The sequence below is a fragment of the Butyrivibrio sp. ob235 genome (assembly GCF_900109475.1).
GTDB lineage: Bacteria > Bacillota > Clostridia > Lachnospirales > Lachnospiraceae > Butyrivibrio.
This window is the reverse complement of sequence record NZ_FOBE01000001.1, coordinates 230,686-346,028: the sequence shown is the minus strand read 5'-3', so window position 1 is coordinate 346,028 and position 115,343 is coordinate 230,686. Positions and strand designations below refer to the sequence as shown.

Below are 115,343 nucleotides of genomic sequence, written 5' to 3'. Positions count from 1 at the left end.
TCTCAGTATGGGATAGAAAAACCGGAGTCATTACCTCCCGCTCCTTATAAAGTCACAGCCAGAAGCTCGGATGGAAGAGGTGTGTACTCATTTTGCATGTGTCCCGGGGGGTATGTGGTCAACGCCTCATCGGAAGAAAACAGACTTTGCGTTAATGGTATGAGTTATTCCGGGCGCGACGGAGATAATGCTAACAGCGCAATAGTAGTAACTGTGGAACCGAAGGACTTTGGAGGCAGTGATGTCCTATCCGGTATGGAATTTCAAAGAAGACTTGAAGAGAAGGCATTTTGTATCGGAGAGGGAAAGGTTCCGGCAGAGTATTTTGATGATTTCAAGAATGCGGTTTTAGATAATGATGTAAACAATAGACATGAATCCGAAAGAAACCAGCCAAGAATAAAAGGATTGTGGAAATTTGCACCGGTACATGAAATATTGCCGCATAATATAAATCTTTCCATTACTGAAGGTATGGAACAGTTTGGAAGAATGATAAAAGGATTTGACTCCGATGATGCTATTTTGTCAGGTGTTGAATCAAGGACTTCTTCTCCTGTCAGAATTAATAGGGATGATAATCTTGAAGCACTGGGAATCAAAGGGCTTTATCCTTGCGGAGAAGGTGCAGGCTATGCCGGCGGAATAACGTCTGCTGCTATGGATGGAATAAGAGTTGCAGAGCAGATTGCAATTCATTACAGATGCCCAAAGGCAGAACTTAGAAAGCAGATGTCCGATAAGCGTAATTTGCTTTCTGAAAAAGAAAAAGCTGTGCTAGATAGCAACATATTCGAGAAACTAATAGATTCAAAAGAGTATACAGATGCGAATAACATTCTGGTTTATTGCAGTATGGGTAATGAAGCTGATACTCATAATATAATATGCAATGCTTTAAGTGATAATAAAAATGTTTTCTGCCCCGTGATAACAGATACTAAAGGCAGAGCTATGGAATTTGTGAGAATAGAAGCTCTTAGTGATTTAATACCCGGGAAATTTGGAATAAACGAGCCTCAGATAAACAATGATTCCGTTTTGTATAAAGGACATGAAGGCAAGACACTCATTATTCTGCCGGGATTATTATTTGACAGAAAAGGAAACAGAATAGGCTACGGAGGCGGATTCTACGACAGATATATAATGCGCTTTAAAAATGAGATCAGTGATGATACTATGAAACCTATAGCAATTGGATATAATTTTCAGCTTGTATCTGATGATCTTACAGAATATATGGGTAGTTTCGATTTCAAGACATCAATGATAATCACCGATAAGGAGAAGATAAGTATATGAGTATCCAAAAAGATAACATTAGCGAGACTATAAAGACAATGGGACAAAAGGCTCATAGTGCGAAATTTGAGCTTCAAAATCTCACGGAGAGCGAAAAAAACGAGGTGCTCTTAAGCGTAGCAAAAGCTTTGACAGACAGCACCGAAGATATTCTTAAGGCGAACGGTATTGATATAAAAAACGGTGAGGAGAAAGGAATGCATCAGGGGCTCCTTGACAGACTTCGCCTTACCGAAAGCAGAATAGAGGATATGGCTGAGGGAATCAGGCAGGTAGCCGAGCTTCCCGATCCTATCGGTAATGTTATAGACAGCTGGGAACTTGAGAATGGACTGAAGATTAAAAAAGTAAGTGTTCCGCTCGGTGTTATCGGCATAATATACGAGTCAAGACCAAATGTAACCGCTGATGCATTCAGTCTTACCTTTAAAGCAGGAAATGCTGTTATTTTAAAGGGGGGATCTGATGCGATAAACTCCAATATGGTAATTACCGACATCATCAGGAAGGCTATTGAAGCAAAAGGATATAATCCCGATTTTATACAGCTTATTCCTTTTACTGATAGGACCGCGGTGGGTGAAATGCTTTCTCTTAGAGAGTATATTGATGTTGTTATTCCGAGAGGAAGCGCAGGCCTGATAAAGATGGTGTGTGAGAACAGCAAGATTCCTGTGATAGAAACCGGCAGCGGTAACTGTCATATATACATTGATAAAACAGCAGATATTGATAAAGCTATTCCGATAATAATAAATGCTAAAACCCAGAGAATAGGTGTTTGTAATGCGGCCGAATCACTTGTGGTTCACGAGGATATTAAGAATGACCTGCTGCCGAGGCTGAATGCCGCTATGCAGGAGCATAATGTTGAACTCAGAGCTGATGATGCTTCGATTCAGCTTTTGCCCGGAGCTAAAAAAGCTACTGAGGAAGATTTTGCCACTGAGTATCTTGATTATATTTTATCTGTAAAAACTGTTAAGAGTACCAAGGAAGCCATAGAGCATATCAATAAATATAATACAGGTCATTCCGAGAGCATAATTACTGAAGATAAGGAAAGCGCCGAGTTGTTTTTGAACGGTGTTGATGCAGCTTGTGTGTATGTAAATGCTTCAACAAGGTTTACCGACGGATTTCAGTTTGGCTTTGGCGCCGAAATCGGAATAAGCACGCAAAAGCTCCATGCCAGAGGGCCTATGGGACTTAAGGAACTTACCTCCTACAAATATGCCATTACAGGTGATGGCCAGATCAGAGAATAAAAGCAGAAAGAAAAAGCAGGATGAAGACGAAAGAAGAAATTCAGAGATTGAGAGAAGAAATAATCGATGTGTCGCTTTCTCTACTTGAACAGGGACTTATTGTAAGAACCTGGGGAAATATAAGCGCAAGGATTGATGATAAACATTATCTTATAACGCCAAGCGGCATAAGATATGAAGATTTGGAACCTCAGATGCTTCCTGTTGTTTCAATTGAGGATGGTTCTTATGAAGGAGAATACAAACCCTCAAGTGAGTATCTGGTACATACTGCAATATACAGTTCAAGGAATGATGCGGAATTTATTGTTCATACGCATCAGGTATATGCAACCTGTGTCGGGGCTCTTGGGAAAAAGAGGCTTAAGGCAGAACATAAGGAACGTAAAATTGTTTTTCCTGTTGCCGAATATGCACTTCCCGGAACTAAAACTCTGGCGGATAACGTTAAGGATGCAGCAATCAAAAATAATGAAACCAGAAGCATTATAATGGCTAATCATGGCGCCGTATGTTTCGGACATAACGCCAGAGACGCTGTCAATGAAGCAATAAAGCTTGAAATGGCATCAAAAAAATATATATACAGTATATGTAAAACTGAGATTCCCAATGAAATAATTGAAGGATTCAGCAGTAAACTGGAAGATGGTAAAATAGTTTACCTAAGGAATGATACTCCTGAGAGAGTTAAACTGATTCATCAGACAATATATTCCAAAAGGCCTGATGTACACTACGTTTTCCATAACAAGTCCGAAGCTGTTATGACAATATCAAGAAGAGTAAATCACATGAGACCGCTTCTTGATGACTTCGCTCAGATAATTGGAATAAGTGTCCGAATTCCGACTGCAGAGGGAGCCCCCCTTGTGGTTAAGAAAAATATTAATGCCGTTTTTGCATATAATGACGGAGCTTATTGTCTCGGAGATACCGAAGAAAACGCGAAATCTGCGGCTCTTGTGCTTGATAAAGGATGCCTTGCTCATATCAGTGCAACAAGATTCGGAGAGGGAAGATTTATATCTTTATTCGACTGTAAAAAGATGAACAGAAACTATATCAAGAATTATAGTATCCTTGCAAATTCAGTAAAATAGCATGTATTATATTTATATACAAAAAATTTTATGAGGTGACAGGTTATGGCGAAGGAAACAAAAAAAGATTCGTACGTAGCTTACGTTGCGAGTTATACTTCAGGTTCTAAGGAAAACTACGGTATTCGTATCTATGATGTAGATATGAAGAACGGAAGATTGACAGAGAAGGAGAAGGTAAAAATCACCAATTCTTCTTACATTGTTCTGTCACACAGCAGAGAGACACTATATTCGATTACAGATGCCGGTGTTGAGGCTTATCACATTGAGGATGACGGTAGCCTTACAATTCTCAACAAGGCATCAATTAATGGTATGCGTGGCTGTTATATCAATATGGATCAGCATGATAAGTTTCTTGTATGCGCAGGCTACCATGATGGTAAGGTTACTATTCTGGAGCTTAAGGAAGATGGAAGTATCGGGAAGATTACCGATGAGAAATTCCATAAGGGGCTTGGCACAATAGCAGGTAGAAACCATACACCACATGTGCAATGCATAAAAGTGACCAAGGATAATAAATATCTTCTTGCTGCTGATCTTGGTATGGATCGTGTTAATGTTTACAGATTCGATACTGAAAACGGTAAGATTTCTGATATCGATGTAATTCACTGTGATCAGGAATCATCTCCCAGACATATGCAGTTTTCACAGGATGGTAAATTCCTTTATGTCGTATTTGAGCAGCAGTGCAGCATCAATGTTTATCAATATACAGAGGAGAAGGGGCTTCCTTCATTTGAAGAGATCCAGTCAGTACAGAATTCTGATGAACAGGATACAATCGGTGTTGCCAGCAGTGCTCTGAAATTCTCCGATGATTACAATTATCTTGTAAGCTCTGTTGCGGGTGAAAACAATGTAATTGTTTATAAGGTTGATAAGGAAACCGGTCTATTAACAAAGAAGATCGAACTTCCTATTTCCGGAGAGTATCCAAAGGATGCATGTCTGTTCCCTGATAACAAGCATTTGGTATCACTTAATCAGGAATCAAGTACAATGACTTTCTTCAATGTAAATTTTGATAAGAATACACTTGTTATGAACGGTCCTGAAATGAAAGTTGACCGTCCCAACTGTATTGTATTCCATAAACTTGGGGAGAGAATCAAAGTTAGGGCTAATTAAAAAATTATTTATACTAAAAAATCAGCCGGCATACTATGTGTACCGGCTGATTTTTTAGTGACTATAAAAGTCGGTCAGGTAGGAAATCCTTGAGTGCATGTTGGACATAAGGAGATCAAGTATAGTGAAAGCGCACATGCATTCAACAACTACGACCGCACGGGGTACAATAACAGGGTCATGGCGTCCCTTTATATTAATTTCAATCTCTTCATTTTTTTTATTTATTGTTTGCTGCGTTGAAGAAATGCTTGGTGTAGGTTTTATATGGGCACGGAGGAGAATATCGGTTCCATCACTCATTCCGCCAAGTATTCCGCCGGAGTGGTTTGTTTTTTTGGAGACTTTGTCGCCATTCATACAAAATGCGTCATTATTGTCGGAACCAAAAGCTGAGGATACAAGTACACCATCCCCGATCTCTACGGCTTTTACAGAACCTATGCTCATAACAGCCTTAGAAAGCAGGGCATCAAGCTTATCAAAGACGGGCTCACCGATACCTGCCGGCATGCCTGTTATTTTGCATTCGATTACTCCGCCAACGGAATCACCTTTTTCCCGGCAATTAACAATAAGGTCGGTTGCTTTTTTATCAGCTTCGGCATCAGGCATGGCTGTAATGGAACTTAAAATTTGAGCCCTGTCGAATTTGGAATCATCGATAGCAACATCACCGATGGATCTGGTATAAGCATATACATCTATTCCCAACTGCGAAAGGAGCTTATGACATATTGCCCCTGCAGCAACACGGCCGATAGTTTCACGGCCTGAACTTCTGCCGCCACCTCTATAGTCTCTGAAACCGTATTTTTTATCAAAACCATAATCTGCATGACCGGGTCTGTAGTATCCGGCTATCTCAGAATAATCGGCAGATATCTGTGAAGTATTTTCGACCATCAAAGAAATAGGTGTTCCGGTGGTTTTTCCTTCAAATATTCCTGAAAGGATTTTTACTGAATCATTTTCTTTTCTTGGGGTAGTGACTTTCGAAGATCCGGGTTTCCTTCTGTCAAGAAATGACTGTATATCGCTTTCGGAAAGTTCAAGACCGGCAGGAAACCCGTCTAAAACGACACCCAGTGCGGCTCCGTGAGATTCCCCCCAGGTTGTCATTGAAATGTTTTTACCGAATGTAGATCCGCTCATAAATTATGTCCTTCTTCTCTTTTTTGAAATTATTTTTCTTTATTTTACACATATTTTGAAACAAAACAAACAAAAAACCTTGATTTTATGATGAAAATGTGGTATTCCTTAAAATATTCTTAACTTTTTGTTTAAATATTATGCAAAAGTGCTAAAATGAAAATGAATATTTTTTTTATGAGGTTGGTATGTAATGCGTGCAAATAGTTTACAGATGGGACCGACGTTCCGGGATAAGTTAATGGAACAGGTCCGCTCGTTTAACCGAAAGCACAAGAAATTAAAATTTTTTGGGATGTTTTACGCGATGGTAGTATTACTTTTTTATAACATTGGGCTTCATTTTTGCCACAATGTTAAAAGGTATACATGCCTTGCAAGCATTTTGTTTTTCTTTATCGCCAGCAGTAGTTTTACTTATCCGGATGCAATCAGTCTGAACGTCAGCTTTATTTCGGATTTTGATAAAGAGGCGGAGCAGAAAGAGTATTATACTTTGGATTCACTCGAGGTTGTTTCTTCAGAATCAGAAGCAGAGCTCGCTTCGAATACGCCTGTTGATAAGGATAAGATCATTGAGGAAGAGGATAACGGACTTTCCGAGGATCAGGAGCTTGCACAGGGATTTGTACTTGCTAATCAGATAGATGATTTAGATGATTCTGAGGATGATTTTAAAGAGACAGAGGATTCTTCGGAAGTATCGTTTGACAAAACAGACTGGAAATTGATTCTTGTAAATAAACAGCATCCAATACCGGAGGGTTACGAATTCCCCTTTGGTGATATAAATGAATCAATGCATTGTGATAAGAGGGTTATTTCACCCCTTATGGCGATGATTAAAGATGCTGCAAATGCAGGAATAAACCTGGCAATTTGTTCTCCTTTCAGAGACAATGATCGTCAGGAGGGGCTGTTTTCCAGTAAAATAAATAATTACCTTGAGGCAGGGCTTTCATACAAGGATGCTTATAATGTAACATCGCAGGCAGTTACCGTGCCCGGAGCCTCTGAGCACCAGATAGGGCTTGCATTTGACATTGTCTGTGGGACTTACTACAGTCTGGATGAGGGATTTGGCGATACTGCTGCAGGTAAATGGCTTGCGGATAACAGTTATAAGTATGGCTTTATCGTAAGATATCTTAAAGGCAAGGAAAACATTACAGGTATCGAATACGAGCCATGGCATTTCAGATATGTTGGTGTCGATGCTGCTACGATAATGCATGAGCAGGACCTTTGTCTGGAAGAATTTTGGGATATGTATTTGTATGATTGATTTTTTGGGGCTGTTGCAATATAATGCAACAGCTTCCATTTTTATATAAAAAAGATGTTATTTCATGAAGCGGAAGGATAATGAATGTATAAGATTTTAAAACAGGAAGGAATGGCTAAGAGAGCCAGCTTCGAAACAGTTCACGGCAAAATCGAAACGCCGGTTTTTATGAACGTTGCGACCGTTGCTGCCATTAAAGGAGCAGTATCCACAGAAGATCTTGAGCAGATTGATACACAGGTAGTTTTGTCCAACACCTATCATCTTCATCTGCGCCCGGGTGATGATGTTATCTATAAGATGGGTGGACTGCATAAATTTATGAGCTGCAATAAGCCTATCTTGACCGATTCAGGTGGATTTCAGGTTTTTTCTCTTTCTGAGAACAGAAGAATTAAGGAAGAGGGAGTATACTTCAGATCGCATATTGACGGACATAAACTTTTTATGGGACCGGAAGAGAGTATGAGGATACAGTCCCATATAGCTTCTACTATTGCGATGGCGTTTGATGAGTGTCCCTCAGCACGTGCTGATCATGACTATGTAAAGTTTTCCGTGGACAGAACCACCAGATGGCTTAAGCGTTGTCAGGATGAGATGAAAAGACTTAATTCTCTTCCGGATACAATAAATAAGGATCAGCTTTTGTTCGGAATAAATCAGGGTGCCATATTTGATGACCTCAGAATTGAACATGCTAAGAGAATCTCAGAGATGGAGCTTGATGGTTATGCTGTAGGTGGACTTGCGGTAGGTGAGACGCATGAGGAGATGTATCATGTTCTTGATATTGTAACAGATCATTTGCCTAAGAATAAGCCTACATATCTTATGGGAGTCGGTACCCCGGCCAATATCCTGGAGGCAGTTGACAGAGGAATTGATTTCTTTGACTGCGTTTATCCCAGTCGAAACGGAAGGCATGGACATCTTTACACAAAGAGAGGCCATATTAATCTTCTTAATGCACAATATGAATTGGATGACAGACCGATCGAAGAGGGATGTAATTGTCCTGCTTGCAGAAGATATTCAAGAAGCTATATAAGACATCTTCTTAAATCCGGCGAGATGCTGGGAATGAGATTGTGTGTCCTTCATAATCTGTATTTCTATAATCATCTTATGGAGGATATCAGAAGTGCCCTTGATGAGGGAAGATATAAAAAGTTTAAAGAAGAAACCCTTGATGCCATGAAGGAATTTGATAAGGATGAACCGGGTGAAAGATATGATATAGCAAAAGGTTGGAAAAAGGGTTAAAAAGTATACTTGTTTTAAAGTGCTATTAATTGTAAGATTATTCATATGCTTACAAAGCTAGTAAAAAGGATATTTGGAGGTTGATATGAGTTTTGTTAACACTATGGCTCTCGAAAGTACCGGTGCAGCAGGCGGAGCCGGCGGTATGTTGATCATACTTGTTTATGTTGCTATTTTTGCGGTTCTGTATTTTATTATGATCCGTCCTCAGAGAAAGGAACAGAAGCAGAAAGCACAGCTCCTTTCTCAGCTCGCTGTAGGAGACAGTGTTCGTACTACAGGAGGATTTATCGGAACTGTTATCGATATTGATGATGAGTCATCAACAGTTATCGTTGAGTTTGGTAACAACAAGAATTGCCGCATTCCCATGGTTAAAGATGCTATCGTAGAGGTTGAAAAGCCTGAGGATGCTGTAAAGGATAATTCAAAAGAAGAAAAATCCAAGTAAAAAGAAGACTTGTTTTTAAGTCTGCATTATAAAGTGGCAGCCGGCGGAACAATAATTTTTGCCGGCTATCATTATAATATGGGGAGAAATGATTATGAAAATGGGGATAACATGTATTCCTGGTGACGGAATCGGTCCGGAAATCGTAGCAGAAGCCAAGAAAGTGCTTAATAAAGTCGCTGAAGCTTATGGACATGAGTTTGTTTTCACGGATGTTCTGATGGGCGGAGCATCGATTGATGCATACGGATCACCACTTACAGATGAAACTATCGAAACTTGTAAACAGGCTGATGCTGTTCTCATGGGTTCAATCGGTGGAAATACTTCCACTTCACCCTGGTATAAGCTTGAGCCATCTCTCAGACCTGAAGCCGGACTTCTTAGGCTTCGTAAATCCTTGAATCTTTTTGCAAATTTAAGACCTGCTTTTTTGTATCCTGAGTTAAAGGATGCATGCCCTCTTAAATCAGAGACCTCTGAAAAAGGCTTTGATCTTTTAATAATGCGCGAACTTACGGGTGGTCTATATTTTGGTGACAGATACACAAAGGAAGTTGGCGGGGAGATGGTCGCAACCGATACTCTTGTTTACACTGAGAGCGAGATTAGAAGAATAGCTATTAAAGCCTTTGATGTTGCGATGCTGCGCTCTAAAAAGGTAATCAGTGTTGATAAGGCTAATGTTCTTGATTCCTCGAGGCTTTGGAGAAAGGTTGTCGAGGAGGTTGCGAAGGATTATCCGGAAGTGGAACTCTCACATATGCTTGTAGACAACTGTGCTATGCAGCTGGTTAAGGATCCTTCTCAATTTGATGTTGTACTTACAGAGAATATGTTTGGAGATATTCTTTCTGATGAAGCCAGCATGGTTACCGGATCCATAGGAATGCTACCCAGTGCTTCACTTAATGAGACTAGCTTTGGATTATATGAGCCAAGTCATGGAAGTGCACCTGATATTTCCGGAATGGATATTGCAAATCCTATTGCAACCATTCTTTCAGCTGCCATGATGCTTAGATATACATTTAAACTTGAGAAAGAAGCGGACAGCATCGAAAATGCTGTAAAAAAAGCTCTTGAAGAGGGCTATCGTACTTCTGATCTTATTCGCGCCGGCGAAAATATAAGTGAAGATAAAAAGTGCGGATGCAGGAAGATGGGAGATATAATTGCTTCGAGAATCAACTGAACCTGAAGATAAAACTTTATACGATTATCTGCCCCAGGAACCGATAGATATGGTTGTGGTTCTCTCTATAATAGCAATGGCTTTTTACTATATTTGGAGGGCCACTTATCTAACCCCCTGGTATGATGAGCTCTATACATATTACTATTTTATAAGCAGAGGGCCGGTATATTCCGCTATCCACTGGCCACTTCCCAACAATCATGTTGGATATTCTGTTCTGTCATCACTGCTCAATACATTTGGCAACTCATATATAGGGCTGAGGGGAATATCATTTCTTTGCGCTGTTTTTAATCCGTATCTTGTATACAGACTGAGCAGAAGGTTTTTGGAAGATTGCTATGCGTATGGCGCAATGCTTCTTTTCTTTTCCTGCATGCTGGTTAATGACCTGTCAATACAGGGGAGAGGGTATACTCTGGCCTGTACATGCTTTTTGATTACTCTGCGACAACTTACGATTATATGCAGATCGGAGGAATTTAAGCTTCCCGATTACATTGTCTTTGGTTTTGCATTAATACTTGGTTTATATACATTACCGAGTAGTATTTACTGGGTGATACCATCCTGCCTTGCTGCCGGAATATTTCTTCTGGTAAATGGATACAGGACTTATGATTATCGTGATTCTATATGGAAAACAAGATATTTTAAAAGGCTGAAAAACTGTATTATCACAGGTTTTATTTCAGCTGTAATAGTCTTTTGCCTGTACCTGATAATATGGCTTGCTGTCGGTTCAAATCTTCTGGTAAAGGATGAAGCGGGGCAATTCTTTGGGATGTCTCATACTAAGCTTATATTGTCACATCCTTTTGCCGCGGTGCGGGAAGGCCTTAATTATATGCTTTCTCAGCCTTATATTCAGAGTGTGAGCAGAACCGGATACTTCACCAGTTTTGCCAGCTGGACTAAATCCTTAAGCGGACTTATGTTTCCGGGATTCGGCATAGTGACTCTTTTGATTTCAATATGTGCATTGATAATACTGATTGCCGAGTGTGTCAGACATTTTGAAAACAGTAGAACCATATTTAATCTTTTGATGATTTTTAATATAATGGGCTATCCCATTATGCTGATCATTCAAGCTAAACTCCCTTATTACAGGGTGTTTTCCTATGTGGGTGTTCTTACTGCAATTGCATATGCATTTGTACTTGAACATCAGAGTACGATGATTAGATATTTTTTAAGAAAAAACGAGAATGCCGGGTCTCTTAGAGCTATGATTAAATGGGTGCCCGTTAAAGCTATGATAGTTTTCTGCGCGGTTCTTATGCTGAAACCGGAATATCACAGCCAGTATGGTATTCGTGAGACGAATTGTTATAATGCTTTGTATATAGCGCATCCGTCTCAAAAAAAGAATATATGTGTACTTGATTGTGACCAACAATACTTGCTTAAGTTTGGTTGGAATATTGAATGTGAAAATTCAGATGTTACAGACTGTGATTATATTCTTGTTGACAGAGATATGATGACAGAAGGGTATACTGGGGAGGATAGCTGGAAGTTTTATGCGAATTATGAATCCTTACCCTGGGACTATATAAATGCCAATTATTTTATTTTTTATGAAAATGAAGACTTTGTTCTTTACAAAAGATAGGAGGTTATTATGAACAGTGATCGCGTAATGGAAGGACTTCAACAGGCACCTCACAGAAGTCTGTTTAATGCACTTGGTTTTACTGCTGAGGAGAGGAAAAAGCCTCTTATCGGTATTGTCAGTTCTCAGAGTGATATTATTCCCGGACATATGGAACTTGATCGAATTGCTCAGGCTGTAAAGCTTGGCGTTGCGGAAGCCGGCGGAATGCCTGTTATTGTACCTGCAATAGCAGTATGTGACGGTATTGCAATGGGACATATCGGAATGAAATACTCACTTGTTACAAGAGATCTTGTTGCGGACAGCACCGAGTGCCTTGCAATGGCACACGCTTTTGATGGTATGGTAATGATACCCAACTGTGACAAGAACGTTCCCGGACTTCTTATGGCTGCTGCAAGAGTAAATATACCTACTATTTTCTGTTCCGGCGGACCGATGATGGCAGGAAGGGTCGGAGGAAAAAAGAGATCCTTAAGTTCCATGTTCGAGGCAGTCGGAACCTATTCTGCCGGTAATATGACAGAAGACGAGCTTTCTGAATTTGAAGAAAAGGTTTGCCCTACCTGCGGATCTTGTTCAGGTATGTACACCGCAAACTCCATGAACTGTCTTACCGAAGCAATCGGAATGGGTCTTCGCGGTAATGGAACAATTCCTGCTGTATACTCGGCACGTATCAGACTTGCTAAGAAGGCAGGCTACCAGATAATGGAACTTGTTAAAAACAATATCCGTCCAAGAGATATTATGACCAAGGAAGCCTTTGAAAATGCGCTTGCTATGGATATGGCTCTTGGATGCTCTACAAACACCATGCTTCATATTCCCGCAATTGCGCATGAAGCAGGAATTGATATTGATATGGAGATGGCAAACGAGATTTCGGATCGCACTCCCAATCTTTGTCATCTTGCACCTGCAGGTCCTACATATATGGAGGATCTTAATGAGGCAGGCGGTATTTATGCTGTTATGGCTGAGCTTAACAAGAAGAACCTTCTTCATACCGATCTTATTACCTGCACAGGAAAGACTGTAGGAGAAAATATTGCCAATGTCAGAAATCTCGATCCGGAGGTTATCAGACCTATCGAGAATCCCTATATGCCCAATGGTGGAATAGCAGTTCTTAAAGGAAATCTTGCGCCTGATACCGGTATCGTAAAGAGATCAGCAGTTGTTCCGGAGATGATGGCTCATGAAGGCCCTGCAAGAGTATTTGACTGCGAAGAAGATGCAATTGCTGCTATTCTTGGTGGCAAGATTGTAGCAGGAGATGTAGTTGTTATCAGATATGAAGGACCTAAGGGTGGCCCCGGTATGAGAGAGATGCTTAATCCTACATCCGCAATTGCAGGTATGGGACTTGGCTCTTCAGTTGCTCTTATAACAGACGGAAGATTCTCAGGAGCTAGCAGAGGCGCTTCCATTGGACATGTTTCACCGGAGGCAGCTGTCGGAGGACCTATAGCGCTTGTTCAGGAAGGCGATATTATTTCCATAGATATTAATAATAATAAGCTCGATGTTAAAGTATCCGATGAGGAACTTGCAAAGAGAAAGGCACAGTGGAAGCCGAGACAGCCCAAGGTAACAACAGGATATCTTTCACGCTATGAAAAGATGGTTACCAGTGGTAACAGAGGCGCTATCTTAGAAATAAAGTAAAAGGAGCATAAGTAGAATGCAGCTTACAGGAGCACAAATTGTCCTGGAATGCCTTAAGGAACAGGGAGTAGATACTGTTTTCGGCTATCCGGGCGGAACAATTCTTAATGTATATGATGAGCTTTACAAACAGCAGGATAAGATAAAACATATTCTGACTTCTCATGAGCAGGGAGCATCACATGCTGCCGACGGTTATGCAAGGGCAACGGGAAAAGTCGGTGTTTGTCTTGCAACCAGTGGCCCCGGTTCAACAAATCTTGTTACCGGTATTGCTACCGCTTACATGGATTCTGTTCCAATGGTTGCTATTACCTGTAATGTAAATCTTCCGCTGCTTGGAAAGGATACTTTCCAGGAGGTTGATATTGCCGGGATTACAATGCCCATAACAAAGCACGGATATATTGTAAAAGATGTTAAAAAGCTTGCAGAAACCATAAGAAAGGCTTTTGATATCGCAAGAAGCGGCAGACCCGGCCCTGTTATTGTGGACATTACAAAGGATGTAACTGCAAATAAATGCGATTATAAGCCTCAAAAACCTGTTCATAAAGAGAAACCTCTTAAATATACCGAAGATGATATTAAAACGGCTGTAAAGATGATTGAGCATGCCAAGAAGCCTTTTATATATGTGGGCGGCGGTGCGGTTATCTCCGGAGCTGATAAAGAGCTTCTTACTCTGGCTGAAAGGATTCAGGCACCGGTATGTGATACCCTTATGGGCAAAGGTGCTTTTAGCGGACATAACAGCCTTTATACGGGTATGATAGGTATGCATGGTACCAAAACCTCAAATTTTGGTGTGAGTGAATGTGATCTTCTTATTACACTGGGAGCAAGATTCTCTGACAGAGTAATCGGTAATGCAAAGACCTTCGCCAAAAAGGCTAAGATACTTCAGATTGATATTGATGCTGCAGAAATAAACAAGAACATCAGGACAGACTTCTCCATCGTTGGTGATTTAAAAGAGGTACTCAGTAAAATTAATGATAAGCTTACTCAGCAAAATCATGCTGAATGGATATCGCATATAAAAGAGTACGAAAAGCAGTTTCCTCTTCGCTATGATAAGAAGGGGCTTACATGTCCTTATGTTATAGAAACTATTGATAAACTTACTGATGGTGAAGCAATCGTTTCAACCGATGTAGGTCAGCACCAGATGTGGACTGCCCAATTTTACAAGTTTAAGCATCCGAGAACCTTCCTTACCTCAGGCGGCCTTGGAACTATGGGCTACGGACTGGGAGCGGCTATAGGTGCTAAGGTTGGAATGCCTGACAAGACTGTTGTTAATATAGCCGGTGACGGATGTTTTCGAATGAATATGAACGAACTTGCGACAGCAAGCAGATATGATATTCATGTAATAGAAATTGTTATAAACAATCAGGTTCTCGGTATGGTAAGACAATGGCAGAATCTGTATTACAATCAGCATTATTCAAATACTGTTCTTACAGATAAGGTTGATTACTGTAAGGTTGCAGAAGGTCTTGGGTGCATGGCTATAAGAGTAAAGAAGAAGGATGAAGTTGAAGCTGCTCTTAAAAAAGCTCTTGCAGCAAAGGGGCCTGTTCTCATCGATATAGCGGTTGACCCTGATGAGAAGGTATTTCCTATGGTTTCACCTGGCGGTTCTATCAGTGAAGCTTTTGATGAGAAAGACTTAGAGGATAAGGACAGAGCATAATTCTGTTCAGGGTAAGGTATGAAGAAGCGGGGAATCTTATATACATTATTGGCTTTTTCCGTGCTATCGCTGATAGCGGTCTATCTGATGCTTGGGTTCTACTATAATGACACCTATGCATATGGAACTTGGGTAAATAATATTTATTGTACCGGAAAAACAGCGGAAGAAGCCAATAACGATCTTATAAATAACTCATACTACAGCGGAATGATTTTATCTTCCGCTGAGGGTGAGAAATTCTTTATTGATGCAAATGCAATTGATTTCAAGGTTGATTATTACGATGAACTCAAAAAAATGCTGGATGACCAGAATCCTTTTGCGTGGGGAATCAATCTGTTAACTTCCAGAAGCAAAAAAATACCGGGAAATCCGACGTTTGATGAGAATAAACTTAGGGACTTATTGTCTACCTGGGCTATTTTTGATGTGGAAAGATCTGATTCTTACGAATTAAAAAGAAATGATGAAGGTTTCTATCTTGAAGTGTGTGATCAGAAGACACCTAATTTCGATAAGTTCTACGAAAGTGTAAAAGAGGGATTTTACAATAAAGTCTATGAATTGGATCTTAGTAGTAATAAAGAGTTGTACGATGTAAGAACAATAACCGAAAATGATAAAGAATTAAAGGCACTTTATGATAAGATCGAGAGCGTTCAGAATATTAAAGCTTCAATCAAAATCGGTGAAAATTTGATGAAGGCAGATTCATCCGATTTAGCGGACTGGATTGTTAAAATTGATGAACTTGAGGAGGCCCGGGAAGAAGATTTTGATGAGGAAAATCCCGGAAAAGGATTCTTCCTTGCCGGCGATAAGATGATTGAATTCCCGGATGAGGACTACAAGGTAGAAGAGGAATTCATAACCGATAAGGAAGGGAATCTTCTTCTTAGCTGCTCTAAAATCTATGATTTTGTTTGCGAGGGGCTAAGGAAATATGATACCAACAATTGTATAGAAAGATACCAAAAAGGCCAGAAAAGTACGATTTATGTAAGTGGTAACAAGAACGGAAAACTTTATGATGAAAAGCAGGAATTCGAGGATTTTGTAAACTCTGTTGAGGGCACGGGGCCTGCTGAAACCGAAATAACATTTCCGAACAAATCCTTTACAATAGATGCAAAAGAGCTCGGGGATGAATATATTCTTGTTGATATGGGCAATCAGATATTAAGATATTATAAGAACGGAAAACTAACCATTCAATATGATATAGTTACCGGTAATACTGCGCTGGGGCGTGGTACCCCGGTAGGGCTTTTTCATATATATAATAAAAGATATCATACAATTCTTCGTGGAGTGGATTATGCGTCCTACGTGAATTATTGGCTTGGAGTTAATAAAGGAATTGGAATTCATGATGCTACCTGGAGAAGCGAATTCGGCGGTGAGATATATAAACATTCAGGCTCACACGGATGTATCAATTCTCCTCTGGATCTCATGGAAAGGCTTTATGAGCTCGTAGATGTTGGTGTGCCGGTCCTTTTATATTATTGATAAAGAATTAAAGCTTATAATAATTCGCAAAGAAGCAGCGAAGATATTCCGCTTTCAAATAAGATCATTAACAAGCTTTTTACTTATTCATACCGATTTTTGTTTGGTATTACTGTCAACGATCCGCAATCTATTTTGAAAGTTTGTTTTTAAGAGATAAAAATGATGTCCGTGTGACATCATTTTTTATTTTAGAATCATTAAATAACATTAATTATTGAATATATAGTTGACAAAAAAATTTTTCTATATAGAATGATATTAACACTTTGAAAAAGTAAAGTGTAAAAGTGTGAAAAAAATTTTTGTATTTTTGGAAAAAACAGGAGGAAAGAAACAGTGTCACGAGTTTACAATTTTAGTGCAGGTCCGGCAGTACTTCCGGAAGAGGTTTTGAAGCAGGCAGCGGCAGAAATGCTTGATTATAACGGCTGCGGTATGTCTATCAATGAGATGAGCCACAGATCAAAAACGTTTGATCAGGTTATTCAGACAGCTGAACAGGATATCAGAGATCTTATGAATATTCCGGACAACTATAAGGTTTTATTCCTCCAGGGAGGTGCTAGCCAGCAGTTTGCAGCTGTTCCGATGAACCTTATGCAGAACAAAAAGGCGGCATATATTGTTACCGGTCAGTGGGCTAAGAAGGCCCTTGCTGAGGCTAAAAAGTACGGCGATGCTGTAGATGTTGCATCAAGTGCAGACAAGACTTTCTCATATATTCCGGATTGCTCTGATCTGGATATTCCAGAAGATGCAGATTATGTATATATCTGTGAAAATAACACAATTTACGGCACAAAGTTTAAGAAGCTTCCCAATACTAAGGGACATATCCTTGTTTCGGATGTATCTTCATGCTTCCTTTCTGAGCCTGTAAATGTAAATGATTACGGTGTTATCTATGGCGGTGTTCAGAAGAATGTAGGTCCTGCAGGTCTTGTAATTAGTATTATCAGAGAAGACCTCATCAGAGATGATGTTCCTGATTTCGTTCCTACGATGCTTAAGTGGAAGACACAGGCAGACAACGGCTCTCTTTACAATACTCCCAACTGCTGGGCAATTTATATGTGCGGACTGGTATTCAAGTGGCTTAAGTCTCAGGGCGGCCTTGTAGAGATGAAGAAGAGAAATGAGGAGAAGGCTGCAATTCTCTATGATTTCCTTGATAACAGCAAGATGTTCAAGGGTACTGTAAGACCTGAAGACAGATCACTTATGAATGTTCCTTTCGTTACAGATTCTGATGAGCTCAATGCAAAATTCATCGCAGAGGCTACAGCTAACGGCCTTGTAAGTCTTAAGGGACACAGAAGCGTAGGCGGAATGCGCGCAAGTATCTACAATGCTATGCCAAAGGAAGGCGTACAGAAGCTAGTAGACTTCATGGAAGCATTTGAGAAAAATAATGGTTGATCGGATCATAGATAAAGGAGAATAAAATGTTTAAATATAAGTGCCTTAATCCTATTGCAAAGGTTGGATTAAACAATTTCACAGATCAGTATGAAGTAGTAGATAATATCGATGATGCAGATGGCGTGCTTGTAAGAAGTGCCAATATGAACGAGATGGAGTTTTCCGAGAATCTCCTTGCTATCGCAAGAGCAGGTGCCGGAGTCAACAATATTCCCGTAGATCGCTGCGCTGAGGAAGGCATTGTTGTATTCAATACACCCGGAGCAAATGCTAACGGTGTAAAGGAAATGGTAATTGCAGCTATGCTCATCGCTTCCCGTGATATCATCGGTGGAGTTCAGTGGGTAAGTGCAAATGCGGGTGACCCTGAAATTGCAAAACTTACAGAGAAGACAAAGAAAAAGTTTGCAGGTACTGAGATTGCCGGTAAGAAGCTCGGAATTATAGGCCTCGGAGCTATTGGTGTAAGAGTGGCAAATGCTGCCAGAAATTTAGGTATGGATGTCTACGGTTATGATCCGTATCTTTCTGTTGATGCTGCATGGAGCCTTTCCTCTGATGTTAAGCATGTTACTAACGTCGATGATATTTATTCAAAGTGCGATATTATAACAATTCATGTTCCTGCACTTGAAAATACAAAAGGCATGGTTAACGCCGAAGCTATAGCTAAGATGAAGAAGGGTGTTATCCTTATCAACCTCGCAAGAGATATTCTTTGCAACGAGACAGATGTTCTTTCCGGAATCAATTCAGGAAAAATCAGAAAGTATGTTACTGACTTCCCGAATACTGTTACCGCAGGTCATGATGGCTGTATTGTTATTCCTCACCTTGGCGCTTCAACAGAGGAATCAGAGGATAACTGCGCAGTGAAAGCTGTTCTTCAGATGAAAGATTATCTTGAGAACGGTAACATTGTAAATTCAGTAAATATGCCTCGTTGTGAGCAGGGTATCTGCACAAGTCCCAGATTTGCAATCATTCATAAGAATGTTGCAGGTATGATCGGTAAATTTACACAGGTTCTTGGTAATGATGGATTCAATATTTCAAATATGACCAATAAATCCCGTGGTGATTACGCTTATACCATCATCGATGTAGAGAGCACTATTTCTGATGAAATTACTGATAAACTCAAGAATATCGAGGGCGTTATCAGAGTTCGTGTTGTCAGAAAAGATGTTTGAAACATAATCGAAAGGACCTTTATTTAAATGGCAGATATTAGAGCATTTGCGGCTTACAGACCAAGAGAAGATATAGCTGACAGGGTTGCGGCTCTTCCCTATGATGTGTACAACAGAGAAGAAGCAAGAGCAGAGGTTGTCAGGGAGCCCATGTCATTTCTTGCGATAGACAGACCTGAGACTCAGTTTCCCGAAGATTACGATATGTATTCTGAGGAAGTATACAGGAAGGCTCATGATATGCTGTGGGGGAAAATCGAGGACGGCACTTTTGTTCACGAGAGTAAACCATGCTATTACCTCTACGAGCAGACTATGAACGGAAGGGTTCAGACTGGGATTGTTGCCTGCAGCTCAGTAAGAGACTACGACAATAATATAATTAAAAAGCATGAGAATACTCTTGCAAAAAAGGAAGCCGACAGAATTCACCATGTGGATACCTGTGATGCTCAGACCGGACCAATCTTTTTGTGCTACAGGGAAAACGAAGCAATCAGAGGTGTTATTAACAGAGTAAAAACTGAAGATAAGCCTGTATATGATTTTGTTACAGTAGATGGAATAAAGAGCAGAGTTTTCATTGTGGATAAGGAAAATGAAATTGACACAATAAAATCTGCATTTGAGGGAATGGACAGCATATATATAGCTGATGGCCACCACAGATGTGCTTCTGCGGTTAAAGTCGCTAAAAAAAGAAGAGAAGCAGACCCGAATCCCACAGGCAATAAAGAATATGACTTCTTTTTATCCGTTCTTTTTCCTGACAGCGAGCTCATGATCATGGATTACAACAGGGTAATAAAAGATTTAAACGGCATGAGCGAAAATGAATTCCTTTCAAAAATATCGGAAAAATTTGATGTAAAGGAAGAGGCTGAAGCTGTTAAACCTTCAAGGAAATATGAAGTTGGCATGCTTCTTGGAGGAAAGTGGTACAGACTTTATGCTCATGATGAAATAAAGAGCTCTGATGCTGTTGACGGGCTGGATGTCAGTGTGCTTCAAAATCAGGTACTGACGCCTCTTCTTGATATCAGTGATCCTAAGAATGATCCAAGAATTGATTTTGTTGGTGGAATCAGAGGACTATCCGAGCTTGAGAAGAGATGCAAAAACGACTGCGTTCTTGCTTTTTCCATGTATCCTACAGATATTCATGAGTTGTTTGCTGTAGCAGATGCAGGACGCCTTATGCCGCCTAAATCAACCTGGTTTGAACCAAAGCTGCTTAGCGGTTTGTTTATACATGCGATATAAAACTTAAAAGTTGCTTAATTATATAGGTAATTCCTTGACTTTGATTTCATTAATGTTAAGATGATTTTGCCTGAATAATGCAATTTAAAAGAGGGCTGTATGTCAAAAAGACATACCGCTCTTTTTTTCTCATGATATAGTTGATTTGGAGGATGAAAAGTTGGATCTGGATCGTCAGAGAAAAGCGCCTGTTTATGAGGCACTTGAGAGATTTAGAAAGCAGAGAGTGGTACCCTTTGACGTGCCCGGACATAAGAGAGGTCGTGGAAACGCAGAACTCGTGCGTTTTCTTGGTGAGCAATGCGTGGGCATTGACGTTAATTCCATGAAGCCTCTCGATAATTTGTGCCATCCTGTTTCCGTAATAAAGGATGCGGAGGAACTTACTGCGGATGCATTTGGAGCCGAACATGCATTTTTGATGGTAAATGGAACCACAAGTGCTGTTCAGGCTATGGTTTTGTCTTCAGTTAAGCATGGTGAGAAGATCATTATGCCAAGAAATGTGCATAAGAGTGCCATAAATGCACTTATTTTGTGTGGCGCAGTTCCTGTATATATTGATCCCAAGGTTGATACCAAGCTTGGAATTCCGCTCGGCATGGAACTTGCAGATGTTGAGGCTGCAGTAAGGGATAATCCTGATGCGAAAGCGATTTTAATAAATAATCCTTCGTATTATGGTATTTGTTCTAATTTGCAGGCAATAGTTGACCTTGCGCATGCAAACGGGATGAAGGCCCTTGTGGATGAGGCTCACGGAACACATCTGTATTTTGGACCAAATCTCCCTCTGTGCGGCATGAAGGCAGGCGCGGATATGGCAGCAATAAGTATGCATAAATCCGGAGGAAGTCTTACGCAAAGTTCGATACTTCTCTGCGGAAAAAATGCTAATATAGGATATATAAGCAGAATTGTTAATCTGACACAGACTACCAGTGCAAGCTATCTTTTGATTGCAAGCCTTGATATTTCAAGAAGGAATCTGGCGCTTCATGGCCGGGACAGTTTCGAAAAAGTAACAGGAATGGCTAAGTATGCGAGGGAAGAGATAAACGAGATTCCGGGATATTATGCCTACGGACATGAGCTTATAAACGGTGGTAGCATTTATGACTTCGATGAGACTAAACTTGTTGTAAATACAAGAGGTGTGGGTCTTACCGGAATTGAAGTATACGATCTTCTTCGCGATGAGTATGATATCCAGATGGAATTTGGTGATTTATCAAACGTTATGGCGTACATTTCTATTGGAGACAGACTGCAGGATATTGAGAGACTGGCGGGAGCTCTGGCGGATATCAGAAGACTATACGCTAAGCCGGAACAGAGCTTTTTCTCGGCAGAGTATGTTACTCCTATTGTGAAGGCTACGCCGCAGGAAGCATTCTATGCTGAAAAGGAATCGCTTCCGATAAAAGAGACGGTTGGGCGGATTTCAGCAGAATCTGTTATGTGTTATCCTCCTGGAATTCCGATCATTTCACCCGGAGAGGTAGTGACAGAAGAGATACTTGATTATATTCAGACTGCGAAGGAAAAGGGATGCTCCATGCAGGGACCTGAGAGTGAGGATATTTCTGAGCTTCAGGTTTTAAAATAAGATATCTGATTATATTTGACAGGAGAAAAAAGATGCCGCAAATGGATTATTGGTTTAGTGACATGCATACGAAGAATGTAAAAATAAGCATTCGTCTTGCAAAACAATTATTTTCGGGATCGAGCGAGTTTCAGAGAATTGATGTGTTTGATTCACCGGAATTCGGAAAATTTCTTACTTCCGACGGTAATATTATTTTTTCCGAAAAGGATGAATTCACTTATGACGAGATGATCGTACATGTTCCTATGGCTGTTCATCCTAAGGTTCAGAGAGTTCTTGTACTTGGCGGAGGCGATGGCGGTGTTGCCAGAGAGCTGAGCCACTATAATGAAATAAAGGTTATTGATGTAGTTGAGCCTGATAACATGTTTGTTGAAGTATGCAAGCAGTATTTTCCCGATAATGCCTGCGGACTTGATGATGACAGAGTTCATATCTATTATCAGGACGGCCTTAAATATCTTCGAAAATGTGAGGATATGTATGACCTAATAATAAATGATGTTACGGAACCTTTGGGACATGAGGCCGGACTTTTTACAAAAGAGTTTTACGGTAGCTGCTACAAGGCTCTTCATGATGACGGAATAATGGTTTATCAGCATGGAAGTCCTTTCTATGATGAGGATGAGGAGAGCTGTAGAGCTATGCACAGAAAAGCCTACAGAGTTTTCCCTATAAACAGGGTCTATCAGGCGCACATTCCCACATGCCCTGCTGGCTACTGGCTTTTTGGATTTGCCAGCAAGAAATATCATCCGCTTAAGGATTTTAATCCTGACAGATGGGATGAAAGAAATATAAAAACATGGTACTACACAACGCATCTTCATAAGGGAGCCTTCATGCTTCCAAAGTATGTAGAGGATCTTTTGCAGGAAGAAGAGGCAATGTCAAGGTAAACTGCCATAAGGAGGAAAATATGAGTAGATTATTGGTTATTGGTTGCGGTGGCGTAGCTCAGGTAGCAATTCAGAAGTGCGCCCAGAACAGCAAGGTATTTACTGAAATGTGTATAGCATCAAGAACAGTAAGCAAATGTGATGCTCTGAAGGAAAAACTCGAGAAGGCAGGAACACCCGTAAAAATCACAACAGAAACTGTTAATGCAGACGATGTAGAGGATATTAAGAGGGTCATAAACAACTACAAGCCCGACGCTGTGCTTAATGTTGCCCTTCCTTATCAGGATCTCACGATAATGGATGCCTGCCTTGAATGTAAAGTAGATTATATCGATACGGCTAACTATGAGCCGGAAGATACCGATGATCCTGAGTGGAGAAAAATCTATGAAAAACGCTGCAAGGAGAAGGGCTTTACAGCTTATTTCGACTACAGTTGGCAGTGGGCTTATTTCGACAGATTTAAGGAAGCCGGTCTTACAGCTCTGCTTGGAACAGGCTTTGATCCCGGTGTAACTTCGGTCTTCACAGCTTATGCTAAAAAGCATTATTTTGATGAAATCCATTACATTGATATCATGGATTGCAATGGCGGTGACCACGGTTATGCATTTGCTACAAATTTTAATCCGGAGATAAATCTTCGAGAGGTTTCCGCAAACGGAAGCTATTGGGAGGATGGCCATTGGGTTGAGACAAAGCCCATGGAGATAAAAAGAGAATATGATTTCGCCCAGGTAGGTAAGAAAGATATGTATCTTCTTCACCACGAGGAGATTGAAGCACTCGGAAGAAATTTTCCTGAGGTAAAGAGAATCAGATTCTTCATGACCTTTGGACAGAGCTATCTCGACCATATGAGATGTCTTGAGGATGTTGGAATGCTTTCTACAAGTCCTGTTATGTTCGAGGGCAGAGAAATTGTTCCTATTCAATTTTTGAAAGCACTGCTTCCCGATCCTGCAAGTCTTGGCCCCAGAACAGTCGGAAAAACAAATATCGGCTGTATCTTCAGAGGTATCAAGGATGGAAAGGAACGCACAATTTATATTTATAATGTGTGTGATCATCAGGAGTGCTACAAGGAACTCGGAAGTCAGGCAATAAGTTATACAACCGGTGTACCTGCAATGATCGGAACAGCTCTCGTAGTTACCGGACAGTGGAAGAAACCAGGAGTATTTACTACAGACGAGTTTGATCCCGATCCGTACATGGAGATGCTTAACGAGTATGGTCTTCCTTGGGTGGTTGAGGAAAATCCCACACTTATCGACTGATAAATAAAAAAGAATATAAAAATAAAGAAAGAGGGGGCGGCTTCAGAATTGAAGTCGTCCCCTCAAGATTGTCTATAATTATGGTGTTTAACAAATTATTCTTTAAAAACTTTGTTTAATGCGCGAACAACATCGCTGGCCATGAAGGGCTTAACGACAAAATCTTTTGCTCCCTTTTTCAGGGCAAGGACAATCATTGGCTCCTGCTTTTGGTCTGAGCACATGATTACATTGGCCTTGGGGTCAAATTCCATTACCTCGGTAAGGGCATCTATTCCATTCATTACAGGCATATTAATGTCCAGAATTAAAAGATCGGGCTTTTTTTGCTTAAACTGGTCTACGGCCTGCTGTCCGGTTGTCGCTTCACCGACAATTTCATATTGTTCTTTGTCCAGTGCTGATTTCAACATTTCTCTCATGAAAGTTGTGTCATCTGCTATTAGGATTCTTTTACGCATATTAACCCCCGCATAAAAATGCTTTGCTAATTTGGATTTGATTTTTTAAAATATCTTACCCATAATTATTATGACAATTATTTTCAGCAATATCCAATAAAAAAGACTTACAATTCTATAAATAAAAAATAAAATCAATTAATCAGGAAAGAATGCATACTTATGGATGAACAATTTTCAAGAACAGAGCTTCTCATAGGTGAGAACAACGTTGAAAAACTGAAGGGCTCTCGTGTAGCGATATTTGGTGTCGGAGGTGTAGGAGGCTATGTCTGCGAGGCTCTTGTAAGGAGCGGAATCGGAGAATTTGACTTAATAGACAGTGATACCGTTGCTGCAAGCAATCTGAACCGCCAGATTATTGCACTTCATAGCACTGTAGACAAGTATAAGGTAGATGTTATGAAGGACAGGATGCTTGATATAAATCCCGATGTGAAGGTGAATGTTCATAAATGCTTTTATCTTCCCGAAAATGCAGGGGATTTCGATTTTAGCTCTTATGATTATGTTGTTGACGCGGTTGATACTGTTACTGCGAAAATTGACATTATTTTACGCGCAAAAGAGGTCGGAGTTCCTGTTATCAGTGCCATGGGAGCAGGAAATAAGCTTGATCCTTCTGCGTTTAAAGTAGCAGATATTTACAAAACAAAGGTTTGTCCTCTTTGCAAGGTGATGAGAAAAGAACTCAAAAAGAGAAACGTAAAGAACCTCAAGGTGGTATATTCCGAGGAAGAACCGCTAAAACCAGAGGTTAGAGAAACTGATATGGAAGATCTTAAGGCTTCGGGCTCTTCAAGAAGAAGTACACCTGGTAGCACTGCGTTTACACCTGCTGCCTGCGGACTTGTTATTGCGAGCGAGGTTGTGAAGGATATTATCTCAAAATAATTTTAAAGGATTAAGATAAATGAATAATTTAAAGACTCCTGTCTATGTGATAGATGAGAAGAAACTCAAAGAAAATTGCAAAATTCTAAGGGATGTACAGGATAAGTCCGGAGCAAAAATATTGCTTGCTCAAAAAGCTTTTTCTGCATATTCTACATATCCTCTTATAGCGGAATATCTCTCAGGGACAACATCTTCGGGACTTTTCGAAGCAAAGCTCGCAAATGAGGAGTTTTATACCAAAGCGCAGAAACAAAAAATAGCTGATGGATATACTAAAAAAGACGGCGATTTTCCTGAGATTCACGTCTTTGAACCGGCTTTTCATGATGATGAGATGGAAGAGATCTGCAGCTTCGCTGATCATATTGTATTTAATTCCTTAAATCAGCTTGAGCATCACAGAAAAACCTGGGAGAAAGCATGTAATGACAGAGGCTTATCTGCGGGACTACGCATCAACCCTGAGTTTTCTACTCAGGAAGATCATGAGATATATGATCCCTGTGCTCCGGGCTCAAGACTTGGAATCAGACTATGTGATTTGCCGTCAGAACTGCCAACCGGTGTGGAAGGCCTGCATTTTCATACATTATGTGAGCAGGGCTTTGAGCCTCTTAAAGATACCTTTGAGGAGTTTGAAAGCAAATTCGGAAAGTATCTAAGTCAAATAAAATGGCTCAATCTTGGAGGCGGTCATCATATCACCAGAGATGACTATAACAGAGAGGGACTGGTAAAACTCCTCAAATACATAAAGGATACTTACAAAATTGATGTATATCTGGAACCGGGTGAAGCCATTGCATTGAATGCAGGATACCTTGTTACCACAGTTATGGACATTGTAGAAACAGAAAAACTTCCGGTGCTAATCCTTGATACATCCGCTGCTTGTCATATGCCTGATGTCCTTGAGATGCCCTATAGACCACCGCTTAGAGATAGTGGAGAAATCGGGGATAAATCTTTCGGGTATCGGCTTTCGTCACGAACCTGCCTCGCCGGTGATGTTATCGGGGATTACAGCTTTGATCATGAAATGAAAATCGGTGACCGTCTTACTTTTGAAGATATGGCTATTTACAGTATGGTTAAGAACAATACCTTCAACGGTATGCCACTGCCAGATATAGCCATACTCCATGAGGATGGAAGCACCGAGGTTGTAAAACATTTTGGATATGACGATTTTAAGATGCGCCTGTAAAATGTACAGTTTGTAAATTGTAAGAAGTAATACCTCAAGATTCCTAAGTCTTGGGGTATTATTATAAATGATATTGTGTTATTATTCTTACAGTTAATTTTTCGGAGGTAGAATGATATGAAAAATGTTACAGCGTTGGAACATCCGCTCATCGAGCATAAACTTTCAATTTTAAGAGATAAGCATACAGGAACAAAGCTTTTCAGAGAGCTTGTAAGTGAGATAGGAGCTTACCTTATTTATGAGGCTATGCGCGACGTTCCGCTTGAGGAGACTGTAGTTGAAACACCTATAAAGACTATAAAAATGGGCAGACTAAACGAAGATAATTATGCATTTGCCCCTATTATGAGAGCCGGAATGGGAATGCTTGACGGTGTCCTTAAGGTTATCCCTAATGCGAAAATTGCTCATGTCGGTATGTATAGAGATGAGACAACCTTTGAGCCTGTAAACTATTTCTTTAAAGCTCCGGAGGATATCGGAGACAGAGAAGTTATTATTCTTGATCCCATGCTTGCAACAGGTGGCTCCGCATGTGATGCCATTGAGCTTTTCAAGGAAAAAGGTGTTAAGAAGATGAGATTTATATGTCTGATCGCTGCTCCCGAAGGACTTGAGAAGGTTACATCAAAGCATCCGGACGTTCCGATCATCTGTGCACATATTGATGACCAGCTTAATGATAACAAATATATTGTACCCGGCCTTGGCGATGCCGGAGACAGAATTTTCGGTACAAAATAATTCATTAAATATGATCGTGTGTCAAAGAATATATACTTTGCACACGGTCTATTTTTTTATATAATTTTCTAATAAAAGCATTTTTAACCGTTCTATTTACGAAACAATAAAGCAAATTGTTTATGTCTTATTTTCAAAAATGATGAGGGTGAATGATTATGTCTACAATTATTAAATCTACTCCAAGAGAAGACGGTTTTTATATGCCGGCTGAATATGATATTCACGATGCGACAGTGATGATATGGCCGACAAGACCAGGAAGCTGGGGGAAAGATTCAACTGAAGCCAAAAAGGCATTTTGCAGAATTTTTTCACACATTCTCAAATCAGAAAAACTATATGTTCTTTGCGATCACAGGAACTATAACGAAGCTCATTATTTTATTAAAAAGAATACGACAAATATAAAAAGAATCTTCAATATTACAAGTGATAATATGCATCCTGTTTCCGTAGGCGAAAGAGATATCGGAACGATAATCCTGATTGAAATGGATTCCGATGATGCCTGGGCAAGGGATGTCGGACCTACCTTTGTAAGAAACGAAGAGGGAGAAATCAGAGGTATTGACTGGGCCTTTAATGCCTGGGGCGGTAATGTTGATGGTCTTTATGCACACTGGGATAAGGATGATAATGTTGCTTCAGAGTTTTGTAATTATCTGGGAAAAGATGTTTATGATGCTCATCCTTTTGTCCTTGAAGGAGGTGCGATTCATTCTGATGGAGAGGGAACAGTTATGGTTACCTCGAACTGCCTTTTGAGCAAGGGCAGAAATCCCGATATGTCTCAATATGAGATAGAAAAAATGCTAAGGAATTATCTCGGAGCTGAAAAAGTTTTATGGCTGCCTTCCGGTATATATAATGACGAAACTAACGAACATGTAGATAATGTCTGCGCGTTTACAGCGCCCGGTGAAGTTGTGCTTGCGTGGACTGATGATTTTCTTGATCCTCAATATTCAAATTCATTGTCTGATTATGAGTATCTTCAGACTGAGACTGATGCACGGGGAAGAAAACTTAAGATTCACAAGCTTCCGATACCCGATGTTCCGATTACTTTAAGCAGACATGATATTTACAATTTCGAATTCGAAGAAGGTGAAGCCGAAAGGGAAGTAGGCGAAAGAATGGCTGCAAGTTACGTGAATTTCTATTTTACAAATACAGAAGTGCTTATTCCTAGCTTTGGAGGCGAAAATAAACAAAGCGATATGAGAGCAGTAGAAATAATGCGTAAAATCTGTAGAAATCGAAATGTGGTTTCAATACCGGCAAGAGATATTCTGCTTGGCGGTGGTAATATTCACTGTATTACTCAGCAGATTCCGGCAAGCATAACCAATATGAAAAGAAAGGTAATAAATTTTGAATAAGGAGTCAGAAGATGACCTATAAAAACAGCACCTCTACTACAGTTGCCGCAATACAGTTTGCATGTGGCAGAGAAAGCTATAACAATACAGAAATATCAGATGAAGAACTGGTAAGACTGAATATAAAAAAGGCAGAAAAACTTGTCAGAAAAGCAGCCTCGCAGGGAGCGCAGATAATTCTTCTTTCAGAGCTCTTTGAAAGACAGTACTTTTGCCAGGAAAGAAGATATGATTATTATGATTTTGCTACTCCCGTAGATCAAAACCGGGCTGTTGCTCATTTCAGGCAGATATGCAGAGAGCTTTCAATAGTAATGCCAATAAGTTTTTATGAGCGTGAAGGCAATGTGATGTACAATTCCGTAGCTATGATCGATTCCGATGGCGATATTCTCGGTGTGTACAGAAAAACGCATATTCCGGATGATCATTTCTATCAGGAAAAGTTCTATTTTACACCAGGTGATACCGGATTTTCCGTATTTGAAACGGCGTATGGACGAGTAGGTATAGGAATCTGCTGGGATCAGTGGTTCCCTGAAACTGCAAGATGTCTTGCTTTGCAGGGGGCAGATATAATTCTGTATCCGACTGCTATCGGATCCGAGCCTATTCTTAATGTAGACAGTTCAGGACACTGGCAGAGAACCATGCAAGGGCATGCAGCTGCCAATATAATCCCTGTTGTAGCTGCTAATCGTATCGGTACGGAGAATGTTGTTCCTTCAGAAGAAAACGGAGGACAGCTTTCATCTCTTAAGTTCTATGGACACAGTTTTATGACTGATGAAACCGGCGATATTTTAAGGCAGGCAGGTGATTCTTCGGAAGAAATCATCATGGCGGTATATGATTTCAATGAGATCAGGCAAAATCGTTTGTCATGGGGATTATTCCGCGACAGAAGGCCTGAATGCTACAGGGAGATTGTTGAATGACTTTAACACATTAAAGTGGTGCTCTTTTCATTTGGAAAAAGGTGTTATATAATTTTAAAATATTTTTGTGCCTGATAGTGTAAAACTAAATGCGTCACGGCATTTGGCACGAAATACTATATGTAGAAAAGGTTTTTGAGGTAATTTATGACACTTACTGATGGGGAGAAGAACGGCATTTACCTTGTAAAAGAGTTAAATGTCGAACAGTCTATCTATTCTAAGAGACTTAAATCCATTGGCGTCACTGGTGGGTCTCACATTAAAGTAATTAATAAAAAAGAACGCGGCGGAGTAATCATTCAGGTTGAAAAGAAGCAGATAGCTCTTTGTCGCAATGTTGCTTCCGGTATTATTGTTGAATTTGAGAAAAAGGAATATCCGGAGGTAATGTAAAAAAGCTGATATAACAGCAGGATTTGAGGAGTACTATGGCACAGAAAATAAGAACGCGTTATGCACCGAGTCCTACAGGAAGAATGCATGTAGGAAATTTGAGAACTGCATTATATGCTTATCTTATTGCAAAGCATGATGGCGGTGATTTCATACTCAGAATTGAGGATACTGATCAGGAGCGCTATGTTGAAGGCGCAACAGAGATTATCTACAGAACTCTGGAGAAGACAGGACTTATTCATGATGAAGGCCCTGATAAGGATGGAGGTGTAGGTCCTTATGTTCAGAGTGAGAGACAGAAAGCCGGAATTTATATGGAGTATGCAAAGCAGCTTATTGATAAGGGTGAAGCATACTATTGCTTCTGCGATGAGGCAAGACTTGCAACTCTTGTACAGGAAATAGATGACGGTAATGGCGGCAAAAAGGAAATAAGTGTATACGATAAGCACTGTCTTCACCTTTCAAAAGAGGAAGTTGAGAAGAACCTCGCTGAGGGTAAGCCGTTCGTTATAAGACAGAACAATCCCACAGAAGGTACAACAACTTTCCACGATGAGCTTTATGGTGATGTTTCCGTTGAGAACAAGGAACTTGATGATATGGTTCTTATCAAATCTGACGGATATCCGACCTATAACTTTGCGAATGTTGTAGATGACCACCTTATGGGTATAACTCATGTTGTCAGAGGAAATGAATATATCTCTTCATCTCCCAAATACAACAGACTCTATGATGCCTTTGGCTGGGAAGTTCCGAAGTATATTCATTGTCCTCTTATTACTGATGAGGAGCATCATAAGCTCAGTAAGAGAAGCGGACATTCTTCTTTCGAGGATCTTGTTGAACAGGGCTTCCTTGCCGAGACTGTTGTTAACTTTGTAGCACTTCTTGGTTGGTCACCGGATGATAATACCGAGATCATGAGTCTCAAGGAGCTTGTTGAAAAGTTTGATTACAGACGAATAAACAAATCACCTGCGGTTTTCGATTATACAAAGCTTAAGTGGATGAACGGTGAGTATCTGAAAGCCATGGATGATGACAAGTTCTATGAGCTTGCAGAGCCTTATATGAAAGAGGTCATAAAGAAGGATCTCGACCTTCATAAGATTGCGGCTATGATAAAGACCAGAATCGAGATATGGCCCGATATTACCGAGATGATCGATTTCTTCGAGGAAATGCCTGATTATGACGTTTCAATTTATAAGCATAAGAAGATGAAGACTGATGAAGCTTCTTCGCTTTCTGTTTTAAAAGATCTTCTTCCCATACTTGAAGCTCAGGAGGATTACAGCAATGATGCCCTCTATGCGAGACTTCAGGAGTATATCAAGGAGAAGGAATATAAGAACGGCTATGTACTTTGGCCGATTCGTATAGCTGTTTCCGGAAAAGCCATGACTCCCTGCGGCGCTACGGAAGCTATGGAGGTCATCGGAAAAGATGAGACTCTTAAGAGATTAAAGGATTCAATTGCAAAACTTGAAGCCTGATATGAATTTAAATTGTAATCCCGCTCAAAAGCGTGCAATTATGCATGATAAGGGACCTGCTTGTGTAATAGCAGGTCCCGGGAGCGGTAAAACCTTTGTAATAATTCAAAGAATAATAAGTCTTATCCGGAAGGGAGTTAACCCCGGATCGATACTTACGATTACATTTACCAAAGCTGCTGCAATAGAGATGCAGCAAAGATTTATTAAAGAAACAAATTCCGTGTATCCGGAGGTTCTCTTCGGAACATTCCATTCCATTTTTTACCATATACTAAATAGCGATAAACTCACTATTATCAAAGAAACAGACAAGTATAAAGTGCTTAGTCATATTTTGCATGGGCGTGATTATGATAGTGAGATGATAAGACTTATGCTTTCAGAAATATCAAGACTTAAAAATTCTGGACTTTGCCCGGAAGAACGAGATAAAGCTGTCCCTTTTTATGAGGACTTTCCTGAAATTTATGAGGAATATACTGCTATTTTGAAAGAACAAGGTCTGATAGATTTTGATGATATGGTGCTTTTGTGCCGGGATTATTTACTTCAAAGAGATGATGTAAGGAAAAAGTGGCAGGATAGGCTTGAATATATCCAGATAGATGAATATCAGGATATAAATTTGATGCAGTTTGAAGTTATAAAGCTTTTACTCGGTAAAGATAGGAATCTTTTTGTTGTTGGTGATGATGACCAGTCGATTTATGGATTCAGAGGATCTGATCCCGAACTCATGCTGGGTTTTAAGGATCATTTTGAGGATGCCGAGGAGATCATTCTTGACACAAATTACAGGTGTGCGCCGAAAATACTTGAAGCATCGAAAAGCATCATAGATGAAAATAAGATAAGATTCAAAAAGGATATTAAGGCAGGTAAAAAAGGAGATTTAGGGATAATAACAGGAAAAAGCTTTTCCGATAAAAAAGAGCAATATAAAAGTATTATTAAAGAAATAAAGTCCTTTGAAGCTAATGCAAAAATGGCATCCAAAGAGGATGTAACGCTGTCAGATTTTTCTATCATTGTCAGAACAAATGTTGAGGCGACAGCTTTTGCAGGTATGCTTGGTGAAGCAGGAATACCATGCTCTTACAAAGAAAAAGTTGTAGCGTTTCACGAGAAGGCAGCTGTAAAGGATATGATTTCCTATCTGTCATTTATCCATGACGGTCAAAAAAGAAGTGATTTTTTAAGAATAATGAATAAGCCTGTCAGATATATTTCAAGAGCGGCTCTCGAAGGAAAAGAAAAGATAGAGGAAAAGGACTTGCTTCTATTTTATGCAAGGCAGTCAAAAATCAATATGACAACTACGGTTCAAAAGCTTTTTAGAGATCTTAAGCTTATGTCTAAGCTTAGTCCTAAAGGCGCTGTCCATTTCATAAGAGGATTTATGGGATATGATAAATATCTCAAGGATAAATTGTGCGCAAGTGCAAAGGTATTGGAGGGGCATATGTCTGATCTTGATGAGTTTGAAAAGCTATGTGAAAATTTCAGAGATTATCAGGATTTAAAAGAATATATTGAAGAACTTGACAAAACTTTGGAAGTTATGAGGAATGTTAAGGTTTGTGATAAAAAGGGCGTAAGGGTTATGACTATGCATGCTTCAAAGGGGCTTGAATTTAAAAGAGTATATCTTCCTGACCTAAATGAGGGAATTGTTCCATCACGAAAAAGTATTACAAGCAGTGAAATAGAAGAGGAACGAAGAATGCTTTATGTTGCAATGACTAGGGCAAAAGAAGAGTTGCATCTTAGCTATGTAAAAGGTTCAAAAGAAAATCCCATGAGAATGTCCGGGTTTTTAAGGCCTATAAGAGATTTATTCCGGGATGGCAATATTGACGATATTTTGATAAAATAAAGTGAAATTTAGATTAAGAGGGGGGACATTTATCATGAAAAGAAAATCTTTTTATAAAATCAGATTTCTTACAGGTGCTGTCATTTTGACCTTTGCTGTTACCGGTTGCGGTTCTTCATCAAATTATGCTTCAAAATCCGCAGAATCTGCAGGCAATTATGCTATGGAAGAAGCTGCAGACGGAGCTCTTTATGAGGCTGATTACGATATGGAAGTCGCGGAAGCTATGGAAGAATCGGGAAGTAGCAATGCCGAAACCGTTACGGAGGAGAAGGCTTCAAAGAAGAGCAACAGAAAACTCATAACAAATATGAGTATGACAACAGAGACCAAGGAATTTGATAAAACCATCGATTTTCTGAAGAACAGAACCGATGAGCTTGGTGGTTATGTTGAAAGCTTCAGTACTTCAAAGAGCAATTATTCGGACGAAAGAACAGCCAATATGACGCTTCGCATTCCTGAAGAAAAGCTCTCCGGATTTGTTAACGAGGTTGCAAAAAAGAGTAATATAGTCTCTCAGGATATGAACGTAACGGATGTTACGCTGACCTACGCAGATCTTGAAAGCCACAGAAATGCGCTCAGAGCTGAAGAGGAACAGCTTTTAACACTAATGGAGAGAGCTGATACAATAGAAGATATAATGTCTATCCAGGATAAGCTTACGGATGTTCGTTATCAGCTTGAGTCTATGGAATCACAGCTCAGAACCTATGATAATCAGATTAGCTACAGTACTCTAAGGGTGACAGTCAGAGAGGTTATTGACTATACTCCTGAACCCGTTAAAAATCCTACTTTCTTTGAGAGAGCAAGGGATGGATTTATCGAAAACTGCTACGATGTTGCTGATTTCTTTAAGGAACTGGCCCTGCTTATTATTACGCATCTGATCACTATAATAATTTTGGCTATTATTATAATCATTCTTATCAGAAAGTCTGAAAAGAAGAGAAAAGAAAGACTTTCAAAGATGACGCCGGCAGAGAGGACTGCGCTACCGGGTATGGGAGCATATACCTACGGACCAAAGCCCGGGCAGGCAGATAATAATACTACCGACAAAACAGATAAAACTTCTGAAAATACAGACAATAATGAATCTGACAAATAAATAAAGAAATGAATTAATATTTATGAAATGCCCTTGGAAATTATAAATTTCAAGGGCATTTTTTTCTTATACTTTTTTAATAACTCATATTATTGTTATTGAATAACGCTAATGTTATGATGAAAAAAAGTAGTTATTGGTGGTAGTATGTAACCTGCGCATAATATGGAGATGTCTTTCAAATGCTCAGAGAGACCATAGCGGATTTTAGAAATGATGAAGAAAAATATTTTGAAATCTGCGAAAAAAATATAGTGAAAATAAACATGACGGTGCAAAGAAAGATGTCTATCGCACTTGTAGGCATCTATTTAATCATGCTTATAGTAGCAAAAGCGCTTCTGCAGGGTTTCAGACTACATGTAACCTATTATATTTTATTCATTATTCTCTTTTTGTTTTTTGTATCAAACCAGCAACTAAAAAACAGGGCATTAAGTCTAAGGTTGTGCAGGCTTGAATCGATATTTTTTTATGGGCTTTTATATGTGATGCTTATAGTAATTGACATTCTTCCCTATAAGGAGCAGCCGGCAGGACTTTTCCCTTTTTTTCTGATAATGTTTTCAACTATATATATAGACAAGCTAAGAGTTTACTTTGCTTTTGATCTGAGTTTGTGCATTGGCTTTGCTGTTTTTTGCTATTTCTGGAAGAGCAGATTGTATTTTTCCAGAGATATATTTGCGATAATAGCTTCTATGTTTGTTACGGCTATATGTACGCTTATATTGGTAAATCTGCGTATGAAAGAAGCTTTGAATAATGCAAGGCTCGAGGAACTCAGATTCAAGGCAGCGGAAGCTGAAGCTAATGCGATTGCTGCCAATGGAGCGAAAACTCAGTTTTTATCGCAGATGTCTCATGAAATCAGAACACCCATAAATGCCATAATCGGTATGAATGAGCTAATTTTACGAGAATATGATGATAATCAGCTGAAAAAGTATGCTCATAATATTAAATCAGCCAGTAATACACTGCTTACACTTATAAATGATGTTCTTGATTTTTCCAAAATCGAAGCCGGTAAAATGGAGCTTTATAATGTGGAATATGATCTGGCTGACATGATTTCGGAACTTGTAAATATGGTTGAAGAAAGAGCAAAGAATAAAGGGCTGGAATTTAACACTATTGTAAACAGTCAGATTCCGCATCTTTTGTATGGAGATAATGTCAGACTTAAACAGGTTATTTTGAATATACTGACCAATGCAGTAAAGTACACCGAGCATGGGTCAATTGAATTCGCTGTCGACTATATTGATGGCGGGCATTTGGATAAAGACAGTTCAATAGGACTGAAAATATCTGTTTCCGATACCGGTATTGGTATTAGGGAAGAGGACATGCATAGGCTTTATGACCCTTTTGAAAGACTTGAAGAAACAAGAAACAGAAATATTGAAGGATCAGGTCTTGGAATGAGTATAGTTCAGAAATTCCTTAAACTTATGAATTCGGAACTATATGTAAAAAGTGAATATGGAAAAGGGTCAACCTTTTCCTTTGTAGTAGAACAGCAAATAAGAAGCTTTGAGCCAATAGGAGATTTCAAGGTAGCATACGATAAGATCATTGAGGATGACAGTAATTACAGAGAATTATTTACTGCTCCCGATGCGGATATTCTTGTTGTAGATGATAATGAGATCAATCTCGTGGTTACGAGAAACCTTCTGAAAGACACGATGATCAATATAGAAACTGCTTCAAGCGGTAAGGAAGCACTTTTGATGACAGCAAAAAAGAAATATGATCTTATGCTAATTGATCATAGAATGCCCGAAATGGACGGAATGGAGATGCTGTGGAGGCTAAAGAGTGATGAAAAGAATATCAACAGAGACACTCCCAGCATAGCACTTACTGCAAATGCTTTTTCCGGAGCCAGGGATGTTTATAGGAAATCAGGATTCCAGGATTATCTTTCAAAACCGATTATCGGAGATGCTCTTGAAAAAATGCTGATAAATTACCTGCCGGAAGACAAGGTTTATAAGAATGACAACGATTTAAAGAAAAAGAAGAAACCTCAAAAATACTCGAAGACCGGAGAAAGAGGCGAGTCAAAGATAACAAATATCGAAGAACTGCGAGAAGATTATTTTGATGATAAAGAGCTCTATGAGGCGATCGGTATTATGATGGAGCGTGCAAACATACAAAAGTAGAGTTTGGAGGTTCTGGTGGACGCGAAAGTTTTAATAGTTGATGATTCTGAACTTGATAGATTTTTTATACGAAAACTCCTTGAATATCTGGGCGTTGATTCGGAAGAAGCCGATGGCGGGCGAGAATGCCTAAAAGCTGTTCGAAACAATGAGTATGCCCTCATTCTGATGGATTACCTTATGCCTACGATGAACGGAATACAGACGCTTTCTCAGATTCATGGCGGTATTGACAACAGAAATGAATCGACACCGACAGTAGCTCTGGTATCACCGGATGATCCAGAAGAAGGAAAAATGTGCCTGGAAGCAGGATTTTCAAATTATCTTGATAAGCCTGTTGATTTTAAACAGCTTATGGCAGTGCTAATAATGTATTTGCCTGATGCAATAAGAAATGATTTGAAACTTCCGGCGAACTCCAAGAAAGATGAAAAGCCGGAAGCTGCCCCCAAGAAGGAAGATAATTCAGGTACAAGCGACTTTATAAAGGCAATATCACAGATTCCTGAAATAGATTATAAAAAGGGAATATCACTTTGTGGTTCAGAGGAGGGATATTTTACCGCAGTTGGGATTTTTTATAATTCTATTGATGTCAAATCCGAAGAAATTGAGAACTATTACAAAAATGAAGATTATAAAAACTACACTATAAAGGTTCATGCTCTAAAAAGTTCAGCAAATATAGTCGGTGCACTTGCGCTGTGGTCGGATGCGAAGGATCTTGAAGAAGCGGGAAATAACAATAACATTGAAAAGATTAAAAATGATACTGAAAAACTTCTTTCTGACTACAGATCGTTTAAAGATAAATTGGCATTTCTGTCAACAGACACTGATGAAGAAAAGCCTCCGGTTGACGAGTCTGCTTTAAATGATGCTTATGCAGCTCTCTCGGAATTTATTGATGCAATGGATTTTGATCTTGCTGACATGGTTATAAAGTCTATGAAAGATTTTAAATTACCGGATAAAGATGAGAAGATATTTGCTGAGATGGAAAAATTACTAACCGGTCTTAACTGGGAAGATATGAAGAAGCTTTTAAACGAAAAATAAGTTTTTGAGATTCGGAGAATGCTATGGCAAAGAACGTGACTATCATAAGTTCAAATGAAACATTTATGGTAAAAGGGCTTATCATGAAGCTTAAAGATGTAGGTATTGAAGCTACTTTTTCTTCTGATAAGGTTGAGGATCTTAAAAAAAATGAGGAATCAGCTAATATTTTTATATATTATCTTGATGAGATTGTGCCTAAATCCCTTATTTATTTGAAGGATTTATGCCTTGAAACGCATAGGCAGGTGATTTTTATAAGTAATCCTTTGGAATATGAGGAAGCCTTACAGTATCTTCCGGAGTCTCATGTTCAGAACTTTTTCGAAAGACCGCTTCAGATGGATGAATTCATAGAGACCATGAATAAGTTCTTTATGGATGAGATGATGGAATCTCATAAGAAGAGCATATTGATTGTTGATGATGATGTAACTTATATGAGAACCATAAGAGACTGGCTTAAGGACTCCTACCGTGTTTCAATGGCGAACTCCGGAATTCAGGCAATAACATGGCTTGCAAAGAACAAAGCCGATCTTATTCTGCTCGATTATGAGATGCCTGTTACACCCGGACCTAAGGTTCTGGAGATGTTTAAAAGCGATATGAGCATTAAGGATATTCCTGTAATGTTTCTTACGGCAAAGGGAGATAAGGCCAGTATTGTCCGTGTGCTGGCATTAAAACCTGCGGATTATATTTTAAAGACAATCGATAAAGTTTCCCTGCATGCAAAGATAGACAATTATTTCAGATTAAATTAAAAAAATTTTATTTAGCTGTTAAGTTATTAAGTAAATCTTCCGATAAAAATATTGGAGTAGTATATCCATCTAGGTGACACGGAAGTCACGGATTCAAAGAGCAAAGGAGGGTTTCATATGAGTATGGTTAATGGCCTTGGTTCCAATATTGTGAACCAGCTAAGTGCTTATCAGCCTAAAAAACATGGGACAGAGAAGACGGAAAATGCAAAAAAACCGGATTCTCAAATTGGCGTGCAAAAAAATAAGGCTGCTTCGGAGACACATATCCAGGAAGGGGTTGAATTATCCGAAGGCGCCAAAAAACTTTTGGACGAACTCAAAGAAAAGTATGGCAATATGGACTTTTTTGTGTCAAACTATTCTTCAGATGAGGAAGCCGAGAGTATTATGTCTCGCGGAACAAAAGAGTACAGCGTACTGATTGAGCCTGAAATCTTAGAGCAGATGGCGGCAGATGAGGATGTCAAGAATAAATATATGGGCATCATAGATGAGTCGACAGGTAAGCTCGATGAGATGAAGGAGCAGCTTAAGGAGTCCGGCCAGGAAATTGATTCCATTGGTATGAAGATCGATGCTGAAGGTACAGTAAAGTTCTTTGCGAAGATCAGAGAGCAGAATGAGAAGTATCAGAAGCAGGTTGCCGCAGACAAGGAAGCAGCAAAGGCTGAGGAAGCAAAGGAAGCAAAACGTAAGGAACGGGATGAAGCGATGGACAAGCTTCGTGAGGGACAAGGGACCAAACCTTACGGAAAGAAGGAAGCTCCTTATGAGAAGGTTACTACAATATATGCTGACTCTGTAGACGAGCTTCTTGAGAAAATTAAAAATGTAGACTGGAGCCAGATTGAAGCTACACCCATCAAGGGCTTTGGCAACAAGATTGACTTTACGGTCTAAACGGAGGTGCACATGATCTTTTCAGAGATCGCTACAGAAATGAACACTAAAATTCAGAATGATGAGCAGATTACGGTTGACCTTGAACTTGATGAGGGCAAAACAGTTACCTGCGCGGTTCTGATCGTACTTACCGTAAATAAAAAGGATTATATAGTTCTTCTTCCGCTTGATGAACACGGACAGAATAATGACGGTAATGTATGGTTTTATGAATTTAAACAAGCATCGAAGGATGCTGAGCCTGAGCTTGGTTATATTGAGGATGACGATGAGTACGAAGCTGTGGCTGACGCATTTGACGAGTACCTCGATGATGTAGAGTTTGATGAGCTTATAGAGGCTGATCCTGAGGACTGAGAAGATCATAATACGAGATTGTTTTAAAATACGAGGCAGTATGGTTTATCCATACTGTCTCTTTTTTGATATTGAGACGTAATACAATTTACTTTCCTACATAACAGGCACAAATTGTGGTACAATATAGAGTCGTATAGTTGAAAAGGAAGAATGATGAAAAACAATCTGAAACAGGCAGCCTCCCGGCCTTATCCAATGGGAGTAAGCAGAACTTCAAAAGGAATACGTGTTTGCGCAGCATATAAGGGGAAAAAGGATTGCGGTATTGTCCTTTTCAGAAATAGTGATAAAAAGGGTACCAGAATTCTTTTTTCGGAAAACAGCAGATACGGTAAGGTCTTTTGCTCTGAAATAGTAGGCGAAACGGATGAGTTTACAGGATATATGCTCTATGAGAACGGAGAGCTATTTGTTGATCCGTATGCTTTTTATATTGACGGACTCGATAGATGGGGGAAAAATGTAGAGCCTGAAAATCTTCGCTGCAGGTTGGATGAGACTGAGTATGATTGGGGCCAGGATAAACCGCCACTTACAAAATACGAGGATTCCTTTGTTTATACGCTCCATGTAAGAGGTTATACCAAAGCGCCTTCAAGTGGTCTTGAGCTTAAGAAGCGCGGAACATACAAGGGGCTTATTGAGAAGATTCCGTATATTAAGAGTCTTGGGGTAACGGCAGTTGAACTTATGCCGACTTACGAGATGAATGTTCTTGATATTCCAAAGCTCGGTAACGGCTCAAACAGCGGCAATATGCCGGAAGGATCATTTCTTAACGATAACAGAACCAGCGGAAAGATTGTTGTTTCAGATAACGGTTTAATACAAAAAGGCAATTCTGTTCGTCAGAAGATTAATTTCTGGGGATACAAAGAAGGCTATTATTTTGCTCCGAGAACTGCCTATGCCATGGATTCACAGAATGCAGATCTTGAATTCAAGGATATGGTCAGGATGATGCATAAAAACGGCATAGAAGTAATTATGCAGTTTTATTTTAATGACAATGCATCGGAAGATCTTGTATGCGGAGCGATAAGACACTGGGTATTTAATTATCATATCGACGGTGTTCATCTGAAGGGAAGTTATACGGCTCCCGGAATGGTATGTGCAGATCCCGCTTTATCTGATATAAAAATATGGTACTACGGTTTTGATTACGGCAGAATATATGGCGGTAAAGCACCGGCTGTTCGTACACTTGGTGAATTTAAACCGGATTTCATGTATGCATCCCGAAGATTTCTAAAAGGTGATGATAATTCACTGGGCGATTTCATAAAAGCAATGCTTAATAATAACGCAGAATCCGGCTGCATTAATTATATTTGTGACTATGAAGGCTTTCGTCTTGCAGATCTTGTGTCTTATGAACATAAAAGAAATGAGACAAACGGAGAAAACAACGGTGACGGTACCGTCAATAACCTTAGCTGGAACTGCGGTATAGAAGGCAAAACCAGAAAAACGGCAATATTGGAGCTAAGAGCAAAGCAGATACGGAACGCTCTTACAATGCTCATGTTTTCACAAGGTACCCCGATGATTTTCGGTGGTGATGAATTCGGAAACTCCCAGGATGGTAATAATAATCCTTATTGCCAGGATAATGCTACAGGCTGGGTTGACTGGAGTCAGGCAGAAAAGGGTTTCAACCCGGGGATTACAGAATATCTGAAAGCTCTTGTAAAACTTAGATTCAAATATAAGATATTGCATGAATCCAAAGCATTTAAGCTTATGGATTATAAAGCCTGCGGATATCCTGATCTTTCATATCATGGGATAGAAGCCTGGAGACCTGATCTTTCCAATTACAGCCACAGTATAGGAATGCTTTATTGCGGACTTTATGAAAAAGCCGATAAAGAGCAGGATTTCTTTTATGTTGCTTACAATATGCATTGGAACCCGGTAACATTTGCTCTTCCAAAGCTTCCGGATGGCATGACCTGGCATGTTCTTGGTGACACTGATACGGCTTCAGACAATTTGAAGATGCATTCCGTTAAGGATCAAACTAAGATTGCATGCGCCGAAAGATCAGTAAAAATTCTTATTGGTGTTGGAAAACCGATTAAAAAGACAGTAAAAAAGGCCGGTAAAACAAAATAAAAATGGAAAATAACGATAGAATTACATTTCGCGGTGCATTAATGCACTTTAAAACCATAACTAAACACAGACATATCGTTAGGCGTAACTGTTTTAAAATGGGGCTTTATTTTCAGGGGCTTACTCATGATTTATCGAAGTATTCTCCCTCTGAGTTCTGGAATGGTGCAAGATATTATCAGGGAACTCGTTCTCCAAATACTAGAGAGCGCGAACTGTTTGGATACTCAAGAACCTGGCTTCATCACAAGGGCAGGAATAAGCATCATTTTGAGTACTGGATCGATTTTTTTAAAATGGGCGGTCCGGATAGCGACGGAATAGTTCCGTGTCCCATGCCCAATAAGTATGTTGCTGAGATGATTGCCGACAGAGTTGCGGCATGCATGACATACAGAGACGCAGAGTATGATTCGTGGGATGCTTGGAAATATTATCAAAAAGAGAAACCGGTACTGAAAAAGCTTGTACATCCGGATACGCTCAATAAGCTTGAATTCTTCCTGGATATGTTGGGAAATCAGGGAGAAGCAGCGACTTTTAAATACATAAAGGAAATATTCCTTACCGGAAAGGACAAAGGCCGCTGGGAAAGAGAATTAGAGGAGAGTTTGAATTGAACAATATATATGAACTTATAAAAAATAAACCTGAGGATCTGATAGAAAGATTCATCCGTTATACAAAAATTGATACCCAGTCTGATGAACATACAAATGTACATCCATCAACACCGGGGCAACACGATCTTGCAAAGCTTTTATATAATGAGCTTACTGAATTAGGTGCTTCTGACGTTTATTACGATCAGAAGTATTGCTATGTTTATGCAACAATTCCTGCTACAAACGGTAAAAAGGATGAATCTCCGATTATCGGATTTATTGCTCATATGGATACTTCTGATGCTGTAAGCGGCAAAGATGTAAAGGCTCGAATTGTAAAAGGATATGAAGGTGGCGACATAAAGCTTTCCGATGACGGAAAATATATTCTTTCTCCGAAGGATTTTCCTATTTTGACATCAAAAAAAGGAGAGGATCTGATAGTTACGGATGGAAGTACACTTCTTGGAGCAGACGATAAGGCCGGCATTGCCGAAATTATGACAATGGTCGAGACTCTTCTTAAAAATCCCGAGATACCTCACGGAGAGATAAAAATAGCATTTACACCCGATGAGGAAATAGGCGAAGGAACCGATAATTTTGATCTTGACAGGTTTGGGGCTCAGTTCGCCTATACGGTGGATGGCGGAGATCTTGGAACATTGGAATACGAGAATTTTAATGCTGCAGAGGTTGAACTAATTATAAACGGAAGAAGTGTTCATCCCGGTGATGCAAAGAATCGTATGCTAAACGCAACATTAATTGCATATGAATTCCAGTCAATGCTTCCGGTATCACAAAATCCCATGTATACAGAAGGAAGAGAAGGATTTTTCCATCTGACAATGATGAAAGGAACCTGCGAAAAAGCAGTTGTTTATTACATTGTACGTGATCATGACATGGCAAAATTTACGAAAAAGAAGGAACTTGTAAAAAGTATAGTGGATTTTCTCAATAATAAATATGGAGAAGGCACTGTAGAGCTTACTATGGAAGATTCATATTATAATATGATTGAGAAGATTAAGCCTCATATGCATTTGGTGGAAAATGCCAAGGCAGCTATGGAAGCTCTGGGAGTTGTTCCTGTAGAGGTGCCTATAAGAGGCGGTACCGACGGCGCAATGCTTTCTTATAAAGGCTTGCCCTGTCCTAATCTTTGTACAGGTGGGTATAACTACCATGGCCGATATGAGTTTGCAGTAGTAAGTGAAATGAGAAAAACTGTGGATATTATCCTTGAGATTTGCGGGATTTATGGAGATTTTAAGATTTGAAAAACGAAAATACATTACTTCATTCAGAAGCTGCCGGAAATGCCGGTGATGAAACAAAAAGACAGTTTGAATTTATGGAAAAGGTAAAGCAGAAGGTCGAAGAGCTTTCAAAGGAACTTGGAAGAAAGCCTACGGCCTGTGTTGTGACCTTTGGCTGTCAGATGAACGCGAGAGATTCCGAGAAGCTTATCGGAGTACTCACCAAAATCGGTTATGAACAAGTGGAATCGGAGGATGCTGATTTTGTTATCTATAACACCTGCACAGTTCGTGATAATGCGGATCAGAGAGTGTTCGGAAGACTTGGATATGTCGGCGGAATTAAGAAGAAAAAGCCATGGATGAAGATTGCGCTTTGCGGCTGTATGATGCAGGAGCAGGGAGCGATTGAGAAGATTCAAAAGAGCTACAGACATGTTGATCTGATTTTCGGTACTCATAACATTTTTAAGTTTGCCGAGCTCCTCAATACTATGTTTGAGTCCGACAGAATGATAATAGATATCTGGAAGGATACAGATCAGATAGTTGAGGATCTGCCCATTGTACGTAAGTACAAATTCAAATCCGGTATCAATATCATGTTTGGCTGCAATAATTTTTGCACCTACTGCATAGTTCCATATGTCCGCGGCAGAGAGAGATCAAGAAATCCCAGAGATATTATAAGGGAGATTGAATATCTCGCTTCCGATGGAGTGAAGGAGATTATGCTTCTTGGACAAAACGTAAATTCTTACGGAAAAGGTCTTCCCGAAGGTGAGCAGATCAGTTTTGCCGAGTTACTTTCGGAGGTTTGTAAGGTTGATGGTATAGAGAGGGTTCGCTTTATGACATCACATCCAAAGGATCTTTCCGATGATCTTATCAAGGTTATTGCTGAAAATGAGAAGGTGGCAAGACATATACATCTGCCACTTCAATCCGGATCTGATGAAATATTAAAAAAGATGAACAGACACTATACAAAGGAGAGCTTCCTTTCTCTTGTAGATAAGATCAAGGCAGCTATACCCGATGTTTCAATTACAACTGATATTATTGTCGGTTTTCCCGGTGAAACTGACAGCGATGTAGATGAAACTATCGATGTTGTTAAAAAAGCGGCTTTTGATAATGCTTTTACATTTATTTATTCCAAGAGAACAGGTACTCCCGCTGCGGGATGGGAACAGGTACCGGAATCAGTCAGCAAGCCCAATTTTGACAGGCTGCTGAAGGTGGTTCAGGAGACAGCCAAAGAGCGTGCATCACGCTTTACAGGCCAGACGCATCGGGTTCTTGTTGAAGAGATCAACGAACAGGACTCTTCACTTGTCACAGGGCGTATGTCAAATAATACGCTGGTTCATTTCCCCGGAGATGAATCAATGATAGGTGAATTTCTGGATGTAGATCTTGAAGAATGCCATGGCTTTTATTACACAGGGAAAGTTCATGCATAAAAGCGAGCTTTGAAGTATATGGGAGAGAAAGTTGAAAATTGATTTTGAAAAACTAAGTCCTATGATGCAGAATTATATTCGCACCAAGGATGAATATAAAGACTGTATATTATTCTACAGACTTGGGGATTTTTATGAGATGTTCTTTGAGGATGCAAAAGTTGCATCCAAAGAGCTTGAACTTACACTTACTGGAAAAGCCTGCGGACTTGAGGAGAGAGCTCCCATGTGCGGAGTTCCTCATCATGCTGTAGACAGCTATTTGAGTAAGCTTGTAAACAGAGGATATAAGGTCGCAATATGCGAGCAGCTCGAGGATCCGAAGGAAGCAAAGGGTATCGTGAAAAGAGATGTAACAAGGGTTGTTACTCCCGGTACCAATCTTAATATGCAGGCTCTTGACGAATCAAAGAACAACTATCTGATGTGTGTTTTTTATTCGGATGATAAAAGTGGTATTGCTTTTGCCGATGTTACTACAGGAGATTTTTATCTTACCGAAGTGGATCAGCTTAAGGACATCCTTGATGAAATTCAGAAGTATCAACCCTCAGAGCTTATCTGTAATGATGCCTTTCTTGTAAGCGGGGTTGATATAGAGAACCTGAAGGACAGAAGTAATCTGGTAATCAATCCTCTAGATCCCAGATATTTTGATGAGGAAACGGATAAGCAGGTGCTTATGAAGCACTTTAAGGTGGGTTCTCTTTCAGGACTTGGAATCACGGATTTTCCCAGCGGCATATTATCCGCAGGGGCAATTTTGAAATATCTGACAGAGCTTCAAAAGGATGATCTTTCAAATATAATTCATATTTATCCTTATCTTACGAGCAAATACATGCTTCTTGATTCTTCTACAAGAAGAAATCTCGAGCTTATTGAAACAATGAGAGATAAGCAGAAGAGAGGAACGCTCCTTTGGGTTCTTGATAAGACCAAGACTGCTATGGGTGCCAGAATGCTGCGCAGCTTTATAGAGCAGCCCCTGATTGACGTTGAAGATATAATCGGAAGACAGAACGCTGTAGAAGCTTTGCTTAAAAATACGATTTCAAGGGATGAGCTTAGAGAGTATCTGGGTCCTATATATGATATGGAACGTCTGATGGCGAAGATAAATTACCATACCGCAAATCCCAGAGATCTTTTGGCGTTTAGAAATTCCCTCAAAATGCTACCCGCGATCAGGATTGTTCTTGAGGAATTGAAAGACACGGCTTCTCTTGCTGAAGTTTACGAACAGATAGATGATCTGCAGGATATATATGAACTAATAGACAAGGCGATTATCGAAGAACCACCGCTTGCAATAAAAGAAGGTGGCATAATAAAAGACGGTTTTGACAGCGATATTGATCATTTCAGAAAAGCTAGTACAGAAGGTAAACAGTGGCTTTCTGATCTTGAGGCAAAAGAACGCGAAAAACTTGATATTAAAAATCTCAGAATAAAATACAGCAATGTTTTCGGGTATTCCTTTGAGGTCACTAATTCCTTTAAAGACAAGGTACCGGATTATTTTATAAGAAAGCAAACACTTACAAATTGTGAGAGATACACAACGCCTGAACTGAAAGAGCTTGAGGACACAATTTTAAATGCTCAGGATAAACTCAATAATCTTGAGTATGAGATGTTTTGTAAGATAAGAGATTCAATATCGCTTGAAATAGAGAGAATACAAAGTACAGCAAAGGGAATAGCTCTTCTTGATGTATATTGTTCCCTGGCTTATGTGGCTGAAAGAAATCATTATGTCAAGCCGGAGCTAAATGATAAAGGAACATTGAAGATTACGGGAGGAAGACATCCAGTAATCGAGCAGATGCTTGACAGAAGCGATCTGTTTATTTCGAACGATACATTTCTCGATGATAAAAAGCACGCTGTTGCGATAATTACCGGCCCCAATATGGCAGGTAAATCAACCTTTATGAGACAGACTGCTCTGATTGTGCTGATGGCTCAGATTGGAAGTTTCGTTCCTGCTGAGTCTGCGCAGATAGGTGTCGTTGACCGTATTTTTACAAGAGTCGGTGCATCCGATGATCTTGGAAGCGGTCAGAGTACCTTCATGGTAGAGATGAATGAAGTTGCTAATATACTTAGAAATGCCACTTCAAAGTCACTTCTTATCCTGGATGAGATAGGAAGAGGGACTTCGACCTATGATGGCTTGTCCATTGCCTGGGCTGTCATAGAGCATATAAGTAACAGGAAATTGCTTGGAGCCAGAACCTTATTTGCAACACATTATCACGAGCTCACAGAACTTGAAGGAAAAATCGGCAATGTAAACAATTACTGCATCGCAGTAAAAGAAAAGGGCGATGACATTGTTTTCCTTCACAAGATTATAAAAGGTGGCGCTGATAAGAGCTATGGTATTCAGGTTGCCCGCCTGGCAGGCATCCCCGATATGGTAATAGACAGGGCAAAGGCTATTGCAGAAGAACTTTCTGACAATGATATAACGGATAAAGTTCAGGGGATTGAGATTAATCAAAAAAATGACAGAAGAAATACGGTAAAACATTATGATTCTGTTGACCTTTCTCAGATGTCACTTTTTGATACTGTTAAAGATGAAGATGTTATAAAGGAATTACAGGAGATTGATATTTCAAATCTTACGCCTATGGATGCCTTAAATACGTTATATAAGCTTCAAAACGAACTGAAAAACAGATGGAAAGGCTTTGCAGGAGACGTGACAAATGGCTAAAATTTTTGAGCTTGATCAGAATACCATAGACCAGATTGCAGCAGGAGAAGTTGTTGAAAGACCTTCAAGCGTAGTAAAAGAGCTTGTTGAAAATGCTATCGATTCAGGTGCTACGTCTATAACAGTGGAAATACATGACGGCGGAACCAAGATGATAAGGGTTACTGACAACGGCTGTGGTATAGACAAAAGTGAAATAAGAAATGCTTTTAAGAGACATGCAACCAGTAAACTCATGAGCATTGATGATATTTACAGGCTGAAATCATTGGGATTTCGTGGTGAAGCTCTCTCGAGTATAGCTGCTGTTTCACAGACAGAGCTCATCACAAAAACTGAAAATGAGTTGATAGGCACAAGGTATTGTGTCAGCGGAGGCAATGAAGAATCTATTGAAGAGATCGGAGCTCCGACAGGTACTACTATTATTGTAAGGGATTTGTTTTTTAATACGCCTGCCAGAAAAAAATTCCTTAAAACAAATCAGACCGAAGGATCCTATGTGGGAGATCTTATGGAACATCTCGCTATGGACAATCCCTCGATTTCATTTCATTTTATAAATAACAGAGATGATAGGTTTACCACCTCGGGAAACGGCGACCTCAAGGAAATTATTTACAGGATATTCGGACGTGATGTGGCAATGTGTCTGGTGCCTATTTCCGTAACAGAAGGCGATTATACCATTGAAGGGTATCTGGGGGAGCCGGCCCTTAACAGATCAAACAGAAATTTTGAAAACTTTTTTGTAAACGGTAGATATATTAAGGATAAGATTATTTCCAAAGCTCTTGAGGAGGGCTATAAGGAATATCTTATGCAGCATAAGTTTCCTTTCTGCGTGGTTCATATACGTATGCGTTCGGAGCTTGTTGATGTGAATGTTCATCCTTCAAAGATGGAAGTGAGATTCAGCAATCAGCCTGCTGTATATGAGTTCATAAGAAAAAGCGTGGCGGTAACTCTTCATGAGCATGAGATGATTCCCGAAGTTTTACGTGATGAAAGGGAAGAAAAAGCTTCTGAAGCAAAAGCTGCAGCAGCACCGGTTCCGGATAAAAATATTTCCGAAAAAAAAGCTGTTGAAGAAAAAGTTCCGGAGCCGTTTGAACAAAGCAGGTTATCTGAGGATAAAAAGCTCAAGGAGGATGAACCCGTTTTTGCAGAGGGGATATCTCCAGAGCCCGTGGTTATCGAAGATAATATGAAATCGCCTGTATGGACCAGGGTTTTTGGCGATCATACTCCGCCCAAATCTGAAGAAGACTCAAAAGCAGCAGGCCCCATTATAAAGAGCTCGGATGCAGTAATTGTTGAAAAAGGCATACAGCTTGATCTTTTTGATGAGAAGATACTGACCAAAGACAACAGGAATGAGTATACGATACTCGGTCAGATTTTTGATACATACTGGATAATTGCATTCAAGGATAAAATGTTTATTGTCGATCAGCATGCAGCTCATGAGAAGGTTAACTATGAGCGCATGATCAAGAGATATGAGAAGAAAGAGACAGTTTCTCAGCTTGTACAGCCGCCTATCATAGTATCACTCACAACGCAGGAGATAGATGTTTTTGAAAAGTATCATTATTCTTTTGAAAAACTCGGATTTAATATAGAGCCCTTTGGTGGGCATGATTATGCGATCCGTGAGGTGCCTGTGGATATATATGGCTGCGAAAATGAGAAGGAGATGTTTACCGAGATACTTGATGAGCTCGCTACTGATAATAATCTTGACAGGACACCGGACGTAATTAATTACAAGATTGCGAGTATGGCATGTAAAGCTTCTGTAAAAGGAAATATGAAAATTTCCCGAATGGAGATGGAAAAGCTTATTGATGAGCTTTTGACACTTGATAATCCATATAACTGTCCGCATGGAAGACCAACGATTATTTCCATGAGCAAGTATGAGATTGAAAAGAAGTTTAAGAGAGTAGTTGATTGATGAAAAGACTTGTAATACTGACAGGTCCGACAGCTGTCGGCAAAACAAAAATATCTATAGAACTTGCCAAACAGCTGGGTGGCGAGATCATATCCGCGGATTCCATGCAGGTTTATAAGGATATGAACATCGGTACGGATAAGATATCAAAAGAGGCAATGCAGGGGATTCCTCATCATCTTATAGATTTTCTTGATCCTGCAGAGGATTTCAATGTTTTTGAATTTCAGAGGCTTGCAAAAGAAGCTATAGAGGATATCACAAACAGAGGAAAGATTCCGATAATTGTCGGTGGTACGGGGTTTTATATTCAGTCTGTTCTTTATGATATCGATTTTTCCGATAATCATGATAGTGATGAGTTAAAGGCGTTTAAGCAGGAGCTGTCTGAATTGGCCCAAGCACCCGAAGGGGTTCATAAACTCTATGAAATGTTAAAGGAAACAGACCCCGAATATGCCAAAAATCTTCATGAGAATAATGTGAAACGCGTTATGAGAGCACTTTGTTTTAATAAGGAAACAGGTATGAAAATCTCTGAACATAACGAAGATCAAAGAGCCAAATCATCACCTTATGATTTTTTCTATTTTGTTCTTACTGACGATAGGGAGATTCTCTATGACAGAATTGAAAAGAGAATCGATAAGATGATGGAAGAAGGTCTTATAGATGAGGTGAGAGCGCTTAAGGAGAAAAATATAGACAGAAAAGCCACATCTATGCAGGCACTTGGTTATAGAGAAATCCTTTCATATCTTGACAATGAAGTTACAAAAGAACGTGCGGTAGAACTATTAAAGCGAAATACAAGACATTTTGCAAAGAGACAGTTGACCTGGTTCAGACGTGAAAAAGATGTATCCTGGGTTGACAAATCCGAGTTTAGGCGCGATGATATGGAAATTGCCAGTGAATTAGTTAGAAGGATTAAAGAAAGATGGAACATATAAATTTGAAAAGTATGTATGAAAGCATGGGCATCCCTTCGGATGTCTATGATTTTTGCGATAAAATCTGGAATGATTTAAAGCCTCGCTTTGAAAAGATCAGGGAAGTATCTGATTTTAATCAGGCTAAGGTTTTGAAAGCAATGCAGGATAATAAGGTTTCGGAAGCCTGTCTCCTCGGAACGACAGGTTACGGCTATAATGATATTGGAAGAGATAAGCTTGAAGCTGTATATGCATCGGTTTTCCATACAGAGGATGCTCTGGTAAGACCGCAGATTACGTGCGGAACCCATGCGCTTGCACTTGCACTAATGAGCAATCTTCGTCCCGGTGATGAGCTTTTGTCACCTGTCGGAAAGCCCTATGATACTCTGGAAGAGGTTATAGGAATACGTCCGTCAAAAGGATCTCTTGCAGAGTATGGAGTAAGTTACAGCCAGGTTGACCTTTTGCCTGATGGATCATTCGATTTTGATGGGATAAAAAAAGCCATTAATGAAAAAACTAAGCTTGTAACTATTCAGAGAAGTAAGGGATATCAGACAAGACCGACACTTTCTGTTGAAAGAATCGGTGAGCTTATCAGCTTCATAAAAGACATAAAAAAAGATGTTATATGCATGGTTGATAATTGCTATGGTGAATTCGTGGAAACGATTGAGCCAACGGATGTAGGTGCAGATATGATTGTCGGATCACTTATTAAGAATCCGGGCGGGGGACTTGCTCCGATAGGAGGCTATATAGCAGGAAAGAGCGAATGCGTTGAAAATGCCGCATACAGACTTACTTCTCCGGGCCTTGGCAAGGAGGTTGGAGCTTCTCTTGGCATACTTCCACAGTTCTACCAGGGATTGTTCCTTGCACCGAATGTTACTGCAAATGCTCTTATGGGTGCTATTTTTGCGGCAAACATTTATGAAAAGCTTGGTTTTTCAGTTTTACCGAATAGTACTGAAGAGCGCTATGACATAATTCAGGCAATTACATTTGGAAAACCCGAACTGCTTACCTCTTTCTGTGAGGGAATACAGGCTGCAGCGCCGGTAGATTCATATGTTACACCGGAGCCCTGGGATATGCCCGGTTATGATTCACAGGTAATAATGGCTGCAGGTGCTTTTGTTTCCGGCAGTTCAATTGAGCTTTCGGCTGATGGACCGCTTCGCGAACCCTACAGTGTATATTTTCAGGGTGGACTCACCTGGCAACATGTCAAATACGGCATTATGAAGACTTTGGCGGTCATGTATGAGAAGGGACTTGTCAAAATCTGAAAAATACCACATTTTATAGAAGCAACGTTGTTGCTCACTTCTCAAATTGTGGTATAATCATTTGAGGTCTGATTATTTTTCATATTAATGTGCCCGAAGAAGCATTGGTATGAAATAATGGATAATAAAAAATCAATAAGTAAAATGCTGAATGAAGATGACGGTATCAAAAGTATGCTTCCCTATGAGAGATTTCTGGAAAAAGGTCCGGAATCACTTACGGATGCAGAGCTTTTGGCGATAATTATCAGAACCGGCACTTCACAGCGAACACCAATGGAAATTGGCAATTATGTGCTCTCAATGAGTGAGAAGTATGGGAAAGGGATTTCGGGAATAAGATATCTGACCATGAAGGACCTCTTGCAGATCCCGGGAATAGGTCATGTTAAAGCTGTAAAGCTTATGTGTATTGCTGAGATTTCAAACAGAATTGCCAGGAGCAAGGCGAAGATGCGCCTTGATTTTAACGATCCGGGAACTGTGGCCGGTTACTACATGGAAAAAATGTGTAACTTCAGACGTGAACATTCCGTAGTAGCCTGTCTCAATAACCAGAATGAACTCATTTGTGAGTTTGAACTCTCGGTTGGTACGGTTAATTCCGCGCCGCTGTCACCAAGAGAAGTCTTTATATACGCAATCAAAAATAATGCGGTTAAGATTATTCTTTTGCATAATCATCCGGGAGGGGATCCGACTCCTTCATATTCGGATATTAAGCTTACGGAAGAGTTAAAAGAAGCAGGTATCCTTTTGGATATTAAGCTTTTGGATCATATTATTATCGGTGATCACACATATTTCAGCTTTACAGAAAATAATGTTATGTAATTTAGGAGGCTTATATTTTGGGCAACAATACTTTTGGTATCGATCTTGGAACAAGCAATATCAAAATCTACAATAAGGCAACAGATGCTGTAACTGTAGAGAAGAATCTTATTGCAGTTGAGAATAAGACATCAATTCTTGCTTACGGTGATTCTGCATATGATATGTATGAGAAGGCACCGAGTAATATTAAGATTTCTTATCCTTTAAGTAACGGTGTTATTGCTGACATTGAACACATGAAGACTCTTGTAAAGCTCTTTATCACTGATCAGATGAAGGGTGCACTTAAGCCTGTAGATGTTTATATAGCTGTTCCTAAGGATGTAACAGAAGTAGAAAGACGTGCTTTTCATGACCTTATAAGAGAGTCAGGTGTAAAAGCCAAGAAGATCATGATGGTTAAAAAGCCTGTGGCAGACGGACTCGGAATGGGTGTTGATGTCATGAATTCACAGGGTGTACTTGTAGTTAATGTAGGCTATGATACAACCGAGATTTCCATCCTTTCACTTAAGGGCATTGTTATCAGTAAGCTGATCAAGGTTGGCGGTAAGAAATTTGACGATGCCATCAGAAATGTAATCCGTAAGGAGTTCTCACTTATTATCGGTGAGAAGACTTCAGAAAATATAAAGATGTCACTTAAGGATCTTGAGAAGGCAGGTGAAGATGCAGTAGTTTACGGAAGAGATATCGTAACAGGCCTTCCGGTTGAGAGATCAATTCCTACAGATCTTATAGATCAGTCACTGATTGAGAGCTTTGATCAGATTCTTGACAATATTAAGGCTACACTTGAGCGCACTCCTCCGGAGCTTGCCGCAGATATCTTCAAGAACGGCTTATATCTTACAGGTGGTGCTTCACAGGTATGCCACCTTGCACAGAGACTGTCAAACGGTGTCGGACTTAATGTAAACCTTGCGGAGAATCCGCTCAGTTCCGTTGCCATAGGTCTCGGTAAGATTATTAAGGATGATCAGTATAAGGCTCTTGCTTACTCAGTTGAAGAGGATGTATAAATGAGTCCTATCATTAAAAGAGGGGGAGATAAATTTACACTTCCAAGTAAATATCTCCTCTTTATTTTAACAATTTTATGTGTTGGACTTATCATAATTACGTTCAATACTAATGTTTTTAATCGTTCAGTTAACTCCTTTGCCGGAACAGCTGTTATTCCTTTTCAAAAAGGTATTACTACTGTAGGCGTCTGGATGAAGAGTACTGCTGACAATCTTGAAAGTATACGAGCTCTTCAGAAGGAAAATCAGGATCTGAAATCCCAGATTGAGCAGCTTACAATTGAGAATACCCATCTTGAGCAGGATAAATATGAACTGATAAAGCTGCGCGAATTGTATGAACTTGATGCACAGTATTCCGATTATAAAAAAATCGGAGCAAGAATAATAGCTAAGGATGCCGGCAACTGGTATCATTCCTTTGTTATTGATAAGGGATCTGATGTAGGCGTTGAAGTTGACATGAATGTAATTGCCGGCGGCGGTCTAGTCGGTAGAGTTACCGATGTTGGTCCTGACTGGGCTAAGGTTCAGACCATTATCGCTGATAATTCTTCTGTCAGTTGTACGGTTCTTTCGGCATCTGAAAATCTTATCGCTACAGGAGACCTTGAGTTATATAACGAAGGTCAGATTGCTTTTTCCAAGCTTGTTGACGAGGCTGACAAGGTCAGTGTCGGTGATAAGGTAGTTACTTCAAATATCAGTGATAAATACCTGCCCGGAGTTTTGGTCGGATATATCTCTACAATAGAAGAAGATTCAAATAATCTGACAAAATCCGGTAAGATTACGCCGGTAGTTCAATTTGAATACATGAATGAAGTTCTTGTTGTCATGGAACTGAAAAATACCGGGGAATAATATTGTTTTTATGCGAAGATTATTATTTATTTTTTTATCTATTTTAATAAGCTTCATAATGCAGACAACCGTATTCAGGGTGCTGGATTTCAGCGGAATTGTACCTAATCTGATGATCATCCTGACTTCTTCTTATGCTTTCATGCGTGGGGATAAGAGTGGAATGGTTGTTGGTATGTTCTGTGGATTGTTGGTGGATATTTTCTTTGGTACCTATCTGGGCTTTTATGCTCTTATCTATATGTATATAGGTTTTATTATCGGGAAGTTCAATAAGATATTTTTCCCCGAAAATATTCTCCTTCCTTTGGCACTAATAGTTTCTTCGGACTTTTTGTTCGGATTTATCTGTTATGTGCTTCTGTTTATGTTCAGAAACAAATTCAATATTACATATTACACAATAAACGTGATTTTGCCCGAGGTTGTATATACAGCTTTGGTGGCAGTATTTATTTATCCTGTTCTTATCAAGATAAATTCCTATCTGGAAGATATTGAACAAAGGAGCGCAAAGAAATTTGTTTAGTAAGATAAAGGAAGTTTTTGTCAATTTCATAACGTCACGTCTTGTCATGATATCTGCCCTGATGATACTTGCGTCTGCAGGGCTTATTTACAGACTTTTCTTTTTGCAAATCGTAAAAGGTGAAACCTACCAGGATTCATTCCAGTTAAAGATCATGAAGGAAAAGTCTATTTCTGCAGCCAGAGGTAATATCTACGACCGAAACGGCAATCTTCTTGCATATAATCAGCTTTCAAATTCTGTTATGATCGAGGATGTATATGAATCGGGGTCAGGTAAAAACGCTGCAATCAATGAGACGATAAATAAGACAATCGATATCGTCGAAAAAGACGGTGATACCGTTGATACTGATTTCAATATTCAACTGAGCAGTTCAAATAATTTTGAGTTTACTGTAGAAGATAAGGCTCTGCTCCGTTTTCTTGCTGACGTGTACGGCAGAACAAGCACAAATGATTTAAAATACGAAGAAAGGTCCAAGACAGCAAGTGAGGTAGTGGATGATCTTTGTACTAAATTCGGTATAGGTGATTATTCTGAACCGGGAAATAAGAAGAGTTTTGTTCCCGGAATGGGTTATACCAAAGACAGGATGCTCAAGGTTATAGTCGTAAGATATAAGATGTACTCTAACAGTTATCAGAAGTATATTAATACGACCATTGCAACGAGTGTCAGCGATAAGACAGTTGCGGATATCATGGAGAATGCAAATATCCTTGAGGGTGTATCCATTGAAGAAAATACAGCCCGTGTATATGTTGATTCCGAGTATTTTTCTCAGATTATCGGTTATACCGGAAAGGTTTCCGACACCGAACTTGCTGAATTACAGGCTGTAAATCCGTCTTATAATTCAAATGACACAGTCGGTAAATCAGGAATTGAGCAGTCAATGGAACATGTACTGCAGGGTACAAAGGGTAGTGAGACAGTATATGTAGATAACACAGGTAAGGTTATAGAAACCAGTAGTTATATAGATTCGACTGCAGGAAGTGATGTATATCTGACCATTGATAAAGATCTGCAGGAAGCATGCTACAACATAATCGAGCAATCGCTTGCCGGCATTTTGATTTCAAAGATTCAGAATATCAAATTCTTTACTATGGGTGAAAATCAAAAGGCCAGTGAAATACAGATACCGATTTATGATGTATATTTTGCGCTTTTTGATAACCATGTAATAAATTTAAAGCATATGGAAAGCTCTGAAGCCGGGCCTTCAGAGATGTTAGTTCATGAGAGCTTTTTGACCAAAAAAAAGCAGGTAAACGAAGGCCTAAGAAGTGAGTTTATGGAACTGAACACTCCGTATAATCAGCTTACGAAGGAGTATCAGGTTTACATGAGTTATATAGCAAATAAGCTATATAATAATGGGGTTATTGATTCCGAAAAGGTCGATAAGGAAGATAAAACTTATGTAGCATGGACTACAGAAGAAACAATTTCGCTTTCGGATTATATCAGATACTGCATTTCAGCAAACTGGATCGATGTAACGGTTCTTGATCTTGAGAGCCAGTATGTGGATTCGCAGGAGATCTTTAACACTATTGTAGAATATATTTTCAATGATATTTCTGAGGATGATGAGTTTAATAAAAAGCTTTACAAGTATCTTCTTCAGGATGATCTGATAAGCGGAAATGCTGTTTGCAATATACTGCTTGAGCAGGGAGTAGTAGAGCTACCTGAAGAAGAGCTTTCGCAGTGGCTTGCGGGCTCAGAATCTCCGTATACTTTTATGGTAAACAGAATATCAAACCTGGATATTACTCCCGCACAGCTTGCACTTGATCCATGTACCGGATCAATGGTTGTTACGGATGTCAATAACGGAGATGTTTTGGCTCTTGTGTCATATCCCGGATATGATAATAATAAAATGGCTAACGGCGTTGATTCAGAGTATTACGCAAAGCTTAGAAGCGATCAGTCTTCACCGCTTCTTAATTATGCAACGATGCAAAGAACCGCGCCTGGTTCTACCTTTAAGATGGTATCGGCAACGGCAGGTCTGATGGAGGGAGTCATAGATTTAAGCTCCACAATCACCTGTACCGGTGTATTTGATAAGCTTGATAATACAAATCCCGCACACTGCTGGATTTATCCGGCATCACACGGGTCACTCGATGTTACCGGAGGAATAAGAAATTCCTGTAACTCTTTCTTTTTTGAGGTCGGTTACAGACTTAGTCTTGTGGGCGAAAACTATAAATCCGAAGTGGGTCTTGAAAAGCTTGCTAAATATGCAGATCTCTATGGTTTAAGTGAGACTACCGGCATTGAGATTACTGAATATGATCCGATTGTTTCCGACATTGACTCGACTCGTTCCGCAATCGGTCAGGGTACCAACTCATTTACAACAGTAGGTCTTGCAAGATATATAACCGCTGTTGCCAATAGCGGTACATGTTATAACCTTACTCTGGTTAAGAAGACTTCTGATTCAAACGGAAATCTTCTTGAAGAGCATGGAGCGACTGTAAGAAATCATATAGATATGGATTCTTCTTTCTGGAATGCCATACACATGGGCATGCGTCAGGTTGTAGAGGACAAGCCTTATTTTGATGATCTGGCAGTAAATGTTGCAGGTAAGACGGGTACTGCCGAGGAATCAAAGAAACGAGCAAACCATGCACTTTTTGTATGCTATGCTCCTTATGAGAAGCCTGAAATATCCATAGCTACCAGAATAGCTTTCGGATATTCTTCAAGTTATGCCGCTCAGATAACCAAGAAGGCTCTTGCATATTACTTCGGGCTTGCACAGCCGGAAGAGGTGCAGAGCGGAACAGCGCAAGAACTGCAAGGTGGAGAAGCAAATGCGGACTGAGACATTTTGGGAAAAACTAAAAAGCTATCATATATTTGATTATGATTTTAAGCTTGTTATGATGCTTATAGCACTTTCATGCATAGGCGTAATGGCTGTGGGAAGTGCGGATCCATCTTATAAAAAGAAGCAGATTGTGGGTATAGTTTTGGGGGTATTTATGATGATTTTCATATCCCTGCTTGATTACATTTTTATTTGTAAGTTTTATGCAATTTACTATATCCTGAATCTGGTTGTTTTATCACTGGTGTTTACACCTTTGAGCCATTCAGTAAAAGGTGCTACAAGATGGATTACTGTACTTGGAGTACAGTTTCAGCCCTCTGAAGCATCCAAAATATTATTGATTTTATTTTTTTCAGCGTTCATAATGAAATATAAGGATAAAGTCAAAAAGATATACTTTATTTTTATTTGTCTTGGGCTTTTGGCACCGCCGCTTATCATGATTGTACTGCAGCCTGATCTTTCCACGACAATTATGTTAACAGTTATTATTTGTTGCATATTGTTCTCAGCCGGCATAAATATAAAATTTGTGATAACGGTTCTTGCTATTTCAATTCCGACAGCCTTACTTGTTATTTTTGATGCGCTTGCGGATAAGAGTGTGATTTTGCGTGATTATCAGCAAAGGCGTGTTTTGGCGTGGCTTCATCCGGAAGATTTTGCTTCATCGGATGCTTATCAGACCCTTAATTCTATTATGGCTATAGGCTCCGGTCAGCTATTAGGAAAAGGTTACAACACTAACGAGATTAGTTCTGTTTTGAACGGTGGTTTCGTTTCCGAGTCTCAGACGGACTTTATTTTTACTGTAGTCGGAGAAGAATTCGGGTTTATAGGTGGATGTGCGGTTATTGTTTTGATTCTTCTTATTGCTCTTGAATGCATGGTTATAGCCGGTAGAGCAAAGGATCTAACAGGGCAGCTTATAGCTACAGGTATGGGGGCCTGGATAGGATTTCAGGGATTTCTTAATATTGGTGTTGCTACAGGAGCACTACCGAATACAGGAATTCCGCTGCCTTTTGTCAGCGCAGGACTAACATCTATTGTCAGCTGCTTTGCGGGTATGGGGTTTGTACTTAATGTACGACTGCAAGGCAAAAAATACTTTTAAGTTGGGGAAGGGGATTACCAATGAATATTGCTTTTATAGCTCATGATGCAAAAAAGAAATTAATGCAGAACTTCTGTATTGCTTACAGAGGTATTTTATCCAAGCATGATCTTTATGCGACTGGAACTACGGGAAGACTTATTGAAGAGGTCACAAATCTGAATATACACAAATATCTGGCAGGACATCTTGGCGGATCTCAGCAGATTGGCGCTGCAATTGAAGCAAACGAGATAGATCTTGTTGTTTTCCTTCGTGATCCTCTTACACAGAAGGTTCATGAGCCTGATGTAAATAATGTAATGAGATTATGTGATATGCATAATATTCCGATTGCAACAAACCTTGCTACAGCTGAATTATTAATCAAATCTTTGGACAGGGGAGATCTTGAGTGGCGTGAGATGTATAAATAAATTGAAGAGACATTTTAGCATGCTTTGTCTTGCGCTTGTTTTTTCTGTTTTTTTATGCGGTTGTGCTGACAAAGAGTTTGCTTTTCCATATAAAATTGCATCAACTGAGTATAATGAATTCGGAGTTGTTGTCATGAAGAGCTTTGCCGCTGATCTCTGTGTCGCAAACGGAGATATTGGTGATTCGCTTACATTAAGCGATAATACCTGCTGCGGTCTTTTTGATTTGAACAATAAAAAGACTTTGTATTGCAAAAATGCACAGCTTCAGATTGATCCTGCATCACTGACAAAGGTGATGACTGCGATAGTTGCTCTTAAAAACGGTTCTCTTGATCAACTTTTAATTGCTGATTCTGATGTATATGTAACTGAGGATGGCGCTCAAAAGGTTAACCTTAAAGAAGGTGATTCCATGACTTTGGAGCAGGCTCTTCATTTACTTCTTATTTATTCGGCAAATGATATAGCGATGCTCATTGCAAAGAATATCTCCGGCAGCGTGGATGCTTTTGTTGAACAGATGAATGCCGAGGCTAAGGCAATCGGTGCAACTCATACTCATTTTATGAATCCCAACGGATTAACTGCCGATGATCATTATACATGTGTATATGACATGTATCTTATGTTCAATGAAGCATTAAAATACGACAAATTTAATGAAATTATCAGAATGTCGGCATATTCTACGCAGTACAACCAGGCTTCCGGTGATCTCAAGGATATTGAGGTAAAAAATACGAACGGCTATATCAACGGTAATTATGAGATGCCTGCCGGAATTACTGTTCTTGGGGGAAAGACAGGAACTACAAATGCCGCGGGTCATTGCCTGATTCAGCTTGCTTCGGATACCTCTGGAAATAATTATATTGCTGTAATTATGCGTGCAGAGGACACCGAAACACTTTATCGTGAAATGTCTGATTTGTTATTGCAGATAACGGGTGCGTAAATTATAATATTATTATTAAAAGAGATAAGCGTTTTAGATAATACCTAAAGCGGTAAAATCGAACATTTCCGAGCCTTATCTCAAAAAAAATAACACACACTGGAGGGTATGGATATGGTTCAATTAATTGTTGGGAATAAGGGAAAGGGCAAGACAAAATGCCTGTTGAACAAGGTCAATACCGAGGTTAAGAACATTTTAGGTAATGTTGTATTTCTTGACAGAAATACAAAGCACATGTTTGAACTTAACAACAAAGTTCGCCTTATTGTAGTTCCGGAATTTATGATTGAGAATTCAGACGAATTTATCGGTTTCGTCAGCGGCGTGATTTCACAGGATCACGATCTTCAGCAAATGTATTTTGATGGTTTCCTCAACATTGCTTGTCTTGAAGGAAAAGATATCACCCCTACAATTGAAAAGCTCGAGCGTTTGAGTGAGAAATTCAATGTTGATTTCGTACTCAGTGTTTCAATGGATGAATCTGAGCTTCCTGAAAGTGTAAAATCAAAGGTTGCAATGGCGCTCTGATTATAAATTTAGAATAGGATATCGATAAGTCGCGGCATTGTCGCGACTTATCTTTAGTTTAAAATATGGTAAAAAAGAAGAAGAACAAGATAACACGATATCCTTCTTTTCTGCATATAAATGTCGGGATTATATTCTTTGCATTTATGATGGTATATGTTGTTATCTGTGTTTTCAGTTATTTCAGTAAAAAGCATATTGTCGGATATGAAGTAAGAGAAGGCTCTCTTTCCTCAAATAATATCTACGAAGCTGTAGCACTTCGGCAGGAAAAGGTTGTTGAAGCATCGAATGCAGGTTATGTAAATTATTTTGCTACAGAGGGTCAAAGGGTTGCAGTTGGAAATCTTGTATACACAGTTGATGAATCGGGCGACCTTCTTGAGTACCTTAAAACTCAGGGTACTGAGCAGGCAGCACTTTCCGATGATGATTTAAGTGAACTTCGTTCTCAGATAGTCAGCTATAGTGAGGACTTTGATCCAAGATCGTTTTCCACTGTGTATGATTTTAAGAGTAGCCTTGATGGTACCGTTCAAAAGCTGGCTAGTGCCAGTGTTCTTCAAAGTATTGAATCACTTAGCGGAAATGCATCGGCCTTGAATAGTATTAATTACTGCTATTCATCGGATACCGGAATAGTTCAGTATTATATTGATGGCTATGAAAATATTGGGCTTGCAGATCTAAGTAAGGACCTTTTGGATAGCACGAAATATGAGAGAAAGCAGCTAATAAGTAATTCTCTTGTCGGTGTTGGGGATCCTGCTTTTAAGCTTTCGATAAATGAAGACTGGATGATAGCTATCAATGAGAATGACCTGGATAAGGTAAAGGCTCTCGCGGAAAGAGAATATGTTAAGGTCAGATTTTTAAAAAATCAGGATGAAGTGTGGGGGAAGGTATCCTATGTAACAAATGATGCAGGTGACACTTTTGTCGGACTTTCATTCACAAACTCGATGATTACTTTTTCAAAAGACAGATTCCTTAATGTTGAGCTGATTACGGAAGAGGAAAAAGGACTTAAAATTCCAAATTCATCAATAGCAGAAAAAAGCTTTTTTGTTATACCGAAGGAATATGTATCCAAAGGTGTTAATAATACTTCGACTGTACTGAGAGATAAGTATGATGAAAACGGTAAGGAATCACCTGAAGTTATAGAGATTGAACTCTATAATGAGAATGATGAAGCTTATTATGTTGATGACGATGTACTTAGAGCCGGAGATTTACTCATTAAGTCGGATTCTCAGGAGAAGTTTACTATCAGTACAAAGGACACGCTTGTTGGCGTATATAATATCAATAAAGGTTATGCTGATTTCAGACAGATAAGTATACTTTATCAAAATGAGGAATATGCTATCGTAAAATCAAATACAAATTATGGATTAAACGTTTATGATTATATTGTTCTGGATGCCTCGACAGTTAAAGGAGACGTTAAGAACCTTGACACTTCGAGCGAAAACTAGCATAATATAATAGTTGTATATATGTATCTATTAATAGGTAATAATTATACCAAATTAGTTACATAGAATTATTTGGGGATTAGGAGTATATCACATGAGTGTAATGGATAAGTTTTTGTCAGCTATGAAGCTGAATGGGGATGATGAAAGTGGTTACTACGATCAGGATGATGATGCTTATTATGATAGCTCGATAGAGCCTATACATAAAGCTAACTCTTTAGGTAAAGATGATCCTTCAATCGAGATAAATGAGGAGAGACTTACAAAGAAACCTGTTGCTGCACCAAGACCTGTTCCATCAAGAAGCAGAGGTGTTGGCGGCATGGAGGTATGTGTTGTTAAACCCACCTCTATAGAGGATGCACGTGAGATTACAGAGACCCTCCTTAATAATCGTACTGTTGTACTTAACCTTGAGGGAATAGATGTTGAACTTGCGCAGAGAATTATTGATTTTACTTCAGGTTCTTGTTTTGCAATAAACGGTAATCTTCAGAAGATTTCCAGATATATATTTATTGTTACACCTGCAAGTGTAGATATATCAGGTGATTTTCAGGATATATTAGGTGGAGCTTATGAGGGCTCACTTGGTAGCATCGGACCTCAGCAGATGTAATTTTATAAATGATTTTTTGAGGCAGAAGCTTTTTGCTTCTGCCTTTTTGTGAGGACTTAAGTATGTCAGAAGTTTTGAATGTACAATATAATAATGAACCATGTTATGACATAGTTTTGGATGACAGCTTTGAAGGATTGGCTGAACGAATATCAGGGCTTGGTTTTTCCGGAAGAAAGATTGCTATAATAACTGATACAAATGTTGAGAAGCTATATGCAGAACAGATAAAGGAGTGCCTGGAGACAGTTTCTCCTACAACAGTTGTATATGCCATTCCGGCAGGTGAAGAGAACAAAAATCTTTCAGAGATTGAAAAAATATATCAGGTACTTATTGATAACCATTTTGACAGGCATGATCTTATAGTTGCCCTTGGAGGCGGTGTTGTAGGCGATATGGCCGGATACACTGCTGCAACGTATCTCAGGGGTATTGCGTTTATCCAGATTCCTACAACGCTTCTTGCTCAGACGGACAGTAGCATAGGCGGTAAGACAGGAGTTGATTTTAAAGGCTATAAAAATATGGTGGGCGCTTTCTATATGCCTAAACTTGTATATATGAACGTCAGCGTTCTTAATTCTTTACCCGGTGAGCAGTTTGCATCGGGATTTGCAGAGGTTATGAAGCATGGTCTGATAAAAGACTCCGATTTCTACATGTGGTTAATAGATAACATGTATGAGATAGAGGAAAAAGATCCTGAAACGCTCATGTCTATGATCAAAAAGAGCTGTTCAATTAAGAGAGCTGTGGTTGAAAAAGACCCTACTGAAAAAGGTGATAGAGCACTTCTTAATTTTGGACATACAATTGGCCATGCTATAGAAAAATATAAGGACTTTACACTTTTTCATGGAGAATGCGTAGCACTTGGCTGTGTGGCTGCAGCTTTTATTTCCTGGAAGAGGCAGATGCTTTCGATGGAAGAGTATTATGAGATAAGAGACATGTTTGTTCCGTTTGGACTCCCCATTTCAGTAACGGATATTGATGCTGAAAAAGTTATTGAACTCATGCATTCTGATAAAAAAGCAGATGGAAATACAATTAAATTTATCCTTTTGAAAAAAGTTGGAAAAGCTGTCATTGATCCATCTGTTACAGATGATGAGGTTAGAGAAGCATTAAAGGAAATTACCTGGACGGACGACTTTGAATAATATTTGGAGCATTTTATGAATAAGATTACTACAAGAAAAAAAATATGCCTTATTGTTGATTTGATATCAATGATTCTTCTTGTTGCACTTGACCAGTTTACGAAATTCCTTGCGGTCGAAAAGTTGCAGGGGAAGGAATCCTTTGTAATTATAAAAGGGGTACTTGAACTTACATTTTTGAAGAATCATGGTGCCGCTTTCGGAATTCTGCAGAACCAAAAAATATTTTTTGTTATGATTGCGGTAATGATAATTTTGGTTATAGGATATGTTCTTTTTCAGCTTCCCCTTGAAAAGAAATATACTATACTACAGATAATACTGGTAATGATTGCAAGTGGCGCTGCCGGGAATATGATTGACAGAATTAGAAATGAGTATGTTGTTGATTTTATTTCGTTTGTGATTATTAATTTTCCTATTTTTAATGTGGCTGATATATATGTCACTGTTTCCACTATTTTTTTTATTATTCTTTTCCTGTTTTATTATAAGGAGAAGGACTTTGATTTTCTTAGCTTTAAACAGCAGAAAAAGTACAGGGAGTTAAAATGACGGATACTTTTGATAAAGAAAACAGAGTAAAATACATGGCCGGAGAGGATAATGACGGAGAGAGAGTTGATAAAGTTATGAGCTCTCTCTCTGATTCTATGTCCAGAAGTTATATCCAAAAACTCATAAAGGATCAGAAAGTTTTTGTCAACGGAAAACCTGTGAAAGCAAGTTTTTCTGTATCTGAGGGCGATATACTTGAAATGGAGATTCCAAAGTCCATTATTCCCGATATTGAGCCGGAAAACATACCGCTTGAAATAATATATGAAGACAAGGACGTTCTTGTTGTAAATAAACCGAAAGATATGGTTGTTCATCCTGCAGCCGGACACTATACAGGGACTCTTGTTAATGCACTTATGTATTACCTTGGAGATGATCTTTCCGGAATTAACGGCGTGATGAGACCCGGTATTGTTCACAGAATAGATAAGGATACTACGGGATCTGTAATAATATGCAAAAATGATATTGCGCACAGGGCTATTGCTGATCAATTAAAAGAACACAGCATCAATCGTGTATATCATGCTTTGTGTCACGGGATTATTAAAGATGATGAGGGGACAATCACAGGTAATATAGGAAGATCTGTATCTGACCGAAAAAAGATGAGTATAGTACCTGAGGGACAGGGAAAAACAGCAGTTACTCATTATAAAGTTTTAAAGCGTTTTGAAAAGGACAAAATGACATATGTTGAATGTCATCTTGAAACAGGAAGAACTCATCAGATAAGGGTTCATATGGCGCATATAGGACACCCTTTATTGGGAGATACTGTATATGGGCCATCCTTTAAAAGCAAATTCAAGCTTCAGGGACAATGTCTTCATGCTAAAACACTTGGATTCAAGCATCCTGTGTCCGGAGATTATATTGAAACCGATGCGCCATTGCCGGATTATTTTCAGCATCTGCTTGAAATATTAAGCTGAATTTCCCACTTTTTTCTTAATTACCGACATACAATTATGGTATAATGTATTCAAATATATGAAATCTTTTAAATGGAGGTTTTATTATGAATACAATCATAACAATAGGCAGACAATTTGGTTCAGGCGGACGTGAAATTGGTATAAAGGTAGCTGAACGCTTCGGTATTAAGTGTTATGATAAAGAACTTTTGACCAGAGCGGCTTCTGAGAGTGGCTTTGCGCAGGAAATGATTCAGGATCACGATGAGAGGCCGACCACATCATTCCTATATAATCTTGTCATGGATACGTATTCATTTGGATATAATTCTTCCAGTTTTGTTGACATGCCTATCAGCCATAAGATTTTTCTTGCACAATTTGATACCATCAAGAAAATTGCTGACGAAGGCCCTTGCGTAATTGTTGGAAGATGTGCCGATTATGCGCTTTCGGAGTATAAAAACGTTTTAAATATCTTTATACACGGTGATGAGGATGATAAGATTGCCCGTCTGATGGAGCGATATCCGGATGTTACCAATAAAGATAAAGCACTCGAGATGATGCTTAAAAAAGATAAACAGAGACAGAGTTACTATAATTATTATTCCTCAAAGAAATGGGGAAGATCCGATACTTATGATCTTACAATAAACAGTAGCGTTCTGGGTATAGATGGCACAGTTGATCTGATTTGTCAGTTTGTTGAGGATTTTGAAAACAGAGACTAACCGGTTTAATCTTATTTTACAGACTTAAGAAAGGATTAAAGGAGCAGACTTTTTGCTGTTTGCTCCTTTTTGATATCAAAATATGGCTTACAATTTTTTCGCTATTATCTCCAGGATGAAATATATCGAAAGATGGGCGCTTATGCGTAACTCAAGACAGGAGAATCTATGCGAACACTCCCTTGAAGTTGCTATGATTGCGCATGCTCTTTGCGTTATTGGAAATGTAAGATATGGAAGAAATCTAAATGCGGAGAAGGCGGCTCTGATAGGGCTTTATCATGATGCTTCGGAGATTATTACCGGTGATATGCCGACTCCGGTAAAATATTACAATGAAGAGCTTAAGACCGCATATAAACAGGTAGAAGCAATTGCTGATGTGCAGCTCTTACATAAGCTTCCTGAAGACCTCCAGCCATCATTTGAGAAGATATTTAAAACTCAGGAAGGCGAAGATGAGCTTTATATGAGAAAGCTTGTAAAAGCCGCAGATAAACTATCTGCATTTATTAAATGTATTGAGGAAAAGAATGCGGGTAACAGTGAATTCAGGACGGCTGAAAAGAGCACACTGAAATCTCTGAATAAATTAAAAAGAGAATTACCGGAGGTCTTGGATTTCATGGATGATTTCCTCGAGCCTTATGGTAAAACGCTTGATGAGCTTTCATAATTGTATAATATTCATCAATATACTTGTCTTATCTTAATATGAGGGATGTTTAATGACTTATTTCACATGTTTTTTTCTTGATGCGGAAAAGGATATAATTGTAAGTCTCTATAAGGACTTGGACAGACTTTATTATGTATTGTCCACTCCGAATCATCATACAGGGAACCTGATCAGGAATCTTGCATCAATATGCAAATTGCCTCTTACTCAAAATGAGGAAGGTTTATTTGTCATTGAGGGTGAAGTTCCGTGCTTTGTAGATGCAGATAACTGTGAGTCTTATATTTTCAGCCTTGGAGACATTGAAATTGCCGATATTTTCCCTGATGGCCGTGTTGATTTAAAGGCTACAATTCCGGCTATAGCCAAGACTCTCATGAGTCAGACAAAAAACTACCAGCTTGATCTTTCTAAAACAATTTTCAAAACCTATGTAAATAAAGAACTTAAATTCAGGGCTGATCTTCACACACATATGAATGGCAATCTGCCCGGGGATATCTTAATTGCACTGGGAATTTACCATCAGATAAGATACCCTTTGTATTATGTAAAAAAGCTTGATTTAAAACTTACCAATGAACAATGGGATAAGTTAAATGCACAAAGAAGTAAAGTTGCAAGGCAGTTTATCTCTTCGGGACTTGAAGGAAAGTACTTGGACAGAAGAATTAATGATAATACTTTTATTAATTTTGCTGATCTTATTTTAAATAACCTTGATAATGCAGAAATGAATATAGTAAAGATACGCGGTTCTCTTGCGGTTATAAAGGATGGACAGGCCGTTTTTACTAATCTTGAGAAGGTTTATCTTTACAGATATGTTTTTTGTAAAGCAAAGGAAAGTGAAGATAAGATCAGATTGGGCAATATAGACCAGATTCCTGATGAGGATGTAAAGGTTCATGTGAAGCAGATGCTAAAGGACAAGGAAAATCCTGATTATACATCAAATACTATTTTTCAGGATAAGCTGCTTTGGATTGCAAGAAACTATAAAAAACAAGGTGTTTGTTATGCGGAAATAAGCGATACGACACTTGTTAAGAAATATGAATCCGTAGAAATGCTCAAGGAAGTCCATGATGTGATGCCTAAGATTTATCAGGAAACAGGCGTAATGATAAGATTTCTTGCTGCTATGAGAAGAATTCCGCTTACAATTGTAAAAGACGCAATAACTCCTGCCGATTATCTTGAACAAAATTTGGAGGTCCTCAGAGGCACATTCCTTGATCCTTATGTTGCAGGCTGCGACTTTGTCGGAGAAGAAATAAACGATATCATCACCCTTAAGCCTGTATTTCGAGAGCTTGTAAAGTTTGCCGCTATTGATCCGTCTTTCGTTATAAGGGTCCATGCAGGAGAAAATGACAGCTTGAAGGATAATATTTCACATAGCATTAATTGTGTTAAGGATTGCCTTCTTCCGGGGCAGTCTATGCCCAGAATGAGGCTTGGACACGGCCTTTATACCTACTCACCACGGTCTAAAAAAGGACGTGAAGTAATAAAACAGCTAAAAGAGAATAATATAGTTCTGGAATTCCAGCTTACAAGTAATGTTCGTCTAAATAACCTGAACTCGCTCAAAGATCATCCGCTTAAGTATTATTTAAAACAGGGAATCAGATGTGTACAGGGTACAGACGGGGCAGCTCTGTACGGTACCAGTTCGATTGATGAACAGCTTTCTTTAAAGAAAATGCTTGAACTTACGGATGATGAACTAAAACTCATGAAAGACGCGGAAACAGGCATAATAGAAGAGGGGCAGATAGCTTATTCCGATAAAAAGGCTGCTTTTATTTCAATGCTGAAAAATCGTGATATGGAGGAATTTTTGCTTGAAAAGATGAAGACTGTAAGAATAACAAAGTCATCTTCAAGAAAAGTAAAAAGATTTGATGCAAATAAAGAGCTTATGGATGAAATTAGTGAAATTACCTGGGATCGTTTTCCTGTTGTTCTTTTGGGTGGCAGTTTTAATACCGAAAAACGTGCAACAAATATCACTCCGGACGGAAAAAAACAACTTGATGCTTTATTAAAATTCATGAATCCCGATGAAGTTTGTTTTATAATAGGCCATAAGCTTTCAGGATATGAAAAATATTTAATTGATCACAATTCAAAAGGATTTAGAATTTATGCCGTAGTTCCTATGCTAATCACAAAGAGTGAACGTGATAAATTAAAGGATGCAGGTGTGTATATACGTGTTTCCCCTGAAGCTGAAGGAATGGGGATATATAAAAGCTTCAATTACGAGATATTTGAACGAAGACCCTCCATGGTAGTTGCCTTTGACGGAAACAGCGCTGCCGCAAATTTGATTCAGGAAGCAAAAAACGGAAAAGGTAAATCCGTAATATTTATTTGGAGTCATTCCAAAACATTAAAGCAAAAGGCAAAATCCTTGCATGGATATGTAAAATACTTTGATAATGAGAATCCTATAGTAAACGAACTAATGCAGCTTCAAAGCGAATTTGGCGATAAGGAATTACATTAAACCGGAATTTTCTGCAATGATATTATTTTATATCTACACACCAGGTCAATTCACAGAACATTCCGCAACACTGTATTTAATCAGTCTAAGAACGTGCCTGTTACGTGTGATATATGCGGACTTGATAGTGATACTATCCTTCAATACTATCGTCCATACATTGATGATTATGAAAGGCATAAAGGGCAGAATTTTAATTTATAAAGTATTCTGGCAAACTAACATACAAAAAATCAAACCTCTATCTCATCAAAGGTATAGAGGTTTTTTGAACAAATACAGGATCCATTTATCATGCCCCTTCCACAATATGTCACTAAGTCAAAACAACATAAAAGTCCTCCTGCCATTACTGCGAAATAATGACAGGAGGGTTAAACTTACTTCTTATTCTTTTCTCTCTTAACTTTTGCATTCTTTGGAAGTCCGGACTTTACAAGAAGCTTCTTGTTCTTCTCAAAGTTCTTGGCTCCGGTCTTAACCTCTATGGTCATGTTCTTCTTTGTTTTCTTAAACGCGCCTTTTCCAACCTTCTTTAGTTTTCCTCTAATTATTACAGTCTTGACTTTCTTACCGTAATTAAAAGCATTCTTGTCGATAGTATTGATGTTTTTGCCTATATCCACTTTTGTTGCCTGCTTGCAGTTTTTAAGGAATCCTTTGCGGATTCTTGTAACTTTGTAGGTCTTACCATTTGATTTTACTGTAGCTGGAACGACTACTGTTTTGAGGCTCTTGCTGTTTACATTTTTGAGGTCTAATTTTGTACCATTAGCCTTTTTGAAGACAAATTGTGAAATCTGTTCATCAGTCTTGCTGTAATTAGTAACTGATATTGTTTTGCCATCAGCATTCTCTTTTGTAACAGTCTTGGATCCATCAGGATTCTGCTGCGTATCACCGGTATTCTTAAGAACCTCTGCCAGGGAAGCCTCAATATCAGTAAGCTTCTTTAGTGTTTCTTCAGATATCTGGCTCTTTTGTTCATCAGTGAGTGCATCATATGCTGCCCTTGCTGCCTCTATCTGCTCTTTATCATTTGCTGTCACTTCGGATGGTGACGGAAGCTTATTAATTAAATCTATGACATTGGCAACGGCTTCATCTTTGTTTTGTTTCTGCTCTTCTATTGTGACTGTAACACAATCAGGTTCAGAATCTGTATGATTATCATCACCTACTACCTTATACCATACGTAATAGGTTCCCGCATTGGTGGCTGTAGGGATGGATGTGGTATATCCGGTTGTCGGGGCAGTGATCGCATCTGTGCCGATGGCATACTGCATCGTGCCGCCTGTTGCTTCGCCCGCCGTTACCAACTCCTGTGCAGTGCCGGTATAAGTCAAGGACTTGGCTGTCGGGCCTTTGGTAACGGTTGGTTTCGACAACATCGCATCAGGGATTGTAATGTTCGCAACACCTGTCGGTGTACCCGAAACTGTTATTTCTGTATCACTGGTTCTGGCAACAGTGATCCCGTTTGTTTCTTTATAAAGATCACTTGTTTCAGGGAACGTACAGCCTTCATTCGCTGTGTAGGTTACGTCTGTCATCGCAGGAACGGTGTTATTCAAAAAGAAAGTATTTGTTATAGAACTCGCTCCACTGGATGTTGCATTTGCGCCTCCGGACAGATTGACAGATGCGAAGGTGACTTTCGACAGGTCAAGCTTTAAAGCGGGGCGGACACCGAACTCAAAAGTGACATAGTCACCATAAACACGGCCGGATCTGCCGTCCACGAACTTCGCTGACCTATCACCGTTGCCGGGCGAGCGGAGCCACCATTCAGAGTAGAATTGTTTGACATTCCCAGGCAGGGTCGCCTCAGCTTCGCTCAGCAGATACAGTTTTCCTCCGGCATCCGTGTTGGTCACGATTGCGTCTGTTACATCCGCAAAATTAGGTTTCCCCTCTCCTGCGGTTCCAGTAACTATTTTCTCTAAATAACCCTTCACGGTCGAGTTGCTGTAATCATTGCTGCTGCCAAACTGCGATTCTCCAAAACTCTCCGCCGCCAGCAACGTTACAGTATCTGCATTCACGGCAGTAGAATTATCTGCTATTATGTACCACTTATAGCCGTTAAAGGTCACCTGCTTGGCGGTTAGTGCCGTCGCGTCTTCACTGCCTATCGGAACAAGATTTGAGTAAGTTTCTGTCGTTGCATACGCCGTCAGGCTCATGCCGGGGAACAGCCCCAGCACCAGCGCAAGGGTGAGCAGGAATCCTAAAAAACGTTTCTTAATTCTCATAAGCTATTATCTCCTTTTTTCTCTTATTTCGCGGCTGTTATGGCCGCCGCAGTACCATTATTCACTTCCCGAAGCGCCCATCTCGTGAGCAAGCTCACTCGATGATGCGGCATTCGCCGCATCTGCGTCCAGCTCGATAAACATCCGATCACAAGCAAGCTTGCATCGTCTGTTTATCTCCCTGTCCTTGGCGCTTCTCATTGCTAACGCACAAAAAACCGCCGAACCTAACAGGGTATACTTACCCCGTCAAGTCCGACGGTTATCCATCACGAATGTAGTATTCAGTTTTAGAGCAAGACAAAAAGGCGCAGTTTACCTTACTGTGCTGTGCTGTGCTGTGCTGTGCTGTGCGAGTGTAGCCCTGTTCCGCATGGCTGTCAAGCCTCCTGTGGTTTATTTTCTGATAAATTTCTTAATTATTTCAAATAAAAGCTTTTTGCTTTTTCTAAACCCCGACATTTATATATAATAATTATCTCAATTAAGTGTAAAGAAACCATTATCCAAGCAATGGTTTTAGATTAAAATTTCATTAAATTATTATTAAATAGTTAATGTCGTACAGACTATGAATGTTTTATGCCCTGTAGATATTGATTACATTTTTATTCTCCATGACAACATATGTAGGAGTTCCCAAAAGATCATATTCATCATAAAATCCCAATCCATTTTTTCGATATTTCCTATCGCGAATAAGAAACTGCATAATTTCAAAGAATCATTCTTCTAAAATCATCTGCTTTAAATATTTATCCTGATCCCTTGAACTGTGAACAATACCGGTAACCTGCACCGCAGCGTGTTCAACATCAATCCAGAAATAAACAAGATAATTTCCAATATTTGTTTTCCTTACTCCTTCCGTTCTCCATGGTTCTTCATCTACAAGAAACCATTTTTCAGGGTTTACTGAAAGATTTTCTAGAAGTTCATCAAATGAATCCATAAGAGTCTCTGCAGCATCAGGATTTTTCAATACAACTGCTATATGCCATGCAATACCTCGAAGCTGTTCTTCCGCCTGCCTGGTCAGTCTAACTTCAAATCTGTTCAACGTGTCCACTCCCTTATATCCTTTTTAATGTCAGAAATAACATCTTTTGCAGGGCGGCTCTCACTATTTTTTGCCTGCGAAAGGCCTCTTTCCATCATAATGTCGAATTCCCTGTCAGTCATTTCATCCCTGGCTACAGGATTAGTAGATAAGTCGAATGTAAAAGGTATTCCCCTTGTTCTTATTATTTTCTTATAAAGTGCATTTATGACTACAGAGCTTGATATACCAAGCTGGCTCAGAATCTCCTCTGCTTCTTCTTTTACTTCAGGCTCAACTCTTGCCAGGATGGTTGCTGTTTTGTTTGCCATACATATCACCTCTCTTTCTGTCTATATTTTAATGTATATCTATTAGATATACAACGGTCAGGTTGAAATTTCATTCTATGTTCATAACTCTTCATGTCAATATCCTTCCAATCCTAGTAATTTTCTATACTTGACGGTGTATGTACTTTTGAGTCAGCGGCTGATTCTTTGACTAAAATATTCCTGTATGTTCTTAAAATCTGCTCAGAACAGGAGGAAAGTATGTCAAAAGTTGTACCAAGGATCAATGATGCAGACAGGGAAAAGATCGCACTTGGAATTGTCAGGAAGCAGCCACTAAAAAAGATAGCTGCCCTGCTGGGAAGGCACCTTACTTCCATAACCAATGAGATCAAGAAACACCGCGTATTTGTCAGGGGAAGCTACTATGCAGGCAATGACTGCAGGTATGCGCAGGGCTGTGACAAAAGGCATGTATGCGGTGATCCCGACTGCAAAATGTACTGCTACACATGTCCGAAAAGCTGTCATGATTTCTGCCCCGAATATGTCCCCCATAAATGCAGGAATTATGAAAAGCCACCATACGTTTGCAATGCCTGTGATAACCGCTAACCAGCAGGACTGCCTACAAATACATCGACATGGGCATTCTTGATGTCAGGAATATAGACCTCCGCCGTCAGGCAGGCTATAAGCACCGCCGGAAGAAAAAAGAAGAATCCGGCATCCTTACCCAGGCTTACAGACAGAACCGTTCATATGACGATTTCAAGGCATATATGGAAGACAAGTCTGATTCAAGGGTATTCGAGATGGACACGGTAAAAGGAAAGCGCGGATACGGAAAGGTAATGCTGACTATGCTGTTCAGGAAAAACTCAGTAATGATCATTTTTCTTATGCCTGACTGCAGGGCTGAATCCGTGATCTACTGGTTCAACTATCTTGAGACGGGTCTCGGTAAGGAAGTATTCCACCACCTGTTCGAGATAGGACTTACAGACAATGGCAGCGAGTTCAAGAGGGTCAATGAGCTAGAGTTTTCATCGGACAATACCATCCGAACCAGTATGTTTTACTGCGATCCGATGCAGTCTGGCCAGAAAGGTCGCCTGGAAAAGAACCATGAATATATCCGTTATGTAATCCCCAAAGGTACTTCACTTAATCAGTATACGCAGGAAGACATGACGCTTCTTGCCAACCACATCAACAGTACAAAGAGACCAGGACTCGGGAACAGAACTCCCTACGAGCTTATTACCGATGATGATGAAGACATGCATAAGCTCATGAAGCTGCTGGATTTATCTCCCATTCCTTCAGATGAAGTAAATCTTACAAAAAGCTTATTGAAAAAGTAACTGATACATGGCAAACCATCTTGAGCAGAACAGGACATACAGAAGTTTTTCGTTTCTTATTTTCCATAAAAGGCTTATTCAAGGTGTTTTAAGAAGTTGTCACAGTATAACAAACAGTTTTAGAAAGGACAAAAGCTATGTCAAAAAGGAAAAAATTCAACATACATGACCTGTATCCTGCAGACTACCATTTCGACTGGGAAGCATTTGAAAAGGATCCTGATGGGTACAGGTTTACAGAAGCGGATTATGCGTACTCCAACGCGATGGATCTTGAGAGGTATGAGTCGGAAGTACAGATGACTCCCTATGAAAAGCGGGCTGTCCGTAAATGGGTAATAGATGGGCACAGCCCCTACGAGAATCCGGGTTCAAGATATTTATGCATGACCGGCTCTGAACCCTATGATTTTCTCGATGTATATCGCATGGACCGTGAGATACAGAAAGACATGAAGGGAATGAATAAGGAACAGCAGAGAGCCTATCTCATGGAGTACATGGGATGGACGGATGATATTCCGGCTCCGGATATGGATGATGATTCTACTGGTTTCATGCCGGCAGATCCGGATGAAGAAAGACCTTTTGAATAAAAAGGCATAACCACATTTACCGTTGGGCTGGATTATGGAAAATATACTGCCGCAGACAGTAAAAAGCTGCATGTATCTTATATAACATCAATATTTATTCGTAATTACATACATTCGTGATAACGAAGGGTCTCGTTAACTTTTTCAATGAAGTCGCGAAACCTCTGTTAAGTTCGCACATCTTTAGGAGGTCTGTTGTCGAAATAGCGCCAATTCTCTACATTCTCTTTTTTATCGTTCGCATAAAAAGAGACCTTTTTGACGGTATTTCGTAATATAACATCAAAAAGGTCGCGTTGAGTTTTTCATTCAAGCTTATTGGGATTTATTCACCGAAATCCATAAGTCCTTCGGTTTCATCAGTTACAACTTCTTCATCTTCAAGTTCTGCAGCTGATGGTGTCGGAATAAATTCTGAAATATATGCATCCTGCGGTAATCCTGCAAGCATTGCCGGAAGGTTTAATATAATTCCGTCCATATTATATGGCAAAGGAAGTCCTACCTGAATCTTGGAGGTTTTACCATCTTTTTCTTTGGTTACAAGAAGCTGCATATTGAAGTTTTGTCCCATGGTATCAACCATACCACGTTCGCCCTCTTTAATAGATGCTACCTTTTCGCCGTTTACGAGGACATCTATCTTATAAGGAACTTCGTCTATTGTTTTTCCACCATATTCAAGTGGTTTATTATCAAAATATACTGTATGTCCTCTGCCGATTATAAACATGGCTGCTGCAATCAGGACGAGGACTACAAGAGCTATAATGCGATATATCAGGACTTTTTTCTTTGATTTATCCATTTACTTCCTCCTCCTGAGACAAAGCAAGCTGCTGGCTCTCTTTTGATTTATTCTTTCTCTTATTTGTCTCATACATTATAAGTGCAACTGTAATAACCGCATAGGAAACAAATACGCGGAAATATTCTCCTATCATGGAATCGCCTGTAATAACAGTTCCAGCCTTAGGAGCAACGATAAACATTGTGTGGAAAAGTATTATTCCAAGGAATACATTTCCGATAGATGCTTTATCTACAGAAGCACCTCCGACAAGGAGTGCTGCAATACAGAACATACCAATCTGTGAATGTGAGCTGTAGGTTGCAATATTACCCATATTCTGGAGATAGATGATCATACCAATGCCTGCAAATACTGTTGAAAGAACCATTGATATAATTCTGGTACGCTCAACATCTATTCCGGCATCTCTTGCTACTTCCATATCCTGTCCGACTGCTCTCATATCCTGACCAAGCTTAGTCTTTCTGAACCAGATGATAACAAGGCATAATAAAAACACGATAATGAAAGTTGCGACAGGAATCTTTACTCCTGCAATGGTAAGAGGAATAAGGTTATCAAGCTTTTGTCTCATGGATAAAAGAGATACTGTGTTTCTGACACCATAACCTCTGGGAAGCTTGATTGTACCATGCTTAATTGGAATAACAGGTCCCATAAGGTAAAGTACAACAAGCTGGTAAATACCGTTGATAAAGAAACTTATAATATAACTCGTGATCATCTCACGGCCTTTAGCCATATTGAGCACTTTTCCGCAAAAAAGACCAAGCAGTGCAGAAATCGGGATTGAAATGATCATGGCAAGTACCATACCGGGGATTCCGACAATCTGCCAATCACATACAAGTATAAGACCAATCTCTCCTGCCATAGCTCCAAGAGTCATTGAAAAGTTAAGACCCATTCCGGCCATAATCGGAATAAGAAGGCTAAGGATCAAAAATGCATTTCTTCCCATTCTTGTAACAATCTCATTTGCCAGATAACTCGGAGAAAGTCCTGAAATCGGTGCACATACCGCACATATAAGAAGAAACATAAGAGGTACTGAAAACCTTCTGAGGTAATCGCCTAAACTATTTTTACTCATTTTGCTCCCTCCGTTTTTCTTGTAAGTGCATACAGAATCATACCGTTGGAAACAATTATTCTGATAACCTCACTCATATCAAGATGAATCATATTGTTCATTACTGTAGGTGTCATTGTTACAATACCCTGGAAAAGGATTGTTCCGATAATAACGTTCATAATTGAAGCTTTATTTACGGATGCGCCACCTATAAGGATTGCGGATACAGCAGGAAGTGCCATATAAAAAGGTGCCATATAGAGCTGAATAAAGCCAAATCCCTGCTCATAAACAAGAATACCTATAGCTGCAAGCCAGGTGGACATTACAACGGAAATAAGTCTTATTTTGTTTACATTAATTCCTGCAGATCTGGCAAATTCAGGATTTGAACCCACTGCAGTCATCGCGGTTCCTGTCTTTGTATGAAGGAAAGCCCACATAAGGAAAGCAAGAAGCGCAAAGAAAATAAGGGCTCCCGTAGGTATTGAAAGATTACCTATATTGATCTGAAGAATCTTTGCAAGAGCCTGAGTATAGTAACCTTCAAGGGAAATTGTAGTTCTGAGACCTTTGCCTGCCATACCCCATACCATGTTGGGACTGTGGTAAGGAAGAAGAAGCCACATCATACACATAAGAGAAACTGATGAAAATCCAACATATGTTGCAATCATCATCTCTCCACCCTTAATTTTGTTAAGTAGCCAACCGTAAACACTTCCGAATACCAGAGCAAAGGGTGTTGCAAGAAGAATCGCCATGAAGAATGACATAGTTCCTGTAAAACCAAGCTCTATTGAAAGAGTTGCACCTAAAAGGCCGGAAATAATTCCAAGAGGAAGGCCGAAATTCAGTCCGCAACCGGAATGAACCATAGGTACCATTGCCAGTACAAGAATTCCGTTCCAGCTAAAGCGGTTAATAATATTTGAAATCTGTGTGGGTAGATCAGCTCCCACAAAGGGCGAAACAACAAGTAAAAGTACAAGGAAACCGGTAATAATAAGTCTCGGAAGGCCGAAATCCTTGGCTATGCTTCTTGCCCTATCTTTAAATGTGATCGTAGTTGTCTGTTCACTCATCACGTATTACTCCTTAACAGTTTTGCAGCATAAGCTCGCCGAATTTTTCAAGCTGTTCACCTGCAGGGAGTATACCTGCAACCTTTCCGCCTGAAACGATCGCTATTCTGTCACAGGTTCTTCTAAGCTCTTCCAGCTCGGAGGATACCATGACAATTGTTACGCCTTTTTCTTTATTGAACTTTTTCAAAGCATCAAGCACCAGTGATTTTGCACCTACATCGATACCTCTTGTAGGTTCGCTTACAAAAAGCAGCTTAGGTTCAAGAGCAAAGGCTTTTGCAAGACATACCTTCTGCTGATTACCACCTGAAAGCTCTTTTGCTTTCTGAGTTGAGCTTGTGCACTTAATTTTAAGTTCATCAATATATTTGTCGGTGACTGCTTTAATTGCGGAGTCATCTCTCCATTTAATCATGCCTCCGAGATATTTTTTCAAAAACTTGTCCTGAATCTGCATTGCAGGGAAAGAAATATTCCACTCTAGGGATTCGTCTAAAAGAAGACCGACTCCTCTTCTATCCTCTGATACAAAAGCAAATGAAGAATCAAGACATTTTCTCGGATTATTTAAGGGAATATCATTGCCTTCGAAAGTAACGGTTCCTCCGGCCTGATATAGTCCCATAACACCGTTCGGAATACCAAGCTTACCCTGACCTGCAAGGCCGCCGATACCTAGAATTTCGCCCTCTCTGACGTCAAGATTGACATTTCGCACGGTTTCACCAGGCATATCAACCCAAAGCTTTCTGATAGACATAACGATCTTCTTGTCAGCTCCGAGATCTTCGGTAACATAATTGGCATCGGAACCCGCTACGTCACGGCCGACCATCCATTTAGTGATATCAGCAACACTTGTATCCTTTGTTGCGGATTCGTTAACTACATAGCCATCACGCATGGTAATGACTCTGTCACATACCGAGAGAATTTCTCCAAGTCTGTGTGTTATGAAAATGACAGCAATACCTCTTTTAGACATGCCTCGAATAGAATCAAGAAGAGCTTCCGCCTCTTTTTCTGTCAAAACCGCAGTGGGTTCGTCAAGAATAAGAAGCTTTAACTGCTCCTTTGAAAGCTCTCTTGCAATCTCTGTAAACTGCTTATGGCCTACAGGCATGTTTGAAGTAAGCATGTTTTTATCTATATTAACGCCCATTTTCTGAATAGCTTCATCGGCGCGTGTATCCATATCCTTACGATCCAGTGTATCCATACGGTCACTGAAAAGCTGTGAAAGAACACTTGTTTTCTTTGATTCTCTGTTTAATAAAATGTTTTCTGTAGCCGTAAATCCGGGAATAAGTGAAAATTCCTGATGTACCATTCCAATACCTGCGGCAATGGCTTCAAACGGGGACTGAAATGAAACCTTTTCACCGTTCAGAATAATATCTCCGCCATATCCGCCTGTTTCACGTATGGAATCTGCTCCAAACAGAATTTTCATTAGCGTGGATTTTCCGGCACCGTTTTCTCCGCAAAGACCTATTACCTCGCCCTCATTCAAGGTAAGGTTGATGTCGGTAAGGACCTGATTGCCAAAGAAGTCCTTTTTTATGTTTTTCATTTCAAGTAGTGGTGCTTTACCCATTATTTAAAACCTTTCCATACCTCAAAATATGGGGAGATAAAAGCATCTCCCCACATAAGGTAAATCTTATTTTGTTGTGAAGTACTTTTCAGGAACCTCAACCTCGGTTGAACCCATGTATTTTCCTGGATCACCCATGATGTATGTATCCTGGTAGATCAGGAAGGTGTTGTCTGCCTTAACTCCTGTATCTGCGTTGGTGTAGTTGGAACCGTTCCATGCTGCACCGGGTGAAAATACTTCGTATGCCTTTGAAATATCATCGATATTTGTGAGTTCGCTCTTGCCATCGATTACATTCATAGCATGCTGTGCAAGACCTGCTGAAACAGTGTAGCCATAAGAGTATGCCCATGTTCCGAATCTTCCTGCGCCGCCTTTTTCTACAACTGCGCTCTCAACCTTAGCAAGGATCTTCTCAAAGTCACCTGCCTCTTCTGTGAGGTCAAGACCAAGTGCTCCGGGATATCCCATAAGAGGTGAAGGAAGGTCTGCTTCGATGAAGTAACCACCGTTCTCAAGAAGTCCTCTGAGAAGGGGCTCTGTGTGAGCATCATTTGTACAGAAATATGCAGAATTCTGACCATACTTTTCAACCCACTCCGGAACGTGCTCTGCAATGTAAGCCTGTGCTCCGGGAACACCTACGTCTGTTGTCGGATCGGGAGCTGACTCCATAACGAATTCCATGCCGAACTCTTCACAAGCAGCCTTCATAATAGCAACACGACGGCTCATTGTCTCATAGGACAGATGACGAGGGAATGAAATGTGAACGAATGTATCACATCCAAGCTCGTGTGCTGTACGGATGATAAGATATCCGCGAGCAACGAAGTCGTTGTTACATACAAGATCAGCTGCGCTTCCGATTTCAGGAAGATCCTCGTGAGACTCACCTGCGATACAAATGATGTCAGGTCTTCTCTCCTTAATCTGACGGAATGCTTCTGTTGTTCCGGGAATAGCCTGGTTTACGATGATAGCCTTCATATCAGCATCATCTGAAAGATTAACGATTGTCTGGATAGTTGTCTCAAGCTCTTCAGTGAAGTTGTCGGGATAGGTTGCAAGAATAACTCTGTCCTCTCCGTACTTTGCCTGAAATGCCTCAGCACCTCTTCTGTCATCCTCAGACTGGGATACAGATCCTGTTACAATACCAATATGGTAATCTCCGGAAGCTTCCTCTGTAGCTTCCTCTGATGTTTCAGCATCAGCTGTTTCATCATTTGCTGCATCTTCATTAGTATCTGCAGCGGTCTCTGTCTGTGCAGTATCCTCTTCTACAGTCTCGATAGTAGCAGCGCCGCTATTACCACAAGCCATAAGCATTGTGGAGAGCATAACGGTGGCGGTCATAACACCAATTAACTTTCTCATACACTTTCCTCCTTTGAAGTTTTAAAGCGTTAACTTTATAAATGCAATTATATAGAGAAAACTCATAAAACACAATAAAAAATATCAATTCAGATGTTAATTTCTTCATGATTTGACAAATATTTTTCATTCTTTTTGTAAAAGTTATCCTTATTGAAGGTTAACATAAGGTGATATACAATAAATATTATTATTTTCAGAAAGAGAGAACGAATATGACAAAGGAAACACAGGAAAAATTAAATTATATTCTTAATGCGTCTAAAGAAATCGAGACGTATAATCATGCATGCAGAATTTTATCCTATGATCAGGAAACAATATGCCCCGTTAAGGGAATGGAGACTCAGGGTGAGGTATCGGCTTTTCTCAGTAATCAGGCATTCAAAATCGCTAAAGATGAGAAGTTCACTGAAGCTGCGGAATATCTCTATGAACACAAGGACGAACTTACTGAATGGGATGCTGCTTTAGCAGATCAGCTTCACAGAACATACATCAAAGAAAAAAACATAACCCCCGAGAAGAATATGGAGATTTCACTAGTTTACAATAAGGCCTTTGTTGACTGGTCCAAAGCAAGGGAAGCATCCGATTTTTCCATGTTCAGGGAATCATTTAAAAATGTCTTTGAGATGAACAAGGAAATAATCAAATTAAGGGATATTAGTGCCGGAGGTTCGGTATATAACCAGCTTCTTGATGATTACGAACGTGATATTACAACCGATGTTTTGGATGAATGCTTTAGAAAGTGCAAGGAAAGATTGCTTCCTCTTCTTGAAAAGATTATGAAGAGTAAAAAGAATATCAGAAGAGATTTTTTGGATATAGAGGTTACCGACGAGCAACAGGCAAATATAGCAAAATGGCTTCTTGAAACAATTGATTTTGATCTTGAAAGAGGTGCATTTACAACTTCTGAGCATCCGTTTACAAACGGACTTGGTAAGGATGATGTACGTGTTACTACTCACTACTACCCAAATTACTTTATTGGAAGCATGTATTCAATAATACACGAGGGTGGTCATGCTCTCTTTGAAATGCTTGTTCCCGAAGAAAACCACGAACACTTTATAAATGGTGGAAAGACAATGGGAATGCATGAGTCTGTATCAAGGTTATATGAGAACAGAATTGGCCGTTCAAAGGAATTTGTAAGTCTCATTTATCCTAAAGTGTGTGAAGTATTCCCTCAGGTTATGAAGGATGTTTCCGAAAACGAATTATATGAAGCACTAAACATTGTTGAGCCATCCCTTATCAGAACTGAAGCAGATGAGCTCACTTATACCTTCCATGTAATAATCCGTTATGAAATCGAAAAGGCACTTTTTGAAGGTACTCTTTCTATAGATGATGTTCCAAAGGTATGGAATGAAAAATATAATGAATACCTTGGTATTGAGCCTGAAAATGACAGGGAAGGCGTACTTCAGGATGTTCACTGGACCTTTGGCTTTGGATATTTCCCTGCTTATGCTATCGGTAATATGTATAATGCTATGTACTACAATCGTATGAAAAATGAAATTGACATAAATAGTCTTGTTTCTAAAGGCGATTTTAGGACACTGAATAATTGGATGGCTGAAAATGTGTTTAAGAAAGCAGACCGTCTTTCTCCTTCTGAATGGATAAAAGAAATCACCGGAAGAACACTTACAGCTGATGATTTCCTGGATTACCTGGAAGAAAAATATACAGAATTATATAACTTATAATTTTTTACTTTAAGAAAAAAAACGGCCCGAAGTTTTATTATACTTCGGACCGTTTTGTATTTTTGGTTTTATATTCTTGCTACTCCGCATTCTCTTGCAGCTTTTGCTACAGCTTCAGCAACGGCAGGGCCCACTCTCTTATCAAAAGCAAGCGGAAGAATGTATTTTTCGTTTAATTCATCAGATGATACAAGATTGGCAAGTGCATAGGATGCAGCCTGTTTCATCTCTTCGGTTATGTCCTTTGCACGTACATCCAGTGCTCCGCGGAAAAGACCGGGGAAACAAAGAACGTTGTTAATCTGATTGGGATGATCACTTCTGCCTGTGCCGACAACTGCTGCACCGGCTTCAAGCGCTTCCTCAGGCTCAATCTCAGGAACAGGATTTGCCATAGGAAAAACAATAGCTTTTTCATTCATGGACTTAATCATATCCTTTGAGACTATATGAGGAGCACTGACGCCGATAAATACATCAGCACCTTCCATTGCGTCTGCAAGCTTTCCGCTGAATTTCTCGGGATTTGTAATATCTGCCATCTCTGCCTGGGCTGAATTCATCTCGACGCCTTCACAGAGAATGCCGTTTCTGTCAACCATTTTCAGGTGTTTTATACCAAGATTAAGAAGGTGTTTACCAATAGCAATACCTGCGGAACCTGCGCCGTTGATTACCACTTTTGCATCAGAGATTTCTTTACCTACGACTCGCAGTGCATTGATAAGCGCTGCACCAACAACCACTGCTGTTCCATGCTGGTCATCATGGAATACGGGAATGTCACAGAGCTCCTTTAATTTCTTCTCAATTTCGAAACATCTCGGTGCTGCGATATCCTCGAGATTAATACCGCCAAAAGAACCTGAAATAAGATAAACAGTACGAACTATTTCATCGACATCCTTGCTTCTGATACAGATAGGAAAAGCATCAACATCCGCAAATTCCTTAAAAAGAGCACATTTACCCTCCATAACAGGCATTCCTGCTTCAGGACCGATATCCCCGAGACCAAGAACAGCTGTACCATCTGTTATAACAGCTACGAGATTATGACGTCTTGTAAGGGTGTAGGATTTTTCGTAATCCTTCTGGATTTCAAGACAGGGCTGGGCAACTCCTGGAGTATAAGCAAGTGAAAGATCTTCTTTATTTTCAACTTTTACTCTTGAAACAACTTCAATCTTACCCTTCCATTCTCCATGCAGACGCAGTGACTCTTCTGAATAGTTCATCTTCTCATCTCCTAAATCATTATATATTTTGTATAAATAGGAATTTTATATGTATAAAAATTCCACATACCATTTTATGGCATGTGGAAGTAAATAGCTATTATAAATTTGGTAATTTCTTTAAAATAAATTTCCAAATACTCTTAGTGGGACGTGGAAGATAATGAACACCGTCTCTTGTATCAACTCTTAAATTCTTTTTTACTATATAATTATACAAATCGATTGTTGCTACATGATTTTTCTTGGCCCATTTTTTCAGACCTTTGTTATAATGTACCATTAAATTGTTTGTAAAACATATAAGACCTATTTCATCAAGATATGCATCCTTTACGGGACCAACAGTACATAGAATAAGCTTCTTTTTCATTTTTAGCAGTTCGTTATAATATTTGCGATAAACTCCAAAATTACCTCTGTCATTAGCCCCCATCCATGAAACGACTACATCATAAGAATCGGGATCAACTTCGTTAAGGACCTCGTCTATGTAATCATGCTGAGCTCCGCTTCTGGCATAAACAAACATTCCATTCCTGACATCACCGCACAATTCATTGTTTTTTACATTGAACATATAAACCGAACGGGAATCACCTATAAACAGAATTCGTGGGATGCTTTCTTTTACTTTAACGGTTAAAGTGGCAAAAAGATGATGTTTTCTCTTAATCTGTATTGTTGTGATTCCCAGGTCATGAGCAACGATATTTCCATTTTTATCTATTGTTGCAACAGATGGTTTACTCGATTTAAATTTTAGGCCTTTTGTGCTGAGCTTTTGACGATTGTCATAAACCGTAATTTTGAATTCTTCATTAGGAAGAACAGTCTTAGTGAAATATCTGGCGTTTGATCCGACATACAGCTTGTTATCACTGGCGGCACTGACATGTAGTGATATACTCAGTTTTTCTGAAAAAGGGCATGCAAAAAAGAATCCCCAAAATAGAAATATTAAAAAAATGTATCTTTTAATTCTTGTGTTCATAATAGTTCCCAAAATAAATATATATAATATTATCGCACTAAAATGGCCTGCACAAAAGTACAGGCCAGAAAAATTAATATTATCTTAAGCTTTTACTGTAATACTGTATTCTGCGGATTATAATTCTCTTTAATTGCTGTATAAAGCTCTGCATCCGAACATGCTTTGTAAGGGCCAACATAGAAAATACCAAGTATACCGCATGTAAAGAGTGTTAAAATTATCCAGCCAAGGAAGGAAAGATCATAAATAAATGCATTCATTTTTTGACCATTCATCATAGATCTTGAAAGTGTAATGGCATCATTGGAGTCCATATCAGGATTTTCAGCCATGATATATGGAACGAGCCTGTATGAATAGCCTTTTATTATTCCGGGGATAATAAACAATAAAGTCCACAGAGCCTGAAATAAATGAGTAAGAAACATGGTCTTTACAACATTCTTCCAGTTATTCTTAAGACCAAATGCTATATAGCCAAGTTCAGCCTTGGGCTCAACGCGGTTCATTATAAAGAACTTCTGGCATCCTACTTCAAGGGGGTTGAATAAAGCAATCTTAATAATGATACCGATAATAATAGCTATTCCTGCAGCTCCCAAAATTGCTGTTATAATTGCGGGATCAATTTCGGAAATCCATGATCCGCCTGAGCTGGCACTATTCTGGGTACTGTTATAAGCTGATCCGCCTGAACTTCCGCCTACGCAAATGCCAAGCACTACTGAAGCTACAACACAATACCAGTAGTTCTTTTTCATGTTGAGCTTACCGTTTTGTTTAAGTAGTGAATTTGTCCACATAATTAATCTCCCTTCAAAAACAAGTTTCCTTTTATATATATATTATATCAAATTGTGCATAATTAAAGTACAAATTTAGCAAAATATATTGAAATAATATATCTTTTATGCAAATTATCCGATTAATTATAAACAGGAGTTGCCTAATATTAGGCAACTCCCTCCCCCAATAACAGTGGTGTAACACAGATTATTGTCAATATTGAAGATATTATAAGAGTTCCTGGAATCCGGGTACGAAAAGATGTCTCGGAATACCATCTACCATGATCGGTCCAACATCACCCTGGATAAGAGGACGAACATAAGTAATAAACTCATCAGTTACATATGTACCTTCTTTATTAATCCATTCTCTGGGAACAAGACGTTCATCATTTGCAATCTTATGAACATCCTTAACCTCTGTTCCTGCCTGATAAGGATCATCTGAAAGTCTCTCGATAACAACCATCTTACCGCTGTCACCTTCATCAGCAGCCTTCATGGCAGCACCGCCAACCTCATATGCTTCAAGAATATCCACACGTGAAGCACAGTGGCTTGCAGCTCTCTGAAGAGTTGAAAGTTCAATAGCTCTTGTTTTACAACCAATTTCTGTTGAAAGAACTGTGCAAAGATATCTTGCAGTACCTGTAAGCTGCTTATGTCCAAATGCGTCTACATATTCAACGCCGTTGTCATACTCGCTGATATATTTACCATCTTTATCATGAATACCCTCAGAGATTGCAATAACAACATTGGCTTTCTCTTTAAGGAGTTTTCTGACTTTATCTATGAACTTCTTAACGTCAAAAGGAAGCTCGGGAAGATAGATTGCATCAGGACCATCACAGTCCTCTCCTCTTGAAAGAGCAGCTGAACCTGTAAGCCAGCCGGCGTTTCTACCCATGATTTCAACGATAACAACCTGACCATGCTCGGTCTCAAGACTCCAACCATCACGAATAATCTCTTTTACGGAAGTACCGATGTACTTTGCTGCAGAGCCATATCCGGGTGTGTGATCAGTAAGTGCAAGGTCATTATCAATTGTTTTGGGACATCCTACGAATCTTACTGTAGATCCCGAAATAATTGCATAATCGGAAAGCTTTTTGATGGTATCCATTGAGTCATTACCACCGATATAAATAAAGCAATCGATTTCCAAATCAGTCAGTATCTGGAAAATCTTCTCATATGTCTCTTTGCTTTCGAATATTTCCGGAAGCTTATAACGACATGAGCCAAGATAAGCCGAAGGTGTTCTCTTTAAGAGCTCAGCATCAAGACCTGTCTTAATGTGCTCTGCAAGATCAACATAACGACCTTCCATAAGACCCTGAACACCATGGATCATTCCGTAAACCTTCTTGTATCCACGATCTATAGCTGTACGATAAACACCTGCAAGTGAGGAATTGATTGCAGCTGTAGGTCCTCCTGACTGTCCAACAATAACATTTCTCTTCTCCTTAGTTGCCATGGCTATGAATACCCCCTTACCTAGTTTTGTATTATGCAACATGCATACATTTTATAATAAAAATCCTATGTTGTCATTAAAAATGTATAAGAAAAAAATACAAAATACGCAATAGATTAAAAAAACTCAACTTATATCAGGGATATAAGCTGAGTTTTTCGTTAAAATATATTAATTTTGCAATCATTCCTGTACTTCAATTTCTTTTATTAGAAATTCATTACCCTGTACAAGATATGTGTGTTCACTGCCGCAAAAGGGACATATTCTTCCGTGGGCAACGGTTCCATATTGCTTCTTGCAATCCTGACACTCAGTTATCGCAGGAATTGTTTCGATTAAAAGTTCTGTATCTTTAATAAAATCCTGCTTCTCTGAAGCCCATTTCCAACAGTCAGTCAAAAAGTGAGGAATTACGGTTGAAACTTCACCAAGTTCAATTGTAACCTTCTCAATTTTTTCAATTTTGTTTTCTTCTGCGACCTCTTTAAGATCATCAATAATATGAAATACTACACCAAGTTCGTGCATAAAAACCTCAATTATAAGCGCGATATAAATATTTACGCCTTCTCAGCACGATCCATAGCAAGCTGGAAATCCTTAGTATCTTCAAATACATTATTTGAGTAAGGATTCTTACCAAGTTTTACTGCTCTCTTAATAATCTCTGCTATACAAATAACATTGATTGTTATTGAGAGAATAGCAACAAATCCCTGCATTCTGGGATCTGCGGTAATGCCCATAGATGAAATGATTTCTCCTGCCTGTGCTGTTTTACCTGCTCCTGAATTGTAAAGCTCAATTGCCTTTGAATAAAGATCCATTGTAGTAATGTTATTAGCTGTAGCACCACCGTATACTGTAGGAAGTGCTGCCGCAAACTTACTCCAAAGCTGGAATCCGGGAACTACCTGAGCCCACATGCACCAGATAGCAAGTGTATTAGCTCTGTTCTGAATCCATGCACCCTTGTTCCAAAATGCATTTGCAAAAGTAGGTGCAAGAAGAAGTGCAACGCCGCAATACCAGGTGTGTGTAGGAAGATTTAGGTATGTATACTCAAAGTTCCATACATCATAAGCAAGGATAAACCAAACGGTCATATCAGGCCAGAGCATATCTGACTTATTTCTGTCTTTAGACGTGTAAAGATGAACAACACCTGTCATACAGAAGATATTTATCATACCTGCAAGAGCGTTAACAACGTTCCACCATCCACCGTAGATGAATACACCTTCGTTAGATGCCCACCATGCACCGGAAAGGTTACCTGTGATATTAAATGCAGCAAGAGCTGACTCCATATCAGAAACATTTGCGATCATGATGTTAGCTGCAACGATGAACCAAGGGAACCAGGCAAACCATTTTTCTTTGCCAATGCCCCACTTGTACTTGATCATCATGAAGCCTACACATCCTATATCAGCAGCGTAAAGTTTGAAATAATGGAACCAACCGTCCATATAAGCTACTGTAGGATTGCTCGCACCTCCAAACATACCAAGATGTGCTACAATAAAATAAACTGTGAGGATTGTAGGGATAATTACAAAAACCAGGATACCGCCGGCTTTTGTTCTTCTACCAATCTCGTTCATAAGAATAAGGCCCGTGAAGACAAGAACCCATCCAATGAGTTGTGACGCAGCACTTGAGCCATAAAGTTGGAATAGCATAAGTTACCTCCATAAAATTAAACAATATTATCTTCAATAATAATGCAATATATGAGCGTAAAATGCTATTGGCAAAAGTTATATATTTTATACTGTATTTATGGATACTATTATTTAAAATGTAGTTTCCGATTTTTTCTTTTTATTTTATGAAATCATCATAATAAGGAACAAATATTTTAGAACCTGCTACAAGATCAGTATTTGTCGATATTCTGTTGATTGAAGCGATGTCATGAGCAAGTTCATTGATATCTCTGTAATGAAGGTCGTCCATATATTTCTCAGCTATCGAATATACTGAATCACCGGAAGCTATTGATACGGAAGAATAATAACGATATTGCTGATGATCATCACTGCTACTTGCGTCAGATTTAAATGAGAATGAAAGAATGAGAGCAAGGAAAATGATTACAGAAACAGAAACACAAAATGTAACAACTCTTCTGCGAAGCTGTATCTCTCTTCTCTTCTTATTATTCATGGAACGAACAAAGCTCTTCTCACAGTTCTCTGAATAACTATAAGTTTTACCACCAACAACCACTTCTCTCATCTTGTTACCTCCGAATGCGAACAAACGTTACGAACGGTTGTTCTGTAATAAATATATCGAACATTTATTCTTTTGTCAACAATAAATTCGCACATTTGTTCTAAAATTGAGAACAAAATAATCTTAAAGAAATCATTCGTTTGAGTTCATATTTTGTTCATATTTATAAAGTATTATTTAATCAAGATAGTTGATGAACGAAATCACACTATCTCCCCCTCATAAGAAAATCGCAGGACACTCACAGTAATGTGGGTGTTTTGTGATTAATTCAATTTCTTTATGTATTCATAATAATCCATCCCCTGTCCAATAAAACGTACAGCGAATATATGTTTGCTATAATTCTTTTTTTATGCTAAACTGAACATAGGTTCTGAATTTTTATGGAGGATTATCATGGAAAAAAGAAGAATTAGTGCAAAACAGCAAGAAATATTGGATTTTATCAAGGATAAGATTCTGGAGAAAGGCTATCCGCCGACAGTAAGAGAAATTTGTGAGACAGTACATCTGAAATCAACATCTTCTGTCCACTCTCATCTTGAAACACTTGAGAAAAACGGATATATAAAAAGAGATCCTACCAAGCCTCGTACAATTGAAATTTGTGACGATTCATTCAATATGATTCGAACTGAGATGGTTAATATTCCTGTTGTCGGTCAGGTTGCTGCGGGAACTCCTATTCTTGCAGAGCAGAATATTGACAGCTACTTCCCTATCCCGGCTGAGATGTGTCCTAAAGGACAGATGTTCATACTAAATGTTAAAGGTGATTCTATGATAAATGCCGGCATTTTTAATGGGGATCATATTTTTGTTGAAGCTTGTGATACAGCCAGGAATGGTGAGCAGATAGTTGCCCTTATAGATGATTCAGCAACAGTTAAAACTTTTTATAAAGAAAAGGGACATATAAGACTTCAGCCTGAGAACGATACTATGGAACCTATAATTGTCGATGATTGCGAGATTCTTGGCAGAGTATTTGGCGTTTTAAGGCTTTATTGATATTTTTGATTCGTATTTATAAATGCCAAATCCTCGATTAGATCATTTAATATTGATAAAAAAGAAGGAGTAGATATTTTCATAAATATCTACTCCTTAACTAATTACAGCTCATCTTTAGTAATATGCTTTCCGTCTCTCCATATTCTTTCAAGATCATAGAATAATCTGTTTTCCTGATCAAATATGTGAACAATTATGTCTCCGAAGTCCTGAAGAATCCAAAAAGCACTCTCATAACCTTCTACATCCTTTTTCTCATAGCCTGCTCTGCCAAGGGCCTCTTCAACTTTATCAGCCATAGCCTGGATCTGAGATCTGTTTGAACCACTTGCAACTATGAAATAATCACCAAGTGATGAAACTTCACTGATATCGATAATTTCAATATCGGAGCCCTTTGTATTTTCTATAGCCTCAACAGCTATCTTGACCATATTTTTTGAATTTTCAATTGTGTGTTCACTCATTGTTCATCCTGCCCTTTTTTAAATAATAATCATAAGTGTCCTGAGTCATGGGATCGCATTCTTTATCAATGTTCTTTAAATAGTTAAGCGTGTCCCTTAATATATAAAGCATACATTTGTCGAGATTTTTATATGCTTCTTTACGAATTTCGCTCATATGTTCAAGCGGTTTTCTGTTCGGTTCTATAAAATCTGCGATGAATACGATTTTTTCAAGGTCCGTCATTCCCGGGTGTCCGGTAGTATGCCACCTTATAGCTGATAAAATCTCTTTGTCATCGATACCATATCTGTGCTCTGCCAAACACATACCTGCTTTAGCATGAATAAGTGACGGATTTCTTCTTTCTACTTCGGAAATATCAACTTCGTACTTTTTGCAGATTTTAATTTGCTCTTCATGATCGAGATTTTTAGCGCAGTCATGTAAATATCCTGCAATAAGAGCCTTTTCAATAGAAACATCATGTACAGCGGCCATATTTGCTGCTGTATACGCTACTCCCAATGTGTGGTCAAAACGATCCGCATTTAGTACAAGCTTCATTTCTTTTCGGAATTTGTGTGAAATATCAATAATCTTCATAATGTAATGTCAGGTAATGAATCAACCATTATATATTTTTACATCATCGGTATCATTATCTACGGGGATTCCATTGAATATATTCTTCAGGCATGCAAACTCAATAACAGAATCCGGAAGAAGATATCTTACCGATCTGCCGGTTTTCATACGAGCTCTGATGTCGCTGCTTGATAAATCAAGATTCTTAAATGAGAGAATTCTGACATCAGCACCATATGTATCGTGCAGATGGCGTCTTTGCTTATCCATATCTTCTATAGACATATTGTCTCTTACAGCAGCCAGAATAATGCAGTTTTTGAAAATCTCTTCACTTTCATACCAGCTTTCAATTGATCTGAAAGTATCACCGCCGAGTATCAGATATATCTCATCACCGGGATACATCTTCTTAAGCTCACGTAAGGTATCAATAGTATAACTATTACCTTCACGATCAATCTCAATTCGAGAGCAGGTAAAATAAGGATTATTTTCAATTGCAAGCTTAACCATCTGATATCTAAGCTCACCGGGAGTTATGGAAGAGGTATCTTTCATATATGAACACCCACTGGGTATAAAGATAATCCTGTCCAGGCAAAACTGCTCTCTTGCTGCTTCGCCAAGAATAAGATGAACATGATGAATAGGATCAAACGTTCCGCCTAATATTCCGATTTTTCTGCCTGCCATAGTAATAACCTCGCTGTAAAATTGTTTTTAGTATTGTAGCCTTTATGATAACAGGGCCAAATTTTAATACATATTACTTATTTAGGAAGCTTGATTTCAGGATTTTCATGAAAAGGCTTGTATAACACAAATTTGCGGCCGATTACCTGAACGAGTGTTGATCTGGTTCTGTCAGCAACAGTATTTGCCACCTCTTTAACATCATCTGTACAATTCTTTAAAATAGAACCCTTTATAAGCTCTTTATTATTAAAACATTCGGAAACTGCTTCAGTTACTTCGGGAGTTACTGCTGACTTGCCAATCTGAAAAACAGGCTCCAGATTCATGGCTAACCCTTTTAAGTAAGCGCGCTGTTTACTCGTTAAATTCATCATTGTCCTCCATATCAATATCTATATCATCATCTTGCATTTCGGCATTATTCATGACTGAATTATCGCCGGTATCTGCATTTCTGTAATAATCAAAACTGTTACCGTACATTCTGACGGTATCACCTTCCTGTATACCAAGTTCTTCAAGTTTATCGAGAATACCTGTCTCAACAAGGAAATTCTGGAAAAATGCGAAACCTTTTTCGGAATCAAGGTTAGTATATCCAAGCATTTTTTCAATCTTTGGTCCTTCTATTACATATTCCTTAGCATTTGAATCATATTCAACAGTGAAGGACTCATTTTCTACCTTGAGTTCAACCTCGGGATCATACTCACTTTCAAATACGACAGTATCATCACCAAGTTTGTCAAGTTCTCTACTTATATAGTATAGCAGTTCATTAATGCCTTTGCCAGTTAACGTTGACGTTGCAAATACCTTTACACCCTGTGGCTCAAATTTTTCTCTGAGTTTTTGAATTATCTCAGAGTCTTCTCCATCAGGAAGCATGTCAATCTTATTTGCTGCTATTACCTGTGTTTTCTTGGTAATATCGGCATTGTATTTGGCAAGTTCATTATTTATGGCTTCTATATCTTCAAAGGGATCCCGCCCTTCTGTTCCTGCAGCATCTACAACATGAATCATCATCCTTGTACGCTCAATGTGGCGCAAAAATTCATGTCCGAGACCTGCTCCATCGGCTGCGCCCTCGATAAGTCCGGGAATATCTGCTACAACAAAGCCTCTTGCATCATTTAAACTTACAACACCCAGAATAGGGGTTAATGTTGTGAAATGATAGTTTGCTACTTTGGGCTTAGCGTTAGATACTTTTGTTAAAAACGTCGATTTACCAACATTGGGGAAACCAACAAGTCCTACATCTGCTATCATTTTCAGCTCAAGTAATATTTCAAGTTCTTTGGAGGGTTGGCCGGGCTGAGCATATCTCGGCGCCTGCATTGTACTGGTTGCATAATGCATATTACCATTACCGCCGCGACCACCTTTAAGTAAAACAAACTCTGTGGTTTCGCCGGACATATCGACAATGACTTTACCGCTCTCAGCTTCTTTAATTACTGTACCCTGGGGGACCTTAATAATGATATCAGAGCCTTGTTTGCCGTGACATCTTCTCTTTCCGCCATCTTCACCGTTTTCTGCTTTATATTTGCCGCCATAATGGAAATCTGAGAGAGTATTGATTCCAAGGTCAACTTTAACAATAACATCTCCACCTTTTCCGCCGTCTCCGCCATCGGGACCACCATTGGCAACAAATTTTTCTCTTCTGAAGGATACGTGGCCATCTCCGCCTTTTCCGCTTTTAACAAATATTCTTGCTCTATCAACAAATGCAGGCATTATAATCTCCTAAATAAATTATATAAAAACAACGGGGATTCTAAGAAAAAGAGCTCCAAACAAAATATGTTTGGAGCTCAATACAAAACGATACTGATTACTTCTCTACAGCGTAAACGCTAGCCTGCTTCTTATCGCGGCCTTTGCGCTCGAAACGAAGCACACCATCGATAAGTGCAAACAGAGTATCATCCTTACCGATACCAACGTTCACACCGGGATGAATATGAGTGCCGCGCTGTCTGTATAAAATATTTCCAGCCTTTACGAATTGTCCGTCAGCTCTCTTTGCTCCAAGACGCTTTGACTCGGAATCACGACCATTCTTTGTGGATCCGACTCCCTTCTTATGAGCAAAAAATTGAAGGTCCATATTCAACATGACTTACACCTCCTCGAATTTAATGTTCAAAAACTCATTACCATACTGTTTGTAGACACCTGTAATTCCAAGCTCAAAGGACTTCATCAATAATTCGCCCTCCTTAGAGAAACCATTCTCTGCTTGCACTTCGATGTAACCCTTCTCAGGATTAGCATCACAGGTAAAAACATCATCTGTAAATTTTTCAAGAGAATTGACAGTATTAATAGATAGCATGGAAATTGCTGCACATACTATATCTTTGCCATATTCACCGGAACCGGCATGTCCTTCAAGCTTAAAGCCCTTGTACTCGCCATCCGTATTTTTACGAATAATGATATTTGTCATATCTGCAAACACTCAAAAAACACAAGATTAAAGAGAAATCTTATCAATCTTTACGCTTGTGAAGCACTGTCTGTGACCGTTCTTCTTGTGATAACCTGTCTTAGACTTGTACTTGTAAACGATAACCTTCTTGCCCTTGCCCTGTTCCATAACAGTTGCACTAACTTTAGCGCCTGCTACATCACCAGCAACCTTAAGAGTCTTGTCATCACTTACAGCAATAACATTATCAAATGTAACTTCTTTTCCGGCTTCTACGTCAAGCTTCTCAACACGAATAACGTCGCCCTCGGAAACCTTGTACTGCTTACCACCAGTAACAATAATTGCGTACATAAGGCACCTCCTTTTTCCAAATCTCGCTAACTATGGTGGGAAAAATTAATCCACTTCAACCTCGTTAAGCGGCATACTCTGAAATAATAACATCACTTATTTTTTATGTCAATAGTTTCTCTCAGAGATTTTTTTCTTTTTTGTCTTGTAAACTCCATTATACCAAGACCTGTCAAATCAATATAAGTCAGATTCATTGGATCCGATTGTATCAGATTCTTTATAAATGAGATAAGTCTTTCATTCATGTCGGCATTTTTCATTGACACGAAATCAATAAGTATCATGCCCGAAAGATTTCTTAGCCTAATCTGTCTGTAAGCTTCAATAGCAGCTTCCATATTAAGTTTTAAAAAGAAATCCTCGGATTTTTTTGTAGCTTTTCCTGAGTTGACGTCAATCAGATTAAGGGTTTCAGTCTGCTCTATTATCAGAAATGCTCCCGAATCCAGCCAGACCTTCTTCCAAAACAAATCATCTGTTTTACTGGAAAGACTATAATTTATTTGTAAAGGAAGTCTTTTTTCTTCCTCATCATAATATTCACATACAACATTATGAGCGCTCAGTTCATCATAAATATCTCGTATATCTGTAACAATTTTATAGGATTCTGCGCAATTGGCATCAGGATCAATAGCATCAATAATTTTGATAAAATCAGATACGAATGTACTAATTTCATCAGATACAAGGCCGGTATTACCTGATATCATCTGGTACTCACATCTTGTCTTGGCAATCTTTATCAAATCATCGATATTACCGTCAAAAGTAGAACTATCAAGGTCGATTTTACCGGATAGCCTCGCCTGCTTTGTTTTTTGCTCTTCCACTTTTAATTGGACAAGAACTATATCGCCGGTTTTCAATGTAGATGAATCAGCATTTCTGTTAAGTATATGTGCAGGAGGCATAGCTTTAAATGGTAAAAATCCTACACTATGCTTTCCCTTAATGTTTTCAAACCTGACAAAAGCAGCGTTTAAATTGGATACAAGATTCTCGACTCTTCCGACGTATATATTGCCGATCCTGTCAATGGAATCCAAAATATCCAGCGACTGAACTGTATTATTTAGAATACCGATCATTGAAAGATGTCCGTGCCATCTTGTAATAATTATTTCACACATAAAGCTTTCCCTGTGAGGAGGACTTAGTGGCAGCAAAAGAAAGAGCCGGAATTTTTTGCGGAATCATAGGCTGAATAAAGTAACCTTTTTCATCATTACCGGAAAGGTAGGTTTCAAGTCTGTGATAAACGGCAGCAAACGGCTTCATCTCCTCTCCTGCAAATGAAAACAGCGATTCGGTTAAAAGAGATGCTTTTAAATTACTTGAACTGCCGGCAGATACAAGGACATGTATCTGATTTCCCGGAAGTATCTCATAATCATAAATCAGTGGCTTGATATTTATTTCTTTCTCACCATTTTTTGTCTTCTTTGTAGCTAAAATTTCATTCTGTTCCATGAAACTTCTAAAAGTACTTTCTAGATTAAACTCAGGAGCTTTTCCATCTCTGAATGAAATAACATATTCAGCAGCAGCTACACTCGTCATGGCATTTACGGATTTCTCCGGCAGTTCACTGATAGCCGTTATTACAATGCCTTCATTCATTGCATTGTTTAAAGAATCCATAACAGCTTCGGGTGACTTACAGCTAAGTACGGTCATGTCCATATAATCACCATCGGTTGTGGAACCGACACTAAGAGGCTGTGCAAAAGAAAGAATCTGATGAGGGCTGTAGCCTTCACTGTATTTAATATCTATTTCAGCACGTCTTATAGCTTTTTGGACATATCTCATGACATCCAGATGACCAAGAAACCTTATCGGACCATGCTTTGAAAATTTTAATCGTAGTTTTACCATAATTTGTCAGTACCTTTAATTAACACCGGTTTTAGGCTGAAAACAAATACCTACACCGTAATTTGCGCCACCACATCCCATACATGACTGTCTGCAATTCGGAGATACAACGCCTTTTTTGGAGGTTTCCCATTCTCGCCATAAAAATTCTTTGGATACTCCGCAATCTATCATATCCCAGGGGAGAATTTCATCCTTTGTTCGCTCTCTTTTTACATAGAACATGGGATCAAGAGAAGCTTTTTCCATTTCTTCCAGCCAGATATCATTTTTAAAATGTTCGCTCCAGGCATCAAAAATACAGCCTCTTTTATATACATTATAAATAACTGTCGATAGCTTTCTGTCACCGCGAGCAAGTATACCTTCAAGCATGCTGGCATTAGCCTCGTGCCAGTTATACTTTATATGCTTCTGGTTAAGCTGAGCCATTATACCTTTTCTGGTGATACTTGCCTTATCAAGGAATTCTTCCTTGGTATTCATAGGAGCCCATTGGAAAGGAGTAAAGGGCTTTGGGACAAAGAAAGACGTACTTGCTACGATTTCAATTGTTCTTCCGTTTCTCTTCTCCTTAGGAACTGTCTCGAAATACTCAACAGCAATTTTATTGGCTATATCTCCTATTCCTTCAATATCTTCAGAAGTCTCTCCGGGAAGGCCAAGCATGAAATAAAGCTTAACCTTATTCCATCCGCCAACAAAAGCTTCATGAGCTCCTCGTAATATATCCTCTTCAGTAAGCCCTTTATTAATTACATTTCTCATCCTTTGAGATCCGGCCTCAGGTGCAAATGTAAGTGAGGATTTCTTAACATCCTGAACCTTGCTCATTACATCAAGAGAAAATGCATCAATTCTAAGGGAAGGCAATGATATATTGACTTTATGCTCGTTACAGTAATCAATCAGGAATTCCAAAAGCTCATTTAATCCTGTGTAGTCACTTGTGCTGAGTGAGCTTAAGGATATTTCTTCGTAGCCTGTATTCTTAAGTAATGTAATTGCGTATTCTTCCAGCTTCTTTACATCTCTTTCACGAAGAGGCCTGTATAACTGCCCCGCCTGGCAGAATCTGCAGCCTCTGATGCAGCCTCTCATAACCTCCATTACTACTCTGTCCTGAGTTACTCTGATAAAAGGCATAACAGGCTTCATTGGATAATACGCATTTGTGAGGTCCAGGCATAGTTCTTTTTTTACTACGGAAGGAACGCCCTCTCTGACAGGAGTTATAGCTTTAATTGTCCCGTCTTCTTTGTAGCTGATATCGTATAAAGAAGGAACATAGATGCCATTAATTTGAGAGCATTGGAATAAGAATTCCTCTCTTGATAAGCCTTCATCCTTTGCTTTTTCGTATAAATCAAAAAGCTCTCTGTATTTCGTTTCTCCTTCACCGATATAGAAAAGGTCAAAGAAATCTGCTATAGGCTCCGGATTATATGAACAAGGACCACCGCCAATAACTATAGGATCATCCCAGGTTCTGTCCTTTGAATATATCGCGACTCCTGAAAGATCAAGAACCTGAAGTATGTTTGTATAACACATCTCGTATTGAAGTGTAAATCCAAGGAAATCAAAACCCTTTATGGGATCCTGTGATTCCAAAGCAAAAAGCGGGATGTCATTTTCTCTCATGATACTGTCCATATCGGACCAGGGAGAAAATACCCGCTCACACCATACATCTTCATATTCGTTGAATAAACCGTAAAGAATCTGAATTCCCAAATGTGACATGCCTATTTCGTACACATCAGGGAAACAGAATGCAAATCTGATTTTAATGTCAGATAAATCCTTCACAGCACTGTTAACCTCGCCGCCTATATAGCGCTCGGGTTTACTGATGCTAAGAAGGATTTCATCTGATAATGCTAATTTTTCGTTCAAATTACACCTCGAAAGATTTATAAAAGACATCAATTGAGAAATAATTCAAATAATCGATATTAAAAGGCCTTAGCGCCTTGCGAGCTCATCGGTTATTTCTTCCCAGCTAATATCTTTTTCTGCCATAAGTACCATCATATGATACAGGAAATCAGCCATTTCGTAAATGAGTTCATTTGAATTTTTATTTTTTGCGGCGATGACCATTTCGGTACTTTCCTCACCGACTTTTTTCAGTATCTTATCCAATCCTTTATCGAAGAGGTAATTGGTGTAAGAACCTTCCCTTGGATTGGTTTTTCTGTCATTTATAACGGTAAATACACTGTCGAGCACCTTTTGAGGATTTTTCTCTGCATATTTTTTTCCGGTGATTTCGTTGAAAAAGCATGAATAGCTGCCGGTATGGCATGCGACACCAACCTGTCTTACCTTTGCTAGTATAGTGTCCATATCACAATCCGCTGTCAGCTTCTTAACATATTGGAAGTGACCGCTTGTCTCTCCCTTAAGCCAAAGCTCATTGCGACTTCTGCTAAAATATGTCATCTTACCGGTTTCAAGAGTCTTCTTATATGATTCTTCGTTAAAATAAGCAACCATCAAAACCGCATCTGTTCTGTAATCCTGAACCACTACAGGAACCATGCCATCGGAATTTTTCTTGAAATCTTCCCATTTAAACTGAGGGAGCATACGATTTACCGCAAGATCATTCTCCGCGCAGATGTTTTTCATATTTCTGATTTCGGAAGAATTGACATTTATAGCTTTTCCGGAAAGGCCGCTGACATTTTTCTCTGACATCAGTCCTATCATTTTATCAAGAGATAAATCCGGAAGGCATAATATAGTTGGCAAATCAATAGCAAATGTTTTCTTTATTTCAGAACTGTTCAAAAGAATCAGCTCATCAGCATATTTTTTTATAAGTTCATCGTAAGCTGATATTTTATCGGTCTCTGTATAGCATATACAGATTTTGCCTTTGCCGAATTTCTCTGATACCTCTTGCAAAATATCTATATTGCCCTGTTTGGAAAAATTGAGACAAGCCTTTTTGCAACCGGCATATATAAGTTTTTTTATATCTTCCATACGCTTAACGTTTCCTGCGCCATATACATCGCAGGAAACCACACCGCATATTTCCTTTATGATATCAAGTGATTCTTCATGCTCTGCATCACTTTCTGACATATCAAAAATGATTATTGCATCACAATCGTCATCATCATATTTCTCTGCAAGCATAACAGGTGACTGTGAAATAACATCTGCATTTTCCAAAGATGCAACAGCATTTCCGTTATGTAAATATATGCAGGGTATAAATTTTTTCAGCATATTAGTTCTCCCGGTAAATAGTTTAGTATTAAAGACTTCCCTTTGTGCTTAAAACACCGTCTATTCTTGAATCTATGGAGGTTGCTTCATCCAAAGCTCTGGCGAATGCTTTAAACATAGCTTCTATCTTGTGATGATCATTGATTCCCGTTATTACTCTGAGATGCAGATTCATCATTGCACCATAAGAAACTGCATAAAAGAACTCTCTCACAAGCTGAGTGTCAAACGCTCCAACCATTGGTGCAGTGAATTCGGCATCCATTTCGAAATAAGGTCTTCCGCATAAATCAATTGCGGATAGAACAAGCGCCTCATCCATAGGAAGGATAGAACTACCATAGCGTTTGATCCCTTTCTTGTTTCCGAGGGCTTTTGCGATTGCCTGTCCAAGAACAATTCCGGTATCTTCCACTGAGTGGTGGCCATCAACATCAGTATCGCCGACAACATTAACAGAAAGATCAAATAAACCATGTCTGGCAAAAGCTGAAAGCATATGATCAAAAAAGCCGATGCCTGTATTAATGTCGGATTTTCCGGATCCATCAAGATCAATTTCTAATGTAATGTCAGTTTCAGCGGTTTTTCTTTCGATTTCAGCTGTACGTGCCATTCTTATTCCTCCTCAAATCTAACTGCTATTGAATTCGCATGGGCTGTCAGGCCCTCATTTTTAGCAAAAAGTTCAATATCCTTATGAACCTTTCTGAGACCATCCTCAGAATACGCAATTATACTTGTCTTCTTTACAAAATCATCCACAGAAAGCGGTGAGAAAAATCTTGCTGTCTGATTGGTGGGTAAAATATGGTTAGGGCCTGCAAAATAATCACCAAGGGGCTCAGAAGAATACGCTCCAAGGAATATAGCACCTGCGTGTTTAATTTTCGGCATAACCTCAAAAGGATTCTTTGTAATGATTTCGAGGTGCTCTGAGGCTATGGCGTTTGCTGCATCAATAACATCAGTCATATTATCAGCAACAAAAATATATCCGTAATTATCAAGAGACTTTTGAATTATCTCACTTCTCTCAAGCTTTTGGGTAAAAGCCGCTACTTCTACTGAAACATCTTCGGCAAGCTTTTTACTTGTAGTTACAAGGATTGCACTGGCCATCTCATCATGTTCTGCCTGTGATAAAAGGTCTGCCGCAACATATCTAGGATTTGCGGTTTCATCGGCAATAACAAGAATTTCAGAAGGACCTGCAATAGAATCAATAGAAACATAACCAAAGCAGGCTTTTTTTGCAAGAGCAACAAATATATTTCCGGGACCGGTAATTTTATCCACTTTCGGAACTGATTCGGTACCAAATGCCATAGCTGCAATAGCCTGTGCTCCTCCAACCTTGTACACTTCGGTAACACCTGCAATATCAGCAGCTACCAGTGTTCCGGGATTGATTTTTCCATCTTTTGAAGGCGGTGTACACATTATAATACGTTCTACACCTGCAACCTTGGCGGGTACAACATTCATAAGTACGCTTGAAGGATAGGCAGCTTTTCCACCTGGTACATAAACACCGGATATTTCAATTGGGATGATTCTCTGACCAAGAATTGAGCCATCTTCTTTTGTATCTATCCAGGTATTTCTCTTTTGCTTTTCATGAAATACACGAACGTTTTCAGCACTTTTCTTTATAACATCAATAAAGTCATCGTCAAGAGCTTCATATGCAGCCTCAATCTCCTGCCTTGTTACCTTTATTGTATCAGCTGTTATATCAAAATGATCAAATTTAGAGGTATATTCAAAAATAGCTTTGTCACCATTTTCTCTTACATTTGTAATTATATCATTTACGATCTGCTCGTATTCACCGTAATTAGAAGGACTTCTTTTTAATAACTTCTCAAGGAGCTCTCCTTTTGTTTTACTGTTTAATTCTACTATCCGCATTACAGGTTCTCCTTCATGTCATTGATTAGTTTATGAATTCTTTCAGATTCCATCTGCATACTTACCTGGTTTACAATAACTCTTGCAGATAACGGACATATCTCCTCCAAAACAGTAAGACCGTTTTCACGAAGTGTACTGCCTGTTTCAACTATATCAACTATAACATCCGAGAGATTAACAATTGGACCAAGCTCTACCGAACCGTTTAGTTTAATAATATCAACAGTCTGGTTTTTTCTGTTATAAAAATAATCCTTTGCAATATTAGGATATTTGCTGGCAACCTTGATCATTTCATGATGATCGAGAAGTTCTCTGGCAGATTCGGGGCCGCATACACACATTCTGCATTTACCGAATCCAAGATCCAGAACTTCATAAACACTTCTATTTTCTTCCATGATTGTATCCTTGCCGACTATACCGATGTCAGCTGCACCATACTCAACGTAGGTGGGAACATCAGGACCCTTTGCCAGGAAAAATTTAAGTTTCAGTTCTTCATTCGTGAAAATCAGTTTTCTTGTCTTTTTATCAGTGATTTCCTCACACTCAATGCCGCATTTCTTTAAAAGCTCCATTGTTGAATCAACAAGTCTTCCCTTACCAAGGGCAAATGTGAGATATCTATCCTGTTTATTCATTATTATTTTGCCCCCTTTAAGATTACTCTTGATCCCTGCTTCCTAAGCTCTTTCGCCTTAGAAAGAGAATCCTTGAAGCTGTTTTCATCATATTCAATAACTATTGGCTTATCTTCTTCAGGCAACTGAATTTTCTGGTTGTATAAAGCTTTCATCAGATCATCAAGATTAATCATAAATCCGATTGAAGGTGCGCTCTTTCCAAATCTGTCGAGAAGGTCATCATATCGACCGCCTTTTGCTATCGCATCACCTACACCGTATGTATAAGCGCCAAACATTACGCCGGTATAATAATTAAATTTACTAAGCATACCCAGATCAAAAGATATGTAATCCTGAATACCGTAGTTACATAATACCTGATATAAACTTTGAAGGTGAGAAATAGCTTTTTGTGAACGCTTGTTATTAACGAGCTTTCCTGCTTCTTCAAGAACTTCTGCATTTCCTATACAGGTTGAAACACTTTTTATAAGTTCGCGATATTTTTCTGAAATGCCGGACTCTTCCATGATAAGATCTGCAGCAAATGTATTTCTGCTTACAAGCTTTTCTCTTATAGCTTCTTCAGTATCAAAATCGATGCCGGCTTCTTCGCAGATACCGTAATAATAATCAGCATCACCTATACTTACCTTAAAATCGTTTAAGCCCGTAGCGGAAATCGATTCCACCAGCAATGCGATCATCTCAGCATCAGCAAAAATTGAGCCATCGTTCATAAGCTCAGCGCCGATTTCGGAAACTTCCTTCAGCTTTCCCTGCAGACTGTGAGTATTAAAAAATGTCTTACCGCTGTAACAGAATCTAACAGGTTCTTCATCTTCCAAAAAATATTTACTAACACATCTTGCTACTGATGGTGTGAAATCCGGACGAAGTACCATGGTATTACCATCCTGGTCAAAGAACTTATAGAGCTCTTTTTCACTATTACTGCTGATCTCCTCCGCAAAAACATCAAAAAACTCAAAAGTAGGAGTATCAATGGTTTCAAATCCGTAAGATTTCATACGGTTTCCTATAGTATTAATTACAAAGGATCTGTCACTGCATTCTTTTCCATAAAGATCACGTACACCCTCTGGTGTGTGCAAAAGTCTTCGATTCATACATATCTCCCGGATACTTTATTACGTTAACGTGCTACTTCGCTACTACATTAAATTTATTTAAGTTTATAGGAATACAATTTATTTGTCAATCTCTTTGCTCAAGATCTTTTTGCAGCATATCCAGATATGGGATATACCCTTTGGTATCATCTGAAATTATATATTCCGGATCGAGCTCATCATATCGAAAGCTTTTTCGTCCGCCTTCAACGGCTCTTTCCCAAAAATATTTGAGTTTTCTATAAGGAAGATAATAGAATTCCCCTCGCCCGGTATAATAAATCAGAAAAAAAGCAATGCCGTCCTGTGCTTCAAATTCTTCCATAAAAGAAACCTGATGGGGATGGATGTTTTCCAGGGTGAATGTATCCTGTGCACATTCTTTTGCATCAAAGCAAACAGGAATTCCCTGAACTGCGCCTATATAATCGACAGTACTTTTTTGATCAAAATAGGCAAGTGTAATATGTCTTGTTTCTTTATCAATATTTATCGGTGTAATAGGCGTGGGAATCTTTTGGATGAGGGCGAGTGCCTCTTCCTGATATTTTTCGTTTGTTCGATTTATCAGTTCCTCCAGAGTGTTACCACGAAGTCCTCTTGAATTCCATGTGGCCATATTGTCTCCATTCGAAAGAATAAATACGAAATTATTTATGAAAACAGTTTGGATTTTATATTTGAGTAAATAGCAGGAAGCTCAGCTTCGAATATCCTGCCCGAAAGATATGAAAAATCGTCAGCCATTATCGGAAATTCCAACCTGCTTGAATGAAGCAGCTGATACTTTAATCCGAATTCGGATTTAATTATCTTATTGGTCTGCTCATTACCATACTTTGTATCACCGATCAGTGGATGCCCCTCCGATGATAAATGTGCTCTTATCTGATGTGTTTTGCCCGTATGAAGTAATACTTCAAGCTCTGTAAGTATAGTTTTTTTATCTGAAATATAGAGAGCACCATGCCCCATAACCTTAAAGGATGTCTCTACAGGTGAATATAAGTCATTTTGTTCATTATCGGGCTTAGTATCAGTAAGAACCACTTTGTTTGTTTTTCTATCCTTAAAGAGATAACCGGATAAATGCGAATCAGAGACAATATTTCCAATAACAATTGTCCTGTAATATTTATGAAGAGTTCTGTCTTTTAACAGATTGGCCATTTTTCTGGCTCCGGGTAGGGATTTTGAACATATTAGAAGCCCCGATGTATTTCGATCCAGACGATTACATACTGATGGTCTGAAAGTCGCAAGACCCTCCTTGCTTATTTCTCCCCGGTTAAGAAGATATCCTATAAGCCATTCATTAATGCTTAAATCTTTAGCTTCAGATTTCTGAGATAAAATTCCGCAGGGTTTGTTTAAAAGAAGAATATTCTCATCTTCATATATAATTTCAAGGTCTCCGAATTTCGCAAAGGCTCTCTCATACACCGCCGCGGTATCATCGACAACACTTCCGGAATCTAAAGCATTCACATGCTTATTTGCGAATTTGTAGAATGTTTCATCGGAAAAAAATACGGATATAACATCTCCTTCTTTAAGAGCTTCCTTTCCGCTTGCTTTTTTTCCGTTAAGGGTAATATTCTTTTTTCTAAGCATCTTAAATAAAAATCCCATGGAGCATTCAGTAAAATAACTCCCAAGAAATTTATCCAATCTCTTACCTGTTGAATTTTTATCTATTTTAATTTCTCTCATATCACCCTGATTATAACGAAATTGAAAGTAAAACAAGCGCACAGGTTTCAACCGTGCCGGGGACCCAGGAATCTTCAATTGCCTGAGGATCAATATTCTTGGATTGTCGTATCTGTTCAAGATTATCGAGCCTGTTACAAAATGCATTAATATCTTTAAATACCTTGACTGTATAACTGCTGTAACCGCTCTGTGATATCTGGTTTCTAATATGTTTCTCGCAGTTTGAGGTATCAAGGGCTTTATTTTCCGTATAGCAGATTACATTCTTATCAAGAACTGTTGCAGCTGCAATACTATAATTTTCATCGTAACTAGTCATCTCAAGATCATATCTGATGAGAAGCCCGCCTCTGTGAGTTTCAATTATGTCATACGCAGCCTTGCTGCAAGGATGCGCTTTCATGTACATTATAAGATTGACAGCACTAAGTCCTGTGGGCAGGCATCCAAGTGCAGCAATTATACTAAATGCACTCTTATTTGATTTATAGATAAAAAGACCTGTGAAAAATATAATCAAACAAATTGCAAGTGCAATAAAGGTTCTTATAGTTGCAAACTTACGATTATATTCAATATATCCAAAATTTCCTTTTGCTACTTTTTTCATGACAACCTCTGAATATCAGCTATTTTAATAGATCAAGCTCTTCATCCGTAAGCTCTCGGTATTCTCCCGGAGCAAGAGTCGGATCAAGAACAAGTCCCCCCATCCTTATCCTTTTTAGGAAAGTAACTTCATTTCCTATGGCTTCAAGCATACGCTTAACCTGATGGAATCTCCCCTCATGGATGATAAGGTGCAAAACTGCTTCACCATTTACATCTTCAATAAATGCTTTTGCAGGAAGGGTAGGTTCATCATCACCTATATCAACGCCTTCCTCAAGCTTCTTAAGATCAAAATCTGATATCACTCTTGCAGTATGGACTTCATATTCCTTTTCAACATGCTTTTTGGGAGAAAGAAGCCTGTGAGCAAGCTTTCCATCATTTGTTATTATCAGAAGTCCTTCAGTATCTTTATCAAGCCTTCCGACAGGAGCCAAATTATTGTCAAAACCAATATCAATGAGATCAAGAACAGTCTTGTCATGCTTGTCTTTTGTTGCAGAAACAACGCCTTGCGGCTTATTAAGCAGATAATATCTGAATTCTTTATAATCGGAAGTGAGACTTTCGCCCGAAAATATGATTTCATTTATGGTAGGATCAACGCTAAACTCAGGTTTTGTTATAACATTACCATCAACGCATACCATACCGTTTTTTATATATTCTTTAAGTTGTTTCCTACTTCCGATACCGCAGGATCCCAAAAACTTATCTAATCTCATAATATATCCTAAAAGAAAAGCTGCCGCATGATTTACTCACCGGCAGCTATAAAATTATTATTACAATAAATCAAGATTCAAATCAGAGCCATCGTCAAGCATAACTTCTGGAGTTATTTCTGTAAAATTTGAAGCCGGCTTGGGTTTCTCTTTTACGTTAGAAGGATTGACACTTGGCGGAACAAGATCCGCTCTGTTTGATTTAATTGTTTCACTATATGAAGTAAGATCTTTTAAGAAAGAAGTTGTACTTGCATTAGTGGTTTCAATTGCTTTATTTACTATTACTTCAACCTCTGCAAGCAGGTTATCTGTATAACTTACTGCTGCAGCCTTCATCTGATTGGCTTCATTTGTGGATCTTGTAAGAATCTCCTCAGCTTGCTTTGCAGCATGGGCAATTACCTCATTAGCCTGTGCATAAGCCTGCTGCATGATATCATGTTCATTTATCATTGCATGAGTCTGCTCTGTGGCTCTGTCAATCAGGTCTTTTGCCTTTTTCCTGGCATCCTCAAGAATAGCTTCTTTATTGCTGATAATAGTCTGATATCTTCTGATTTCTTCGGGTGTTTTACTGCGAAGCTCTCTTAGAAGTTCATCAATCTCTTCTTTGTTTACTACAATGTTAGTATGTGACAGCGGCTGATACTTGCAGTTGTCAATGAATGTTTCAATTTCATCAATACATTGTTCAATTCTACTGCTCATAGTCTTTACCCCCCAATTTGCTGTTTATCATACCCATATTTCTTATAAACCATTTGTGCGACATACTCTGTTACACAGCGGCTTATATCCCCATGAAAGCTTGCGAATTCACGAACAGTTGAACTGCTTAAATATGCGTATTCAAGGCTTGTTGTCAGGAAAACAGTATCAACTTCATTTTGTGAAAATGCTTTATTGGTCTGAGCAATCTGGAGTTCATATTCAAAATCGGTGATAGCTCTTAGACCTCGTAAAAGAATCCTTATATTGTTTTGCTTGCAATAATCGATGATAAGACCTTCATGACAGTCAATCTCAACATTATCAAGATCCTTAACTGCTTCCTTAATCATCTTAACACGTTCATCTACTGAAAACAACGGACTCTTAGCTGTGTTCACGCTTACCACAACGACCAGCTTATCAAACATGGCAGAAGCTCTTTTGATAATATCAAGATGTCCTAATGTTATCGGATCAAAGCTTCCGGGATAAACAGCTACTTTCATTACAAATCCTCTTTTTTATCTAACTTTTACAATACAGGTTGCCTTGTGATTTCCATCCTCGGATTTAACAGTAATCTTGGCTTTTCCTGGACTTAATGCTACAAGATTGCCATAAGCATCTACTGAAACAACACCGGGTTTAGAGCTCTTCCAGGTCACATTCTTATTTGTTGCCTTTTTGGGGTTGAACTTAACTCCGAGAGTATAAGTACTACCCACTGTAAGTTTTAATTTCTTCTTGGTAAGTTTTACGGATCTTACACGTTTAGCTTTTTTTACAATGACAGTAACTTTCCTTGAAATTCCGCCATCACGTGTCTTACATGTAATAAAGCATTTACCTGGTTTCTTACCTGTAATAATACCGTATTTATTGACTGTCGCAATTTTCTTATTGCTTGACTTGAACTTTATGCTCTTATTAAAGGCCCATTCAGGGAATACAGCTGTGCCGATTGATGCTTTTGATCCGGCATAAACGGTGATTTTTTTTGCGGATACATCAAGACCTTTTACTCTTCCGTCTGTAACTATGAGTCGGCAACGAGCCTTTTTTCCGCCATATGCAGAGGTTGCGAAGATTTCGCATTCACCGTTCCTTATACCCATTACAAGGCCGTTATCACTTACAGTGGCAACTGTCGTATCAGAAGAATTCCATCTGATACCCTGCTTGGAATTTGCGGGGAGACAGGTTGCACTAAGCTGTAATGGTGAACCAACCGCAATAATAGCATTGGCCTGACTTATAGCAACGCTTGTGGGTTTAACAAAACTGCCTTCGGAACCGTTATAATCAGTACTGCTTACAGGATAAACTCTGTAGAAATCAGCTGTTGCATATTCCGGATACCTAATGTGATAAATGCTGTCAAAAGCTACTTTTTTATTATAATCGACACGACTTCCTTTTAAGAAGTTATCGGTTTTTGCAGGTGTATTGTGGCCGGGTCTGGGATCATATGCGTCCCAGGTGCCATCAACATAATAATATATATTGCCAAGTTGTACTATATTCCAACCATGACCCGAATTCTGATCACCTTCCTCTGCAAGACCTGCAACTAATCTTGAATCAATTCCAACTGAAAGCATAATTCTGTAGAAAAGAAGAGAATACCCTTCACATACCGTATTATTTAAGCAAGCTGCAGAATAACATGAGTAGCCAATAAACTTGTTTGGATTTGATATAGTTTCATAATCATAAGATATGTGCGTGGTTATATATCTATATGTATTATAAATTTTCTGGTAATCAGTACCCTTATTTAATCCATTATTCTTAATTATTTGATCAATCTTCTGAGTTGTCAGTACTTCCTGCGCAGCATCATGATTATATACAAACATAAGCTGTATAGAACCGTATGTGTAATTGTCGGCATAAGCAATGGAAGACTGTCTTGCAATTTGATGGAATGCCCATCTAACATAATCGCCTTCATTAGGCACACCGGTGTGCTCCCAAATAATAGGAAGCATAGGATTTAATATAGTGGTCTCGTTATACAGATCCGGCAATTTGAAATTAATCATTACAGAAGTCTGTCTTGCTTTAATTGCCTCTCTTGCAACCTCTGCCATCTCCTGAATTGAAGTGCATTTTCCGCCTGATGAAAGAAGTGATTTAACATTTACGGTTGAGTCAAGCTGTGACGCAAGCGTGTTAAGTTCATTCTGGCTAACGGCAATTCTGTTTTCATAAACGGGATTTACTTCTGCTGTTGCCGCTGTTGTCTCGAAATTAAGTACTACAGCTACGTCATAAACTGAGAAACTTTCGGCATCATAAGATACAACTGTTTCTTCGCCATCACCGTAAACATCTGTGGCATTCTCTGTTATATCAGCAGGAACCTCTGTTGTAGTGGCATCATCCTCGATATGGAACACCTGAACGGAAGTACTTTCGTTCTCTGAATTAGCATCAGAAAGTTTATCATTTAATGTTATTTCTACAGAAACATTTCCATCAGGCTCAAACTCCTGACCATCCTTTAAAAGTGTTATATCAAATGATGCGGAATCGTAAACTACGGATTCAGCAGGAAGTACATCATTTACAAGATCATCTACCTTCTGGCCGCCAACCTTTTTTACCTTTTTGATGTCAACTGTTGTACCCTCAGGAACAATCCCCTCTTCTGCATGAAGCTTAATTATATAGCCATCGATCTCTTTTTCAAAATCAAAAGGCCCGGGAGCCTGCGCATTTCCATCCGAAACAGCTGCTTCATTTACAGCATTGCCATCTGAAACGGCATCAGCTGAATTATTCAGATCTTCTTCAGTTTCAGCTTCAGTAATTTCTTCGTTTTCTGATACATCCGGATTTTCATTGGATTCATTTTCTGCAGGAACAGATTCTTCTGAAGCGGGAGTATCAATTGCCTCTTCAGGTTTCTCCGGTTCTTTTGTGGTTTCTTCTGATTCAGTTTCGGCAGGTACTTCTTCCTCAGCATTACCGTCTGAAACAGATAAGAGATTTACATCTTCAGTCTCTTCAATTGTCTGCAGAAATTCAGCGGAGTTAACTTCTTCCGCTTTTACGCTTAAAGGCGCTACGCCTTCTGCAAACAAGGCAGCACTTAGTACAAGTGCTAAAACACTTTTTCCCCAAATTTCTTTTCTCACTTACTCTCTTTTCCTTTCTGTGTACCCCTCTCACAGAAAATATATAATCATATGTTTTCGCGTGGCATTAAGCCTTTTTCATGAAAACATGCTGATTTGTCTTATATCTCTTTTCTTTTATGATTTCAAAACCATTTTCTTCAAAAACTGATAAATCCATATCAAGACTACATTCAGCTATGAGCATGGTATATTCTGTGACATAAGGTAATCTTCCAAGTAACTCAAAGGTTCTCTCATATAGTCCCGACTCATAAGGCGGATCCACAAATATTATATGAGCTTCCTTTTCGTTGACATTTTTTAAGCCGACCAGAACATCAGACTTTAATACAGTAGCTCTGTCCTCAAAATGAGTTGTCTGCAGATTCTGATTGATACACTTAATTGCCTTGATATTATTCTCTATAAAATACGCTCTTTTGGCGCCTCTTGATAAAGCTTCAATTCCAATACCGCCGCTGCCGGCGAAAACATCTATAAAAATAGCACCCGGCACATCATTTTGAAGCATATTAAAAAGAGTCTCTTTTATACGGTCCTGCGTAGGCCTGGTATCATTCCCCTCGGGAGTTACCAGTTTTAGCCTTCTTGCTTCACCTGCTATTACTCTCATAATCTCACCTTTGTACCCTTTGTATCTCTGCTTGTGATCTTTAGATGATCAAGAGCTAAGGCTTTTCCGTTATGCTCTATTGAAAGATCATCCGTTTCCCTTAAATAATAAACATCTCTTACAAGGTCTTTTGCTCCAAGTCTCATACCGCGAACGCCCACGGCACCCTTTTTCTTCTCAGGGACATCTGTAACATTGAATCTCAGGAAGAAGCCGTTTTCTGATTGTAGCACAACAGTACTGATTTCGTGAAGTTCATGAACACTGACAACTTCATCATCTTCCGCAAGCTTTGTGGCTGCAACGGATCTTCTGGATACATCAAATTCTCCGCCGTCGACAATCTTCATATTAGCCTGCTTTGTAACAAACATTATCCTGTAAAGGTTAAGGCTGCTTTGGCTTGCTACATATATAATCTGATCACTTGTCGTGTCGAAATCACTGACATTATCAATAGGAACACCCTTGTCACGCATCCTTCCCGCAGGAAGATCCATTGCCTTTATGGTATGAAGCGTTCCGTTTGCAGTAAAGACGCAGACCTTTCCGGTGTTCTTCATTACAAACGAATATTTAAAGTCATTCTTGATAGTCTCAAGATTCTTCTCATAAGTTGTTACATCAATTGTCTTGGCATATCCGAAACGGTCCATAAGGAATGCAACATCAATCTCCTCAATGGGCTTCTCTTCGTAAACAGCATCCTCAACGTTATCAACAACAGTACGTCTCTTCACATTGTATTTCTTCTTGATTTCTGAGAGTTCATTCTGAATTACAAGTGACATGGACTCGTGATCTTCAAGAATATCCTCATAGCGATATATCTTGGCGATTGTGTCTTCGTGCTCCTTAACAAGAGCTTCAAGTTCGAGACCGATTAATTTATATAGCCTCATCTCAAGAATGGCATCAGCCTGTCTCTCTGTGAAAAGAAGCTGTGCAGCCATAGCTCTTGAAGCCTCACTCTTAAATCTGATTCCCTCGGTATTACCGTTTACAAGACAGTCCTTAGCCATAGGTCTGTCCTTGGAACCTCTTAAAATCTCAATTACAATATCAATTACGTTGCAGGCTTTGATGAGACCTTCCTGGATCTCTTTCTTATCCTGTTCCTTCTTAAGAAGTGTTGTATATTTTCTTCTTGCTGTCTCAAACTGAAAATCGACAACTGATCTCATTATTGATGAAAGACTCATAGTCTCGGGTCTTCCGTCACAGATAGCAAGCATATTTACGCCGAATGTATCCTCAAGTTTTGTCTTCTTATAGAGAAGATTCTTGAAGTTCTCAACATCTGTATCTTTTTTTAGCTCAATTACAATTCTGATACCTTCCTTAGAAGACTGGTTGGATATATCGATAATGTCATTGGTTATCTTCTTCTCAGCAAGCTCAGCCACGTCAGAAAGAAATTTACCTATTCCGGCACCAATCATGGTGTAAGGAATCTCAGTAACTACAAGATTTATATGTCCTGCTTTTCCTTTTTCAACTTCGACCTTACCTCTTACTCTTATCTTGCCCTGACCGGTCTCATAAATAGCGCGAAGTTCGTCCTTGTTTGTGACAATGCCGCCTGTAGGGAAATCGGGTCCTTTTATATATTTCATGAGCTGCTTGGCGGATAACTCCGGATTTTGCATATAAGCAATCTCAGCATCAATAACCTCTCCGATATTATGAGGAGGTGTGCTTGTAGCCATACCAACAGCTATACCTTCAGATCCGTTAATAAGGAAATTCGGTATTTTTACAGGCAAAACCGAAGGTTCTCTCTCTGTCTCGTCAAAGTTGGGGACAAAGTCAACAACATCCTTATCAAGATCAGCCAGGAAATTTTCCTGAGTAATCTGGGCAAGTCTCGCCTCTGTATAACGCATGGCAGCGGCACCGTCTCCCTCGATATTGCCAAAGTTACCATGACCGTCAACAAGCGGAACAGCCTTCTTGAAATCCTGAGTCATCACAACGAGCGAATCGTAAATAGAACTGTCACCGTGAGGATGATATTTACCCATGGTATCGCCGACAATACGTGCGCTCTTACGATATGGTCTGTCATATCTGATTCCAAGCTCATACATATCGTAAAGAGTTCTTCTCTGAACAGGCTTAAGACCATCCCTGATATCAGGAAGCGCTCTTGCCACGATAACACTCATAGCATAATCAATATAAGATTTTTGCATTATCTCCGAGTATTCGGAGCGAATTAATCTTTCTTCCATTTATACCTCATCCGTCAGCTTAGCTGACACCCTATCTGTGCTTTTTAACACAGAAGGCAATTATTTAAATATCAAGCTCAGCATCGGTTGCGTGCTGATGAATAAAATCTCTTCTTGGCGGAACTTCATTACCCATAAGAAGCTCTGTCATATGTGATGCCATCTTGGCATCCTCAATCTCAACGAGTCTCATCATACGATTCTCGGGATCGAGTGTTGTCTCCCAAAGCTGTTCGGGATCCATCTCTCCAAGACCCTTATATCTCTGAAGTGTAAAAGACCCCTTGTGATTTTTTCTGTATTTTTCAAGAGCAGAATCATCATAGAGGTATTCCTCTTTTCCTCTGCTCGGGATAGCCTTGTAAAGAGGCGGCATAGCAATATAAACATGCCCCTCGAAAATAAGCTCAGGCATGAATCTGTAGAACAGAGTAAGCAAAAGCGTCGCAATATGAGAACCATCGACATCGGCATCGGCCATGATAACTATCTTGTCATAGCGAAGCTTTGAAATATCAAAGTCATTGCCGTAGCCTTCTGAAAATCCACATCCGAACGCATTGATCATAGTCTTGATCTCAGCATTGGCGAGCACCTTATCAATACTTGCCTTTTCAACATTAAGAATCTTACCTCTGATAGGAAGGATAGCCTGAAATTCACGGTTTCTTGCCATCTTGGCGCTGCCGCCCGCAGAATCTCCCTCGACGATGAAAATCTCACACTTTGAAGCATCCTTACTAATGCAGTTAGCCAGCTTTCCGTTGGAATCAAATGAATATTTCTGTTTTGTTAAAAGATTCGTCTTGGCTTTTTCTTCGGTTTTTCTGATCTTTGCTGCCTTTTCGGCACAACCGATAATAGATTTT

The 115,343-nt window shown here is 39.1% G+C and carries 106 protein-coding genes and 1 pseudogene (2 of these 107 only partly in view); 63 read left to right on the top strand and 44 right to left on the bottom strand.

All coding sequences use genetic code 11. From position 1 onward, the window contains the following. The 5 genes and pseudogenes from BMW61_RS01475 to BMW61_RS01460 form a co-directional block, all read left to right on the top strand. Positions 1 to 702: pseudogene (locus BMW61_RS01475) on the top strand (NAD(P)/FAD-dependent oxidoreductase) (its annotated part extends 975 nt beyond the left edge of the window); the annotation flags it as partial. Then, complete coding sequence (locus BMW61_RS22890; protein WP_442857291.1) at positions 688 to 1,305, top strand: 5-formyltetrahydrofolate cyclo-ligase; 618 nt, start codon at positions 688 to 690, stop codon at positions 1,303 to 1,305. The pseudogene BMW61_RS01475 and the gene BMW61_RS22890, both read left to right, overlap by 15 nt. Further along, on the top strand, positions 1,302 to 2,573 hold the full coding sequence (locus BMW61_RS01470) for a glutamate-5-semialdehyde dehydrogenase (protein WP_091819482.1): 1,272 nt from the start codon (positions 1,302 to 1,304) through the stop codon (positions 2,571 to 2,573). The genes BMW61_RS22890 and BMW61_RS01470 overlap by 4 nt, the downstream gene beginning before the upstream one ends. A 20-nt stretch (positions 2,574 to 2,593) precedes the next feature. Next, on the top strand, positions 2,594 to 3,676 hold the full coding sequence (locus BMW61_RS01465) for a class II aldolase/adducin family protein (RefSeq protein ID WP_049946027.1): 1,083 nt from the start codon (positions 2,594 to 2,596) through the stop codon (positions 3,674 to 3,676). A gap of 45 nt (positions 3,677 to 3,721) precedes the next feature. Continuing rightward, on the top strand, positions 3,722 to 4,816 hold the full coding sequence (locus BMW61_RS01460) for a lactonase family protein (protein ID WP_026497467.1): 1,095 nt from the start codon (positions 3,722 to 3,724) through the stop codon (positions 4,814 to 4,816). A gap of 54 nt (positions 4,817 to 4,870) precedes the next feature. Here the strand turns inward: BMW61_RS01460 and aroC are convergent, their stop codons facing one another. Beyond that, complete coding sequence (gene aroC / locus BMW61_RS01455; RefSeq protein WP_091819481.1) at positions 4,871 to 5,971, bottom strand: chorismate synthase; 1,101 nt, start codon at positions 5,969 to 5,971, stop codon at positions 4,871 to 4,873. Between the two features lie 307 nt (positions 5,972 to 6,278). Between aroC and BMW61_RS01450 the strand changes: the two genes are divergently transcribed. The 14 genes from BMW61_RS01450 to BMW61_RS01385 all read left to right on the top strand — a co-directional run bounded on the left by BMW61_RS01450 (position 6,279) and on the right by BMW61_RS01385 (position 24,358). After that, a complete protein-coding gene (locus BMW61_RS01450) occupies positions 6,279 to 7,256 on the top strand; it encodes a M15 family metallopeptidase (RefSeq protein ID WP_175475064.1) in 978 nt (325 codons plus the stop codon). An 84-nt stretch (positions 7,257 to 7,340) separates the two neighbouring features. After that, positions 7,341 to 8,522 carry a tRNA guanosine(34) transglycosylase Tgt gene (gene tgt, locus BMW61_RS01445; protein WP_091819479.1) on the top strand — a complete coding sequence of 394 codons (1,182 nt, stop codon included), beginning with the start codon at positions 7,341 to 7,343 and terminating at the stop codon, positions 8,520 to 8,522. 85 nt (positions 8,523 to 8,607) lie between these two features. Continuing rightward, positions 8,608 to 8,973 (top strand): preprotein translocase subunit YajC, encoded by a 366-nt coding sequence (gene yajC / locus BMW61_RS01440; protein ID WP_026497470.1) that lies wholly within the window; start codon positions 8,608 to 8,610, stop codon positions 8,971 to 8,973. 94 nt (positions 8,974 to 9,067) lie between these two features. Then, positions 9,068 to 10,168, top strand: coding sequence for a 3-isopropylmalate dehydrogenase (gene leuB / locus BMW61_RS01435; RefSeq protein WP_091819478.1), 1,101 nt, complete (start codon positions 9,068 to 9,070; stop codon positions 10,166 to 10,168). After that, positions 10,149 to 11,789 (top strand): glycosyltransferase family 39 protein, encoded by a 1,641-nt coding sequence (locus tag BMW61_RS01430; protein ID WP_091819477.1) that lies wholly within the window; start codon positions 10,149 to 10,151, stop codon positions 11,787 to 11,789. The genes leuB and BMW61_RS01430 overlap by 20 nt, the downstream gene beginning before the upstream one ends. A gap of 9 nt (positions 11,790 to 11,798) precedes the next feature. Next, positions 11,799 to 13,463, top strand: a complete 1,665-nt coding sequence (ilvD, locus tag BMW61_RS01425) for a dihydroxy-acid dehydratase (RefSeq protein WP_022760034.1) — start codon at positions 11,799 to 11,801, stop codon at positions 13,461 to 13,463. A gap of 16 nt (positions 13,464 to 13,479) precedes the next feature. Further along, positions 13,480 to 15,165, top strand: coding sequence for a biosynthetic-type acetolactate synthase large subunit (gene ilvB, locus BMW61_RS01420; RefSeq protein ID WP_026497473.1), 1,686 nt, complete (start codon positions 13,480 to 13,482; stop codon positions 15,163 to 15,165). 18 nt (positions 15,166 to 15,183) lie between these two features. Beyond that, positions 15,184 to 16,680 carry a L,D-transpeptidase gene (locus BMW61_RS01415; RefSeq protein WP_091819476.1) on the top strand — a complete coding sequence of 499 codons (1,497 nt, stop codon included), beginning with the start codon at positions 15,184 to 15,186 and terminating at the stop codon, positions 16,678 to 16,680. 339 nt (positions 16,681 to 17,019) lie between these two features. Further along, the gene (serC, locus tag BMW61_RS01410; RefSeq protein WP_091819475.1) at positions 17,020 to 18,102 is read left to right on the top strand and encodes a 3-phosphoserine/phosphohydroxythreonine transaminase; all 1,083 of its coding nucleotides are present in this window, start codon (positions 17,020 to 17,022) and stop codon (positions 18,100 to 18,102) included. A 26-nt stretch (positions 18,103 to 18,128) separates the two neighbouring features. Further along, positions 18,129 to 19,298, top strand: a complete 1,170-nt coding sequence (locus BMW61_RS01405) for a phosphoglycerate dehydrogenase (protein WP_022760029.1) — start codon at positions 18,129 to 18,131, stop codon at positions 19,296 to 19,298. Between the two features lie 27 nt (positions 19,299 to 19,325). Further along, a complete protein-coding gene (locus tag BMW61_RS01400; protein ID WP_091819474.1) occupies positions 19,326 to 20,561 on the top strand; it encodes a DUF1015 domain-containing protein in 1,236 nt (411 codons plus the stop codon). A gap of 160 nt (positions 20,562 to 20,721) precedes the next feature. After that, positions 20,722 to 22,170 (top strand): aminotransferase class I/II-fold pyridoxal phosphate-dependent enzyme, encoded by a 1,449-nt coding sequence (locus BMW61_RS01395; RefSeq protein WP_022760027.1) that lies wholly within the window; start codon positions 20,722 to 20,724, stop codon positions 22,168 to 22,170. A 41-nt stretch (positions 22,171 to 22,211) separates the two neighbouring features. After that, entirely contained in the window at positions 22,212 to 23,075 is an 864-nt protein-coding gene (gene speE, locus BMW61_RS01390; RefSeq protein ID WP_091819634.1) for a polyamine aminopropyltransferase, read from the top strand. Between the two features lie 20 nt (positions 23,076 to 23,095). Further along, positions 23,096 to 24,358 carry a saccharopine dehydrogenase family protein gene (locus tag BMW61_RS01385; RefSeq protein ID WP_026497478.1) on the top strand — a complete coding sequence of 421 codons (1,263 nt, stop codon included), beginning with the start codon at positions 23,096 to 23,098 and terminating at the stop codon, positions 24,356 to 24,358. A gap of 95 nt (positions 24,359 to 24,453) precedes the next feature. Here BMW61_RS01385 and BMW61_RS01380 read toward each other — a convergent pair whose 3' ends face one another. Then, positions 24,454 to 24,819 (bottom strand): response regulator, encoded by a 366-nt coding sequence (locus BMW61_RS01380; RefSeq protein ID WP_022760024.1) that lies wholly within the window; start codon positions 24,817 to 24,819, stop codon positions 24,454 to 24,456. 162 nt (positions 24,820 to 24,981) lie between these two features. Between BMW61_RS01380 and BMW61_RS01375 the strand changes: the two genes are divergently transcribed. The 39 genes from BMW61_RS01375 (at position 24,982) to BMW61_RS01185 (ending at position 70,361) form a co-directional block, all read left to right on the top strand. Beyond that, entirely contained in the window at positions 24,982 to 25,713 is a 732-nt protein-coding gene (locus BMW61_RS01375) for a tRNA threonylcarbamoyladenosine dehydratase (RefSeq protein WP_022760023.1), read from the top strand. A 19-nt stretch (positions 25,714 to 25,732) separates the two neighbouring features. Then, positions 25,733 to 26,923, top strand: coding sequence for a carboxynorspermidine decarboxylase (nspC, locus tag BMW61_RS01370; protein ID WP_091819473.1), 1,191 nt, complete (start codon positions 25,733 to 25,735; stop codon positions 26,921 to 26,923). Between the two features lie 117 nt (positions 26,924 to 27,040). Then, the gene (gene upp / locus BMW61_RS01365) at positions 27,041 to 27,670 is read left to right on the top strand and encodes a uracil phosphoribosyltransferase (RefSeq protein ID WP_091819472.1); all 630 of its coding nucleotides are present in this window, start codon (positions 27,041 to 27,043) and stop codon (positions 27,668 to 27,670) included. 158 nt (positions 27,671 to 27,828) lie between these two features. Continuing rightward, positions 27,829 to 29,055, top strand: coding sequence for an agmatine deiminase (gene aguA, locus BMW61_RS01360; RefSeq protein ID WP_044958505.1), 1,227 nt, complete (start codon positions 27,829 to 27,831; stop codon positions 29,053 to 29,055). Positions 29,056 to 29,066: 11 nt separating this feature from the next. Next, entirely contained in the window at positions 29,067 to 29,993 is a 927-nt protein-coding gene (gene aguB, locus BMW61_RS01355) for an N-carbamoylputrescine amidase (protein ID WP_091819471.1), read from the top strand. Between the two features lie 147 nt (positions 29,994 to 30,140). Further along, the gene (locus BMW61_RS01350; protein ID WP_022760018.1) at positions 30,141 to 30,389 is read left to right on the top strand and encodes a ferrous iron transport protein A; all 249 of its coding nucleotides are present in this window, start codon (positions 30,141 to 30,143) and stop codon (positions 30,387 to 30,389) included. A 35-nt stretch (positions 30,390 to 30,424) separates the two neighbouring features. Continuing rightward, a complete protein-coding gene (gene gltX / locus BMW61_RS01345) occupies positions 30,425 to 31,894 on the top strand; it encodes a glutamate--tRNA ligase (protein ID WP_091819470.1) in 1,470 nt (489 codons plus the stop codon). Position 31,895: 1 nt separating this feature from the next. Then, on the top strand, positions 31,896 to 33,773 hold the full coding sequence (locus BMW61_RS01340) for an ATP-dependent helicase (RefSeq protein ID WP_091819469.1): 1,878 nt from the start codon (positions 31,896 to 31,898) through the stop codon (positions 33,771 to 33,773). A 34-nt stretch (positions 33,774 to 33,807) separates the two neighbouring features. Further along, positions 33,808 to 34,890, top strand: a complete 1,083-nt coding sequence (locus BMW61_RS01335; protein ID WP_091819468.1) for a DUF4349 domain-containing protein — start codon at positions 33,808 to 33,810, stop codon at positions 34,888 to 34,890. Between the two features lie 182 nt (positions 34,891 to 35,072). Next, positions 35,073 to 37,067: an ATP-binding protein gene (locus tag BMW61_RS01330; protein ID WP_091819467.1), complete on the top strand. Its 1,995-nt coding sequence runs from the start codon at positions 35,073 to 35,075 to the stop codon at positions 37,065 to 37,067. A 15-nt stretch (positions 37,068 to 37,082) separates the two neighbouring features. After that, the gene (locus tag BMW61_RS01325; protein ID WP_175475063.1) at positions 37,083 to 38,129 is read left to right on the top strand and encodes a response regulator; all 1,047 of its coding nucleotides are present in this window, start codon (positions 37,083 to 37,085) and stop codon (positions 38,127 to 38,129) included. 23 nt (positions 38,130 to 38,152) lie between these two features. After that, positions 38,153 to 38,896 carry a response regulator gene (locus BMW61_RS01320; protein WP_022760012.1) on the top strand — a complete coding sequence of 248 codons (744 nt, stop codon included), beginning with the start codon at positions 38,153 to 38,155 and terminating at the stop codon, positions 38,894 to 38,896. 117 nt (positions 38,897 to 39,013) lie between these two features. Next, a complete protein-coding gene (locus BMW61_RS01315) occupies positions 39,014 to 39,799 on the top strand; it encodes a DUF6033 family protein (protein WP_022760011.1) in 786 nt (261 codons plus the stop codon). A gap of 12 nt (positions 39,800 to 39,811) precedes the next feature. Continuing rightward, a complete protein-coding gene (locus tag BMW61_RS01310) occupies positions 39,812 to 40,159 on the top strand; it encodes a DUF1292 domain-containing protein (protein WP_022760010.1) in 348 nt (115 codons plus the stop codon). Positions 40,160 to 40,312: 153 nt separating this feature from the next. Continuing rightward, positions 40,313 to 42,283, top strand: a complete 1,971-nt coding sequence (locus BMW61_RS01305) for a hypothetical protein (protein ID WP_207650170.1) — start codon at positions 40,313 to 40,315, stop codon at positions 42,281 to 42,283. A gap of 41 nt (positions 42,284 to 42,324) precedes the next feature. Then, a complete protein-coding gene (locus BMW61_RS01300) occupies positions 42,325 to 42,903 on the top strand; it encodes a DUF5662 family protein (protein ID WP_091819632.1) in 579 nt (192 codons plus the stop codon). Continuing rightward, positions 42,900 to 44,174, top strand: coding sequence for a peptidase T (gene pepT / locus BMW61_RS01295; protein ID WP_022760007.1), 1,275 nt, complete (start codon positions 42,900 to 42,902; stop codon positions 44,172 to 44,174). The genes BMW61_RS01300 and pepT overlap by 4 nt, the downstream gene beginning before the upstream one ends. After that, the gene (gene miaB, locus BMW61_RS01290) at positions 44,171 to 45,619 is read left to right on the top strand and encodes a tRNA (N6-isopentenyl adenosine(37)-C2)-methylthiotransferase MiaB (protein WP_022760006.1); all 1,449 of its coding nucleotides are present in this window, start codon (positions 44,171 to 44,173) and stop codon (positions 45,617 to 45,619) included. Before pepT ends, miaB begins: the two co-directional genes overlap by 4 nt. Positions 45,620 to 45,680: 61 nt before the next feature. Further along, positions 45,681 to 48,347, top strand: a complete 2,667-nt coding sequence (mutS, locus tag BMW61_RS01285; protein WP_026497487.1) for a DNA mismatch repair protein MutS — start codon at positions 45,681 to 45,683, stop codon at positions 48,345 to 48,347. Then, positions 48,340 to 50,307: a DNA mismatch repair endonuclease MutL gene (gene mutL, locus BMW61_RS01280; RefSeq protein WP_091819464.1), complete on the top strand. Its 1,968-nt coding sequence runs from the start codon at positions 48,340 to 48,342 to the stop codon at positions 50,305 to 50,307. Before mutS ends, mutL begins: the two co-directional genes overlap by 8 nt. Next, complete coding sequence (gene miaA / locus BMW61_RS01275; RefSeq protein WP_091819463.1) at positions 50,307 to 51,260, top strand: tRNA (adenosine(37)-N6)-dimethylallyltransferase MiaA; 954 nt, start codon at positions 50,307 to 50,309, stop codon at positions 51,258 to 51,260. The genes mutL and miaA overlap by 1 nt, the downstream gene beginning before the upstream one ends. Next, positions 51,248 to 52,537 carry a methionine gamma-lyase family protein gene (locus BMW61_RS01270; RefSeq protein WP_022760002.1) on the top strand — a complete coding sequence of 430 codons (1,290 nt, stop codon included), beginning with the start codon at positions 51,248 to 51,250 and terminating at the stop codon, positions 52,535 to 52,537. The genes miaA and BMW61_RS01270 overlap by 13 nt, the downstream gene beginning before the upstream one ends. 117 nt (positions 52,538 to 52,654) lie before the next feature. After that, positions 52,655 to 53,371, top strand: coding sequence for a RadC family protein (gene radC, locus BMW61_RS01265; protein ID WP_242876569.1), 717 nt, complete (start codon positions 52,655 to 52,657; stop codon positions 53,369 to 53,371). Positions 53,372 to 53,388: 17 nt separating this feature from the next. Further along, positions 53,389 to 54,396: a rod shape-determining protein gene (locus tag BMW61_RS01260; protein ID WP_091819462.1), complete on the top strand. Its 1,008-nt coding sequence runs from the start codon at positions 53,389 to 53,391 to the stop codon at positions 54,394 to 54,396. Beyond that, positions 54,397 to 55,263 carry a rod shape-determining protein MreC gene (gene mreC, locus BMW61_RS01255; RefSeq protein WP_170832671.1) on the top strand — a complete coding sequence of 289 codons (867 nt, stop codon included), beginning with the start codon at positions 54,397 to 54,399 and terminating at the stop codon, positions 55,261 to 55,263. It begins immediately after the preceding gene. Positions 55,264 to 55,273: 10 nt separating this feature from the next. Then, the gene (gene mreD, locus BMW61_RS01250) at positions 55,274 to 55,792 is read left to right on the top strand and encodes a rod shape-determining protein MreD (RefSeq protein WP_022759998.1); all 519 of its coding nucleotides are present in this window, start codon (positions 55,274 to 55,276) and stop codon (positions 55,790 to 55,792) included. Continuing rightward, positions 55,785 to 58,649 carry a penicillin-binding transpeptidase domain-containing protein gene (locus tag BMW61_RS01245; RefSeq protein WP_091819461.1) on the top strand — a complete coding sequence of 955 codons (2,865 nt, stop codon included), beginning with the start codon at positions 55,785 to 55,787 and terminating at the stop codon, positions 58,647 to 58,649. Before mreD ends, BMW61_RS01245 begins: the two co-directional genes overlap by 8 nt. Continuing rightward, on the top strand, positions 58,639 to 59,775 hold the full coding sequence (locus tag BMW61_RS01240; protein ID WP_091819460.1) for an FtsW/RodA/SpoVE family cell cycle protein: 1,137 nt from the start codon (positions 58,639 to 58,641) through the stop codon (positions 59,773 to 59,775). Before BMW61_RS01245 ends, BMW61_RS01240 begins: the two co-directional genes overlap by 11 nt. A 20-nt stretch (positions 59,776 to 59,795) precedes the next feature. Beyond that, positions 59,796 to 60,191 carry a methylglyoxal synthase gene (gene mgsA, locus BMW61_RS01235; protein ID WP_022759995.1) on the top strand — a complete coding sequence of 132 codons (396 nt, stop codon included), beginning with the start codon at positions 59,796 to 59,798 and terminating at the stop codon, positions 60,189 to 60,191. A gap of 19 nt (positions 60,192 to 60,210) precedes the next feature. Further along, positions 60,211 to 61,149: a D-alanyl-D-alanine carboxypeptidase family protein gene (locus BMW61_RS01230; RefSeq protein WP_091819459.1), complete on the top strand. Its 939-nt coding sequence runs from the start codon at positions 60,211 to 60,213 to the stop codon at positions 61,147 to 61,149. Between the two features lie 114 nt (positions 61,150 to 61,263). Continuing rightward, the gene (locus BMW61_RS01225; protein WP_022759993.1) at positions 61,264 to 61,683 is read left to right on the top strand and encodes a hypothetical protein; all 420 of its coding nucleotides are present in this window, start codon (positions 61,264 to 61,266) and stop codon (positions 61,681 to 61,683) included. 65 nt (positions 61,684 to 61,748) lie between these two features. After that, on the top strand, positions 61,749 to 63,164 hold the full coding sequence (locus BMW61_RS01220) for a biotin/lipoyl attachment domain-containing protein (protein ID WP_091819458.1): 1,416 nt from the start codon (positions 61,749 to 61,751) through the stop codon (positions 63,162 to 63,164). Positions 63,165 to 63,258: 94 nt separating this feature from the next. Then, positions 63,259 to 63,786, top strand: coding sequence for a cell division protein SepF (locus BMW61_RS01215; protein ID WP_091819457.1), 528 nt, complete (start codon positions 63,259 to 63,261; stop codon positions 63,784 to 63,786). Between the two features lie 62 nt (positions 63,787 to 63,848). Continuing rightward, entirely contained in the window at positions 63,849 to 64,952 is a 1,104-nt protein-coding gene (gene aroB / locus BMW61_RS01210; protein WP_091819456.1) for a 3-dehydroquinate synthase, read from the top strand. A gap of 15 nt (positions 64,953 to 64,967) precedes the next feature. Beyond that, complete coding sequence (lspA, locus tag BMW61_RS01205) at positions 64,968 to 65,507, top strand: signal peptidase II (protein WP_091819455.1); 540 nt, start codon at positions 64,968 to 64,970, stop codon at positions 65,505 to 65,507. After that, positions 65,504 to 66,448, top strand: coding sequence for an RluA family pseudouridine synthase (locus tag BMW61_RS01200; RefSeq protein ID WP_026497497.1), 945 nt, complete (start codon positions 65,504 to 65,506; stop codon positions 66,446 to 66,448). The genes lspA and BMW61_RS01200 overlap by 4 nt, the downstream gene beginning before the upstream one ends. 86 nt (positions 66,449 to 66,534) lie before the next feature. Beyond that, positions 66,535 to 67,164 (top strand): cytidylate kinase-like family protein, encoded by a 630-nt coding sequence (locus BMW61_RS01195; protein ID WP_091819454.1) that lies wholly within the window; start codon positions 66,535 to 66,537, stop codon positions 67,162 to 67,164. Between the two features lie 82 nt (positions 67,165 to 67,246). After that, complete coding sequence (yfbR, locus tag BMW61_RS01190) at positions 67,247 to 67,840, top strand: 5'-deoxynucleotidase (protein WP_022759986.1); 594 nt, start codon at positions 67,247 to 67,249, stop codon at positions 67,838 to 67,840. A 52-nt stretch (positions 67,841 to 67,892) separates the two neighbouring features. After that, positions 67,893 to 70,361, top strand: coding sequence for an amidohydrolase family protein (locus tag BMW61_RS01185; RefSeq protein WP_044958384.1), 2,469 nt, complete (start codon positions 67,893 to 67,895; stop codon positions 70,359 to 70,361). Between the two features lie 380 nt (positions 70,362 to 70,741). On the opposite strand, the gene BMW61_RS01180 is transcribed toward BMW61_RS01185, so the two are convergent. From BMW61_RS01180 to BMW61_RS01170, 4 genes are all read right to left on the bottom strand, one after another. Further along, positions 70,742 to 72,619, bottom strand: a complete 1,878-nt coding sequence (locus BMW61_RS01180; protein ID WP_091819453.1) for a leucine-rich repeat protein — start codon at positions 72,617 to 72,619, stop codon at positions 70,742 to 70,744. 57 nt (positions 72,620 to 72,676) lie between these two features. Continuing rightward, complete coding sequence (locus tag BMW61_RS21745; protein ID WP_175475062.1) at positions 72,677 to 72,820, bottom strand: hypothetical protein; 144 nt, start codon at positions 72,818 to 72,820, stop codon at positions 72,677 to 72,679. 523 nt (positions 72,821 to 73,343) lie between these two features. Further along, positions 73,344 to 73,679: a type II toxin-antitoxin system RelE/ParE family toxin gene (locus tag BMW61_RS01175; RefSeq protein WP_026498734.1), complete on the bottom strand. Its 336-nt coding sequence runs from the start codon at positions 73,677 to 73,679 to the stop codon at positions 73,344 to 73,346. Next, positions 73,676 to 73,990: a type II toxin-antitoxin system RelB/DinJ family antitoxin gene (locus BMW61_RS01170; RefSeq protein WP_091819452.1), complete on the bottom strand. Its 315-nt coding sequence runs from the start codon at positions 73,988 to 73,990 to the stop codon at positions 73,676 to 73,678. The genes BMW61_RS01175 and BMW61_RS01170 overlap by 4 nt, the downstream gene beginning before the upstream one ends. Positions 73,991 to 74,212: 222 nt before the next feature. On the opposite strand from BMW61_RS01170, the gene BMW61_RS01165 reads away from it, so the two are divergent. The 3 genes from BMW61_RS01165 (at position 74,213) to BMW61_RS01155 (ending at position 75,914) form a co-directional block, all read left to right on the top strand. Further along, a complete protein-coding gene (locus BMW61_RS01165) occupies positions 74,213 to 74,566 on the top strand; it encodes a helix-turn-helix domain-containing protein (protein ID WP_091819451.1) in 354 nt (117 codons plus the stop codon). Positions 74,567 to 74,595: 29 nt separating this feature from the next. Continuing rightward, positions 74,596 to 75,318: an IS30 family transposase gene (locus BMW61_RS01160; protein ID WP_091819450.1), complete on the top strand. Its 723-nt coding sequence runs from the start codon at positions 74,596 to 74,598 to the stop codon at positions 75,316 to 75,318. Positions 75,319 to 75,455: 137 nt separating this feature from the next. Further along, entirely contained in the window at positions 75,456 to 75,914 is a 459-nt protein-coding gene (locus BMW61_RS01155; protein ID WP_091819449.1) for a hypothetical protein, read from the top strand. A 325-nt stretch (positions 75,915 to 76,239) separates the two neighbouring features. Here the strand turns inward: BMW61_RS01155 and BMW61_RS01150 are convergent, their stop codons facing one another. The 5 genes from BMW61_RS01150 to BMW61_RS01130 all read right to left on the bottom strand — a co-directional run bounded on the left by BMW61_RS01150 (position 76,240) and on the right by BMW61_RS01130 (position 81,871). Beyond that, a complete protein-coding gene (locus BMW61_RS01150; RefSeq protein ID WP_022759984.1) occupies positions 76,240 to 76,722 on the bottom strand; it encodes a DUF6672 family protein in 483 nt (160 codons plus the stop codon). Further along, positions 76,715 to 77,821 carry an ABC transporter permease gene (locus tag BMW61_RS01145; protein WP_022759983.1) on the bottom strand — a complete coding sequence of 369 codons (1,107 nt, stop codon included), beginning with the start codon at positions 77,819 to 77,821 and terminating at the stop codon, positions 76,715 to 76,717. Before BMW61_RS01145 ends, BMW61_RS01150 begins: the two co-directional genes overlap by 8 nt. After that, positions 77,818 to 78,888, bottom strand: a complete 1,071-nt coding sequence (locus tag BMW61_RS01140; protein WP_022759982.1) for an ABC transporter permease — start codon at positions 78,886 to 78,888, stop codon at positions 77,818 to 77,820. Before BMW61_RS01140 ends, BMW61_RS01145 begins: the two co-directional genes overlap by 4 nt. A 13-nt stretch (positions 78,889 to 78,901) precedes the next feature. Further along, positions 78,902 to 80,488: a sugar ABC transporter ATP-binding protein gene (locus BMW61_RS01135; protein ID WP_091819448.1), complete on the bottom strand. Its 1,587-nt coding sequence runs from the start codon at positions 80,486 to 80,488 to the stop codon at positions 78,902 to 78,904. 66 nt (positions 80,489 to 80,554) lie between these two features. Next, complete coding sequence (locus BMW61_RS01130; protein WP_207650169.1) at positions 80,555 to 81,871, bottom strand: DUF3798 domain-containing protein; 1,317 nt, start codon at positions 81,869 to 81,871, stop codon at positions 80,555 to 80,557. A gap of 215 nt (positions 81,872 to 82,086) precedes the next feature. Between BMW61_RS01130 and BMW61_RS01125 the strand changes: the two genes are divergently transcribed. Continuing rightward, complete coding sequence (locus tag BMW61_RS01125; RefSeq protein ID WP_091819447.1) at positions 82,087 to 83,598, top strand: carboxypeptidase M32; 1,512 nt, start codon at positions 82,087 to 82,089, stop codon at positions 83,596 to 83,598. Between the two features lie 68 nt (positions 83,599 to 83,666). On the opposite strand, the gene BMW61_RS01120 is transcribed toward BMW61_RS01125, so the two are convergent. The 7 genes from BMW61_RS01120 to BMW61_RS01090 all read right to left on the bottom strand — a co-directional run bounded on the left by BMW61_RS01120 (position 83,667) and on the right by BMW61_RS01090 (position 90,354). Next, on the bottom strand, positions 83,667 to 84,836 hold the full coding sequence (locus tag BMW61_RS01120) for an NAD(P)-dependent malic enzyme (protein WP_026497503.1): 1,170 nt from the start codon (positions 84,834 to 84,836) through the stop codon (positions 83,667 to 83,669). A gap of 100 nt (positions 84,837 to 84,936) precedes the next feature. Next, positions 84,937 to 85,830 (bottom strand): Ig-like domain-containing protein, encoded by an 894-nt coding sequence (locus BMW61_RS01115; RefSeq protein WP_022759977.1) that lies wholly within the window; start codon positions 85,828 to 85,830, stop codon positions 84,937 to 84,939. A gap of 92 nt (positions 85,831 to 85,922) precedes the next feature. Next, positions 85,923 to 86,636: a DUF975 family protein gene (locus BMW61_RS01110; protein ID WP_022759976.1), complete on the bottom strand. Its 714-nt coding sequence runs from the start codon at positions 86,634 to 86,636 to the stop codon at positions 85,923 to 85,925. A gap of 211 nt (positions 86,637 to 86,847) precedes the next feature. Further along, positions 86,848 to 88,107, bottom strand: a complete 1,260-nt coding sequence (locus tag BMW61_RS01105; protein WP_022759975.1) for a 6-phosphofructokinase — start codon at positions 88,105 to 88,107, stop codon at positions 86,848 to 86,850. Positions 88,108 to 88,290: 183 nt separating this feature from the next. Beyond that, complete coding sequence (locus BMW61_RS01100) at positions 88,291 to 88,638, bottom strand: hydrogenase maturation nickel metallochaperone HypA (protein WP_022759974.1); 348 nt, start codon at positions 88,636 to 88,638, stop codon at positions 88,291 to 88,293. A gap of 32 nt (positions 88,639 to 88,670) precedes the next feature. Further along, positions 88,671 to 89,795, bottom strand: a complete 1,125-nt coding sequence (locus BMW61_RS01095; RefSeq protein WP_022759973.1) for a DUF5692 family protein — start codon at positions 89,793 to 89,795, stop codon at positions 88,671 to 88,673. 142 nt (positions 89,796 to 89,937) lie between these two features. Next, positions 89,938 to 90,354: a LysM peptidoglycan-binding domain-containing protein gene (locus BMW61_RS01090; RefSeq protein WP_026497508.1), complete on the bottom strand. Its 417-nt coding sequence runs from the start codon at positions 90,352 to 90,354 to the stop codon at positions 89,938 to 89,940. A 399-nt stretch (positions 90,355 to 90,753) separates the two neighbouring features. Here BMW61_RS01090 and lexA point away from each other — a divergent pair, with 399 nt between their 5' ends. Beyond that, positions 90,754 to 91,368 carry a transcriptional repressor LexA gene (lexA, locus tag BMW61_RS01085; RefSeq protein ID WP_022759971.1) on the top strand — a complete coding sequence of 205 codons (615 nt, stop codon included), beginning with the start codon at positions 90,754 to 90,756 and terminating at the stop codon, positions 91,366 to 91,368. Between the two features lie 104 nt (positions 91,369 to 91,472). Here the strand turns inward: lexA and rsfS are convergent, their stop codons facing one another. The 26 genes from rsfS to BMW61_RS00955 form a co-directional block, all read right to left on the bottom strand. After that, a complete protein-coding gene (rsfS, locus tag BMW61_RS01080; protein ID WP_022759970.1) occupies positions 91,473 to 91,838 on the bottom strand; it encodes a ribosome silencing factor in 366 nt (121 codons plus the stop codon). Continuing rightward, entirely contained in the window at positions 91,831 to 92,424 is a 594-nt protein-coding gene (yqeK, locus tag BMW61_RS01075) for a bis(5'-nucleosyl)-tetraphosphatase (symmetrical) YqeK (RefSeq protein ID WP_022759969.1), read from the bottom strand. The genes rsfS and yqeK overlap by 8 nt, the downstream gene beginning before the upstream one ends. 21 nt (positions 92,425 to 92,445) lie before the next feature. Further along, positions 92,446 to 93,102, bottom strand: a complete 657-nt coding sequence (nadD, locus tag BMW61_RS01070; RefSeq protein WP_022759968.1) for a nicotinate-nucleotide adenylyltransferase — start codon at positions 93,100 to 93,102, stop codon at positions 92,446 to 92,448. 77 nt (positions 93,103 to 93,179) lie between these two features. Further along, the gene (gene yhbY / locus BMW61_RS01065; protein ID WP_022759967.1) at positions 93,180 to 93,476 is read right to left on the bottom strand and encodes a ribosome assembly RNA-binding protein YhbY; all 297 of its coding nucleotides are present in this window, start codon (positions 93,474 to 93,476) and stop codon (positions 93,180 to 93,182) included. Beyond that, complete coding sequence (gene obgE / locus BMW61_RS01060) at positions 93,460 to 94,854, bottom strand: GTPase ObgE (RefSeq protein ID WP_091819446.1); 1,395 nt, start codon at positions 94,852 to 94,854, stop codon at positions 93,460 to 93,462. The genes yhbY and obgE overlap by 17 nt, the downstream gene beginning before the upstream one ends. 97 nt (positions 94,855 to 94,951) lie before the next feature. Beyond that, positions 94,952 to 95,236: a 50S ribosomal protein L27 gene (gene rpmA, locus BMW61_RS01055; protein ID WP_022759965.1), complete on the bottom strand. Its 285-nt coding sequence runs from the start codon at positions 95,234 to 95,236 to the stop codon at positions 94,952 to 94,954. Positions 95,237 to 95,239: 3 nt separating this feature from the next. Next, positions 95,240 to 95,569 carry a ribosomal-processing cysteine protease Prp gene (locus tag BMW61_RS01050; RefSeq protein WP_022759964.1) on the bottom strand — a complete coding sequence of 110 codons (330 nt, stop codon included), beginning with the start codon at positions 95,567 to 95,569 and terminating at the stop codon, positions 95,240 to 95,242. A 27-nt stretch (positions 95,570 to 95,596) separates the two neighbouring features. Continuing rightward, the gene (gene rplU, locus BMW61_RS01045; protein WP_022759963.1) at positions 95,597 to 95,905 is read right to left on the bottom strand and encodes a 50S ribosomal protein L21; all 309 of its coding nucleotides are present in this window, start codon (positions 95,903 to 95,905) and stop codon (positions 95,597 to 95,599) included. A 92-nt stretch (positions 95,906 to 95,997) separates the two neighbouring features. Continuing rightward, the gene (locus BMW61_RS01040) at positions 95,998 to 97,041 is read right to left on the bottom strand and encodes a ribonuclease E/G (protein ID WP_091819445.1); all 1,044 of its coding nucleotides are present in this window, start codon (positions 97,039 to 97,041) and stop codon (positions 95,998 to 96,000) included. Beyond that, positions 97,034 to 97,789: a TIGR03936 family radical SAM-associated protein gene (locus BMW61_RS01035; protein WP_022759961.1), complete on the bottom strand. Its 756-nt coding sequence runs from the start codon at positions 97,787 to 97,789 to the stop codon at positions 97,034 to 97,036. The genes BMW61_RS01040 and BMW61_RS01035 overlap by 8 nt, the downstream gene beginning before the upstream one ends. 15 nt (positions 97,790 to 97,804) lie before the next feature. Continuing rightward, positions 97,805 to 99,688 carry a TIGR03960 family B12-binding radical SAM protein gene (locus tag BMW61_RS01030; protein ID WP_242876567.1) on the bottom strand — a complete coding sequence of 628 codons (1,884 nt, stop codon included), beginning with the start codon at positions 99,686 to 99,688 and terminating at the stop codon, positions 97,805 to 97,807. Between the two features lie 69 nt (positions 99,689 to 99,757). Beyond that, a complete protein-coding gene (gene hisIE / locus BMW61_RS01025) occupies positions 99,758 to 101,035 on the bottom strand; it encodes a bifunctional phosphoribosyl-AMP cyclohydrolase/phosphoribosyl-ATP diphosphatase HisIE (RefSeq protein ID WP_091819443.1) in 1,278 nt (425 codons plus the stop codon). 28 nt (positions 101,036 to 101,063) lie between these two features. Next, positions 101,064 to 101,651: an imidazoleglycerol-phosphate dehydratase HisB gene (hisB, locus tag BMW61_RS01020; protein ID WP_026497513.1), complete on the bottom strand. Its 588-nt coding sequence runs from the start codon at positions 101,649 to 101,651 to the stop codon at positions 101,064 to 101,066. Positions 101,652 to 101,653: 2 nt separating this feature from the next. After that, the gene (gene hisD / locus BMW61_RS01015; RefSeq protein WP_091819442.1) at positions 101,654 to 102,949 is read right to left on the bottom strand and encodes a histidinol dehydrogenase; all 1,296 of its coding nucleotides are present in this window, start codon (positions 102,947 to 102,949) and stop codon (positions 101,654 to 101,656) included. Continuing rightward, on the bottom strand, positions 102,949 to 103,596 hold the full coding sequence (hisG, locus tag BMW61_RS01010; protein ID WP_026497515.1) for an ATP phosphoribosyltransferase: 648 nt from the start codon (positions 103,594 to 103,596) through the stop codon (positions 102,949 to 102,951). The genes hisD and hisG overlap by 1 nt, the downstream gene beginning before the upstream one ends. A gap of 2 nt (positions 103,597 to 103,598) precedes the next feature. Then, complete coding sequence (gene hisZ, locus BMW61_RS01005; RefSeq protein WP_091819441.1) at positions 103,599 to 104,711, bottom strand: ATP phosphoribosyltransferase regulatory subunit; 1,113 nt, start codon at positions 104,709 to 104,711, stop codon at positions 103,599 to 103,601. A gap of 88 nt (positions 104,712 to 104,799) precedes the next feature. Next, positions 104,800 to 105,333 (bottom strand): Holliday junction resolvase RecU, encoded by a 534-nt coding sequence (locus tag BMW61_RS01000; RefSeq protein WP_091819440.1) that lies wholly within the window; start codon positions 105,331 to 105,333, stop codon positions 104,800 to 104,802. Positions 105,334 to 105,368: 35 nt separating this feature from the next. Then, positions 105,369 to 106,427, bottom strand: coding sequence for an RluA family pseudouridine synthase (locus BMW61_RS00995; RefSeq protein WP_091819439.1), 1,059 nt, complete (start codon positions 106,425 to 106,427; stop codon positions 105,369 to 105,371). 10 nt (positions 106,428 to 106,437) lie between these two features. After that, positions 106,438 to 107,040 carry a hypothetical protein gene (locus tag BMW61_RS00990; protein ID WP_022759952.1) on the bottom strand — a complete coding sequence of 201 codons (603 nt, stop codon included), beginning with the start codon at positions 107,038 to 107,040 and terminating at the stop codon, positions 106,438 to 106,440. Positions 107,041 to 107,059: 19 nt separating this feature from the next. Further along, complete coding sequence (locus BMW61_RS00985) at positions 107,060 to 107,767, bottom strand: pseudouridine synthase (protein ID WP_091819438.1); 708 nt, start codon at positions 107,765 to 107,767, stop codon at positions 107,060 to 107,062. A 60-nt stretch (positions 107,768 to 107,827) separates the two neighbouring features. Further along, positions 107,828 to 108,478 (bottom strand): ATP synthase subunit B family protein, encoded by a 651-nt coding sequence (locus tag BMW61_RS00980; RefSeq protein ID WP_022759950.1) that lies wholly within the window; start codon positions 108,476 to 108,478, stop codon positions 107,828 to 107,830. Positions 108,479 to 108,483: 5 nt separating this feature from the next. Continuing rightward, on the bottom strand, positions 108,484 to 108,987 hold the full coding sequence (gene coaD / locus BMW61_RS00975; protein WP_022759949.1) for a pantetheine-phosphate adenylyltransferase: 504 nt from the start codon (positions 108,985 to 108,987) through the stop codon (positions 108,484 to 108,486). 15 nt (positions 108,988 to 109,002) lie between these two features. Then, positions 109,003 to 111,624, bottom strand: coding sequence for an Ig-like domain-containing protein (locus tag BMW61_RS00970; protein ID WP_091819437.1), 2,622 nt, complete (start codon positions 111,622 to 111,624; stop codon positions 109,003 to 109,005). Between the two features lie 67 nt (positions 111,625 to 111,691). Then, positions 111,692 to 112,240, bottom strand: a complete 549-nt coding sequence (gene rsmD / locus BMW61_RS00965) for a 16S rRNA (guanine(966)-N(2))-methyltransferase RsmD (protein WP_022759947.1) — start codon at positions 112,238 to 112,240, stop codon at positions 111,692 to 111,694. Next, complete coding sequence (locus tag BMW61_RS00960) at positions 112,237 to 114,474, bottom strand: DNA gyrase/topoisomerase IV subunit A (RefSeq protein ID WP_022759946.1); 2,238 nt, start codon at positions 114,472 to 114,474, stop codon at positions 112,237 to 112,239. The genes rsmD and BMW61_RS00960 overlap by 4 nt, the downstream gene beginning before the upstream one ends. Positions 114,475 to 114,538: 64 nt before the next feature. Then, on the bottom strand, positions 114,539 to 115,343 hold the 3' portion of the coding sequence (locus BMW61_RS00955) for a DNA gyrase/topoisomerase IV subunit B (protein ID WP_091819436.1). The gene runs 1,118 nt beyond the window's last position; only the last 805 of its 1,923 coding nucleotides appear in the window; the start codon falls outside the window, past its right edge; the stop codon is at positions 114,539 to 114,541.

Bases quoted from the DNA above. Each gene is read 5' to 3' on its own strand.
- BMW61_RS01470 (WP_091819482.1), top strand. From the start codon at position 1,302: ATGAGTATCCAAAAAGATAACATTAGCGAGACTATAAAGACAATGGGA.
- BMW61_RS01465 (WP_049946027.1), top strand. From the start codon at position 2,594: ATGAAGACGAAAGAAGAAATTCAGAGATTGAGAGAAGAAATAATCGAT.
- BMW61_RS01460 (WP_026497467.1), top strand. From the start codon at position 3,722: ATGGCGAAGGAAACAAAAAAAGATTCGTACGTAGCTTACGTTGCGAGT.
- aroC (WP_091819481.1), bottom strand. From the start codon at position 5,971: ATGAGCGGATCTACATTCGGTAAAAACATTTCAATGACAACCTGGGGG.
- BMW61_RS01450 (WP_175475064.1), top strand. From the start codon at position 6,279: ATGGTAGTATTACTTTTTTATAACATTGGGCTTCATTTTTGCCACAAT.
- tgt (WP_091819479.1), top strand. From the start codon at position 7,341: ATGTATAAGATTTTAAAACAGGAAGGAATGGCTAAGAGAGCCAGCTTC.
- yajC (WP_026497470.1), top strand. From the start codon at position 8,608: ATGAGTTTTGTTAACACTATGGCTCTCGAAAGTACCGGTGCAGCAGGC.
- leuB (WP_091819478.1), top strand. From the start codon at position 9,068: ATGAAAATGGGGATAACATGTATTCCTGGTGACGGAATCGGTCCGGAA.
- ilvD (WP_022760034.1), top strand. From the start codon at position 11,799: ATGAACAGTGATCGCGTAATGGAAGGACTTCAACAGGCACCTCACAGA.
- ilvB (WP_026497473.1), top strand. From the start codon at position 13,480: ATGCAGCTTACAGGAGCACAAATTGTCCTGGAATGCCTTAAGGAACAG.
- BMW61_RS01415 (WP_091819476.1), top strand. From the start codon at position 15,184: ATGAAGAAGCGGGGAATCTTATATACATTATTGGCTTTTTCCGTGCTA.
- BMW61_RS01405 (WP_022760029.1), top strand. From the start codon at position 18,129: ATGTTTAAATATAAGTGCCTTAATCCTATTGCAAAGGTTGGATTAAAC.
- BMW61_RS01400 (WP_091819474.1), top strand. From the start codon at position 19,326: ATGGCAGATATTAGAGCATTTGCGGCTTACAGACCAAGAGAAGATATA.
- speE (WP_091819634.1), top strand. From the start codon at position 22,212: ATGGATTATTGGTTTAGTGACATGCATACGAAGAATGTAAAAATAAGC.
- BMW61_RS01385 (WP_026497478.1), top strand. From the start codon at position 23,096: ATGAGTAGATTATTGGTTATTGGTTGCGGTGGCGTAGCTCAGGTAGCA.
- BMW61_RS01380 (WP_022760024.1), bottom strand. From the start codon at position 24,819: ATGCGTAAAAGAATCCTAATAGCAGATGACACAACTTTCATGAGAGAA.
- BMW61_RS01375 (WP_022760023.1), top strand. From the start codon at position 24,982: ATGGATGAACAATTTTCAAGAACAGAGCTTCTCATAGGTGAGAACAAC.
- nspC (WP_091819473.1), top strand. From the start codon at position 25,733: ATGAATAATTTAAAGACTCCTGTCTATGTGATAGATGAGAAGAAACTC.
- upp (WP_091819472.1), top strand. From the start codon at position 27,041: ATGAAAAATGTTACAGCGTTGGAACATCCGCTCATCGAGCATAAACTT.
- aguA (WP_044958505.1), top strand. From the start codon at position 27,829: ATGTCTACAATTATTAAATCTACTCCAAGAGAAGACGGTTTTTATATG.
- aguB (WP_091819471.1), top strand. From the start codon at position 29,067: ATGACCTATAAAAACAGCACCTCTACTACAGTTGCCGCAATACAGTTT.
- BMW61_RS01350 (WP_022760018.1), top strand. From the start codon at position 30,141: ATGACACTTACTGATGGGGAGAAGAACGGCATTTACCTTGTAAAAGAG.
- gltX (WP_091819470.1), top strand. From the start codon at position 30,425: ATGGCACAGAAAATAAGAACGCGTTATGCACCGAGTCCTACAGGAAGA.
- BMW61_RS01340 (WP_091819469.1), top strand. From the start codon at position 31,896: ATGAATTTAAATTGTAATCCCGCTCAAAAGCGTGCAATTATGCATGAT.
- BMW61_RS01335 (WP_091819468.1), top strand. From the start codon at position 33,808: ATGAAAAGAAAATCTTTTTATAAAATCAGATTTCTTACAGGTGCTGTC.
- BMW61_RS01330 (WP_091819467.1), top strand. From the start codon at position 35,073: ATGCTCAGAGAGACCATAGCGGATTTTAGAAATGATGAAGAAAAATAT.
- BMW61_RS01320 (WP_022760012.1), top strand. From the start codon at position 38,153: ATGGCAAAGAACGTGACTATCATAAGTTCAAATGAAACATTTATGGTA.
- BMW61_RS01315 (WP_022760011.1), top strand. From the start codon at position 39,014: ATGAGTATGGTTAATGGCCTTGGTTCCAATATTGTGAACCAGCTAAGT.
- BMW61_RS01310 (WP_022760010.1), top strand. From the start codon at position 39,812: ATGATCTTTTCAGAGATCGCTACAGAAATGAACACTAAAATTCAGAAT.
- BMW61_RS01305 (WP_207650170.1), top strand. From the start codon at position 40,313: ATGATGAAAAACAATCTGAAACAGGCAGCCTCCCGGCCTTATCCAATG.
- BMW61_RS01300 (WP_091819632.1), top strand. From the start codon at position 42,325: ATGCACTTTAAAACCATAACTAAACACAGACATATCGTTAGGCGTAAC.
- mutS (WP_026497487.1), top strand. From the start codon at position 45,681: ATGATGCAGAATTATATTCGCACCAAGGATGAATATAAAGACTGTATA.
- mutL (WP_091819464.1), top strand. From the start codon at position 48,340: ATGGCTAAAATTTTTGAGCTTGATCAGAATACCATAGACCAGATTGCA.
- miaA (WP_091819463.1), top strand. From the start codon at position 50,307: ATGAAAAGACTTGTAATACTGACAGGTCCGACAGCTGTCGGCAAAACA.
- BMW61_RS01270 (WP_022760002.1), top strand. From the start codon at position 51,248: ATGGAACATATAAATTTGAAAAGTATGTATGAAAGCATGGGCATCCCT.
- radC (WP_242876569.1), top strand. From the start codon at position 52,655: ATGGATAATAAAAAATCAATAAGTAAAATGCTGAATGAAGATGACGGT.
- mreC (WP_170832671.1), top strand. From the start codon at position 54,397: ATGAGTCCTATCATTAAAAGAGGGGGAGATAAATTTACACTTCCAAGT.
- mreD (WP_022759998.1), top strand. From the start codon at position 55,274: ATGCGAAGATTATTATTTATTTTTTTATCTATTTTAATAAGCTTCATA.
- BMW61_RS01240 (WP_091819460.1), top strand. From the start codon at position 58,639: ATGCGGACTGAGACATTTTGGGAAAAACTAAAAAGCTATCATATATTT.
- mgsA (WP_022759995.1), top strand. From the start codon at position 59,796: ATGAATATTGCTTTTATAGCTCATGATGCAAAAAAGAAATTAATGCAG.
- BMW61_RS01230 (WP_091819459.1), top strand. From the start codon at position 60,211: ATGCTTTGTCTTGCGCTTGTTTTTTCTGTTTTTTTATGCGGTTGTGCT.
- BMW61_RS01225 (WP_022759993.1), top strand. From the start codon at position 61,264: ATGGTTCAATTAATTGTTGGGAATAAGGGAAAGGGCAAGACAAAATGC.
- BMW61_RS01220 (WP_091819458.1), top strand. From the start codon at position 61,749: ATGGTAAAAAAGAAGAAGAACAAGATAACACGATATCCTTCTTTTCTG.
- BMW61_RS01215 (WP_091819457.1), top strand. From the start codon at position 63,259: ATGAGTGTAATGGATAAGTTTTTGTCAGCTATGAAGCTGAATGGGGAT.
- aroB (WP_091819456.1), top strand. From the start codon at position 63,849: ATGTCAGAAGTTTTGAATGTACAATATAATAATGAACCATGTTATGAC.
- lspA (WP_091819455.1), top strand. From the start codon at position 64,968: ATGAATAAGATTACTACAAGAAAAAAAATATGCCTTATTGTTGATTTG.
- BMW61_RS01200 (WP_026497497.1), top strand. From the start codon at position 65,504: ATGACGGATACTTTTGATAAAGAAAACAGAGTAAAATACATGGCCGGA.
- BMW61_RS01195 (WP_091819454.1), top strand. From the start codon at position 66,535: ATGAATACAATCATAACAATAGGCAGACAATTTGGTTCAGGCGGACGT.
- yfbR (WP_022759986.1), top strand. From the start codon at position 67,247: ATGGCTTACAATTTTTTCGCTATTATCTCCAGGATGAAATATATCGAA.
- BMW61_RS01185 (WP_044958384.1), top strand. From the start codon at position 67,893: ATGACTTATTTCACATGTTTTTTTCTTGATGCGGAAAAGGATATAATT.
- BMW61_RS01180 (WP_091819453.1), bottom strand. From the start codon at position 72,619: ATGAGAATTAAGAAACGTTTTTTAGGATTCCTGCTCACCCTTGCGCTG.
- BMW61_RS21745 (WP_175475062.1), bottom strand. From the start codon at position 72,820: ATGAGAAGCGCCAAGGACAGGGAGATAAACAGACGATGCAAGCTTGCT.
- BMW61_RS01170 (WP_091819452.1), bottom strand. From the start codon at position 73,990: ATGGCAAACAAAACAGCAACCATCCTGGCAAGAGTTGAGCCTGAAGTA.
- BMW61_RS01165 (WP_091819451.1), top strand. From the start codon at position 74,213: ATGTCAAAAGTTGTACCAAGGATCAATGATGCAGACAGGGAAAAGATC.
- BMW61_RS01160 (WP_091819450.1), top strand. From the start codon at position 74,596: ATGGGCATTCTTGATGTCAGGAATATAGACCTCCGCCGTCAGGCAGGC.
- BMW61_RS01155 (WP_091819449.1), top strand. From the start codon at position 75,456: ATGTCAAAAAGGAAAAAATTCAACATACATGACCTGTATCCTGCAGAC.
- BMW61_RS01150 (WP_022759984.1), bottom strand. From the start codon at position 76,722: ATGGATAAATCAAAGAAAAAAGTCCTGATATATCGCATTATAGCTCTT.
- BMW61_RS01145 (WP_022759983.1), bottom strand. From the start codon at position 77,821: ATGAGTAAAAATAGTTTAGGCGATTACCTCAGAAGGTTTTCAGTACCT.
- BMW61_RS01140 (WP_022759982.1), bottom strand. From the start codon at position 78,888: ATGAGTGAACAGACAACTACGATCACATTTAAAGATAGGGCAAGAAGC.
- BMW61_RS01135 (WP_091819448.1), bottom strand. From the start codon at position 80,488: ATGGGTAAAGCACCACTACTTGAAATGAAAAACATAAAAAAGGACTTC.
- BMW61_RS01130 (WP_207650169.1), bottom strand. From the start codon at position 81,871: ATGAGAAAGTTAATTGGTGTTATGACCGCCACCGTTATGCTCTCCACA.
- BMW61_RS01125 (WP_091819447.1), top strand. From the start codon at position 82,087: ATGACAAAGGAAACACAGGAAAAATTAAATTATATTCTTAATGCGTCT.
- BMW61_RS01120 (WP_026497503.1), bottom strand. From the start codon at position 84,836: ATGAACTATTCAGAAGAGTCACTGCGTCTGCATGGAGAATGGAAGGGT.
- BMW61_RS01115 (WP_022759977.1), bottom strand. From the start codon at position 85,830: ATGAACACAAGAATTAAAAGATACATTTTTTTAATATTTCTATTTTGG.
- BMW61_RS01110 (WP_022759976.1), bottom strand. From the start codon at position 86,636: ATGTGGACAAATTCACTACTTAAACAAAACGGTAAGCTCAACATGAAA.
- BMW61_RS01105 (WP_022759975.1), bottom strand. From the start codon at position 88,107: ATGGCAACTAAGGAGAAGAGAAATGTTATTGTTGGACAGTCAGGAGGA.
- BMW61_RS01100 (WP_022759974.1), bottom strand. From the start codon at position 88,638: ATGCACGAACTTGGTGTAGTATTTCATATTATTGATGATCTTAAAGAG.
- BMW61_RS01095 (WP_022759973.1), bottom strand. From the start codon at position 89,795: ATGCTATTCCAACTTTATGGCTCAAGTGCTGCGTCACAACTCATTGGA.
- BMW61_RS01090 (WP_026497508.1), bottom strand. From the start codon at position 90,354: ATGAGAGAAGTGGTTGTTGGTGGTAAAACTTATAGTTATTCAGAGAAC.
- lexA (WP_022759971.1), top strand. From the start codon at position 90,754: ATGGAAAAAAGAAGAATTAGTGCAAAACAGCAAGAAATATTGGATTTT.
- rsfS (WP_022759970.1), bottom strand. From the start codon at position 91,838: ATGAGTGAACACACAATTGAAAATTCAAAAAATATGGTCAAGATAGCT.
- yqeK (WP_022759969.1), bottom strand. From the start codon at position 92,424: ATGAAGATTATTGATATTTCACACAAATTCCGAAAAGAAATGAAGCTT.
- nadD (WP_022759968.1), bottom strand. From the start codon at position 93,102: ATGGCAGGCAGAAAAATCGGAATATTAGGCGGAACGTTTGATCCTATT.
- yhbY (WP_022759967.1), bottom strand. From the start codon at position 93,476: ATGAATTTAACGAGTAAACAGCGCGCTTACTTAAAAGGGTTAGCCATG.
- obgE (WP_091819446.1), bottom strand. From the start codon at position 94,854: ATGCCTGCATTTGTTGATAGAGCAAGAATATTTGTTAAAAGCGGAAAA.
- rpmA (WP_022759965.1), bottom strand. From the start codon at position 95,236: ATGTTGAATATGGACCTTCAATTTTTTGCTCATAAGAAGGGAGTCGGA.
- BMW61_RS01050 (WP_022759964.1), bottom strand. From the start codon at position 95,569: ATGACAAATATCATTATTCGTAAAAATACGGATGGCGAGTACAAGGGC.
- rplU (WP_022759963.1), bottom strand. From the start codon at position 95,905: ATGTACGCAATTATTGTTACTGGTGGTAAGCAGTACAAGGTTTCCGAG.
- BMW61_RS01040 (WP_091819445.1), bottom strand. From the start codon at position 97,041: ATGTGTGAAATAATTATTACAAGATGGCACGGACATCTTTCAATGATC.
- BMW61_RS01035 (WP_022759961.1), bottom strand. From the start codon at position 97,789: ATGGTAAAACTACGATTAAAATTTTCAAAGCATGGTCCGATAAGGTTT.
- hisIE (WP_091819443.1), bottom strand. From the start codon at position 101,035: ATGCTGAAAAAATTTATACCCTGCATATATTTACATAACGGAAATGCT.
- hisB (WP_026497513.1), bottom strand. From the start codon at position 101,651: ATGGCACGTACAGCTGAAATCGAAAGAAAAACCGCTGAAACTGACATT.
- hisD (WP_091819442.1), bottom strand. From the start codon at position 102,949: ATGCGGATAGTAGAATTAAACAGTAAAACAAAAGGAGAGCTCCTTGAG.
- hisG (WP_026497515.1), bottom strand. From the start codon at position 103,596: ATGAATAAACAGGATAGATATCTCACATTTGCCCTTGGTAAGGGAAGA.
- hisZ (WP_091819441.1), bottom strand. From the start codon at position 104,711: ATGAATCGAAGACTTTTGCACACACCAGAGGGTGTACGTGATCTTTAT.
- BMW61_RS01000 (WP_091819440.1), bottom strand. From the start codon at position 105,333: ATGGCCACATGGAATTCAAGAGGACTTCGTGGTAACACTCTGGAGGAA.
- BMW61_RS00995 (WP_091819439.1), bottom strand. From the start codon at position 106,427: ATGAGAGAAATTAAAATAGATAAAAATTCAACAGGTAAGAGATTGGAT.
- BMW61_RS00990 (WP_022759952.1), bottom strand. From the start codon at position 107,040: ATGAAAAAAGTAGCAAAAGGAAATTTTGGATATATTGAATATAATCGT.
- BMW61_RS00985 (WP_091819438.1), bottom strand. From the start codon at position 107,767: ATGAGATTAGATAAGTTTTTGGGATCCTGCGGTATCGGAAGTAGGAAA.
- BMW61_RS00980 (WP_022759950.1), bottom strand. From the start codon at position 108,478: ATGAGCAGTAGAATTGAACAATGTATTGATGAAATTGAAACATTCATT.
- coaD (WP_022759949.1), bottom strand. From the start codon at position 108,987: ATGAAAGTAGCTGTTTATCCCGGAAGCTTTGATCCGATAACATTAGGA.
- rsmD (WP_022759947.1), bottom strand. From the start codon at position 112,240: ATGAGAGTAATAGCAGGTGAAGCAAGAAGGCTAAAACTGGTAACTCCC.
- BMW61_RS00960 (WP_022759946.1), bottom strand. From the start codon at position 114,474: ATGGAAGAAAGATTAATTCGCTCCGAATACTCGGAGATAATGCAAAAA.